The sequence below is a fragment of the Pseudomonas sp. BF-B-26 genome, from assembly GCF_019956495.1.
Taxonomy (GTDB): domain Bacteria; phylum Pseudomonadota; class Gammaproteobacteria; order Pseudomonadales; family Pseudomonadaceae; genus Aquipseudomonas.
The window spans coordinates 1-112,631 of record NZ_JAHBDP010000052.1 but is presented as its reverse complement, the minus strand read 5'-3'; the positions used below and the strand labels follow the sequence as shown (position 1 = coordinate 112,631).

At 57.9% G+C, this 112,631-nt stretch carries 103 protein-coding genes and 2 pseudogenes; 49 read left to right on the top strand and 56 right to left on the bottom strand.

Features of this window, described 5'->3' with window-relative positions; all coding sequences use genetic code 11:
- Positions 1–284: 284 nt before the first annotated feature.
- From KGB03_RS04250 to KGB03_RS04230, 5 genes are all read right to left on the bottom strand, one after another.
- Entirely contained in the window at positions 285–1,793 is a 1,509-nt protein-coding gene (locus tag KGB03_RS04250; protein WP_192409699.1) for a tripartite tricarboxylate transporter permease, read from the bottom strand.
- Positions 1,794–1,817: 24 nt separating this feature from the next.
- Complete coding sequence (locus KGB03_RS04245) at positions 1,818–2,312, bottom strand: tripartite tricarboxylate transporter TctB family protein (protein WP_111448700.1); 495 nt, start codon at positions 2,310–2,312, stop codon at positions 1,818–1,820.
- Positions 2,309–3,280 (bottom strand): tripartite tricarboxylate transporter substrate binding protein, encoded by a 972-nt coding sequence (locus KGB03_RS04240; protein ID WP_223526425.1) that lies wholly within the window; start codon positions 3,278–3,280, stop codon positions 2,309–2,311. The genes KGB03_RS04245 and KGB03_RS04240 overlap by 4 nt, the downstream gene beginning before the upstream one ends.
- Positions 3,281–3,552: 272 nt before the next feature.
- Positions 3,553–4,641 carry a polyamine ABC transporter substrate-binding protein gene (locus tag KGB03_RS04235; RefSeq protein WP_223526424.1) on the bottom strand — a complete coding sequence of 363 codons (1,089 nt, stop codon included), beginning with the start codon at positions 4,639–4,641 and terminating at the stop codon, positions 3,553–3,555.
- Positions 4,642–4,692: 51 nt separating this feature from the next.
- On the bottom strand, positions 4,693–5,994 hold the full coding sequence (locus KGB03_RS04230; RefSeq protein WP_223526423.1) for an NAD(P)/FAD-dependent oxidoreductase: 1,302 nt from the start codon (positions 5,992–5,994) through the stop codon (positions 4,693–4,695).
- A 149-nt stretch (positions 5,995–6,143) separates the two neighbouring features.
- Between KGB03_RS04230 and KGB03_RS04225 the strand changes: the two genes are divergently transcribed.
- A complete protein-coding gene (locus KGB03_RS04225; protein WP_223526422.1) occupies positions 6,144–7,046 on the top strand; it encodes a LysR substrate-binding domain-containing protein in 903 nt (300 codons plus the stop codon).
- 16 nt (positions 7,047–7,062) lie between these two features.
- Here KGB03_RS04225 and KGB03_RS04220 read toward each other — a convergent pair whose 3' ends face one another.
- The gene (locus tag KGB03_RS04220) at positions 7,063–7,284 is read right to left on the bottom strand and encodes a hypothetical protein (protein WP_218538537.1); all 222 of its coding nucleotides are present in this window, start codon (positions 7,282–7,284) and stop codon (positions 7,063–7,065) included.
- Positions 7,285–7,541: 257 nt separating this feature from the next.
- Between KGB03_RS04220 and KGB03_RS04215 the strand changes: the two genes are divergently transcribed.
- From KGB03_RS04215 to KGB03_RS04195, 5 genes are all read left to right on the top strand, one after another.
- Entirely contained in the window at positions 7,542–7,799 is a 258-nt protein-coding gene (locus tag KGB03_RS04215) for a DUF2790 domain-containing protein (RefSeq protein WP_223526421.1), read from the top strand.
- A 286-nt stretch (positions 7,800–8,085) separates the two neighbouring features.
- Positions 8,086–8,409 carry a DUF4258 domain-containing protein gene (locus tag KGB03_RS31285; RefSeq protein ID WP_033053145.1) on the top strand — a complete coding sequence of 108 codons (324 nt, stop codon included), beginning with the start codon at positions 8,086–8,088 and terminating at the stop codon, positions 8,407–8,409.
- A 4-nt stretch (positions 8,410–8,413) separates the two neighbouring features.
- Complete coding sequence (locus tag KGB03_RS04205) at positions 8,414–8,854, top strand: helix-turn-helix domain-containing protein (protein WP_223526420.1); 441 nt, start codon at positions 8,414–8,416, stop codon at positions 8,852–8,854.
- A gap of 432 nt (positions 8,855–9,286) precedes the next feature.
- Entirely contained in the window at positions 9,287–10,471 is a 1,185-nt protein-coding gene (locus KGB03_RS04200; RefSeq protein WP_192409702.1) for an acetyl-CoA C-acyltransferase family protein, read from the top strand.
- A gap of 440 nt (positions 10,472–10,911) precedes the next feature.
- Positions 10,912–12,336 (top strand): undecaprenyl-phosphate glucose phosphotransferase, encoded by a 1,425-nt coding sequence (locus KGB03_RS04195; protein ID WP_111448707.1) that lies wholly within the window; start codon positions 10,912–10,914, stop codon positions 12,334–12,336.
- Positions 12,337–12,410: 74 nt separating this feature from the next.
- Here the strand turns inward: KGB03_RS04195 and KGB03_RS04190 are convergent, their stop codons facing one another.
- The 12 genes from KGB03_RS04190 to KGB03_RS04135 all read right to left on the bottom strand — a co-directional run bounded on the left by KGB03_RS04190 (position 12,411) and on the right by KGB03_RS04135 (position 25,624).
- Entirely contained in the window at positions 12,411–13,532 is a 1,122-nt protein-coding gene (locus KGB03_RS04190; protein ID WP_223526419.1) for a glycosyltransferase 61 family protein, read from the bottom strand.
- 77 nt (positions 13,533–13,609) lie between these two features.
- Complete coding sequence (locus KGB03_RS04185) at positions 13,610–14,752, bottom strand: hypothetical protein (protein ID WP_223526418.1); 1,143 nt, start codon at positions 14,750–14,752, stop codon at positions 13,610–13,612.
- A 317-nt stretch (positions 14,753–15,069) separates the two neighbouring features.
- Positions 15,070–15,804 carry a WecB/TagA/CpsF family glycosyltransferase gene (locus KGB03_RS04180; protein WP_111448710.1) on the bottom strand — a complete coding sequence of 245 codons (735 nt, stop codon included), beginning with the start codon at positions 15,802–15,804 and terminating at the stop codon, positions 15,070–15,072.
- The gene (locus KGB03_RS04175; protein ID WP_223526417.1) at positions 15,804–16,997 is read right to left on the bottom strand and encodes a glycosyltransferase family 2 protein; all 1,194 of its coding nucleotides are present in this window, start codon (positions 16,995–16,997) and stop codon (positions 15,804–15,806) included. The genes KGB03_RS04180 and KGB03_RS04175 overlap by 1 nt, the downstream gene beginning before the upstream one ends.
- Positions 16,994–18,196 carry a glycosyltransferase gene (locus KGB03_RS04170; protein WP_223526416.1) on the bottom strand — a complete coding sequence of 401 codons (1,203 nt, stop codon included), beginning with the start codon at positions 18,194–18,196 and terminating at the stop codon, positions 16,994–16,996. Before KGB03_RS04170 ends, KGB03_RS04175 begins: the two co-directional genes overlap by 4 nt.
- A 75-nt stretch (positions 18,197–18,271) precedes the next feature.
- Positions 18,272–19,207, bottom strand: coding sequence for a DUF535 family protein (locus KGB03_RS04165; RefSeq protein WP_111448713.1), 936 nt, complete (start codon positions 19,205–19,207; stop codon positions 18,272–18,274).
- Between the two features lie 7 nt (positions 19,208–19,214).
- Positions 19,215–20,192 (bottom strand): glycosyltransferase family 2 protein, encoded by a 978-nt coding sequence (locus KGB03_RS04160; RefSeq protein WP_111448714.1) that lies wholly within the window; start codon positions 20,190–20,192, stop codon positions 19,215–19,217.
- A 43-nt stretch (positions 20,193–20,235) separates the two neighbouring features.
- Complete coding sequence (locus tag KGB03_RS04155) at positions 20,236–20,760, bottom strand: serine O-acetyltransferase (protein WP_111448715.1); 525 nt, start codon at positions 20,758–20,760, stop codon at positions 20,236–20,238.
- An 8-nt stretch (positions 20,761–20,768) separates the two neighbouring features.
- Positions 20,769–21,725: a glycosyltransferase family 2 protein gene (locus tag KGB03_RS04150; protein ID WP_223526415.1), complete on the bottom strand. Its 957-nt coding sequence runs from the start codon at positions 21,723–21,725 to the stop codon at positions 20,769–20,771.
- Positions 21,718–22,335 (bottom strand): acyltransferase, encoded by a 618-nt coding sequence (locus KGB03_RS04145; protein ID WP_192409710.1) that lies wholly within the window; start codon positions 22,333–22,335, stop codon positions 21,718–21,720. The genes KGB03_RS04150 and KGB03_RS04145 overlap by 8 nt, the downstream gene beginning before the upstream one ends.
- A 133-nt stretch (positions 22,336–22,468) precedes the next feature.
- On the bottom strand, positions 22,469–23,926 hold the full coding sequence (locus tag KGB03_RS04140; RefSeq protein WP_223526414.1) for an FAD-dependent oxidoreductase: 1,458 nt from the start codon (positions 23,924–23,926) through the stop codon (positions 22,469–22,471).
- A gap of 321 nt (positions 23,927–24,247) precedes the next feature.
- Positions 24,248–25,624: an oligosaccharide flippase family protein gene (locus tag KGB03_RS04135; protein WP_223526413.1), complete on the bottom strand. Its 1,377-nt coding sequence runs from the start codon at positions 25,622–25,624 to the stop codon at positions 24,248–24,250.
- 95 nt (positions 25,625–25,719) lie between these two features.
- Between KGB03_RS04135 and KGB03_RS04130 the strand changes: the two genes are divergently transcribed.
- Positions 25,720–27,243, top strand: coding sequence for an O-antigen ligase family protein (locus tag KGB03_RS04130; protein WP_223526412.1), 1,524 nt, complete (start codon positions 25,720–25,722; stop codon positions 27,241–27,243).
- A 5-nt stretch (positions 27,244–27,248) separates the two neighbouring features.
- Positions 27,249–29,867, top strand: coding sequence for a glycosyl hydrolase family 5 (locus tag KGB03_RS04125; RefSeq protein ID WP_223526411.1), 2,619 nt, complete (start codon positions 27,249–27,251; stop codon positions 29,865–29,867).
- Positions 29,868–29,931: 64 nt separating this feature from the next.
- Here the strand turns inward: KGB03_RS04125 and KGB03_RS04120 are convergent, their stop codons facing one another.
- Positions 29,932–31,578, bottom strand: a complete 1,647-nt coding sequence (locus tag KGB03_RS04120) for a phosphoethanolamine transferase (RefSeq protein ID WP_223526410.1) — start codon at positions 31,576–31,578, stop codon at positions 29,932–29,934.
- Between the two features lie 257 nt (positions 31,579–31,835).
- Between KGB03_RS04120 and galE the strand changes: the two genes are divergently transcribed.
- Positions 31,836–32,813 carry a UDP-glucose 4-epimerase GalE gene (gene galE / locus KGB03_RS04115; RefSeq protein ID WP_223526409.1) on the top strand — a complete coding sequence of 326 codons (978 nt, stop codon included), beginning with the start codon at positions 31,836–31,838 and terminating at the stop codon, positions 32,811–32,813.
- Positions 32,814–32,857: 44 nt separating this feature from the next.
- Here the strand turns inward: galE and KGB03_RS04110 are convergent, their stop codons facing one another.
- The 6 genes from KGB03_RS04110 to KGB03_RS04085 all read right to left on the bottom strand — a co-directional run bounded on the left by KGB03_RS04110 (position 32,858) and on the right by KGB03_RS04085 (position 39,077).
- Positions 32,858–33,589, bottom strand: coding sequence for a CpsD/CapB family tyrosine-protein kinase (locus tag KGB03_RS04110; RefSeq protein ID WP_223526427.1), 732 nt, complete (start codon positions 33,587–33,589; stop codon positions 32,858–32,860).
- 68 nt (positions 33,590–33,657) lie between these two features.
- On the bottom strand, positions 33,658–35,217 hold the full coding sequence (locus KGB03_RS04105) for a GumC family protein (protein WP_223526408.1): 1,560 nt from the start codon (positions 35,215–35,217) through the stop codon (positions 33,658–33,660).
- A 20-nt stretch (positions 35,218–35,237) separates the two neighbouring features.
- Positions 35,238–36,293, bottom strand: coding sequence for a hypothetical protein (locus KGB03_RS04100; protein ID WP_375154736.1), 1,056 nt, complete (start codon positions 36,291–36,293; stop codon positions 35,238–35,240).
- Positions 36,294–36,379: 86 nt separating this feature from the next.
- The gene (locus KGB03_RS04095; protein ID WP_192409720.1) at positions 36,380–36,937 is read right to left on the bottom strand and encodes a polysaccharide biosynthesis/export family protein; all 558 of its coding nucleotides are present in this window, start codon (positions 36,935–36,937) and stop codon (positions 36,380–36,382) included.
- Positions 36,938–37,377: 440 nt separating this feature from the next.
- Entirely contained in the window at positions 37,378–37,875 is a 498-nt protein-coding gene (locus tag KGB03_RS04090; RefSeq protein WP_192409721.1) for a hypothetical protein, read from the bottom strand.
- A gap of 548 nt (positions 37,876–38,423) precedes the next feature.
- Positions 38,424–39,077: a peroxiredoxin gene (locus KGB03_RS04085; RefSeq protein WP_008155786.1), complete on the bottom strand. Its 654-nt coding sequence runs from the start codon at positions 39,075–39,077 to the stop codon at positions 38,424–38,426.
- Between the two features lie 330 nt (positions 39,078–39,407).
- On the opposite strand from KGB03_RS04085, the gene KGB03_RS04080 reads away from it, so the two are divergent.
- On the top strand, positions 39,408–40,124 hold the full coding sequence (locus KGB03_RS04080; protein ID WP_223526407.1) for a glycosyltransferase family 25 protein: 717 nt from the start codon (positions 39,408–39,410) through the stop codon (positions 40,122–40,124).
- Positions 40,125–40,223: 99 nt separating this feature from the next.
- Here KGB03_RS04080 and KGB03_RS04075 read toward each other — a convergent pair whose 3' ends face one another.
- Entirely contained in the window at positions 40,224–40,553 is a 330-nt protein-coding gene (locus KGB03_RS04075; protein ID WP_008146735.1) for a hypothetical protein, read from the bottom strand.
- A gap of 186 nt (positions 40,554–40,739) precedes the next feature.
- Between KGB03_RS04075 and potE the strand changes: the two genes are divergently transcribed.
- On the top strand, positions 40,740–42,143 hold the full coding sequence (gene potE / locus KGB03_RS04070) for a putrescine-ornithine antiporter (protein WP_192409724.1): 1,404 nt from the start codon (positions 40,740–40,742) through the stop codon (positions 42,141–42,143).
- Between the two features lie 2 nt (positions 42,144–42,145).
- Positions 42,146–44,431, top strand: a complete 2,286-nt coding sequence (locus KGB03_RS04065; protein ID WP_223526406.1) for an Orn/Lys/Arg decarboxylase N-terminal domain-containing protein — start codon at positions 42,146–42,148, stop codon at positions 44,429–44,431.
- A 91-nt stretch (positions 44,432–44,522) separates the two neighbouring features.
- Here KGB03_RS04065 and betA read toward each other — a convergent pair whose 3' ends face one another.
- From betA to speB, 4 genes are all read right to left on the bottom strand, one after another.
- Positions 44,523–46,211, bottom strand: coding sequence for a choline dehydrogenase (betA, locus tag KGB03_RS04060; protein ID WP_223526405.1), 1,689 nt, complete (start codon positions 46,209–46,211; stop codon positions 44,523–44,525).
- Between the two features lie 2 nt (positions 46,212–46,213).
- Entirely contained in the window at positions 46,214–47,782 is a 1,569-nt protein-coding gene (locus tag KGB03_RS04055) for a purine-cytosine permease family protein (RefSeq protein ID WP_192409727.1), read from the bottom strand.
- A gap of 175 nt (positions 47,783–47,957) precedes the next feature.
- Complete coding sequence (locus tag KGB03_RS04050) at positions 47,958–49,466, bottom strand: aldehyde dehydrogenase family protein (protein WP_008146745.1); 1,509 nt, start codon at positions 49,464–49,466, stop codon at positions 47,958–47,960.
- A 27-nt stretch (positions 49,467–49,493) separates the two neighbouring features.
- The gene (gene speB, locus KGB03_RS04045; RefSeq protein WP_192409751.1) at positions 49,494–50,498 is read right to left on the bottom strand and encodes an agmatinase; all 1,005 of its coding nucleotides are present in this window, start codon (positions 50,496–50,498) and stop codon (positions 49,494–49,496) included.
- Between the two features lie 152 nt (positions 50,499–50,650).
- Between speB and KGB03_RS04040 the strand changes: the two genes are divergently transcribed.
- The 6 genes from KGB03_RS04040 (at position 50,651) to lipA (ending at position 59,265) form a co-directional block, all read left to right on the top strand.
- Positions 50,651–51,565 carry a LysR family transcriptional regulator gene (locus tag KGB03_RS04040; protein WP_218538515.1) on the top strand — a complete coding sequence of 305 codons (915 nt, stop codon included), beginning with the start codon at positions 50,651–50,653 and terminating at the stop codon, positions 51,563–51,565.
- Between the two features lie 57 nt (positions 51,566–51,622).
- Positions 51,623–53,131 (top strand): sigma-54-dependent transcriptional regulator, encoded by a 1,509-nt coding sequence (locus KGB03_RS04035; protein ID WP_223526404.1) that lies wholly within the window; start codon positions 51,623–51,625, stop codon positions 53,129–53,131.
- 433 nt (positions 53,132–53,564) lie between these two features.
- Positions 53,565–53,942 carry a glycine cleavage system protein GcvH gene (gcvH, locus tag KGB03_RS04030; RefSeq protein ID WP_218539170.1) on the top strand — a complete coding sequence of 126 codons (378 nt, stop codon included), beginning with the start codon at positions 53,565–53,567 and terminating at the stop codon, positions 53,940–53,942.
- Positions 53,943–53,952: 10 nt separating this feature from the next.
- A complete protein-coding gene (gene gcvP, locus KGB03_RS04025; protein ID WP_223526403.1) occupies positions 53,953–56,808 on the top strand; it encodes an aminomethyl-transferring glycine dehydrogenase in 2,856 nt (951 codons plus the stop codon).
- A gap of 46 nt (positions 56,809–56,854) precedes the next feature.
- The gene (glyA, locus tag KGB03_RS04020) at positions 56,855–58,111 is read left to right on the top strand and encodes a serine hydroxymethyltransferase (RefSeq protein ID WP_223526402.1); all 1,257 of its coding nucleotides are present in this window, start codon (positions 56,855–56,857) and stop codon (positions 58,109–58,111) included.
- 170 nt (positions 58,112–58,281) lie between these two features.
- The gene (lipA, locus tag KGB03_RS04015; protein ID WP_223526401.1) at positions 58,282–59,265 is read left to right on the top strand and encodes a lipoyl synthase; all 984 of its coding nucleotides are present in this window, start codon (positions 58,282–58,284) and stop codon (positions 59,263–59,265) included.
- On the opposite strand, the gene KGB03_RS04010 is transcribed toward lipA, so the two are convergent.
- Positions 59,253–60,134 (bottom strand): LysR family transcriptional regulator, encoded by an 882-nt coding sequence (locus KGB03_RS04010; protein ID WP_192410763.1) that lies wholly within the window; start codon positions 60,132–60,134, stop codon positions 59,253–59,255. The genes lipA and KGB03_RS04010 overlap by 13 nt on opposite strands.
- Before the next feature lie 102 nt (positions 60,135–60,236).
- Between KGB03_RS04010 and KGB03_RS04005 the strand changes: the two genes are divergently transcribed.
- The 3 genes from KGB03_RS04005 to KGB03_RS03995 all read left to right on the top strand — a co-directional run bounded on the left by KGB03_RS04005 (position 60,237) and on the right by KGB03_RS03995 (position 62,803).
- The gene (locus tag KGB03_RS04005) at positions 60,237–61,307 is read left to right on the top strand and encodes an alkene reductase (protein ID WP_218536255.1); all 1,071 of its coding nucleotides are present in this window, start codon (positions 60,237–60,239) and stop codon (positions 61,305–61,307) included.
- 10 nt (positions 61,308–61,317) lie between these two features.
- Positions 61,318–62,154 carry a pirin family protein gene (locus KGB03_RS04000; RefSeq protein ID WP_192410745.1) on the top strand — a complete coding sequence of 279 codons (837 nt, stop codon included), beginning with the start codon at positions 61,318–61,320 and terminating at the stop codon, positions 62,152–62,154.
- 64 nt (positions 62,155–62,218) lie between these two features.
- Entirely contained in the window at positions 62,219–62,803 is a 585-nt protein-coding gene (locus KGB03_RS03995; protein WP_192410744.1) for an isochorismatase family protein, read from the top strand.
- Between the two features lie 116 nt (positions 62,804–62,919).
- On the opposite strand, the gene KGB03_RS03990 is transcribed toward KGB03_RS03995, so the two are convergent.
- Positions 62,920–63,429 (bottom strand): winged helix-turn-helix transcriptional regulator, encoded by a 510-nt coding sequence (locus KGB03_RS03990; protein WP_223526400.1) that lies wholly within the window; start codon positions 63,427–63,429, stop codon positions 62,920–62,922.
- Between the two features lie 100 nt (positions 63,430–63,529).
- On the opposite strand from KGB03_RS03990, the gene KGB03_RS03985 reads away from it, so the two are divergent.
- Positions 63,530–64,159, top strand: a complete 630-nt coding sequence (locus tag KGB03_RS03985) for an isochorismatase family cysteine hydrolase (protein WP_192410742.1) — start codon at positions 63,530–63,532, stop codon at positions 64,157–64,159.
- A 5-nt stretch (positions 64,160–64,164) separates the two neighbouring features.
- Entirely contained in the window at positions 64,165–65,730 is a 1,566-nt protein-coding gene (locus KGB03_RS03980; RefSeq protein WP_223526399.1) for an aldehyde dehydrogenase (NADP(+)), read from the top strand.
- Positions 65,731–65,811: 81 nt separating this feature from the next.
- Here KGB03_RS03980 and KGB03_RS03975 read toward each other — a convergent pair whose 3' ends face one another.
- The 3 genes from KGB03_RS03975 to KGB03_RS03965 all read right to left on the bottom strand — a co-directional run bounded on the left by KGB03_RS03975 (position 65,812) and on the right by KGB03_RS03965 (position 67,218).
- Positions 65,812–66,192 (bottom strand): RidA family protein, encoded by a 381-nt coding sequence (locus tag KGB03_RS03975; protein WP_192410740.1) that lies wholly within the window; start codon positions 66,190–66,192, stop codon positions 65,812–65,814.
- A gap of 141 nt (positions 66,193–66,333) precedes the next feature.
- Positions 66,334–66,792, bottom strand: coding sequence for a metallophosphoesterase family protein (locus tag KGB03_RS03970; protein WP_218536249.1), 459 nt, complete (start codon positions 66,790–66,792; stop codon positions 66,334–66,336).
- A gap of 33 nt (positions 66,793–66,825) precedes the next feature.
- Entirely contained in the window at positions 66,826–67,218 is a 393-nt protein-coding gene (locus KGB03_RS03965) for a GFA family protein (protein WP_223526398.1), read from the bottom strand.
- Positions 67,219–67,342: 124 nt separating this feature from the next.
- On the opposite strand from KGB03_RS03965, the gene KGB03_RS03960 reads away from it, so the two are divergent.
- From KGB03_RS03960 to KGB03_RS03940, 5 genes are all read left to right on the top strand, one after another.
- A complete protein-coding gene (locus tag KGB03_RS03960) occupies positions 67,343–67,744 on the top strand; it encodes a hypothetical protein (RefSeq protein WP_223526397.1) in 402 nt (133 codons plus the stop codon).
- Positions 67,745–67,961: 217 nt separating this feature from the next.
- Positions 67,962–68,243: a DUF3303 domain-containing protein gene (locus KGB03_RS03955; RefSeq protein ID WP_111448738.1), complete on the top strand. Its 282-nt coding sequence runs from the start codon at positions 67,962–67,964 to the stop codon at positions 68,241–68,243.
- 290 nt (positions 68,244–68,533) lie between these two features.
- Positions 68,534–70,147 carry an arylsulfatase gene (locus tag KGB03_RS03950; protein ID WP_218536247.1) on the top strand — a complete coding sequence of 538 codons (1,614 nt, stop codon included), beginning with the start codon at positions 68,534–68,536 and terminating at the stop codon, positions 70,145–70,147.
- A gap of 69 nt (positions 70,148–70,216) precedes the next feature.
- Entirely contained in the window at positions 70,217–71,485 is a 1,269-nt protein-coding gene (locus KGB03_RS03945) for an OmpP1/FadL family transporter (protein WP_218536246.1), read from the top strand.
- Positions 71,486–71,533: 48 nt separating this feature from the next.
- The gene (locus tag KGB03_RS03940) at positions 71,534–72,208 is read left to right on the top strand and encodes a DUF3313 domain-containing protein (RefSeq protein ID WP_223526396.1); all 675 of its coding nucleotides are present in this window, start codon (positions 71,534–71,536) and stop codon (positions 72,206–72,208) included.
- A gap of 86 nt (positions 72,209–72,294) precedes the next feature.
- On the opposite strand, the gene ligD is transcribed toward KGB03_RS03940, so the two are convergent.
- Together ligD and KGB03_RS03930 are read right to left on the bottom strand one after the other, a co-directional pair.
- Positions 72,295–74,886 (bottom strand): DNA ligase D, encoded by a 2,592-nt coding sequence (ligD, locus tag KGB03_RS03935; RefSeq protein ID WP_223526395.1) that lies wholly within the window; start codon positions 74,884–74,886, stop codon positions 72,295–72,297.
- Entirely contained in the window at positions 74,883–75,878 is a 996-nt protein-coding gene (locus KGB03_RS03930) for a methyltransferase (protein WP_223526394.1), read from the bottom strand. Before KGB03_RS03930 ends, ligD begins: the two co-directional genes overlap by 4 nt.
- Before the next feature lie 316 nt (positions 75,879–76,194).
- On the opposite strand from KGB03_RS03930, the gene KGB03_RS03925 reads away from it, so the two are divergent.
- On the top strand, positions 76,195–76,647 hold the full coding sequence (locus tag KGB03_RS03925) for a cupin domain-containing protein (RefSeq protein ID WP_223526393.1): 453 nt from the start codon (positions 76,195–76,197) through the stop codon (positions 76,645–76,647).
- A 111-nt stretch (positions 76,648–76,758) separates the two neighbouring features.
- On the opposite strand, the gene KGB03_RS03920 is transcribed toward KGB03_RS03925, so the two are convergent.
- Positions 76,759–77,484 carry a tellurite resistance TerB family protein gene (locus tag KGB03_RS03920; protein WP_218536242.1) on the bottom strand — a complete coding sequence of 242 codons (726 nt, stop codon included), beginning with the start codon at positions 77,482–77,484 and terminating at the stop codon, positions 76,759–76,761.
- A gap of 148 nt (positions 77,485–77,632) precedes the next feature.
- Here KGB03_RS03920 and KGB03_RS03915 point away from each other — a divergent pair, with 148 nt between their 5' ends.
- The 3 genes from KGB03_RS03915 (at position 77,633) to KGB03_RS03905 (ending at position 79,426) form a co-directional block, all read left to right on the top strand.
- Entirely contained in the window at positions 77,633–78,058 is a 426-nt protein-coding gene (locus KGB03_RS03915; protein ID WP_111448743.1) for a GNAT family N-acetyltransferase, read from the top strand.
- Between the two features lie 248 nt (positions 78,059–78,306).
- Positions 78,307–79,023, top strand: a complete 717-nt coding sequence (gene pcsA, locus KGB03_RS03910; protein ID WP_111448744.1) for a phosphatidylcholine synthase — start codon at positions 78,307–78,309, stop codon at positions 79,021–79,023.
- 16 nt (positions 79,024–79,039) lie between these two features.
- Entirely contained in the window at positions 79,040–79,426 is a 387-nt protein-coding gene (locus tag KGB03_RS03905; protein ID WP_223526392.1) for a DUF488 domain-containing protein, read from the top strand.
- Positions 79,427–79,468: 42 nt separating this feature from the next.
- Here KGB03_RS03905 and KGB03_RS03900 read toward each other — a convergent pair.
- Positions 79,469–79,639: pseudogene (locus tag KGB03_RS03900) on the bottom strand (Lrp/AsnC ligand binding domain-containing protein); the annotation flags it as partial.
- A gap of 109 nt (positions 79,640–79,748) precedes the next feature.
- Here KGB03_RS03900 and KGB03_RS03895 point away from each other — a divergent pair.
- Positions 79,749–80,516 carry a metallophosphoesterase gene (locus KGB03_RS03895; RefSeq protein ID WP_192410730.1) on the top strand — a complete coding sequence of 256 codons (768 nt, stop codon included), beginning with the start codon at positions 79,749–79,751 and terminating at the stop codon, positions 80,514–80,516.
- Here KGB03_RS03895 and KGB03_RS03890 read toward each other — a convergent pair.
- The 4 genes from KGB03_RS03890 to KGB03_RS03875 all read right to left on the bottom strand — a co-directional run bounded on the left by KGB03_RS03890 (position 80,490) and on the right by KGB03_RS03875 (position 83,985).
- Entirely contained in the window at positions 80,490–81,365 is an 876-nt protein-coding gene (locus KGB03_RS03890) for an alpha/beta fold hydrolase (RefSeq protein ID WP_218536239.1), read from the bottom strand. The genes KGB03_RS03895 and KGB03_RS03890 overlap by 27 nt on opposite strands.
- Before the next feature lie 449 nt (positions 81,366–81,814).
- Entirely contained in the window at positions 81,815–82,828 is a 1,014-nt protein-coding gene (locus tag KGB03_RS03885; RefSeq protein WP_192410728.1) for a GlxA family transcriptional regulator, read from the bottom strand.
- 102 nt (positions 82,829–82,930) lie between these two features.
- Positions 82,931–83,722, bottom strand: coding sequence for a type I methionyl aminopeptidase (gene map / locus KGB03_RS03880; RefSeq protein ID WP_223526391.1), 792 nt, complete (start codon positions 83,720–83,722; stop codon positions 82,931–82,933).
- Positions 83,719–83,985 carry a ParD-like family protein gene (locus KGB03_RS03875; RefSeq protein ID WP_218536236.1) on the bottom strand — a complete coding sequence of 89 codons (267 nt, stop codon included), beginning with the start codon at positions 83,983–83,985 and terminating at the stop codon, positions 83,719–83,721. The genes map and KGB03_RS03875 overlap by 4 nt, the downstream gene beginning before the upstream one ends.
- Before the next feature lie 300 nt (positions 83,986–84,285).
- Here KGB03_RS03875 and KGB03_RS03870 point away from each other — a divergent pair, with 300 nt between their 5' ends.
- The gene (locus KGB03_RS03870) at positions 84,286–85,965 is read left to right on the top strand and encodes a thiamine pyrophosphate-binding protein (protein WP_223526390.1); all 1,680 of its coding nucleotides are present in this window, start codon (positions 84,286–84,288) and stop codon (positions 85,963–85,965) included.
- A gap of 123 nt (positions 85,966–86,088) precedes the next feature.
- Positions 86,089–87,306: a DUF3422 domain-containing protein gene (locus KGB03_RS03865; protein ID WP_223526426.1), complete on the top strand. Its 1,218-nt coding sequence runs from the start codon at positions 86,089–86,091 to the stop codon at positions 87,304–87,306.
- A 47-nt stretch (positions 87,307–87,353) separates the two neighbouring features.
- On the opposite strand, the gene KGB03_RS03860 is transcribed toward KGB03_RS03865, so the two are convergent.
- Positions 87,354–87,584: a hypothetical protein gene (locus tag KGB03_RS03860; RefSeq protein WP_192410725.1), complete on the bottom strand. Its 231-nt coding sequence runs from the start codon at positions 87,582–87,584 to the stop codon at positions 87,354–87,356.
- Positions 87,585–87,780: 196 nt separating this feature from the next.
- Between KGB03_RS03860 and KGB03_RS03855 the strand changes: the two genes are divergently transcribed.
- From KGB03_RS03855 to KGB03_RS03845, 3 genes are all read left to right on the top strand, one after another.
- Entirely contained in the window at positions 87,781–87,975 is a 195-nt protein-coding gene (locus KGB03_RS03855) for a hypothetical protein (protein ID WP_223526389.1), read from the top strand.
- A gap of 180 nt (positions 87,976–88,155) precedes the next feature.
- On the top strand, positions 88,156–88,596 hold the full coding sequence (locus tag KGB03_RS03850; RefSeq protein ID WP_218536234.1) for a hypothetical protein: 441 nt from the start codon (positions 88,156–88,158) through the stop codon (positions 88,594–88,596).
- Positions 88,597–88,797: 201 nt separating this feature from the next.
- A complete protein-coding gene (locus KGB03_RS03845; protein ID WP_111448757.1) occupies positions 88,798–89,724 on the top strand; it encodes a universal stress protein in 927 nt (308 codons plus the stop codon).
- Between the two features lie 150 nt (positions 89,725–89,874).
- Here KGB03_RS03845 and KGB03_RS03840 read toward each other — a convergent pair whose 3' ends face one another.
- Together KGB03_RS03840 and KGB03_RS03835 are read right to left on the bottom strand one after the other, a co-directional pair.
- Positions 89,875–90,687, bottom strand: coding sequence for a class I SAM-dependent methyltransferase (locus KGB03_RS03840; protein WP_111448758.1), 813 nt, complete (start codon positions 90,685–90,687; stop codon positions 89,875–89,877).
- Positions 90,688–90,737: 50 nt separating this feature from the next.
- Positions 90,738–91,007, bottom strand: coding sequence for a DUF4242 domain-containing protein (locus KGB03_RS03835; protein WP_008156937.1), 270 nt, complete (start codon positions 91,005–91,007; stop codon positions 90,738–90,740).
- A 193-nt stretch (positions 91,008–91,200) separates the two neighbouring features.
- On the opposite strand from KGB03_RS03835, the gene KGB03_RS03830 reads away from it, so the two are divergent.
- Positions 91,201–92,193: an AraC family transcriptional regulator gene (locus KGB03_RS03830; RefSeq protein WP_223526388.1), complete on the top strand. Its 993-nt coding sequence runs from the start codon at positions 91,201–91,203 to the stop codon at positions 92,191–92,193.
- Between the two features lie 9 nt (positions 92,194–92,202).
- Here KGB03_RS03830 and KGB03_RS03825 read toward each other — a convergent pair whose 3' ends face one another.
- The 3 genes from KGB03_RS03825 to KGB03_RS03815 form a co-directional block, all read right to left on the bottom strand.
- Positions 92,203–93,414, bottom strand: a complete 1,212-nt coding sequence (locus KGB03_RS03825; protein ID WP_223526387.1) for a cytochrome c biogenesis protein DipZ — start codon at positions 93,412–93,414, stop codon at positions 92,203–92,205.
- A 171-nt stretch (positions 93,415–93,585) separates the two neighbouring features.
- Complete coding sequence (locus tag KGB03_RS03820) at positions 93,586–93,798, bottom strand: hypothetical protein (protein ID WP_218536232.1); 213 nt, start codon at positions 93,796–93,798, stop codon at positions 93,586–93,588.
- Between the two features lie 48 nt (positions 93,799–93,846).
- Positions 93,847–94,110, bottom strand: coding sequence for a DUF2790 domain-containing protein (locus KGB03_RS03815; RefSeq protein WP_111448762.1), 264 nt, complete (start codon positions 94,108–94,110; stop codon positions 93,847–93,849).
- Positions 94,111–94,415: 305 nt separating this feature from the next.
- Between KGB03_RS03815 and KGB03_RS03810 the strand changes: the two genes are divergently transcribed.
- The gene (locus tag KGB03_RS03810) at positions 94,416–95,156 is read left to right on the top strand and encodes a response regulator (RefSeq protein WP_223526386.1); all 741 of its coding nucleotides are present in this window, start codon (positions 94,416–94,418) and stop codon (positions 95,154–95,156) included.
- Positions 95,153–96,454 (top strand): sensor histidine kinase, encoded by a 1,302-nt coding sequence (locus tag KGB03_RS03805; RefSeq protein WP_223526385.1) that lies wholly within the window; start codon positions 95,153–95,155, stop codon positions 96,452–96,454. The genes KGB03_RS03810 and KGB03_RS03805 overlap by 4 nt, the downstream gene beginning before the upstream one ends.
- Before the next feature lie 124 nt (positions 96,455–96,578).
- Here KGB03_RS03805 and KGB03_RS03800 read toward each other — a convergent pair whose 3' ends face one another.
- Genes KGB03_RS03800 through KGB03_RS03790 form a run of 3 tightly spaced genes read right to left on the bottom strand, consistent with a single transcriptional unit; the run spans position 96,579 to position 98,833 of the window.
- A complete protein-coding gene (locus tag KGB03_RS03800; protein WP_218536229.1) occupies positions 96,579–96,989 on the bottom strand; it encodes an SRPBCC family protein in 411 nt (136 codons plus the stop codon).
- Between the two features lie 27 nt (positions 96,990–97,016).
- On the bottom strand, positions 97,017–97,814 hold the full coding sequence (locus tag KGB03_RS03795) for an SDR family NAD(P)-dependent oxidoreductase (RefSeq protein ID WP_111448766.1): 798 nt from the start codon (positions 97,812–97,814) through the stop codon (positions 97,017–97,019).
- Between the two features lie 2 nt (positions 97,815–97,816).
- Positions 97,817–98,833, bottom strand: coding sequence for an aldo/keto reductase (locus KGB03_RS03790; RefSeq protein WP_218536225.1), 1,017 nt, complete (start codon positions 98,831–98,833; stop codon positions 97,817–97,819).
- A gap of 118 nt (positions 98,834–98,951) precedes the next feature.
- On the opposite strand from KGB03_RS03790, the gene KGB03_RS03785 reads away from it, so the two are divergent.
- From KGB03_RS03785 to KGB03_RS03750, 8 genes and pseudogenes are all read left to right on the top strand, one after another.
- Entirely contained in the window at positions 98,952–99,866 is a 915-nt protein-coding gene (locus tag KGB03_RS03785) for a LysR substrate-binding domain-containing protein (RefSeq protein WP_223526384.1), read from the top strand.
- Between the two features lie 165 nt (positions 99,867–100,031).
- Positions 100,032–102,104: a type VI secretion system tip protein VgrG gene (locus KGB03_RS03780; RefSeq protein WP_223526383.1), complete on the top strand. Its 2,073-nt coding sequence runs from the start codon at positions 100,032–100,034 to the stop codon at positions 102,102–102,104.
- Positions 102,101–102,955 (top strand): DUF4123 domain-containing protein, encoded by an 855-nt coding sequence (locus tag KGB03_RS03775; RefSeq protein ID WP_223526382.1) that lies wholly within the window; start codon positions 102,101–102,103, stop codon positions 102,953–102,955. The genes KGB03_RS03780 and KGB03_RS03775 overlap by 4 nt, the downstream gene beginning before the upstream one ends.
- The gene (locus tag KGB03_RS03770) at positions 102,952–103,725 is read left to right on the top strand and encodes a hypothetical protein (protein WP_223526381.1); all 774 of its coding nucleotides are present in this window, start codon (positions 102,952–102,954) and stop codon (positions 103,723–103,725) included. The genes KGB03_RS03775 and KGB03_RS03770 overlap by 4 nt, the downstream gene beginning before the upstream one ends.
- Before the next feature lie 13 nt (positions 103,726–103,738).
- Positions 103,739–104,533, top strand: coding sequence for a hypothetical protein (locus KGB03_RS03765; protein ID WP_223526380.1), 795 nt, complete (start codon positions 103,739–103,741; stop codon positions 104,531–104,533).
- 12 nt (positions 104,534–104,545) lie between these two features.
- Complete coding sequence (locus KGB03_RS03760) at positions 104,546–106,735, top strand: lipase family protein (RefSeq protein WP_223526379.1); 2,190 nt, start codon at positions 104,546–104,548, stop codon at positions 106,733–106,735.
- 52 nt (positions 106,736–106,787) lie between these two features.
- A pseudogene (locus KGB03_RS03755) lies at positions 106,788–106,958 on the top strand (DUF6124 family protein); the annotation flags it as partial.
- An 88-nt stretch (positions 106,959–107,046) separates the two neighbouring features.
- A complete protein-coding gene (locus tag KGB03_RS03750) occupies positions 107,047–107,967 on the top strand; it encodes a LysR substrate-binding domain-containing protein (protein WP_218536218.1) in 921 nt (306 codons plus the stop codon).
- Here the strand turns inward: KGB03_RS03750 and KGB03_RS03745 are convergent.
- The 4 genes from KGB03_RS03745 to KGB03_RS03730 all read right to left on the bottom strand — a co-directional run bounded on the left by KGB03_RS03745 (position 107,888) and on the right by KGB03_RS03730 (position 112,144).
- Positions 107,888–108,484, bottom strand: a complete 597-nt coding sequence (locus tag KGB03_RS03745; protein ID WP_134098780.1) for a DinB family protein — start codon at positions 108,482–108,484, stop codon at positions 107,888–107,890. The two genes, KGB03_RS03750 and KGB03_RS03745, sit on opposite strands and share 80 nt — an antisense overlap.
- A 78-nt stretch (positions 108,485–108,562) precedes the next feature.
- Positions 108,563–109,687 carry an NAD(P)/FAD-dependent oxidoreductase gene (locus KGB03_RS03740; RefSeq protein ID WP_223526378.1) on the bottom strand — a complete coding sequence of 375 codons (1,125 nt, stop codon included), beginning with the start codon at positions 109,685–109,687 and terminating at the stop codon, positions 108,563–108,565.
- Between the two features lie 16 nt (positions 109,688–109,703).
- Positions 109,704–111,017 (bottom strand): MFS transporter, encoded by a 1,314-nt coding sequence (locus KGB03_RS03735; protein WP_223526377.1) that lies wholly within the window; start codon positions 111,015–111,017, stop codon positions 109,704–109,706.
- A gap of 338 nt (positions 111,018–111,355) precedes the next feature.
- A complete protein-coding gene (locus KGB03_RS03730) occupies positions 111,356–112,144 on the bottom strand; it encodes an SDR family oxidoreductase (RefSeq protein WP_192410706.1) in 789 nt (262 codons plus the stop codon).
- Between the last annotated feature and the right edge of the window lie 487 nt (positions 112,145–112,631).

Genomic DNA, 112,631 nt, shown 5'->3' with positions numbered 1-112,631 from the left:
GGTTCTGCGCAGTGGGCAACCCGGCATGGATGCCGGGTTAGCCGCCCCCGGCCATGGATGGCCGATGGCGGCGGGCCCACGGAGCAGGACCGGAGCGAGGGCATGCCGAGCCTAGGCGAGGCACCGAACGACAGGGGGCAAGAGCGCTTTGGTTACTTTCCGCCGGGCCGCGCAGGCTTTTCGAAAGTGACTCGCTGTAAAAGCGAAACCGCCAGCAGCCATCACCGCAGAAACGGATATGTACTCCAACCTTAAGTAAACAGCATTACCCGTGCAGCCTGCGCTCAATCGTCCTCATGCAACTTGATACCGCGGGCGTGAAGCAGGTGCGGAACCACCAGCACCAGCAGCGTCAGTGCGAGGAACGCGGCCGATATCGGTTGTGTCACAAACACCAGCCAGTCTCCCTCGCTGATGGACAACGCATTGCGCAGCTGCTTTTCAGCCATCGGCCCCAGCAGCATGCCGACGATCACGGGCGCGACTGGAAAATCGAAACGACGCATCAGCACCCCGCCCCAACCGATCGCCAACATCAGCATAAGATCGAAGGAAGAATGGCGCATGCCGTACACGCCGATGGTGGCAAACACCAGAATGCCGGCGTTCAGGTACGGACGGGGAATCTGCAGGAGCTTGACCCACAGGCCCACCAACGGGAGATTCAACACCAACAGGATCACGTTGCCGACATACAGCGAGGCCACCAGGGTCCAGACCAATTCTCCCGACGTCTGAAAGAGCATCGGCCCCGGCTGCAGGTTGTAGTTCTGGAACGCAGCCAACAGAATCGCCGCGGTAGCGGACGTCGGTATGCCGAGCGTCAGCAGTGGCACCAACGAACCCGTCGCACTCGCGTTGTTGGCCGCCTCGGGACCGGCAACCCCCTCGATCGCCCCCTCGCCCTTGCTGCCCGCAAACTCTTTCGGGTACTTGCTCAGTTTGCGTTCCGCCGAATAGGACAGGAACGTCGGAATTTCCGCGCCCCCGGCCGGAATCGACCCGAATGGAAAGCCGATCAACGTGCCCCGTAGCCAGGCGGGGACCGAGCGTTTCCAGTCAGCGCGCGTCATCCACAACGAGGTCAAACGGTGCCGGCCGGACGTTTCTTCTTTCTGATAAAGCAGGCTGTACAACGCCTCACCCACTGCAAACAAACCGACCGCCACGAGCACGACTTCGATGCCATCAACCAACTCCGGCACCGCCAAGGTGTAGCGGGCAATGCCCGAGGTCGAGTCCAGGCCGATCAAGCCGATGGTCAGCCCAACGCCTAGCGAGGCAAAACCGCGCAGCATCGAAGCACCGAGTACCGCAGACACCGTCGTGAAGGACAGCACCAGAATCGCGAAATACTCCGCAGGACCAAACTTGAGCGCCAGCGTGGCAACAATCGGGGCAAACAACGTCAGCAACACCGTCGCAATGGTGCCGGCAACAAATGAGCCTATCGCGGCGGTGGCCAGGGCCGGTCCTGCCCGGCCGTTGCGCGCCATGAGGTTGCCTTCCAGGGCCGTGACCATGGAGGACGATTCTCCGGGCGTATTGAGCAGGATAGAAGTGGTCGAGCCGCCAAACTGCGCGCCGTAATAGATACCGGCGAACATGATCAAGGCGCCCGTGGGATCGACCTTGGCGGTGATCGGCAACAGCAGCGCCACCGTCAGCGCCGGTCCAATACCCGGCAAGACACCAATGGCGGTGCCAAGCAAACAGCCGATAAAACCCCACATCAAATTGATCGGTGTCAGCGCAGCGGAAAAACCAATGGCCAGGTTCGCGAGAGTTTCCACCTTGTTTACCTCCTTCGGCCCGGGTCAGATCCAGGCGTTGACAAGGGGCGGCAGGGAAACCCCTAGCCCGGCGTTGAACAGCCAGTAAATCGGCAGGGTCAAGGCAATGCCGATGGCGAGGTCCTTCACCGGCCGACGACTGCCAAAACCCCGTGCCGAACAGGCAAACAGCAGCCCGGCGGCCAATACGAAGCCGATGAGGTTAATCAGCACGGCCACCCCCACCAGTCCCGCCGTCACCCAGGCTGCGCCGGCTTTGCCGCCGGGCAGCGCTTGGGCAGCTTCGTCATCATGGTCTGCCAACTCGCGAAAACCACCGGTGGCGGCCTGATAACACAGCAACAGACCGACCACGCCCAGGAACACCGCGACGGCGTACGGATAGACGTGGGCCCCCAGGATCACGAAGCCCATCTCGGGCGGAAACCGGAATGCGCCCACCGCCAACACGGCGCTGATGGCGATCACTCCGGCGCCGATCGCCAGTTGCACCGGCACGATTGCGCGAGGCTGAGTCATTTCGAAACCAGTCCGACCTCGACCAGCATCGCCCGCAGCCGCACATGCTCTTCGTCGACGAATTTGCCGAACTCATCGCCGGTCAGGACGTTGGGTGACCATTTGTTGGTGTCGATATTGTCTTTCCAGACTTTGCTGTTGGTGGCGGCCACGACGGCGTCGGTCACTTCTTTGCGCTGCTCGGGCGTGAGGTTCGCGGCACCGTAAACACCCCGCCAATTGCCGATGGTCACGTCGTAGCCTTTCTCTTTGAGGGTCGGTGCATCGATGCCTTCAATGCGTTCAGGGGCGCCGATGGCGAGGACACGAAACTGGCCGTTCCTGATGTATTGGCCCAGCTCGGCATAACCACCGGTGATCACCTTGATCTGCCCGCCCAATGCCTGAGCAACGACTTCACCCCCGCCCGCGAAGGCCACGTAATTCACCTTGTTGACCGGGACACCCATTTTCGCGGCCAACTCGGCAATGCCGATGTGATCGATCGACCCCTTGGAGCCACCGCCCCAGGAAATACTGGTCGGCTTGTCCTTGAAGACCTTCAGCAAGTCCTCCAGGGTTTTGAATTCAGACTCCTTGCGCACGGCAATCACGTTGTACTCGGTGAACAACCGGGCAATCGGCGTTACGTCCTTCAAGGTGATTTGCGGTGTGTTCTGTTCAATGGCAGTGACCATGATCGCGCCGACAACCAGCAACGCATTCGGATCGCCCTTGGTGCTGTTGGCGAACTGCGCCAGCCCCAACGTCCCCCCTGCTCCGCCCTTGTTCTCGAAGGTGGTGGATTTGGCCGTGTTGGCCTCGATCATGGCTTTGCCCAGAACCCTGGCGGTCTGGTCATAACCGCCACCCACAGAACCCGGGGCCATGAACTTGACGGTGTCCAGCGCAAAGGCCGGTGTCGCGAGTGCGGCAGCGGTCATTCCCACGGCCATGTAGCGGCTGAATCGACTAAACAAAGCGAACATGCGTTTTCTCCCGAGACTTTTTGTTTTTATGGGCACCCGTTGAACATCGATCAGGGAGCAAACCCTGATCAATGAATATCCATCTCGGGATAAGCGTAGGCCATGGTCAGGGCGATGACATGCAACGAAGAATCTCTTGGAGTAAGCCTAATGCCAATCCGCTAAGCAATTTCAGCGGCTACAGATTGCATGGCGGGTTAACTGACTGACATTAGGCCCGCACTCCTCAGGGGCGCCTGATGTGGCGCACCCCAGGGATTGGGTCGATGTTGTTATGTGTTGGTTTTCAACTTGGTCCACAGGCGGGTCGTCAGCCGTGCAATGGCCGCGGGAAGTTCCTCGACGGTAAACAGTTTGTCCAGCACACCTGTCGACGGGTAAATCGCCAGGTCCTGCTTCACCGCCGGAACAACATACTGATCCGCCGCCAGGTTGGGGTTGGCGTAATGGATGCTGTTGCTGATGTTGGCAATGACCTGCGGTGTCAGCAGGTAGTTCATGTAGGCGTAGCCATTCTTTTCGTGCGGCGCGCTCTTGGGCATGACCACCATGTCGAACCACAGCGTCGAGCCTTCGTCAGGGATCGAATAGGCGATGTCGATGCCGTTTTTGGCTTCCTTGGCGCTGGCGGCCGCCTGCACGATGTCGCCATTGAAACCGATCACCGCGCAGACATTGCCGTTCGCCAGGTCGCTGATGTACTTGGAGGCGTGGAAATACTGGACGTAAGGCCTGATTTTGAGCAGCGCCTGCTCGGCTTTCTTGTAATCCGCCGGCTCGTGGCTATGCGGCGGCAGCCCCAGGTAATTCAGGGTGATCGGCAGGATCTGCGTAGGGTTATCGATAATCGCCACGCCGCACTGGCTCAGCTTCCTGATGTTGTTTTCATCAAAAAACAGGTTCCAGGAATGGGTGACATCGGTGTTGCCGAAGATCGCCTTGATCTTCTCGACGTTGTAGCCGATACCCGCCGTGCCCCACATGTACGGATAACCGTACTGGTTGCCCGGATCATTGACCTCGAGTTTTTTCATCAACGCCGGATCAAGGTTTTTCCAGTTGGGCAGCTGGCTTTTATCGAGTTTCTGCACCGCCCCGGCTTTGATCAATCGGGACAGAAAATGGTTTGAAGGGCTCACCACGTCATAGCCGGTGTTGCCGGTCATCAGTTTGGATTCGAGTACTTCGTTGCTGTCGTGAATGTCGTACGTCGCCTTGATCCCCGTCTCCTTGGTGAACGTGGTCAAGGTGTCGTCGGCGATGTAGCCGTTCCAGTTTGAAATGTTGACGACTTCGTCAGCGTAAGTGGCTGCCGACAACATCGTCAGCACGACCATCAGGGAAATGTTATTGACGCGCATGTTCAATCACCGTGTGTTTGATGAGTTTTTATTGTTTGATCGCCGGGTGTTCTAGATTTCTGTTTTGGCCCTGACCGCCTCCACGCGCATTCGAAGCATGGCACCGATATCGAGCAAGGGGCGTGGCGGCAGCCAGCCCGGCTGGGCCCTGCGCATCACCGATTCGAGGATGGGCGAGCTGTCACCCGATGCCAGTTCGGCGAGCAAGCGGCCCCAAAGGGTGCCGCGGGCGACGCCCGAACCATTGCAGCCGGCCACCGCAAACACACCTTCGTCGACCTTGGCGAAATACGGTTGCCCGGTGCGCGAAGCGCTCAAGTGTCCGGTCCAGGTGTATTGAATGTCCTGCTCGTTCAAGAACGGGAAGCGTCGTTGCAAACCGAGTACATGGTGTTTGCGGCGCTGCAGCAGCTCACTGTTGGATAAATCCCGAGAACGGTATTCCGCCGTGTTGCGGATCATCACGCGGCGGTCCGGAGTCAGTCGCACCGTGGCGCCCAGTGGCCGGGTGGACAGCACACCCCAAGGCTCAACCGCGCCGATGGACTTGAACTCGGCGTCGCTGAGCGGTCGTGTCAGGCTGGCGCTGAGTTCCATCGGGAACGTCCCGCTGTCCTCTATCCCTGAGCGCGGAATGAACGCGTTCAGGCACACCAGGACTTGCCTGGCTTCGATGCTTCCATCGGTGCCATTGGCGCGAATACGCCCTTTGCCCAAATGTTCAAGGCCAGTGATATCGGTGTTCTCAAACAGGGTCACGTTGGCCGGCAGCGTATCCAGCAGGCCTCTCACGTATTTGGCGGGTTGCAGCAGTGCGTTGCCATTGCCGCACCAGATCGCAGCCTGGTAATGCGCGGTGCCCAGTTGTTTACTCAGCGATTCACCTTCCAGAAAATGCGCAGAGGCGCCGACAGCACGTAGCGTTGCCAGTTTGGCGACGACGTCGGTCAACTTGCCGGGATCGTTGACGGCGAAGAAGTAGCCCGACTCCCTGAATTCACACTCGATGCCCAGACGAGCGATGCGCTGGCGCACTTCGTCACTGGCGGCACGGGAAATCGAAGTATCGACTTCAAAACCGGCAAACCCCGGGTTGCCGATCAGCTCATCCTTGGCCGGATGTTCGTGCCCCACCACGAAACCTGAATTGCGCGCCGAGGCGCCCTGCGCGGCCCGCTGTCTGTCGACAATCGCGATCCGCGCCTGAGGGTGCATTTCAGCGAGGGTGTGAGCGGCGCACAGCCCGGTAATACCGGCACCGACAATCAGCCAATCGGCTTTTTGCGTGCCTTTGAGAGTATCGCGAGCGGGAGAGCTCCCCGCCTGCGCAATCCAGCCACATACATTGGTCATGCATCACCTCGTCTGCCTGTCGTTCCGCAAGCACCGAACATGACGTCATTGCATGAGTCTTTCCGGCCGGCGCTGGCTAGAGCTAGAATCTATAAGGCCTGTAGTGATACAACCAACGTTATAAACTCATCGAGCCATTCAAAAAACGCATGGATAAAATTCACCACGTTCCTTCTCTCCAGGCCTTGCAGGCGCTGGTCGAAGTCGCAGGCTCGGGCAGCTTCACACAAGCGGCGCAAAAGCTGTGCCTGACCCAAAGTGCAGTGAGCCGAAAAATCCAGCAGTTGGAGAGCCACTTCGACTTGCCGATGTTCGTGAGGAATAGCCGCAGTGTTCGACTGACACCGGAAGGCGAACAGGTGCTTGCGACCGCCCGAAGTATCCTGGCGCAACTGAAAACCCTTGAAGATCGGCTGACACCGCAAAAACGACCTTTTCGCATACGCATGCATGTGTCGCTGGCGGTTCGATGGTTGCTGCCAAAGTTGAGCGAGTTCTATCGAAGTCATCCGCAGGTTTCACTGTCGATCGAAACAGTGGCCACGGAAGTGGTGGAGCCGGCCATCGACAGCGACGCCTACATCCTCTATCTGCCAGAACCGTCCCGCGATCCTGACTGCCTGACCTTGTTCGAGGAGGCGCTGGTGCCGGTGTGCGCCCCGAGTCTGGGCAGCACGACCCAGCCGTTGGAATCGGTGGCCGATCTCGTGCGTTTCCCACTGTTGCATCGCTCGGCGGACAAGCATGACTGGGTCCAGTGGCTGCACGCCAATGGCGGCCAGTCACTGGAGGACTACCGCCATATCCCCTTCAACCTCGACGAGTTGGCGCTTGATGCGGCGGCGCGAGGGTTGGGCGTCGCCATGACGGACCTGACCCTGGCGGGAGAATCACTCGAGCGAGGCGTGCTCGTCGTTCCGTTCGGTCACCCCTTGAAGACCCGCGGTATTTACGCCTTGAATCTGCAACCTTCCGCCGCCGCTCATCCAGCCTGCTCGCTGATCATGCAGTGGTTTGCCCAACAGGCCGAACAGCCGGCAGGCGACGATTGACCACCCTGATTGACCACTATGTTCCGCGCCCCAACCCTTGTGTCGCATTGGCAAAAGCAGCGCTCGCCTCTTGAACCAGCCTGCGCCATTCAACGCTGCTGATGAGTCCGGTGCGCTCCATCTCATCGGCAGCCTTGAGCAACTCGTCATATTGCTCTTCGGCATCCATGCGGATTTCGGGCACTTTCAGGAGCTGATACCAAGCCGCCAGGGCTTCGCTCTTTTGATCACCACTCATGCTCAAACTCCCTAAGACAGACAGTCTTCAATTGGAAGTTTTCTCATGGGTGACGTTCCTCGCTCCCGACATACGGCTCCAAAGCAATCGCTGACCTGATACTCGATGCCGCCGGTCACCCACCGTCACTTCGGCGCCGTTTCATTAGAAAATTGTCATTCAACTGTGGGTCGGTTGTGCGGATCGCCTGGTTAACCTTCATTCACTGCCGGGCACCCCATCGGCAGCCAACCCGCCTCTGAATAGAGGAAGTCATCATGAAAATGTTAATCCTCGGGTTTGCTGCTCTTCTCGCCACGGGTTTTGCGTTTGCAGATACCCAGACCGCCGAACCTGTTATCCACGACAAGACCGGTTCCTTCGTCCACCTGAATATCGCCAAAGACCTGTCCAGCAATATCATCACGCAAGAATGCGGCATCATCCCCGCGCAGCTGATTTACCTCGACCATCAGGGCCGCAAGCACGTGCTGGATTACCAGGTCCAGGGCATGAATTGCATTGGTGATAACTGATCAGACGCCTGTACTCACAGAGGATCGGGCTACTCTGGCGCCACTGGCTGACCTCTGTAGCCCGCCGCTGCGAGAGGTATGTTGCTGAACCGAACCAGGCAGATCCCATCCCCGCCGAACACTCGCCCAGCCGGCGCAGTAATTGGATGAATGATGTCGGTTCGGCCTGTCGCATAAACTAAATCTGTCCATCGCTGCTCCGCTACATGTCTCATTTTATTTCCCTGCTTTGACAATCGGCGCTTGAGCTTTAGTCTGTCGCAACCTATAAATACTATAGATAATCATGAGCGACCTACTGCCGTTTCCGCTATCCAAAAAGAAAGCCTTGGAAATCATTAGGGAGCTTTCGCATAGATCTGAGCGTGTCTTTTACTCTAAGCACGCACGGTCCCGCATGATTGAGCGAGAGATATCCATGCCTGACGTAATGGATTGCCTTCGCAGAGGACAGGTCACTGATGGTCCCTATCAAGCACCCGGGGGCGATTGGAGATTCACTATTTCATGGTTCAGGGCTGGGTCACCCCTCCAACTTGTCGGCGCAATCGATGTCGACGAAGACGGGAGATATCTCGTCATAGTGACCACGATGCAAAGGGAGAGATAATTTGATGTACCACTACGTTGAAAGCGGGCTACCGAACGTCTGGCTTAGCAACGGCTACAGGGTGAAAGAGACTGCCTATGGCGAGTCGGTTGCTATCACGGATGTCGAGGGCCTTCATGACTTTATCGGCAAGACGATTGCGCAAAAACCGGCAGCTCTGACCGGTGCAGAGTTTCGGTTCCTGCGTAAAGAGCTGGATTTGTCTCAAGAAAGGCTGGCCGGCATTGTCGGGCTGACCTCCCAAGCGGTGGCGATCTGGGAAAAGACTGACAAGATTCCGACTGTAAATGATCGCTACTTGCGCGGGCTTTACCTGGAAGCCAAGACTGGCGAGGCGGATCTGATGGCCGCCATTAACTCGATCAACGAACTGGATCATGAGCTTCATAAGCTCAACCTTCAGTTTGAAGATGGGTGGCACCAGCAAGACCAGACGTGTGCCTGACAAAGACCTGAATGACAAAGCCCGGACGTGTATCTAATGCTGTTCACTTAAGCGCGCTCTTGGATCGTGCACACCTCTGTGGCGAGCGAGCTTGCTCGCGCTGGGCTGCGTAGCGGCCCCAAAAATCTGACAATCATTGCCGATTTTTGTGAGTGCTACGCACTCAAGCGGGAGCAAGCTCCCTCGCCACAGGTTTCTCCGATTCAAGACTCTCTTAAGTGAACAGCATTACGGACGTGCACCCGGCTTTTTTCTTTCCTGCGCTTCTGACCCGATCAGACGAATCAAAAAGCGACTTCAACTGAAATGGCCAAAAACGCCATCCCCCTTGAGCAGTTTTGGCATAGGCCAAAATCATCACGGTGTCTAGACTCACCCCATATAACAGTGCAAAAGCACACTTGAATCCAGGCCTGTTCCAGGGGAACCCGCATGAACCCATCCGACATTTTTGTTATCAGCGCCGTCCGCTCAGCCATCGGCAGCTATGGCGGCTCGCTCAAAGATGTGCCGCCCATTCAACTGGCCACTGACGTTTGCCGCGCCGCCATTGAACGCTCGGGGCTGGCACCTGAACACATCGGTCACGTGGTGATGGGGCATGTGATCCCGACGGAAGCACGCGACGCCTACATCTCTCGTGCCGTGGCGATGAATGCCGGCCTGCCGAAAGAAACACCCGCCTTCAACGTCAACCGCCTCTGCGGCTCTGGCTTGCAGGCCATTGTCAGCGCAGCACAAAGTTTGATGTTGGGAGACGCAGGCGCTGCCCTGGCGGGTGGCGTCGAATCGATGAGTCGCGGAGCCTATCTGTTGCCGCAAGCGCGCTGGGGCGCACGCATGGGCGATATGCAAGCCATCGACTACGTGCTCGGCGTTCTGCAAGACCCGTTTGGCGGTTTCCACATGGGCATTACTGCGGAAAACATCGCCGAGCGCTATGGCATCACTCGTCAGGCTCAGGATGAGTTGGCGCTGCTCAGCCAGCAACGGGCGGCCCGGGCGATTGCTGAAGGGCGGTTTACCGACCAGATCGTGCCGATCGAAGTGGCGTCCCGCAAAGGTACCGTGACGTTTGCGACAGACGAGCATGTCCGCGCCGAGGTCAATGCCGAGCAATTGAGCAAGATGAAACCGGCCTTCAAAAAAGACGGCAGCGTCACCGCCGGCAACGCGTCGGGCCTCAATGATGGTGCCGGAGCACTGATCATGGCCACGGGTCAGATGGTTCTCGACCAAGGCCTCAAGCCCATCGCCCGACTGGTCGGTTACGCCCATGCCGGCGTGGAGCCAGAGCTGATGGGGTTGGGACCGATTCCCGCCACCCGCCTGGTCCTCAAACGCGCTGGTCTGACCGTTGCCGACCTGGATGTCATCGAGTCCAATGAAGCATTCGCGGCCCAAGCGTGTGCCGTGGCGCAGGAACTGGGCTTCGACCCGGAGAAGGTCAACCCGAACGGTTCGGGAATTTCCCTGGGCCATCCGGTAGGCGCAACCGGTGCGATTATCGCCACCAAGGCGATTCACGAACTGCACCGTGTTCAGGGTCGGTATGCCCTGGCGACCATGTGCATCGGCGGCGGCCAAGGCATCGCCGTGTTGTTCGAACGCGTCTGATCGGCCCAAATGAGACGGCGCCCATTGTGAGCGCCGTCTCGTTTTACCACGATGGAATCAGTGCGCAATGCACGCAGATTTCAACACGGTGTAAGCCTCGATCACTGCGCGACCACACTCGCGCCCCCTACCCGTTTGCCGACCAGGCACTACCTTGCTGCTGACACCGCGGACCGCCCTGCTGCCGGCCGGTCGGTATCTCGATGGGCTTCATTTTTTCAAGCCCGAAGGTTCTACTAAACTACTCAGAACTACGCAGATTCAGTGAATGATTTCACAGTACTGCTAAAGTGATAGCACGCGTCGCCACATGCTCCCAAAGCCCCCATTTTCGAAGGCGAGTGGCTAATCACGGTGACGCCAACGCTCTCAAGCGAGGGCAGCATGAACTGAATCGCGTGATCAGCGAGCGCGAGGGGCAGCAGGCATGAGGTCTAAATATGATATTTGAGCCCAACAGTACCCGCTCCGTTCTCCAGCGAAGAAGCAGTACGAGTATCGTTATTCAGGCTGGTCTGGATTGTGTTGCGGTGACTGGTGTTGCGTGGTTCTTGATCAATTATCATATCGGCTTCATAACGCAGTCCTATGTCATCCTGCTCCTGTTGCTACTGGGGGCGTTGGCCGTCGTGTACGACCACTATGCTATTTACCGCAGCAACGTTGGTTTTACCGTCAAAGCCTTCAAGCTTTTGAAAGCATGGACTGCCACGTTTGGCTTTCTCGTTGCCATGGCCTTTCTTACCAAGCAAAGCGAACAGTACTCGCGTTTATTGGTCGGGCAGTTATTTGTTGCTGGATATTTTGCTCAGATGCTTTTGCACCTCGCGACACGCGAGATGCAGAAGAAATTTTTGGCCCACTCGACCCAATTGGAAAACTCGCTCATCATTGGCTCGGGCGAACTGGCCAGCTATCTTCACAAGAAAATCAGCAATAATCCCTGGCTCGGTGAGCGCATAGTCGGCTGTGTGTTGATTGGCGCGGACGATGATCGGGGAAAGGAAAGTCTGGAAGGCGCGCAACGTCTGTCGATACTGGGCGATATCTCCGACCTTGATGAGTTAGTTGTCAAACATGCCATTCGTACCGTCTATTTCGTGACCCCTTTAGGTGGATCAGAGGTCATCCAGGATGTTTATTTAAGGCTGTTCGATAAACACATCTCTGTTAACTGGGTGCCTGACATTTTCTCGTTGCGCCTGATCAACCACAGTGTTCGCGAAATTGCCGGCATTCCCGTGCTGACCTTGTCTGAAACTCCGCTGATGGGGATGCGTCTGTTTCTGAAGAACCTTGAGGACAAAGTCCTGGCCTTTCTCATTTTGGTTCTTGCAGCGCCGGTTCTGGTAGCCGTCGCCATTGCCATCAAGCTCGACAGCCCCGGCCCCATATTCTTTCGTCAACAGCGCATGGGGTGGAGTGGAGAAGCTTTTCGGATCTGGAAGTTCAGAAGCATGGTCGTCCATCAGCCTGAAGACGGCATCGTCAAGCAGGCGCAAAAGAATGACCCTCGCATGACCAGGGTTGGGGCTTTTATTCGGCGAACCAGCCTTGACGAGCTACCGCAGTTGTTCAACGTTTTGATGGGGGAAATGTCTCTGGTGGGGCCTCGCCCGCACGCTATTCAACACGATGTTCAGTACTCGCCCGATGTCTCGGGCTACTTTGCGCGTCACAACATTAAACCGGGCATCACAGGCCTGGCTCAGGTACGTGGCTATCGTGGTGAAACGAAGGATATAGATCAGATGATTCGGCGTGTTGACTCGGACATCGAGTACATCAACAACTGGTCGCTATGGCTCGATTTCGTCATTCTTGTACGAACGGTGTTTGCCTTCTCCGGCAAACATGCTTACTAGCCAGTCTTGAGTGCCTGGGTAATCTCAAGGTCCATTTGATGCGCAATAAAGGCGAGGCCTACAGCCTCGCCATATCAGGACGGAAAGAGATCCAGCGTGCGCTCGACTTCATCGGGGTCGATTCTAAAACCATTTCCCTCTGGTGTACCGACCACAAAACCAAAGTTCTGCTGATCACGATCCGTTAGGTATTTAAAGAAACAGATAAAGCGATTAGGCGGCTGCAGTACCAGCAGCGAACCACCTGGCGGGAGAACATTAACCCCATGGATAAGTTGACTCCCCTCGACCCCTATCACGGTTCTGGCCCCGGCGCAGGTCGCCACGATGGTCGAAACATCGGACGTCGCAGCGTTGAGAATGCGAAACCCTCTGCGGTCACGTAGCCGTTCAGCCAGCTCCATCTCATTGCGTAACAATCGCAGTTCACCCGTGCCACCTCGCAGAATGAACACGCCTGGGTGGGAGCGAACTGTTACGTGTGATAACAGCTTTTCCCCCATCTCACGGAAACGCCGGTGCTTATGTCTGTTTTGGCATAGATCGTCAAAGATCACGAGTTCACGAAAAAATGCGTTACGTAAAAAAACGGGCCTCATATCAAGCCAGTTCTCATAACCGCGAGTGTGAAGCATGCCCTGCCTTGCTGTGGAAACACTATCTGCCGAGGGTAGCGCGCTCACCGGAACGCCTTCTTCACATGCCAATCGATAGGTTAAACAATCATCCATCAACCACGTTCCAAACCACTTGATTCCCCCCGCGGTGCAATACAACGCCCCGCGATCGATCTCGTTTTCTACTCGAATCTTTGGTAACCAACCGGAACCCGGTGACAACCAGGATTTGGCATTGCCTTTGTAGAGCGTGCCATCGATTAACCAGACATCTTTAAGCAGGTAACCTTTAGTCGGACCATGTTCAACACGACCGACGCCTTCCATTGTGCGGCGGGGATGCTCGTGAGGATAAAAAAGCTTCTCTTCCCATCCGGTTACACGCTCAAGCTGATTTGGCAAGAAAAAAGCGGGGGGAGCAATCGAGGTGTCGCCTGGATAAATTTCCCACGTTTTCACGGCTTGGCTTTGCAGGGTCAAGGACGGTTTTCGGGTGAGCCGTGTGTTAAACATGTATTTATACGCAGCAAGGCTCCACTTTGATTGGCCGTCAATCGTCAATGCATTGAACTCCGACATAGGCACCCCATCCAAATTTAGTTATACAGAAACAGCGTTCATGCCAAAACTGCACTTCTTTAAAATCAGCAACCTGTTCAGGTGGATACGATACTTTCCAGGACAGGGGGTGACTTCAGATGAGCGTAGCGACTACGCAAGGTGCCGAGAAGCGTTTCTCCCGGCGTCCTGGAACAATGAAGGTATATTTTAAAAAGGCCGCCAAAACCCATCTCGCGGTATCGATTAGCAACTTCCTCGTCACTCGGACCGTCCGGCAACCCAAGATGCAGTGTCAACTGCTTGCCTTCGACAGAAAACAGAGGCGTCTCCCAAAGAAATTGCGCTGCGCCCACCTTGGGCAGTCGAACAAACAAATAACCGTAATTGCCCAGCGTATCAACATCACCGCCTCGCCTTCTTTTCCACTCAAGAAGTCCATCGTCCGGGCGAGCCAGGCACGTTCCGATATCATAATAGTCAAAACCGTTTTCTATCGCCCACTCCAGTGCCATGAACGTAGTAATTGAATTAACTTCACGTAACTTTTTAGTATCTGAAAAAACAGCGTCAGGGTAGCCGAAACGCACGGTGCTCCAATAGCGCTTGCCTGCCCGGGTCACTACGCAGCCAAGATGGCATGCAACAATCTCATCCTCCAACAACACCAGATCGAGTCGCCCGGCAACTTTCGCCACCCGTTGAACTTCATGCGTTTCAATTTGAGAGGCGGCCGTACCATGCCTTGCCTTGGCGTAAGGTCGAAGCATTTCCCGGTCTGCACTTTCAATCTCGTCATCGTTCAACGCTCGTTTCATACGGTAGCGCAACCGGTTCTTGCGCAGATTTCGACGTAACTCAGCGTTGTATCTTGCTGTGATCTCGTCGATTGACTTGCTCAGCGGCACGACGGCACTCAGATATTGAGGCACATACAATGCCCCCACCGTCGGCATTTCACTGACCCACACCGTCCGGTCTGACGTGTCCAACTTTAACTGACTATTAACCGTTTGAGATTTAGCACCCAGTAGAACCTTCACAAATTCCCGCTGTGTTTTCCTGCCCACATAGAGAATGTCGTGGAGGCTATCTTCCCGCAGTCTGAACCTGACAATTTCCCAACGCCAAAAACAGGCTCGCCCAAGTATATCCCGCAACCAGGCAACCGCTTTCCTTAGCTCAAATCGCATTGAAGGAGATATTAATTTACGAACTGATTTTGCTATATATTCTTTCATTTGGTTATTAGCACAATTCAAGGAAGGGGTATTTCAGTTTGCAAATCAACAAACTAAATACTCGAAATGAGCGCTCGACAACTGAGCACGTCACCTTTCTTTCGCGCGAAAAACTCGCCATTCCCTCCCTGGAGTCAAGATTGTTCGACAACATTTTATTGACGCCAATCCTAATGAACAAAACAACCACGAACACCCTATCAACTCGACAATTCCAACTTGAGTAAAGGTGCTACACCGGGGTTTTGCAAGATATTTCAGCCGTGTTTTTTACGTCTAAGGGGGGGAGTCCTGCCAGGTGTCAAATTCCTGTCACGTCAAGAGTCCCTGTAGATCAACGTGCGCAACAAGAACTTCGGATTACCCACCACATAGCGTTTGAATAATCGCTTTGGCTCACCCAATAGCCTGAACACCCACTCACAACCGAGACGACGCACCCATTGCGGAGCGCGAGTCACCTTGCCGCCGAGAAAATCCAGGATCGCCCCTCCGCACACGACCAGACAGGGCACACCACTGACGGCTAACCTGGCAGCAACGGCTTCTTGCTTGGGCATGCCCATACCCAGCACAACCAGTTCCGGCTGAAACTGCCGGGCAAGGCTTATATAGGTATCCACCGGCGCGAAACCATGGTGAGCAGAGACGATGTTGACCGCAAATATCGCTTCGCTACGCTGCACCGCATTGGCAAGAAAGGGCTCTTCAGTCCCCCAGAAAGCCACGCGCCGGCCCTTGAACGCGGCCAGCAATTTGGGAATGAAATCGGTGCCATTCATATTCAGCCCCGGCTCCAGGCCGAGACGACGAAACAGGATGGCCATGCCGGAGCCATCCCGCAATAACACGTCCGCAGCCAGCAGCGCGTTAAAGTAGTCGGTATTGGCCGCCACCAGATTCATGGCATGGGCATTGGCGAACCCGAGCACTGTCGTCACGTCAGGTCTGGATAACGCATCAATCAATGCTTGCTCGTCTTCAGCATCGCTGACCACCCTGAGTTTGCGGGTAATCATTTGCCAGTTGTGCTGCCAGGATAAAGCGCGCATTAGTTGTCATCTCGCTTCGAACGCACCCATTCAACCTGGCGCTTAAGCAAAAAGCCGAGATACAGAGGGATTTTCTTCATCGCGTAGAACGGCGCATACAACAAGGCTGCAAAAGAAATAATCCTGCGACCAAACTGGCTCCATGCCAACAAGATAGTTACCCCCAATATTGCCACCCCGCAAGAAGCTATCAAGGCTGGCGCCAAAGCTCCGGACAGCATGAAGACCAACCACGACAGACCAAATGCCGCCGCCAAGGCCAACGTCAATAAGGCCAACGGTGGGACCAACAAATCCAGCGTCATCGCCAGCAGACGCCAGTTGCGCTGGCCAATCGACTCCAACAGCAACTTTGGCGTATCCCCAAGGATGACCCCTAGATGACCATGTTCCCAGCGCGTACGCTGGGTCGTTAAGCCTTCATCGCTGCGCGGAAAATAACTGGTTACCAGAGCATCGGGGCAGAACACTGGCGGCTTGCCGCTTCGGCATAAATCCAGACCCATCTTCAAATCTTCAACGATGTGGCCACTGGCCAAATTGATCAACGTCAGATCCCGCCAGACGAAAGCCATTCCCGTGCCCATTAGCTGACAGGGCAAGCCAAGCCGGGTCCAACCTTGCGGCCGAACCCGATTCTTCACACACCAGGCAAACTCGGCAAGCCGCACTTTTAGCCCCGAACCTGCTGGAGCAAGCATTAAATTAAGGGCTTGCGCTGGCCGCCCTGAGTCGATGCAACAGATGGCCAAACGCTCGATAGAACCCTCGGCGACCTGGCAATCCGCATCGACAACAATCATGACCTCTGGCGCATCACTCGCCAAATGACGCACCCCGCAGTCCAGCGCATAACCCTTGCCACGCTGCTGATCATTGCTGCGCTCCACCACCTCGGCGCCCGCCGTGCGAGCCTGCGCGGCGGTGTCGTCAGAACAGTTATCCGCCACCACCAACAGGCGATCACCCAAAAGCAACTGCGGCCGAATGCTGTTTAACGTCGCGACGATGATCGAGGATTCATTGTGTGCCGGTATCAACACCGCCACCCGCGGTCGTGGTCGCGGTCCTGGCGCCGACGAGCGCCACCGTGCAGGCAGACAGGCCATCAGCACCTGCACAAACAGCACCAACACCGGCAGGAGGATGAGTATCAGCAGGGAGCTGAACAGCCAACCAAGTAATGTGATCATGCTTGCGCCCTAAACAAATTAGCCAACTTGGCCGCTTCGGTATCGATGTCGTGTCGCTCCAGCACTCGCTGATAGGCCGCCTCGCCCATCCGCTGCAACACCTCGACAGGTTGCGCGAGGCAGTCCGCCAACGCCGCCACCAACTCATCCACCGCTCCAGCGGGAAACAACCAACCGTTCACACCCTCTTTTACTAACTCGGGAATCCCTGCCACATAGCTCGTCAATACTGGCCGGCGCAAAGCCATGGCTTCCATGATGACCACCGGCAAACCCTCGGCGAAGCTCGGCAGCACCAAGGCCCGGGCCGCAAGAATTTCCGCCCGCACCTGCTCACTGCTGATCCAGCCGGTAATTCGCACCTGCGCCTGCAAGCCATGCCGTGCAATCAGGGCTTCGATTTCCGCGCGCATTTCTCCATCGCCGGCCAGTACTATTTCGAACTCCACACCTTGAGCTGCCAGGATGCGGGCAGCCTCAAGCAACAACAATTGTCCCTTCTGTTCACACAAACGACCTACGCAAACCAACCGCGGCGCAGATGGCACAGCAACAGCCGGCACATCGTGAAACGCCCGCTCCAGCCCACAGTGCACCACCTTTACCCTTGGCCAGTGCGCATGAGCCACCCAGCGAAACAGCTGGCTACGCCCATAAGAACTGATCGCCGCGACAAAAGCCGCACGCCGGACTTTCTCGCCCAAATGAATAAACTGCGGTTTGTCGAACTCCTCCGGGCCGTGCACGGTAAAACTGTACGCCGGCCCACCAAGCACATTGGCCAGCATCACCACCTCGGTTGAGTTGGTGCCGAAATGCGCATGCACATGCTCGGCCCCAAACGCCTGCAACCAGATCAGCACGCGACACGCCTCGGACAAATAAACCAAATGGTACGGCCAGGGGCGATCGGCACGCTGGCCCATGCGCAGCGCCAGCCACAGCGCCGAAAGAAAACGTCGCGGCTGGGCGCGCAGCACCTGCAGCACAGGCACTAACAGCTCTTTGACTCCGCCCTGCAGCACATACTGGGTTTTATCGCGTTCAGACACGTCTTCGGCATCCACCAATTCGGCATCCCAGCCACGCAGAGCAATGCGCTGCACCACAAACCCCTGACGCTCCAACGCCAAAATCTCGCGACGAATGAAGCTATGGCTGACTTTGGGGTATTGATTGATGAAATAAGCGATACGCATAGGAACCAGACTTAGTTGTCGTTGCGGTGGATTATTACTGCAAGTAATCCCACAGTAGTACAGGTCTCGGGAACGTCAACTAGCCACACGGTTGCTGCTATAACTACCGATCAACACGCTGTCTATCTTTTTAAAGGTGTCGTCCAGCAGCTCATAGCGCCTGCGATACATGGCCCGTTTTTTTGAAGCAATACTGTCGAGCGGCTTCCTGGACAGAACCATGGGAATCTCAAAAAAATCTTCGCGCTCTGAAGGAGTCGCTCCATGTTCTAACCAGATCACATCATAATTTGCCGCCAGCTCCAGAGCTTTGTGAGCGCCAAAATACGGATGACGATGATGGCGATACCCATCCCCTACCGCATAAATTTTTTCAACACCGATATTGATGGCAATGTATTTAATAACTTCGATCAGAAAGCTTCTTGGCCGCAGGCCTTCAAAGTCTTTTGTCAGGTCCCTGTAGATACTCAACGACAGTTCACTCTCGACGCCTTTATGTATCCCTTGAACAGCACCGATAAAAATACATAACTCAGTGTCCGTGCGACACAACGTGAATGCTATTGACGCAATGCGCAGTTCCCCCTGAAACAAGTTCAGCACCAACTCCCCTTCACGCATAAACCAGAAGGGACGATCGAGCACCAGGGAACAGCCAGCCGCAAACTCCGACAAATCACTCAGCAGCAAACTGTCACTTCGCCCCAACAGCAATAGCTGCGGACAGCTTTTGGTAACGACTTCGTAATGCGAGGCTAAAACACTAAGCTTATTCTTGGGGCTCCAGCTTTTACTGATGTAGGGCCAATGAACAACGCCTACACAATCCCCGCCTAACTTCTCAACACCGGACTTACCCAAGGCGTTCGACATACGCCCGCAAAATAACTTCAGCTCGGACCAGTTTTTTGCAACTAAAACCAGCATTTTAAACTTATTATTCAATGCCCTTAAGGAATACCCGGCATGTAAAAAAAACACGCTCTTCAATATCACCCAATTATTCATATAAGTCTCACTTGTATTCGATCAACGCGGTCTTGCCGGCGCCGAATCTGTTCAGTAGAAACTTGACTTGGCCGAGCATCTCGGGAAATTTCCCCAGCACGAGAAAGAAAGCCCGTAGCCAGTTTTCACGTGTGGATCTATCGCCCCCGCGGGCGAGGCGCACGACCTGCAATGGATAGACCAGCAGAAGAAGCAGCCCAAACCCTCCAAACACCAAACTCGCGATAACAGTCGCCAGTGGGACACCCAATCCCCAGAACCAGACACGGCGCGACTCGCGCAACCAATGTCGCTCCGGTGCAGCCCCATGCAAAAATGCGCCCTCGGCAAAGGCATAACCACCGCGCAAGGTACGCTGCCACCATTGGCCGAACCGGGTCATGGTTGCATCGTGCAAGGTCATTTCCTCGCCCAGACGCCAGACCTTCCAACCATTCCCACGCAGACGCACGCACAATTCAGGCTCTTCCCCGGCAATAAGGCCCGGTCGAAACCCGGACGCGTCGGCAAAGGCGTCAGCCCGCATCAGCGCATCGCCCCCACATGCCTTGGCCTCACCTACCGGCGTATCCCATTCGAAATCACACAGTAAGTTGTAAACAGAGTGCTGCGGAAAACGTTCACGGCGCCGTCCACAGACCACCGCGACGTCAGGATGTGTATCAAGAAAGGCCTGCGCCCGGGGCAGCCAACCGCCGACAATTTCACAATCACCGTCAACGAACTGCACATAACGCATCGCCGGCAGTGAGCGTTGCAGGCAGGCAAATCCTTCATTGCGCGCACGCGCAGCCGTAAAGGGAATCGTCATGTCCAACTCGATCACCTCGACCCCAAGTCTCAGTGCCATCTGCACTGACCCGTCGGTTGATCCAGAGTCGACATAAACAACTTTCTGCGCCGAACCGGCGAGGGAAGTCAGACAACGCTCAAGCCGTAGGCCTTCGTTGCGACCGATAACAACGACACCCATCCCCATAGCCATGGCGCTCACTCAGCGACGCAATTGAAGTAATCCATCGGGTGGTTCATGAGAACTCCCTCGATTCTGCGTACTTCCTTTTCTTGATAGTCGCAGGCACGCCCACGGCCACCGAGTCGTCCGGCACATCGGTCAGCACCACAGCATTGGCACCAATCACGACATTGTTACCAATGCGGATATTGCCCAGCACCTTGGCCCCTGCCCCGATATCAACATTGTTACCCATCACCGGAGCAATCGGCTCACTCACATTCTTGAGGCCCACGACGACGCCATTGCGGATACGGCAATCATCGCCGAACTGCGCAAAGCCACTGATCACGATTCCGCCGAAATGATCGATGACGAAGTTGCGCCCGACCACCACCTCACACGGCAACTCGATACCCGTGACGATCTGCACCAGTTTGAAGAGCACTTTGTATATAAAGGAGAACAACTTGCGTAGCAGTGCCGGTCGCACACCGTAACGCCAGCGCCCAAAGCGATAAACCACCATCACCCAAAACCCCTGAGCCCCCCAGTCTCCGGCGTATGCATGTAAATCCGCACGTATGTTTTCGAACATAACTGGCCCTACCGTGTTGGTTGGCTAGCGAATTTGGTATCACGCAGCAACGCCCAGGTCACACGAGTATGCTGCCAACACGCCCCTAAAGCGGCCCGACCGCGGCCTTTCAATAGCGCCTTGAGCGCCACAATCAAATCACCCAGACTCACCAGTAGCATATGTGAGGCCAAACCGGGCAGACCGTGGTGCTTGCGGAAATACAAAAGCTCACTTTCGATTTGTATCGTGGGGAGCTGACGACTATCCGCATTGAGTTTGTCGACAGACTTGGCACTTTCACCGCCGATATGCACCACCGTGGTATACGGGTAGTAAACGACCTTCCAGCCTGCCTGTTTAACGCGTTTGCAGTGATCTATCTCCTCGAAATAAAGGAAGTAGCGCGGATCGAACAATCCGACCTGGTCGATGACTTCACGGCGGATCAGGTAATAGCACCCGGGCACCCAGTCGCACTCACGCACCGAAGCATGATCCCAGGCCATGTCGTCGACTCTTTTCACCACAGGGAAAAAGCGTTCAAGCCCCGTATGCGAAAGGAAGACATTCAACGGCGTTGGAAAATAGCGACAGGAGGGCTGTAAATCACCCGCTCGTCCAACCAATCGAACGCCGAGGACACCGCAATCAGGATGAGTTTCCATATAGTCGAGCGTCTTGCTCAGCGTATCCGCAGCAACAAAGGCATCAGTATTGAGGAGCAGCGCATACTTGCCCTGCAGGTGTTCAATCAATTGATTATTGGCACGCCCAAAGCCAACATTATTTTCATTGGCGAGTTGCAATGCCTCCGGACAAATAGTTGCCAGACATTCCAGCGAATTATCGACAGAGGCATTATCCACCACCAAATAGCGCGTGCGATCCACGCTAGTTGACTGGCGTAACGCATTAAACATCGGCTGCAACAACTCCGCTGTGTTGTAATTAACCACCAACACGTCAAGGGGAGCGCTAGCCATTGGGTTGCTCGCCAAAAAAGTGTTGCGCTCTCATTTTTATAAGCTTCGGTTCAAATGTCGGGTCGTATACACCATTGCGCTGCCTGATAAGGTCAATCCATGGATAAGTGGCGCTACGCTCTTCGACTTTCGCCAACACTTCTTCCAAGGTACAGATAACTTTGGCTGGGTTACCCCCAACCACTACCCCAGGCGGAACATCTTTTACGACTACAGCACCGGCCGCGACAATCGAATTAGGGCCAATAGTCACACGCGGCATAATGATAGAGCCATAACCGATAAAACAATTATCCAGAATATCGATAGGGCCGACAGAGTCCAGTTTTTTATCAAAACGCACTTCAAGCATGCCGATTATTCCATCGTGGCCGAACAGCGTGCAACAAGATAAACCTACATTATTTCCGAGTCGTACCAGCGAAGGGTCAGTTATGTTGGCAGCAGGATTGATCCATACGCCTTGACCGATGGAGTGCAAAGATCCCCATCGAACCATATGTTTAGCCCATTCATACCCGTCCGGTTTACAGAATTTTTTATAGAGCGGGGTCCCATACCCCGTTGTTTTTGCAATATAAGCAATCGTGCGTTTTAGTAGACCAATCATCCTCTCAGCCTCATGAATTCAGCGATAGACACCTGTGCCAAGGTTAGAGACACCCTGATTCTTCATTACCACTTCCCTAAGAGTAGACGCTCCCTAAAATCCAACACTCAAATAATCAACACATGCTCCCCCCTCAGGAATACCTGCCCATCTGATGGTTAAGATGTTCCGCCAGCCTTAAAACAATTTGCAAAATAGGCATTGTGGGGTTGCAGGCACCGCCTGTAGCGAAAACACTGCTACCCGCCACGTAAAGATTCTCGACACCGAACACTTTGCAGTTCTCGTCGACAACGCCAAACTCAGGCGAAGCCGCCATCCGTGTGGTCCCCATATGATGAGCATGGGGATTGAGCCTCAGTGGCAAATCGACGTCATAAACGTAGTCTTCCAACTTGACAAAGCCCAACCCTGTTTCGGCAAAACACTTCGCCACTTCGAGCCCTATGGACTTGACGGTATTTCTGTCTGCCGGGGTCAGTTCCCAATGAACATTTACCTTCCTCATCCCTAACGCATCTCGCTCGTCGAGCAATGAGATTCGGCTGTCAGGGTTGGGAAACTGTTCGATCAGCGTGCCGAGCACCCCGTCTCCAGGGCAATCGAACTTGGCAATAAATTCAACCTTGCGCTCCGCACCCACTTCGCAAACGAGGTTCTCGAAAAAGCTCTTGATGGCAGCCATTCGCCCATAGGATTTCACTTCAGCTACAAGCGTGGCCGTCACATTCCCTTTACCTGACTTGTGCTCCATCACGAATGCATCGGTCGTGAAGTACTCCTGCCGAGCATCTGTACCCTGCCCGTCGTTCAGAATGAAGGTTCCCATTTCGACATTCAGGTGCTCCATGAAGCATCTACCGACGAAACCATCCTCGCTGACGATACCGCCAGTTGCCAGAGACTCGCTGTTGAGCAGGTGCCTGGCATTCTCGATCGCGCCAGTCGCCAGAATGAATTGTTTTGCCGTGACTCGCTCTCGATGCAACTCATAGTCCGAGACGACTATCGTTGCTATGCGGCCGGCCTTGCTGTCGAACTCAAGATCGACGCAATTGCAATGGATGAAGACATCCAGCCCCTCGGTCTCATTAAGTTCCTTGGCATATTTTTGTGCAAATCGCGTCGGCGGGCTTAGCAGGAAACGATCAGCGTAAAAGTCGTTGCCGTCCAGACTCGCATTGATAGCCTTGAATCCGGAGTGCGGCGGAAGATCGACAATATCCATGGCCTCCGGCAGATTGCGCTCGATCTCGGAAAACGCGATGGGCCAGCCCGGCACAGGCACCGGAGGGGCCACGATAAAGTCCGACGGTTCGAATGGACGGCATCGCCCGGCCCAGTGATTGGAGGTCCCGCCAAGATAACGCAGGCGTGTTTCCTGAGCATACAGCTCGAGGCCTGATGATGAGACCTTGTAGAGGTTCTGCGAGACCGGCGAATACTCGAGCCCACCGCCCTCGACAAGCACCACACGCCGACCATTACCGGCTAAACGCAAGGCCAGCGTAATGCCAGCTGGCCCACCGCCGATGATGCAGGTGTCATAGTGATCGCGCAGTTCTTTCTGCGATTGGTAGTCTTTGATCATGCGTGTGTTTGCCGAAAATGCCGGGCAGGCAGCACCCATCCGTTGATTACAATGAACTCGGATTTAGCAGCGGAAGGCCGGGCGGCTTTGGAAAATCCGAACATGATCCCTCCAAGACTCAATAGAGCAGAAGCCTGGAGGAAGCTTCTGCGCCCCATCACAGAGGTATTCAAATCAGTCTCTCTCATGATTCAAAGCTCCACGACATCGAGATTACATTGGAAATTTCAACGGCTACATCAAGGCCACAACTTGGCGACGGCCATCAATATCTCAATGGCGACGCGGTGCCGCAGCTTTGGAAACATCAAGAGAAATAGATCAAAACCATTTAAAAAAAACCGTCAATAACTCCCCACACAATGCCCCCACTGCCAGCATAGGCAGCACCACCAATTCACGCTTGAGACTGAACATCCCCAGACGACAATTGACATAAAAAACCAGGAAAAGCGTAGGAAACGTGTACAGGGCAGCGCCCCAAATCGCGTATTTGACCCCGCCAATCGCCAACAGCAGCGGCAGCAGCACCCACAACGAGACCACGCGAATAATGTTATCCATGGCCTGGTACTTGGTGAGTCCCAAGGCAATCCAGACCTGATTCGCCAGCATGTAGCGCATTGTGAAAAAAGAGAGTGAAAGAATGGCCATCATGTTGCCGGCCTGGGCGTAACGCTCATCGTACAAGATGCTGATGAGCAGTGGACTGCCGGTCAGGAACAGTCCACAGAGAAACAGGCAGGCCAGATCGAGCATCAATTTCAAGCGGTAATACAAAGCGTGGAGCCGTACGGTGTCATTCGTTCTTGAGGCCTCACTGAAAGCCGGCAAGGCCACGGCCCCGACTACCTTTTGCAACGCAAGCTGAACGGCTCCCAAAATCAGCACGGCAATGGAGTAAACGCCCAGTTCGCCGGCCGTCATGCTGCCGCCGAACCAGACACGATCACCGTACATGGCCAGTACGCCCACTGCCGACGACAACAGTATCCAACGGCCGAAGCCGACTAATTCATTGAGCGCAGAACGCTCCCACTGTAGACGGTTAGACGGGCCCTCAAACCAGACATGCCCCAGCAGCGTGCTGACCATCGATTGGACCAGACCTGCAATCACCAGCGACCAGATGGACCTGGTGAAATAACCGATGCCCAGCATGACCACCAGCCCGACAACCTGAGACCCAAACTCGGTGAGCACCACTTTCTTTTGCTGGAAAGAGCGCACTGCCAGGTCGATTTTGGTCGACTGAAAACCAACGATGATTGCCGAGAAACCGGTCACGGCCAACACCAGCGGCAACTCGGGTGCGGCGTAGGTGGAATTGGGCGACCACAGATTGAGGGCCTGTGCATACCAGGCGAGGGCCGCGAGGAGAAGTGTCGAAGCAAAAAGGATAAAGCCACGCACGATCTGCACGGTCCAGATGGTATTGAGAAAAACCGGATCGTTGCCACGCGGGCTCTGGATGATGTTCTGGCGCAAGCCGACATCGGAAAGCATGTGCAGAACTAGGGAAACGGTGATGGCGATCATCATGATGCCGAACATCTCCGGCATCAGCAGACGGGCCATTATCAGGTTGCCGCCCAAGCGAAAGGCTTGAGACGTAACCAGCGCCCCGAGATTCCATGCCCCGGCAGAGATCGCTCGCTTACGAAGGCCCAACGATGGCGACAAATCGACTAACGACATAACATCATCCCCGGACTCGATGGCTCAAAAGGAACTATAGTCGCGTTTAGCCATTCCACTAGCCGTCGCTCATCAATCAATAAGTCCAATCATCCATGCCTGAGCACTTCCGAGCGTTGATTGTCATTCTGGTCCTTACTGGCATCGTTTTTGCCATCGCACGTCGACCAGCGGCAGACCTGATTCCCGACCGTAATTTCACTCGTCGGCGCAATCTGTGGTTCGTATTGACGCTACTGGCATTTGTTTCGCACAGTTTCTGGGTGTACGCAGGCATTGCCGCGATCGTGTTGACCTTCGCACGAAATCGCGAGCGCAATCCCGTGGCGCTATTTTTCCTTCTGCTGTTTCTCATCCCGCCGGCCACGGCGGAGATTCCGGGCTTCGGCCTGGTCAACTATTTTTTTGCCCTTAACCATATTCGTGTGCTGGCGCTGTGTGTGTTGCTTCCGGCTTTTTTCACGCTGCGCAAGCGCGCCGACACGGTCCCTTTCGGGCGCACCTGGCCTGACAAAATATTAGCCGCCTACCTCCTGCTGACGAGTCTGCTTTTCCTGCGCGAAACCACCGTCACCGACACCTTGCGCCAAACGCTCTACCTGTTCATCGAAGTTTTTTTGCCTTACTACGTTGCCAGCCGGGCGCTGAAGAACCTCAGCGACTTCAAGGACGCTCTGTTCGGTTTTGTACTCGCCGCCATGGTGCTGTCGCTTATAGGTCTCTTCGAATATGCCAAGCACTGGCAGCTGTACAGCGCGGTTGTCTACGCCATGGGCATGCAATGGGATTCCGGCTACTTGAGCCGGGGTGGCTCATTGCGCGCCAGCGCCACTACCGGCCAGGCCATTGCGCTGGGCTTCGTCATCAGCGTGGCCATCGGCTTTTACCTGTACTTGCAGGAGGAGGTCCGTAGCAAATTGCAGCGCAGCCTCGGCGCACTGTTGCTCGCCGGTGGTCTGTACGCACCGCTGTCGCGTGGCCCCTGGATCGGTGCAGCCGTCATGATCGTCGTGTTCATCGGCACCGGCCGTAAAGCAATCAAACGCCTGATGCTGCTGGCCGCCGCCGGGGCGCTCACCCTGCCCGTGCTGGCCATCGTGCCGGGCGGGCAAAAAGTGCTTGATCTGCTACCGTTTATCGGCACGGTGGATGTCGAAAATATCACCTACCGGCAGCGTTTGATTGATAACGCCGTGATCGTTATCCAGCGCAACCCTTGGCTGGGTTCTTTCAATTTCCGCAGCACACCGGAAATGCAGTCCATGATTCAGGGCCAGGGGATCATCGATATCGTGAACACCTATATCGGCATAGCGCTGTCGTTCGGTTTGATTGGCTTGACGCTTTTCGTGGTTTTTTTCGCCAGTGTTCTGCAGGGCATCCGCAAGGGGATGCGTTCGTTCCCCAACGAAGACGATGAGGCGCGCCGACTCGGACGTGCACTTCTGGCGACACTGGCCGGGATCCTGATCACCATCGTTACCGTTAGCAGTATCACGGTCATCCCCGTGGTGTATTGGTCGGTAGCTGGACTGTGCGTGGCCTACGCTCAGATGGCACGCAGGCTCAAGCACACCTCGACGGCCGTCTCGGCGAGTACCCATCTCCAACTCAGGTAGACCCCATGATCCAGTTGTCTCGCCGCCCCCAGATACTGCTCCTGCTGTTTTTGGCTATTTGGCCGATTCGTATCTGGGCGTCGGACTGGGTCGTCAGTGTGGATGAGCGCAACGGCCTGCCAATGCTGGAGCGTGGTGGCAGTCCGGCAATCGCTACGACATTCTCGTTCTTTGGGCGCAACTGGGACTGGACATATTTGCAGACCGAATTCAAGGTAAACGCCCCTTATCGATACTCCCTTGCAGGCAAAAACAAAGCGCTGGATTTCGACTTGACTGCGCAGATTCAGAAGCAAGACGAACAAAAGCTGACCTGGAACTTTGCCGTGGATGCACACAGCGGGAAGTCGGGCGTTTCAGGTGGTGGCATTGTCTTCGAATTCGACCCCGCTCTTTTCGCTGGAGAAATGGGCGAGCCCACTTTGCTGCCCGACAACCGCGGCTGGACCTGGGGCAATGCGCAAGGGCGACGCATCGAAATGCGCTTCGAGCCCGCACTGGCGAGTGTGTACTTGGAACCGGGCAGTAAATCCGAGGTGCGTGCTTTTTTCTACAAGAACACGATCAAACCTGGCCGCCAGGAATTCACAGCGACCTTGAGCGTTTCTGGCGATGTGGCGGTCGGCCCAACCATTACCGAGCGTTTCGGGCTATCGGACCCAAAGAGCTGGCCGACTGACAAGCTCGACTGGAAAACCTCGCCGGTCGACCTGTCTTTTCTCAACGCTCAAGAAAAACCTGCAGGCAAGCGCGGCTTCGTCAAAGCCTCCGGCGAGCAATTGCTATTTGCCGACAACACTGCGGCGCGTTTCTGGGGCACCAACCTTTCGGCCTACGCGCTGTTCCTCACCTCAGACGATGCAATCAAGCTGCAGGCCAAACGCCTGTCGGCACTGGGTTTCAATCTTGTACGACTGCACCACCATGACTCGCCATGGGTCTTCCCGAACATCTTTGGCGATGGCAGGGTCACGCGCAGCACCCAGCAACTGAGCCCAGAATCGCTGAAAAAAATCGACTGGTGGATCAAATGCCTCAAAGACGAAGGCATTTATGTGTGGCTCGATATGCACGTCCAGCGAGTCTTTACTGAAAAGGACAACATTTATGGCTTCGATGAGTTGCCAAAAGAAGAACAGAATTTCACCTATCTCAAGGGCTATTCCTATGTGAATGTCACCATTCAGCAAGCCATGAAGCGTTTTACCGAAGCCTACCTGACCCATGTAAACAGCTATACCGGGCTCGCCTACAAAGACGACCCGGCGATTGCCGCCGTACTGATCACCAACGAAAACGACGTCACCAATCACTTTGGCAATGCCCTGCTGCCAGACAAGAATTTGCCGAAGCACAACCGCGTCTACATGGCGGAGGCCGAGGCTTTTGCCAAACAGCACAATCTGTCTGCAGACCAGACCTGGCGCTCCTGGGAGCCAGGCCCCTCCAAGATGTTCCTCAACGATCTGGAGCGACGCTTCAACGTCGACATGATTCAACACCTGCGTGGAATAGGCGTGAAGGTCCCCATCGCCACGACCAGTAGCTGGGGCCGCAATGGCCTGAATTCCCTGCCGGCCCTTACCGCCGGCGACGTAATCGATGTCCATAGCTACGGTGGCTCGGGGCAGGTCGAGAAAAACCCGCTCTACAGCGACGGCATAGTGAATTGGATTGCCGCCGGCCAGGTCATCGGTAAACCCTTGACCGTCACCGAGTGGAACAATGAGCCCTTCCCGATACCAGACCGTCACTCGCTGCCACTCTATATCGCCGGCACCGCCAGCCACCAAGGCTGGGATGCACTGATGCAATATGCCTACAGCCAGGAACCCATGGGGGGCGTAGGGATGAGTGCCAACAACTGGCACGCCTATAACGACCCAGCAATGCTGGCCACCCTGCCCGCCGCCGCCTTGCTTTATCGCCGTGCAGACGTTCGCGAAGCAACAACGACCTACGTCTTCGCGCCGACGTCAGCCACCCTGTTCAACCAAATGATCACACCGGCCAACTCTGCTCTCCTGCGCACAGCCATGGAGAAAGGCAAGCTGGAAATCGCGATGCCACAGACGCCGGAATTGCCCTGGTTGCAACAGAGCGTTATCCCAAGCAATGCACAGGAATTTCATGACCCTGGCCAATCGCTGCTGGACGCCAATGCCATCGAGTCCACGACCGACACCGGTGAGCTAAAGCGCAACTGGAAACAAGGCGTCTACACCATCAATACGCCGCGCACCCAGGCCGCTACCGGTTGGATCGGGGGTGAGTCGATCAGCCTTGGCAACATTAAGGTTCAAGTGAAGACCGCCAATGCCAGTGTGGTGGTGCAAAGTCTGGACGACGCGCCTTTGAGCCGATCGCAGGATTTACTGATTTCGTTAGGCACCCGGGCCATCCCCCAGGACGGCGACAAAATACCTTTTTACGTTGAGCCCCTCGAGGGCACGCTAACCATCCAGGCGCCGCAAGGCTTGACACTGTTCACCCACGGCACTCTGGGGCAAATGAAGAAGCTGCCCGCGACCTACCTTGATGGCCGCTATACAATCAAGTTCGACGGCTTGCAGGCGTCGAACTGGTTGTTCTTGAAAAAAGATGTCACGCAAGCACAACCTTAGGCGACGCGCAGCCGAACTCAACCTGATGGGACAACGCCTTGCGGCGTTGTTCAGCGAGGGTTATTTAAAGGGCGTCAAAATCAAACGATGGAACATAGCCTGCGCCGAGCAGGTATGGGCATTTCGACGATACAAAATCATCACTCAATAAATCCTCCGAACTTTTATACCTGCTCGTGAAAACCCCTGTGATATTTAAAAGCGTATGCGACAAGGAGGATATGCTGATTTTCTGACTTTCTCTCTCCTTCAACTTTAAAAGCTTGAGCGATTGCTGGCTTGAAACATTATCGGACGCCCAGATAAATGCCGAAACCGGGAGATCATATTTATTGCCAATGCCATGACCCAAGAGCCCTCGACTGTCATCCATCATGTTTTCACCATGATCCGATGAATAAAACAAGACAGATGGTTTTTTGCTTGACTTCAACTGATCAATAAGGGTGCTCAATAGCCAGTCAGTATACAAAATACTATTATCATATTCTGCGGTGATTTTGTCTTTGAAGTTGTCTGTTGACGGCTTGAACTTAACGAAACTTTCCGGGTATCGGCGTGAATACTCGAAATGACTGCCCTTGACATGAATAAATATGGCTTTCTTTTGTGTATCGCTTTTATTTAGTATCTTTTCATATTCTGAAATCAATGCCCCATCATAGCTTCTCTCAAAATACTGACGGTATTGTGCCTCTGCGGCTATTTGGGGAATTATTCCGCCAAAACTATCAACCTCTTGCACAGACAACCAATAGGTCATGTACCCGGCTGCGCGATATATACTCACCAATGATTTTGTTGACGCAATGGCATCCCAATCCGATATAGGCTCAAGGCTCAGCATTGAAGGAACCGCAAACGAGGTATAGGGGGCTGTCGTGCAGATCTGATTAAACTTGAAAAGTCCTGCCTGCTTACCGAGATTCGGGGTTGTTTCCTTGTTATAACCGTAGAGGGACCAGTTCTGCGGCCGTGATGACTCACCGATGACAAAAACAAGGGTTTCTATATTGGATTGATCCGACATACTGGTTATTTTTACATCAGATTCCCGACGGCGTTTGATAAGGTTCTCCGTCCCCAAATACAGGTTTGCAGTCAGGGCAACTTGTGACAAATAACCTACTGGCGTACTTTGGTCTTTTGCAAGGAGATCCATGACTGCAGATTTCCCGAAAGAATTAAGTTTGACGGTTTTATAAAAATACGCCCCATACCCCACTACCAAAGCGCTAACAACCAAAACAAAAACACCTTTGTTTTTATATAACTCGCGCTTATGCAGGCCTATTAATCCAGCCCCATAGCACGCTATGAAAATCACCAAAACGACACTGATGGGCTGCCAATAGGTCGGCAGAAACTCGCTGGCTTCCTGATAGTTTGTCAAGCCAATAAATATATAGGCAGCTGTTAATCTCGAGTTGAAATTCAACACCAAAAAGAGATCAATAGCGGCTACCAAATAGAACGGTAGCAGAATAATGTGAACCTTGAATTGACTGGATGAAACAAATCTAATTGCCAAAAGCCACAACACCGACATGCCAAGGGTGTAAACGACCAACAAATCAACTTTAGAGTATTGATAGTTTGCCAGCGTTCTAACAATCAACGGTGATAGCAGAAATGACCACAATACTAAATTTGGCCATTCTGCTTTAACTATTTTTAATGAGTAATCGATAATTTTGGCAGGATTTTTCATTTGATAATTATCCTCGCAGGATGCCCAAATGCCTCCTCAGAGGGTAGCTTCAATTGGCGCGCTCGCTGCAACGTGTTCGAAATATTCTCTCCTTTGGCGTTCCAAACGTAGCGAGTCGCAAGGCTTGACACTGCTCACACTTGGCATTGCGGGGTAAATGAAGAAGCTGCCCGCGACCTGCCTTGATGGCCGACTACAATCAAGTTCGACTGGCAGTAGCTTGCACAGCGATAGAGCCCAGGAAATCGGAGATCAGGATGAAATTTTTGGTGGTGGGTGGCGCGGGTTATATCGGCTCGCACATGGTGAAGCAGCTACTGAGTTCAGGTCACGATCTTGTGGTGGCAGACAATTTCTCAACGGGTTATCGCAGCGCGTTGAGGGGCGGGACATTGGTCGAACTGGACATAGCCGACGAACAGGCGCTGGATGCCCTGTTTGCGGGACACCACTTTGATGCCGTGTTCCACTTCGCCTCCTTTATACAGGTGGGCGAATCCGTCGCTGAACCTGCCAAGTACTATCAAAACAACCTCGCCGCCACCCTGACGCTGCTCCAGGCGATGGTTCGTGCCAGGGTTAAAAACTTCATTTTTTCCTCGAGCGCCGCCGTCTACGGAGACCCGGTGTATGTACCGATCGACGAGGAGCATCCCAAGGCCGCGATCAACCCTTATGGACGCAGCAAGTGGATGGTGGAGCAGATGCTTGAAGATTTCGACCGCGCCTATGGGCTCAAATCGGTCCGCCTGCGCTACTTCAATGCCGCCGGAGCAGACCCTGAAGGACAGTTAGGTGAACGCCATGAACCGGAAACCCACCTGCTGCCCCTGATCCTGCAAGCAGCCTCCGGACGGCGCGCCACCGTCACCGTCTATGGCCGTGATTACGATACGCCTGACGGCACTTGCATTCGCGACTACGTCCACGTTGTCGACCTCGTTGCCGCTCACGCGCTTGCCGTGGATTATCTGCTGGCAGGAGGTGCAAGCACGGCGTTCAACCTTGGTAACGGTCAAGGTTTCTCAGTACAGCAAGTGATAGATACCGCGCGCTATGTGACCGGCCAGGATATCTCTGTCAGCGAAGCGCCACGTCGCGCGGGCGATCCACCACGCCTTGTGGCCGATCCCCACAGGGCCAACACATTACTGGGTTGGCAACCGCAATTTGACTCACTTGAACAGATAGTGGCGCACGCCTGGAGTTGGGAGCAGAAGTACCCTTGGAACTGACCGTCGGCGCTAGCCAATAGCGCCGACTTCCTGCAGGTGATGCTCTAGTAGTAAGAGCGATTTTCGGGTTCGGCTTTGTTCAACACCGTGCCAACCAGATTGGCTGTTCCAAGATGATGCAGGCTTTCCTCGATCTCTTTCCTGCTGTTCAATCCGTTAGCGACAACGAGCAGGACGCAGTCGAACCTGGGCAGGACGTTAATCACATCATCGGAACTCAACAACGGCGGCAAGTCGAAAATCACGATGCGTGAGTTGTAGCGCTCGCGCAGATCAGCAATCAAATAGCTTACTGCAGGCGATGACAACACCTCGGTGGAAAGAGGAATCGGCTCACGCGTCGGCAGAACCACAAAGCGCGGCAAGGTCGGATTGACCAATACTTCTTGCAGTTCGGCTTCATCTGCCAACAATTCATTAAGCGATTTATCCATCGGCAGACCCAGGTATTCACCCACCTTCGGACGACGCAAGTCGAAGTCCACCAGCAACGCCGTCTTGGTCGTGTGATGCGCGATACTCATCGCCAGGTTTATAGCCAACACCGTCTTGCCTGCCTCTGGAGTCGGCGAGGTGATGGCGAGCGTGCGCCAGCCATTTTCCTCCATGATTTTTAGAACTTGTGTACGCAGTAGATCGAATGCCCCGCTCATACTCGAATTTTTGTTGTAAGCCACAATGCGGTTGCGCTCAAGGTGATCCGGGCGCAAAGGTACAACCTTGGTTTGCACATAACTGAGTGCATTCAGACCTGTGGACTGCGCGGTCGGCGTCATGGCTTTTGACGAGGTCTGTTGCTCGGCTTTTTCGGTATCGGGATTGAACATTTCCATGGCTATATTCCTTACGTAAACCGGCCCAGAGCTTTAAACATCAGAAGATCCAGAGGCATGTAGAGGAAGTGCAGGAGCACCAGAAAGATCGCGATTGTCGCGACTCCAATGACGATCAATAGCATTCGCCACTTCCTGCGGCGTGCCAGTTCAGCCTTGGTGTGAATGTAGGGAATCGAAACCAATACGCGTCTACCCAGCACGCTGGCCAAGGCCTGGGCACCGCGCACACGCTGACTCATCATCTCGAGGAGCATCACCAGCGCGCCAGCACCCACCGGGGCAAGCAAGAAACCCATGGCAACCACTTTTTTACGGTTCGGCCGTACCGGCTTCTCGGGCATCAGCGGCGACTCCAGAAGAACAAAACGCTCGGCTTTGTTTTCCTGCTCCAGGCTTTCGGAAATTTTCGCACTCATTTCCTTCGTGCGAATCTCCTCATATTTTTTACGAGCATTATCATGGTCACGCATCACCGTGACCAAGCCGCGCTCGACTTGCGGCGTCTCAATAATTTGTGCCTCGTATTCGGCTATTTTTCCAAGTATTTGCTGCTTTTGATCGGCCAGCGACTTGATACGTGCTTCTGCTGCGGTGATCCGCGCCTGGGCCTTGGCAACGTCCAGATTGACCGAAGCCGCTGCACCAGCACCTTTGCCAGCCTCAAGTGCAGCAATTTTGCGTTTGACGGCACGCACGTCGGGGTGGGCTTGCGTATACAGCGACTGCAACCGGGTGTACTCCGCTTTGAGGCTAGCGAGATCCTGTGGTTTATCAACTGCCGCACCGGCTGTTCCAGGCTTGGTCGCTAGCCCGGCATTCGCGGCGGAAAGCTCCAGCTCATTGAAGCGCAAGTCTTCACGGGCAGTTTTGTAGTCACGGTCGACCTCTTTAAGCTCGGTTTCAGCGCGCGTCAACATATTCATGCGCAGCTCTTGATGCTCGGGCAGCGCGTTACTGTGTGCCTGCTTGAAGTCCGCCAACCGGTTCTCAAGGGCTTCCAGTTCCACCCTGAGTTTGTCCGCCTCCTGCGTCAGGAACTCGGTCGTTTCACTGGCGCGTTCGGTGCGCTGCTTGATGTTTTCATCCAGAAACAGCGTCACCAGCTCCTTGGCAACTTTGTTCGCAATCTCGGGCTGACTGTGTTCAAAGGAAAGACGGAAAGCAATCGTCACCTCTCCGCGCCCCTTGACGGCAGCACTGACCAGCGAGACCACAATCGCATTTCGCATTTCTTCGATCTTCTCGCTAACGCTCAGTTGCCGGCTTTGCGAAGCAAAAAGATTGTATTTGTCGATGATCCCTTCTAGATGATCTCGGGTCATCACGCGCTGGCGAATAACTTCGATGCGCTCATCGGCAAAGGTATTGTTGTTGGCCGCCACCAGGTCTGGCGAAATCTGTTGAGACTCCACCAGAATCGTGCCGGATGACTCATAGGTCGGCGGGAGAGAGATCGCTACTGCTATGCACACGCCGAGTATGACCACGAAACTCACGATCAACAGCAGGGCGTGGTGCTTGATGATAGCTAGGTAGTCGTTGAACGACATTTCGTATTCAGTGGCCATATTTCTCACGCAGCTGAATTTCAGAGACCGGGATAACTATAGGTCAACGTCAGCCCGACGACGTTTGCAGTGGCATCCGGCAAGCCATCTTGCTGGCGTTGTTTGTATGTGTAGGATAGGCGTGCAATCCAAAAAGGCGAGAGTTCTTGGCTAAACCAGGCACTGTAATTTCGCAGGGTATTCGGCGTCCGGCCTTTGGCATCTTGCCAGGAGGCATCGAAACCGGTGCGCCGGGTCTCGTCGACGGCGTAGCTCCATGTCCCCCTCAGGGCATCAACCTCGACGAAACCGCCGTCCCCGCTGGCGAGAGTGCTACGACTGGCGTCGATGCTGGTATCAATACGCTCACCGGCATATTGCAACAATAAACCGCCCTGGCCTTTAGGGCCGCTACCTGTGCCGGAGACTTGGTTGAGGCCGGCGTAGGCCGTCCCCTTAAGCCGCTCGGAGAATTGAACATTCAAGCCGACCGTGGGGGTGTAGCTGTTCGAGGAAGCCACTGCGGAGCCCTTTTCCGGCTCATAGCGCCTCACGCCCAAACGGGTGAACAGCTCGACCTGCTCACTCCATGCATAGTTCAAGCTGAAGCGGGTCGCCAGCTCGTCATAGTTAGTCAGAGAGGCAACATCGTAAGTGACATGAGTGTAGTCAGTCTCGTTAACCAGGGTACTTCGCTCGCTGAGAGCAGTGCTCCAGTTGCCGCCCACCAAATACATCTTTTGCGTGCCATCGGAAGCAACTACGCCGGTTTCCTGAACCACCGTGGAAAGCGTAGAGTTTTCTTCATATCTCGCCACAAGCCCAAAAGCTCCCGTTTCGGTCTCTCGCTGCCACCCCAACCTTAACCTGGGATCTTCACGGTCTGAAACGACGGACGTATCCGACGAACGCACGATATTTACCCCCAGACCGAACTGGAACTCATCCCGTCCGGAAGTACCCACGAGGCTGTAATCGGGGGCGATGATGGTGCGAGTCACCCCTTTCTCATCACTCGTGAGCAGTAGTGGATTGCTGTCGTACTCGACCGTCGAAGGCACTGCTATAGCTGATTGCCAAGTAGCAGCATGGGCCATGTCCGAACACGACAAAGCCAGGATTGCCGTCGCAATCCCGGTCGTTCGAAATTCAAGCAAGATAATCCTTAGTGCTTCGCGCAAGGCTAAGGCACGACCAGCGTATCGCCGGCTTTAAGTGGAAAATTGGTGGACATGTCATCCCCCGACATCAACTTGCTGTAGTTGACGTGCAGGATCTCTTGTCTAGTCCCATTGGGTCGCACGACCTTAATGTCGTCTTTATCGGCGAATTTGTCGAGCCCACCCGCCATGCTTATTGCCTGCAGCACTGACGTTTGACCGGACATATGCACGGTGCCGGGCTTCAGCACTTTGCCCTGGACGTAGACGACATTACCTTCGGTGCCGGTGACGACAGCGCTCACCTGCGGATCAGGTATGAATTTCTCAAGTTTGGCAGCGATTTGCTGCTCGACAGCGGTGGTATCAAGCCCTTCAACATCGACTCGCCCTACCAGCGGGAAGGTAATGCTGCCATTGGGGAGTACGCGTACATCCTGTTTGAGCTTGTCTTCGCCCCAAACGGAAATGGAAAGGCTATCTCCCTGATTCAGCTTATAAGCCCCGTCCTTTTCGACGGCATTGGAAATGCTGGGCCAAACGGCCAGCGCGCACAGCACAGGTATCAATGAACGGAACATCGGGATCCCTCCGTCTAAGTAGCCATGCAAGGAGTTTAGAACAAAAAAACCTAGTCAAATGACTCTAGCCTATTTCCCGCCAAAGAAACTAAAACAGCAATCACATTGAGCTTGCGGGCGGTCAACGCCAATGCAACACACCCAAAACCGGAACGTTAGTGCAAAACAGCAGAATCGTGTTATTTAACAATAGGTTGGAGCGAGCAAATCACCTCCGACGTATTTCGCGCCAATATTAACGACATCACGCCTGTTTTAACCGGCTCAACCGCGCCACTGTCACCCTGACGATGGCTACGTTTGCCTGCGCAACTAACTGACATCAACAATTACATCGCAATGACAGACATCATCCGCAAAAACTATATATAAAGCTGTGTATCTACCCGCCACCAGAGTGACCGTTTAAACACCTTATTTCCAAAAACGTTAACAACCCGCTATATCTTCCGTCGGTTGGCGACCACAATAAAACCTAACAAAGCAGAAGAAAATAACCAGGCTGCCGCAGAAAGCGGTACTGCATTGGGTTGGTTGATATCAGATACCCCAACCAGACTTTTATCCTGGAGAGATGAATCAATTTTGAATTTCTTATTATCAACCGCCGCCATTAATCCGTCACGGGAAGAAGAATTGACGGATACATCCACGCCTGAGTCAGCGTGATGATTGACACTGTTAGCTTTCGCAGAAGGGGCATCTTCGAGGTGAATATCAGTGGTCAATGAAGGCAAGCCAAGGCCTTTTCCGAAAGTAAACAGTGCGCCACCCGCGTGATCTTTGAGAGCACTACAAAGTTGAGGCCCCAACTCCTCGCAAGCGCTGCTTATGCGACTAATTTCATAGGCCAAACTGGTCGCCTGAGCACTAGCAACGGCTGCACCATTCAGGATCACAGACAACAACACAAATTTAATGACAAGTGTTGAGCGCATAACACCGCCTCCTTGCGCAGGGGGTTATTCTTTTGTCGGTTGAAGGAATCTTTATCGGCTAAATTGAGCCTATAAGCACATCGCTATTACGTCAATGGTCCGTCACAATAATAAATCGAAATTTCATTTTAGGAGGATGACGTCAAAATAACGCCACAACAAGCACGTCAGTCCCGTGAATTCTATCCATGTGAAATAGCTTCACGCCTGGACGTCAGCTCGCACCAGGATGCTGGCCCACGCCCGGCGTAGCGCCCTCCACCGGGCAAGGAAGCATCTTGGCAATGGCATAGGTTCGACCGACGACGACGCCTGTAAAGATGGAGTGTGTCGGCGACTTTCTGAAAGTACCTGGCGGTCGAGAGTTTTTGACGCATGAAGACGGCATGACAGGTAAAGGCTTCCCGTGCATTCTCAGCCCTGGAACACTGTGGAAGTCTCGGCGCTGCGCCAGGAACCCTGCTCAACCTCCTGGCACCCACGCCGAGCAGATCAATGCAATGCGCGCAAATGGCATCGCGATTGAATACCGGATGAAGGACTGACCATTACTTCGGTTGCGCCACCGTACGCAAATAAGGTTTCACCGTCTTGAAGCCATCCGGGTACTTCTTCCTGGCGTCGTCGTCGGATACCGACGTCGGAATGATCACGTCCTCACCCGGACGCCAGTTCACCGGTGTGGCAACCGTGTGCTTGGCGTTTAACTGGATAGCATCGAGCAGGCGTAACACTTCATCGAAATTGCGCCCGGCACTCATCGGGTAGACCAGCATCGCCTTGATCTTTTTATCCGGGCCGACAATGAACACTGAACGCACCGTGGCGTTGTCCACGGCAGTACGAGCGCCGCCACTGGCGTTCGGGTGAATCATGTCGTAGAGCTTGGCCACCACCAGATTCTCGTCGCCGATCATGGGGTAGTTGACCGCATGGCCCTGGGTTTCTTCGATGTCTTTGGCCCAGGTCTGATGGTTACCGACCGGGTCGACGCTGAGACCGACAATCTTGGTGTTGCGTTTGTCGAACTCCGGCTTGAGCCCGGCCATATAACCAAGTTCAGTGGTGCAGACCGGGGTGAAGTCCTTCGGATGTGAGAACAGGATGGCCCACTTGTCGCCAATCCATTCATGGAAATGGAGCGTGCCTTCGGTGGTTTCGGCGGTGAAATCCGGTGCTTCGTCGCCAATTCGAATGGTCATGTGCGTTTTCCTCGCTGTGAAGGGTAGGGAAACTCTCGGAACGGACCAGTATAGGAGACCTTGAAGACTTCGTTTTTCACCCACGCCGAAGGGCTGGCATCAGCGGTACATGCTCGGACCTGTCGTGAAGCTGTTCACTTAAGCTCGGTGTTTTCAAACGGGTGCAGCACGCCGATTTACCAGACTAAAACTTCATCCAGAAATGCTGCCTATACTGCAATCCGGGGTCGATAGAGAAAACGGGGCGGCAGTGCTTGCGTATGATTTTTTCCGAATTCTGCGGGTTCCCCGATCCAACGGCCCCGATTGTCTGCGCTAAGGACCTGACAGATGAATGTGATCGAGTATTTTGATCGAGTAAGAATCATCAATATCTCGTCAAGAAAGGATCGCCGTTTAGAAACAGTCGAAGAATTCACTCGCAACGGCTTTCACATTGATGATGAAAAAATAGGCTTTTTTGAGGCTGTTACACCCAGTGAGGGAAATGGTTTCCCGAGCGTCGGGGTCCGAGGCTGCTTTTTGAGTCATCTGGGGGTGCTGGAAGAAGCAATGCGCCTGAATTTGAAAAATATCTTGATCCTGGAAGACGACATACAGTTTTCCAGACACATTTCTCAATATGGCAAAGAGGCCATCGAGTCCCTGGAAGGTATGGAGTGGGACATCGTCTATTTCGGGCATCCGTTTGAAGAAAATTCAAACGTGCCCACTTGGAAAGCAGTCGACCGGCCAATATATTTAGCCCATTTCTATGCTGTAAACGGGAAATGCTTTGGGAGATTGAGGGATTTCTTGTTCCAGATTCTGGAGCGGCCGCCGGGACATCCTGACGGAGGTCCGATGCATTATGACGCTGCTCTCAATACGCTTATTCATAGGAATAAAGAAATTTCGGCTTACTATTTCACTTGGAATTGTGGCTATCAAAGGCCCTCGCGGACGGACCTGCATGAGCTTTCCATCCTTGACAGGGTGCCCCTCCTGCGGCCGGTAATGGGCCTGCTCAGGAAGTTAAAGGCAAAAAACCTGAGAAGAACCCGATAGTTTTCTCTCTTCAGGGAAGGTCTGAAGTACCCAATGCCTGACGTAACCCGCCCGGCACGGCGCAGGCGCCGTGCCGTGGATTTTGGCGGACCGCCCTCCTCATTTGCGCGCCAACTTGTACCGGACGCATTCCTCGTAAAAGCTCTCGCGCAGGGCCGCGGGTTTCATCCGCGAATGACTGTCATAGGTCTGCTCGGTAATGCCCATCGCCATCATGTGCATCCATGGCTTGCTGAATTTGTAGGTATGTAACTTCTGCCGCGCTGCATACAGTGAAACCCCGGACAGCTTGAGTTCCTGGGCTCTCGCCGCAGTACCTGCGCCCCAGCTGCAAATGTAACGATCATTCGATGCCAGCTCTTTGGCCTGGACAGAGGCGGCAACGCTCGCCAGGCCTAACGAAATCAGCGCAACCATCACATTCCGCATTTGCATTCGATCCTAACTAACTGAAAATAAATTGATTCTGGTCAAAAGTTTCAGTCTTCGGGGCCAGCAAAATGCCTTAAGTGCGCTATAGCCTGTTTTCTCCGTGTTCTTACGGACACTTCTTGCGCCAATGCAATCCTTTGCTATAGCTAACGCTCTTCTCCCGCCAACGAATGAGGCAACGGAATGTCAGTCGCAAAGAAAATGACCGTAGGGCAACTGACGATGTTGACCGCCGTCAACATGTTGGGCTCCGGCATTGTTCTACTCCCCACTAAGCTTGCAGAAGTCGGCGGTATTTCCATCCTTTCCTGGCTGATCACGGCTACCGGCTCCCTGGCGCTGGCCTATGCCTTTGCACGCTGCGGGATGCTCAGTCGAAAGACCGGGGGGATGGGCGGCTATGCTGAATACACGTTCGGCAAGGCGGGCAACTACATCACGAACTACACCTATGGCCTCTCGCTGTTGATTGCCAACGTAGCGATCAGTATTACGGCAGTCGGCTATATCCAGGAGCTGTTCCATGTTGAACTGGATTCACTGCAAGTGGGTCTGGCGACCATCGCTCTGTTGTGGATCACCACTTTCGCCAACTTCGGCGGCGCGCGGATTACCGGCCGGATTGGTGCGGTTACGGTTTGGGGGGTGATTGCGCCGGTGGTGCTGGTGTCCACCATTGGCTGGTTCTGGTTCGACAGCAGTGTCTACGCCGCTGGCTGGAACCCCCACAACATGGGCTGGTTAGACGCCGCAGGTGCATCGGTGGCGATCACCTTATGGGCATTCCTCGGCCTGGAGTCGGCGTGCGCCAACACCGATGCCGTGGAAAATCCGGAAAGGAACGTCCCCATTGCGGTACTTGGCGGCACCCTCGGTGCGGCGGTGATCTACATCGCCTCCACCAACGTAATCGCCGGTATCGTCGGCAACCCGGAACTGGCCTCCTCCACTGCACCGTTCGGGCTGGTCTTTGCCAAGATGTTCACCCCTATGGTCGGCGACATTGTGATGGCTGCGATGATCCTCGCGTGCATCGGTTCGCTGCTGGGCTGGCAATTCACCATCGCTCAGGTCTACAAAAGCTCAGCGGACACCGGTTACTTCCTGTCGATCTTTGCCAAGTCCAACAAGGCCGGAACACCCATCATCGGCATGCTGGTGCTGCTGGCTGTGCAGACGGCGCTGGCTTTACTCACCATCAGCCCGGACCTGAGCAAGCAGTTCGACACTCTCGTTAACCTCGCGGTGGTCACCAATCTGGTGCCCTACATCCTCTCCATGGCCGCGTTGATGACCATTCAAAAGGTATCCAACGTTCCGGCGGGCTCGGCGCTGATAACCAACATCATTGCGTGGGTGGCAGCGGCTTACAGCTACCTGGCGCTGTACAGTTCGGGCGCACAGGCACTGATGCTCGGCGGCGTGGCAACGATCTTTGGTTACACGCTGTTCGGCTTCGTCAACAACCGCCTGATCCGCCTCGAAGCGCTCAATAACAGCGTACCGACACAGACCGTCAGCGCTCAGCACCTCATGGGTAAGCCAGTGCCGGTCAATAACTTGCAAGCAGTTAGAGTGGAGGCTTAATCATGACGGAACATAGACAAACGCTCGGGATGCTCACGCTGTTGGTCAGCAGCCCGCCGGACAAACGCACCGTCTTTGGTCGCGCCCTGGATCAGTTGATCAACGATGTGGAAGAACGCGCCGTCCGGGTGCTGGCGTCGGAAACCCTGAGCGACGCCACGTCGATCCTGCGCTCGGACCCGGCCATTCAATGCGTGCTGCTCAGTTGGGAAATGGACAAAAGCGAAGGCCATGAGGAATGCATCAAACTGCTCGCCAGCCTGCGTGAGCGCAACACCCGGGTGCCGGTTTTCCTGATTAGCGACCGCAGCACCGCGTCGACCATTCCGCTGGTGGTCATGCAACACGCCGATGACTTCATCTGGCTGCCCGAGGACACCAGCCGCTTCCTCAGCGGGCGCATCCTGGCGGCCATCGAACGTTATCGACAAGCCGCGCTGCCCCCCATGTTCGGGGCGCTGGTGAAGTTTGCCCGCACTTATGAGTACTCGTGGCACACCCCTGGACATGCCGGCGGCACAGCGTTTTTGAAGAGTACCGCGGGGCGCGCCTTCTACGAGTTTTTCGGCGAGAACCTGCTGCGTTCCGACCTGTCGATTTCGGTCGGTGAACTCGGTTCGCTGCTCGATCACAGCGGCCCCATCGGCCAGGGCGAGCGCTACGCCGCCAAGGTGTTCGGCGCCCATCGCACCTATTACGTCACCAACGGCTCGTCAATGTCCAACCGCGTCATCCTGATGGCCAGCGTCACGCGCAATCAAATTGCCCTGTGTGACCGCAATTGCCACAAGTCTGCCGAGCACGCGATGACCCTGTCCGGTGCCATCCCGACCTATCTGGTGCCGACCCGCAATCGCTACGGCATCATCGGCCCGATCCTCCCGCAAACCCTGAGCGCCAGCGGCGTGAAAGACGCCATCGCCAGTAACCCGCTGGTCAAGCAAGGCATCGACCCGACACCCGTCCACGCGATCATCACCAACTCCACCTACGACGGCCTGACCTACAACGTCACCCGCGTCGAAGAGTTGCTGGGGCAAAGCGTCGATCGTCTGCATTTCGATGAAGCCTGGTACGGATATGCGCGTTTCAATCCGCTGTACCGCGAGCGCCACGCCATGCACGGCAGCCCGGACGATCACGATGACTCGAAGCCGACCGTTTTCGCCACTCAGTCGACCCACAAGTTGCTGGCCGCTCTCTCCCAGGCCTCGATGATTCACGTGCGCAACGGCCGCAACCCGATCGATCACGGGCGCTTCAACGAGTCGTACATGATGCACGCCTCGACTTCGCCGAACTACGCGATCATGGCTTCCTGCGACGTCAGCTCGGCAATGATGGAAGCGCCCAGCGGGCAAATCCTCACCACCGAATCGATCGAAGAAGCCATCAGTTTCCGCCAGGTCGTCTCGCGCATGCACAACGAGATGTTGAGCAAGGAGGACTGGTTCTTTACCTGCTGGCAGCCGCCGACCGTGCAAGTTGGCGCGACCGCCGTGCCGTTCCATGAAGTCGACCCGGTACTTTTGAAAACCGAGCCGAACTGCTGGGTCCTGCATCCCAACGCGGTATGGCACGGCTTCGGTGACATCGAAGAAGGCTACTGCATGCTCGACCCGATCAAGGTCTCGGTGCTCAGCCCCGGCATGGGCGACGACGGCAACCTGCTCGACTCGGGAATCCCGGCTTGTGTGCTCACGGCGTACCTGGGACGTCAGGGCATCGTGGTCGAGAAAACCACCGACTTCACCATTCTGTTCCTGTTCTCTATCGGTATCACCAAAGGCAAATGGGGCACCTTGCTCAATGCCCTGCTCGACTTCAAACGCGACTATGACGACAACGTCGAACTGGAACTGTGCCTGCCGGATCTGCTGGCCGCCAACCAGACGCGTTACGCCGGCATGGGCCTCAAGGACCTGGCCGACGAAATCTTCGCGGCCATGAAGAAACACAAAACCACCGCCAACATGGCCCAGGCGTTCGGCACACTGCCCAAAGCCGAATTCAGCCCGGTGGAGGCCTACGAAAAACTGGTCAGAAACGACATCGAACGGGTGACACTCGAAGAAGCCGCCGGACGCGTCGTGGCGACCGGGATCGTGCCGTATCCGCCGGGCATTCCATTGCTGATGCCGGGTGAAAACGCCGGGCCTGCGGACGGGCCGTTGCTGGCCTATCTCAAAGCGCTGGAAGCCTTCGACAAATCCTTCCCGGGTTTTACCCATGACACCCATGGGATCGAAAGCGAGGGCGGAGTTTATAGCTTGCTGGTGTTGAAATGAGCTAGCGCCTGTACGTACTGCGAAGTAAAAAACGGGCGCCCTGAAGGCGCCCTTTTTACATGTCTTCTCCTGAGTGATTAACCCGTCGGGTTTAAACCCTCACATTGCGTCCCGGCAACGATGATCGCTGGCTGGTTTCCCAATCCTGGACCAGACCGACGGGCGCATCGGATGCCGGCAGCATGCTGCGCCCTCGAACCAGATCGGAAGCCCGCTCGGCCAGCATGATGGTCGGTGCGTTGAGGTTGCCGTTTGGCTCGGTCGGGAACACCGACGAGTCAATCACCCGCAACCCCGCGATACCCCGCACACGCAGCTCCGAATCAACCACAGCCATCTCGTCTTCACCCATACGGCACGAGCCGCAGGGATGGTAGGTGCTTTCGAGGTTTTCACGCACGAAAGCGTCGATTTCTTCGTCGGTGTTCACCTGTGGCCCGGGCGCGATTTCGCCGTCGCGGAAGCGGTCCATCGCCGGTTGGCCGATGATCTCGCGGGTCAGGCGGATGCAGCGGCGGAAGCCCTCACGGTCTTCTTCGCGTTGCAGGTAGTTGAATTGAATCTGCGGATGCTCGTAAGGGTCAGCGGAGCGCACCCGAACATAACCGCGGCTCTTGGGTTTGTTCGGCCCGGTAAGCACCATGAAACCGTGGCCCTTGATCGGTTTGTTGCCGTCATAACGCATGGCCGCGGGCAGAAAGTGGAACTGAATGTCCGGCCAGCGCAGGCCCTTGTCCGAGCGGATGAAACCACCGGCCTCAAAATGGTTGGTGGCGCCGAGCCCGTCCTTGAACAACAGCCAGCGCAGGCCGATCAACAGTTTGCTCAGCGGGTCCATTTTGCTGTTGAGCGTCACCGGTTCCTTGCAGCCGAACTGGATGTACACCTCGGCGTGATCCTGCAGGTTCTCCCCTACTCCCGGCAGGTCATGGCGCACGCCAATCCCGGCTTTGCGCAGGACCTCGGCCGGCCCGATACCGGAGCGCTGCAATAGGTGCGGCGAACCGATAGGCCCCGAGGAAATCAGCACCTCACGGTTGCAAAAGACCTGGTGCGTCTGGCCTTCGTGGTCATACATGACGCCGACGGCTCGCTTGCCTTCAAGGATGATCTGACGGGTCATTGCATGGGTGATTACGGTCAGGTTCGGACGGCCCATGGCCGGGCGCAGGTAAGCGTTGGCCGTGGAGCAGCGCACGCCGTTTTTCACCGTCATGTGCATGGCACCGAAGCCTTCCTGCATGTAGCCGTTGCAGTCCTCGGTCTTGATGTAGCCCGCTTCTGCGCCGGCTTCGACCCAGGCTCCGTACAACGGGTTTTTCATGTGATTACCGTTGGTGGTGTGCAAGGGGCCGGTGCTGCCGCGATAGCCGTCACCGCCCTCCTCGTAATGCTCGGCCCGTTTGAAGTAAGGCAGGCAATTGCGATAGCCCCAACCCTCTGCACCCAGCGACTCCCACTCGTCAAAGTCATAGGCGTGGCCACGGATGTACACCAGGCCATTGATCGACGACGAGCCACCCAGCACCTTGCCCCTTGGACAGTGAATGCGACGTCCGTTAAGAAAAGGCTCCGGCTCGGTCTCGTAGCGCCAGTTGTACTTCTTGGTGTTCATCGGGATCGAAAATGCGCTCGGCATCTGGATCACCACACTGCGATCGCTGCCGCCGAATTCCAGCACCAGGACCGAGGTGGCCGGGTCTTCGCTGAGGCGGTTGGCCAACACACAACCTGCCGAGCCGGCACCGATGATGATGTAGTCGTATTTTTGCGTAGCCATGATTATCTCCGGACCGCCGATTCGTTGAAAACGTGCAACGAAGGCAGGGTCAACTTGTCGCCGGTGGTGTATTGCGGGAATGTTTTTTCGATGTGCTGGATGACGGCTTCTTCGCGCTTGAGGTCGATCGAGCGGCTGAACCAGTAGTAGACCAGCCCCGACACGATCAGCCCGACGAGCCAGGCGATATCGATGCTGCCGAGCGCTTTGGCGAGCGGGCCGACATAGACCTCACGCTGTTCAACACCGTCGTAGATGTAGAAGAACGGGATCATCGAAATGAAGCCGATGGCATACGCCGCGATGCCGCGCAGGCCCCAGCTGCCGTAGATGTTGTCGTGGGGCATGAAGAAGTGCGGGATGGCGTAGCGACCCTTGCGGACGAAGAAGTAGTCGGTCAGGTTGACCGAGGTCCAGGGCACCAGGAAGTACAGCATCACCACCAGGTAGATGCCCAACACCGACAGGCCTTTGCCCGAACTCTGAATGCTCAGGGCCACGCCCAGTTGCAGCAGGATCACGAAACCGATCGCCAGGATGCGCGCCTTGCGGGTCGGCTCGATGTGCTTGATGGAGTCGACACAGGTCAGCGTGGTCAACTTCGCGCTGTAGATGTTCATGGCGATGACCGGCAGGAACGCCAGGATCGTGACAACCACCACCACAGTTCCCATCAGCGGCGACACGGTGTTGCCGACTTGCCCAAGGGCCACCAGCACGTCCGTGGAATGCAGGTGATCGGCCAGCCAGCCACCCACGGAAATCATCCATGCTCCGGACAACGAGGCACCCAGGAACACCACCGCGATCAGTTTGCCGCTGGAGGTGTTCTTCGGCAGGTAACGCGAATAGTCAGACACATACGGGGCGTAAGCGATGTTGTAACTCGCCGCTGCTGCGAACTGGGCGATGAAACCCGTCCAGTTGAAGCCCAATGGCGCTGGGGTCACTTCACCGGCTGCGAGTACCGGCACCGCAGCATCGGGAACCCAGCCCATCAGCACCGCCAACGTCACCAGACCGTAAAGCGGAAGCGACAGGTACAACGCCCATTTGAAACTGCGGTGCATCCAGTCATGCCCGAGGATCGCCAAGACGGCCGCCGGTATCGTCACCGCCACCGCGATTACCGCAGGGTTGAAGCCGAATAGCGTGTGCAGCCCCTGCATCATCAACACCAGGTTGACGATGTTGAAACCGGCGAACACGAACAGCGTCGCCAGCAGCACCAGGATCACCCCGCGATAGCCGAACTGCGCACGGGACTGGATCATTTGCGGCAGGCCAAGGTGTGGACCTTGCGAGCCGTGAAAGGCCATGAACAGCGTGCCGAACATGATGCCCAGCGTGCCGGCCAGTGTGGTCCAGAGCGCGGTCAGGCCGACGCTCGGGCCAACGAAGCCGATGGTCATGGTGAAGAAGGTGAAATTGCCGAGGAACCAGAACGGGCCCTGGCTCGACAGTTTGTCGGTGCGCTCGTTTTCCGGGATGAAGTCAATCGAATGGCTTTCGACGACGGATTTGTCGTCCAGGACCGATACGCTCAGGGCTGACTTGGCGTTAGTGTTCATGATGGTCTCTTATTGTTGGAAGATCATGACGAGGTAACTGCATTCTTTGGGTAACGACGTCCCTGTGGGAGCGGGCTTGCTCGCGAAAGCGGAGTATCAGCCGACATCAATGTTGGATGTGTCGACATCTTCGCGAGCAAGCCCGCTCCCACAGGGGATTTGAGTCAGCCTTGACTCAGGGAAGCGTGATCCAGACCGCCTTGGTCTCCAGCAGATAATCGAGCTGCTCCGCGCCCAGGTCCTTGCCGAATCCGGACTGCTTGTAGCCACCGAACGGCATCGACGGGTCGAGGGTGCCGTGGGCGTTGACGTAGACCGAACCCGCTTTTAACCGTGGGATCAGGCTGTGCACCTTTCCAAGGTCATTGGAATACAGTGCGGCCGCCAGGCCGTAGGGCGAGTCATTGGCCAGGGCCAAGGCCTCTTCTTCATCGTCGAACGGTGCAGTAACCAGCACCGGACCAAAGATCTCTTCCTGGACGATGCGCATGTCGTTGCGGCAATGGGCAAAAATGGTCGGTTCGACGAAGAAACCCGGGCCTTCGACAGGCTGGCCGCCATAGACCAGTTCGGCGCCTTCTTGCTTGCCGGTTTCGATGTAGTCGGTCACTCGCTCCTTCTGCAATGCCGAGACCAACGGGCTGATGAAGCAGTCTGGATCCAGGCCCGGTGCGATTTTCAGCGTGCGGGTGTAGGCGATCAGTTCGCGCAGGAATTCGTCGTAGACGCTGCGATGAATATAGGCCCGCGTGCCGGCATCGCACACCTGGCCGGAGTTGAAAAACACGCCGTTGGCAATCGCCTGGGCGGCGGCCGGCACGTCGGCATCGGCCAATACGATTACCGGTGATTTTCCTCCGAGTTCGAGGGTTAGTCGCTTCATTTCGTCCAGCGCGGCGCGACCGACGGTACGGCCGACCGGGGTCGAGCCGGTGAAGGTGAGCTTGTCGATACCGGGGTGCGTGGCCATGGCCGCACCGACCACGCTGCCGCGTCCGGTCACGATGTTGATCACCCCGTCCGGGATGCCGGCTTCCTGCACCAGTTCGGCAAAGCGCAAGGCCGACAGCGACGTCAGTTCGGCGGGTTTGACCACCACGGTGCAACCGGTTGCCAGGGCGGCACCGAGCTTCCAGGCCATGGTTTGCAACGGGAAGTTCCAGGGCACGATGGCGCCGACCACACCTACCGCTTCCTTGCGGGTATAAGCCAGGTAATTGCCCGGCAGCGACGGTTCAACGGTTCGGCCATGCAGCTTGGTCGCCCAACCGGCGAAATAACGCAGCGTATCGACCGTGCCCTGGATGTCGACATCCCGCGCGAAGGCGACTGACTTGCCCATGTCGATCGATTCGATTTCCGCCAGTTCGGCGGCGTTGCTTTCAATCAGGTCCGCCAGGCGTTGCATCAGCCGTTCGCGTTCTGCCGGTTTGGCCTGACGCCAGGCGCCACCGTCAAACTGTGCGCGGGCGGCTTGCACCGCACGGTCCAGATCCTCGGTAGTGCCCATCGGAATACGCGTGATCAAGCCCTCGGTCGACGGTTCGATAACGTCGGATGTCTGCCCGTCGCTGGCCTCGACAAAGGCGCCACCGATGAACATCTTCTGAACCTTGCTGAGGAAGGTCTGGGTGGCCTCGGATACACCAAATTTTTGCAAATACTGCTTAACGATCGTGTCCATTTTCATTCCCTCTGTGCGGCGCTCAGATCACGCCGTGGCCGTGGTGGTTGCGCTCATGGCGTGCCGTGCTTGAGCCCGCTCGTGGAAGATGAAACCGATGCTGTTGAGCAGCAGTTGCGCCGCCAGAATCGAGGTCATGCCGGAAGGGTCATAAACCGGTGCAACCTCGACCAGGTCCATGCCAACGATGTTGCCTTGGCTGCGTTTGGCCAGGGCCTGGATGATTTCCAGCACTTCGTAATAGAGGAAGCCGCCGTGACTTGGGGTGCCGGTGCCAGGGGCGATGGACGGGTCGAAACCGTCGATGTCGATGGTGATGTAGTAGTTGATGTTTTGCGGGATCAACGCCAGCACACCTTCGACGCCGAGGCGGCGCACATCACGGACCGAAAGGATCTTCGAGCCGGCCGCGTGGGCTGCTTCGTAGTCGTCGCGATTGGACGACGACACGTTGCGGATGCCCATCTGGGTCATGCCGACGATGTGGTTCATTTCGGACGCGCGGCGCAGCGGGTTGCCATGGCCGTAGCGAACACCATGACGCTCATCAACGAAGTCCAGGTGCGCGTCGAAGTGGATGATGTGGATCGGGCCACGGCCCTCGAACGCCTTTATCACCGGCGCGTGAACCGAGTGATCGCCACCGAGTACAACCGGCATGACACCGGCATCCAGAATCTTGCGTACGGCGTACTCGGTGTTCTCGTTACTGGTGACCATGTCGGTGTGCACGATGTCGGCATCACCCACATCGACCATGCGCACGTCGGAGGCGGTCAGGTACATGACGTCATCTTCGTGGTCGTAGGCGCCGGCATGGCCGAAGGAAAACAGGGTCGATGCCTCACGAATGCCACGTGGTCCGAAGCGTGCGCCGGAACGCCACTGGGTGCCCATGTCGTTGGGCACGCCGAGGACCGCCACGTCCGCATCCAATGCATCCCAGTCGGTGCACACCGGGGATTTGCCAAAGGTGCAGTGACCCACGAATGGCAGGTTCAGGCGACCGGATTCATAACCGTTGTTCGACATTTCAGGCATCTCCAATTCTTGTTATCAGCTAGCGGACGTGGAAGGCGACCGCCGTTGGAAATGACTATGGGCGCAGGTTTTCGTGGAAAAAATGCTAAACATCAGATACTCATATCGGCATTACCGATGCATCCACACGCGGGAGGTTCAAGGTGATCCAGCTGCACGATGTCGATCTGAAACTGCTCAGGGTGTTTGCCACGATTGTCAGGTGCGGCGGTTTCTCTGCCGCGCAGGCGGCGTTGAATGCCGGCCAGTCAACCATCAGCGAACAGATGACTCATCTGGAAACCCGGCTCGGGGTCAAACTCTGTCAACGCGGGCGTAGCGGCTTTCGCCTGACCGAGCAAGGTGTGGCGATCCACGAAGCCACTCAGCGTCTGCTCTCGGCGGTGGAAAATTTCTGCATGGACGCCGACGTGCTCAAGCAGCACATCAGCGGCAAGCTCAATCTGGGGATCATCGACACCACCATTACCGATCCCGATTCTCCACTGCCGCGCACCACCCAGCGCTTCGTATCCAGAGGGCACGACGTGCACCTGAACGTGTACGTCGGCACCCCGGCGGAACTGGAAGAACGCGTGCTCGACGGTCGCCTGCACTTGGCCATCGGGCACTTCCCGATCTACGTTCCGGGGCTGTTGCACTCGCCGCTGTATCAGGAAGCACTGGGGTTGTATTGCGGACGGCGGCATCCGCTGTATGGCAGCAAGGCCGAGGGCGACGAACTGCTTGAAGAGATTGCCGCAAGCCGGATTGTCGTCAGGGGCTACATGCAGCAATACGACCTGGAACACTTGGGCGTGAGCAAAGCCGCTGCGACCGTCGACAACATCGAAGCGCTGGCGATTCTGCTGATTTCCGGCGCCTATCTGGGCTTTCTGCCGATGCACTTCGCCGCCCAGTGGGTCAAGACCGGCGAGATGCACCAACTGGCGCCGACGAGCCTGCAACTGATGTCGCCGTTCGACGTGATCACCCGACGTGGCACCGCGCCGCCACCGATCCTTCAGGCGTTCCTTGAGGATCTGGCCGCCTGTTCGCGTACCACCCGCACCACCTGACAGACACCGCTGGTGCCGGTCATACTCATTCTGTTCGCAACCCTTGCAGGCCACCCTATGCGCATTCACGTCACCTTCATCGACCGCGTCGGCATCACCCAGGAAGTGCTGGCCCTGCTCGGTGGGCGCCGTTTCAATCTGGATGCCGTCGAGATGGTGCCGCCCAACGTTTACATCGATGCCCCGACCCTCGGCGCCGATGTGCTGGAAGAGTTGCGCGAGGCTTTTCTTGGGGTGCGGGGCGTGCAAGCGGTGACGATGGTCGACATCCTCCCGGGGCAGCGCCGACGCTTGCAACTCGATGCCTTGCTGGCGGCCAGCACCGACCCGGTGTTGGCGGTGGACGAGCGCGGTCATGTGCTGCTGGCCAATCCGGCGTTGATTTCACTGTGCGGTCGAGAACCGGCCGGTGAGCCGCTGACGGCGCTATTCGATGATCCTTCGCTGCAACGCACATTGATCGAAAACGGTTTTCGTCTGCCCATGCACGAGGTCAGTCTCGGTGGCCAGACGCTGCTGCTGGACGCGATGCCAATCACCGATGCCGGCGCCCTGCTGACCCTGTATCAACCGAACCGCATCGGTGAACGCCTGTCGGCGCTGCATCATGACCATGCCGAAGGTTTCGACGCGCTGCTCGGCGAGTCCCCGGCGATTCGGACCCTCAAGGCCCGCGCCCAGCGTGTTGCAACGCTCGACGCACCGCTGCTGATTCAGGGCGAAACCGGCACCGGCAAAGAATTGGTGGCGCGTGCCTGCCACGCGATCAGCGCCCGGCATGACTCGCCCTTCCTGGCCCTGAACTGCGCGGCACTGCCGGAGAGCCTCGCCGAAAGCGAGTTGTTCGGCTATGCCGCGGGCGCCTTCACTGGCGCCCAGCGTGGCGGCAAACTCGGCCTGCTGGAACTGGCCGACCAGGGCACGGTGTTCCTCGACGAAGTCGGTGAAATGTCGCCCTACCTGCAAGCCAAGTTGCTGCGCTTTTTAAGCGATGGCTGCTTCCGTCGGGTGGGTGGCGATCGTGAGGTCAGGGTCAATGTGCGGGTCCTCAGCGCGACCCACCGCGACCTGGAGAAAATGGTCAGCGAAGGCAGTTTTCGCGAGGACCTGTTCTACCGCCTCAATGTGCTCAATCTGCAAGTGCCGCCGTTGCGCGAGCGCGGCCACGACATCCTGTTGATGGCCAATCACTTCATGCAGCAGGCGTGCGCACAGATCCAGCGTCCGGTCTGTCGCCTGGCCCCCGGGGCCTATCCGGCGCTGCTCGGTAACCGCTGGCCGGGCAATGTGCGGCAACTGCAAAACGTGATCTTCCGCGCCGCAGCCATTTGTGAAAATCCGCTGGTGGACATCGATGACCTCGACATCGCCCGAACGGCGGTGGAGCGGCAAAACGACGGTGAGGTCGGCAGCCTGGAAGAGGCCGTCGAAGGCTTTGAAAAGCACCTGCTGGAACAGCTCTACCGCAGTTATCCCTCCAGCCGTTTACTGGCGGCACGCCTGCAAACTTCGCACAGTGCGATCGCTATCCGGCTGCGTAAATACGGCATTCCGAACAAGTCGTGAAGCCTCTACCGGAACACAATCCCATCACCAACACTTAACCCTTGTGGGAGCGGGCTTGCTCGCGAAGGCGTCGGGTCAGCAACATTGCTGGCGCCTGACACACCGCTTTCGCGAGCAAGCCCGCTCCCACAATGGTCATGTGTCGTTGCAGACTGTGTGTAAATCGATACAGCGTATCGAATTAAAGACAAAACCCTCTCGACCCGTCTGGCCCGTACTTCGCACCCTCCGCTACAAGTGCCTGTATTGATTTCAATACGAACGCGCCATACCTACGCACCTAAAACCAAGTCAATCAATTGATTTATATAGATAAATCAAACCTGGCACCGCCCTTGCTATCAACCCTCAAGCCACGCTCGTTGCCCGACACGAGCCTGTCCATCGCCATCCGCCACCAGTAGCGGATGAGTCTGAACAATGAGGAGTTGATATGAACGAATTGCGTTTTACCGTCGATCACGAATGGCTGCGTCTTGAAAGCGATGGCCTGATCACTGTGGGGATCACCGCTTATGCTCAGCAAGCGCTGGGTGACGTGGTCTTCGTTCAGGTGCCTGAACTTCGCACCTTCGGCGCTGGCGATGAGGTGGCGGTGCTGGAGTCGGTGAAAGCGGCCAGCAGCGTGTACATGCCGCTGGATGGCGAAGTGGTCGAGGTGAATTCGACGCTGGAAAGCTCTCCCGAATTGATCAACGAAGACGCACTGGGTGAAGGCTGGTTCTTTCGTATGCGCCCCAGCGACCCCACCGCGATGGACAGTCTGCTCGACCAGGCCGCTTACGGGCGCCTGACCAACGACGACGCTTGAGGATTTGCGTATGACCACCCTCCTCGACACCCGCAACGAATTCATCGCCCGCCACATCGGCCCGCGTACCGGCGACGAGCAAGCCATGCTCAACAGCCTCGGCTTCGACTCGCTGGAAGCCCTGAGCGCCAGCGTCATCCCCGACAGCATCAAGGGCACCAGCGTCCTCGGCCTCGAAGACGGCCTCAGCGAAGCCGACGCCCTGGCCTTGATCAAGTCCATTGCCGGCAAAAATCAGCTGTTCAAGACCTTCATCGGCCAGGGCTACTACGGCACCCACACGCCGTCGCCGATCCTGCGCAACCTGCTGGAAAACCCGGCCTGGTACACCGCGTACACGCCGTATCAACCGGAAATTTCCCAGGGCCGTCTCGAAGCGCTGCTGAACTTCCAGACCCTGATCAGCGACCTCACCGGCCTGCCGATCGCCAACGCGTCCTTGCTCGACGAAGCCACCGCCGCCGCCGAAGCGATGACCTTCTGCAAACGCCTGAGCAAGAACAAGGGCAGCCACGCGTTCTTCGCCTCCGTGCATTGCCACCCGCAAACCCTCGACGTGCTGCGCACCCGCGCCGAGCCATTGGGCATCGACGTGGTCGTGGGCGACGAGCGTGAACTGACGGACGTGACGCCGTTTTTCGGCGCCCTGCTGCAATACCCGGCAAGCAACGGTGACGTGTTCGATTACCGCGAACTGACCGAACGCTTCCACGCCGCCAACGCCTTGGTCGCGGTCGCCGCCGACCTGCTGGCCCTGACCGTGCTGACTCCGCCGGGCGAGTTCGGCGCCGACGTGGCCATCGGCAGTGCGCAACGCTTCGGCGTGCCGCTGGGCTTCGGTGGCCCGCACGCGGCGTACTTCTCCACCAAGGATGCGTTCAAGCGCGACATGCCGGGCCGTCTGGTCGGTGTTTCCGTCGACCGTTTCGGCAAGCCGGCCCTGCGCCTGGCGATGCAGACCCGCGAGCAACACATCCGTCGCGAGAAGGCCACCAGCAACATCTGCACCGCGCAAGTGCTGCTGGCCAACATCGCCAGCATGTACGCCGTGTACCACGGCCCGAAAGGCCTGACCCAGATTGCCAACCGCGTACATCACCTGACCGCGATTCTGGCTAAAGGCTTGAGCGCATTGGGCCTGAACGTCGAGCAGGAAAACTTCTTCGACACCCTGACGATCAAGACCGGCGCGCAAACTGCCGCGTTGCACGAGAAGGCGCGTGCCCAGCAGATCAACCTGCGCGTGGTCGATGGCGAGCGTCTGGGCCTGTCCCTCGACGAAACCACGTCGCCAGCTGACGTGGAAACCCTGTGGGCCTTGCTGGCCGACGGCAAGACCCTGCCGGACTTCGCCGCCCTCGCCGCCTCGGTACAAAGCACCCTCCCGGCCGCGCTGCTGCGCCAGTCGCCAATCCTCAGCCACCCGGTGTTCAACCGCTACCACTCGGAAACCGAGCTGATGCGCTACCTGCGCAAGCTCGCCGACAAGGACCTGGCGCTGGACCGCACCATGATCCCGCTGGGCTCCTGCACCATGAAACTCAACGCTGCCAGCGAAATGATCCCGGTGACCTGGGCCGAGTTCGGTGCCCTGCACCCGTTCGCTCCGGCCGAACAAAGCGCCGGCTACCAGCAACTGACCGACGAGCTGGAAGCGATGCTCTGCGCCGCCACCGGTTACGACGCGATCTCGCTGCAACCGAACGCCGGTTCCCAAGGTGAATACGCCGGCCTGCTGGCGATCCGCGCCTATCACCAGAGCCGTGGCGAAGACCGTCGCGACATCTGCCTGATCCCGTCCTCGGCCCACGGCACCAACCCGGCCACCGCCAACATGGCCGGCATGCGTGTGGTGGTCACCGCCTGCGATGCCCGCGGCAACGTCGACATCGAAGACCTGCGGGCCAAGGCCATCGAGCACCGCGAACACCTCGCCGCGCTGATGATCACCTACCCGTCGACCCACGGCGTGTTCGAAGAAGGCATCCGCGAAATCTGCGGCATCATTCACGACCACGGCGGCCAGGTGTACATCGACGGCGCCAACATGAACGCGATGGTCGGCCTCTGCGCCCCAGGCAAGTTCGGCGGCGACGTGTCGCACCTGAACCTGCACAAAACCTTCTGCATCCCCCACGGCGGTGGCGGCCCGGGCGTCGGTCCGATTGGCGTCAAGTCGCACCTGACGCCGTTCCTGCCGGGCCACGCGCAGATGGAGCGCAAGCAAGGCGCGGTCTGCGCCGCACCGTTCGGCAGCGCGAGCATTTTGCCGATCACCTGGATGTACATTCGGATGATGGGTGGCGCCGGTCTCAAGCGCGCCTCGCAACTGGCGATCCTCAATGCCAACTACATTTCCCGTCGCCTCGAAGAGCACTACCCGGTGCTGTACACCGGCAGCAACGGCCTGGTGGCCCACGAATGCATCCTCGACCTGCGTCCGTTGAAAGACAGCAGCGGCATCAGCGTCGATGATGTCGCCAAGCGCCTGATCGACTTCGGCTTCCACGCCCCGACCATGTCGTTCCCGGTGGCCGGCACGCTGATGATCGAGCCGACCGAAAGCGAATCCAAAGAAGAACTGGACCGCTTCTGCGACGCCATGATCCGCATCCGCGAAGAAATCCGCGCAGTGGAAAACGGCACCCTGGACAAGGACGACAACCCGCTGAAAAACGCCCCGCACACCGCGGCGGAAATCGTCGGCGAGTGGACGCATCCGTATAGCCGTGAGCAAGCGGTTTACCCACTCGAAACCTTGATCGACGCCAAATATTGGCCGCCCGTAGGTCGGGTCGACAACGTGTTCGGCGATCGCAACCTGATCTGCGCCTGCCCGTCGATTGCGGACTACCAAGACGCCTGATAGTCAGCCCCCATTCAAACATCCAAGAACAACAGAGGACTCCACCATGTTCAGCAAGCACGACCAGATCAAAGGCTACGACGACGAACTGCTGGTAGCGATGAACGCTGAAGACGCACGCCAAGAGCACCACATCGAGCTGATCGCTTCGGAAAACTACACCAGCCAACGGGTGATGGAAGCGCAAGGCAGCGGCCTGACCAACAAGTACGCCGAAGGCTATCCGGGCAAGCGCTATTACGGCGGCTGCGAACACGTCGATGTGGTCGAACAATTGGCCATCGACCGCGCCAAACAGCTGTTCGGCGCCGATTACGCCAACGTCCAGCCGCACTCCGGCAGCCAAGCCAACGCAGCGGTCTATCTGGCGTTGCTGCAAGCTGGCGATACCGTGCTGGGCATGAGCCTGGCCCACGGCGGTCACTTGACCCACGGCGCCAAAGTCAGTTTCTCCGGCAAGTTGTATAACGCCGTTCAGTACGGCATCGACACCGCGACCGGGCTGATCGATTACGACGAAGTCGAACGCCTGGCCGTCGAGCACCAGCCGAAAATGATCATCGCCGGCTTCTCCGCTTACTCGAAGACCCTGGACTTCCCCCGCTTCCGGGCGATTGCCGACAAGGTCGGCGCTTATCTGTTTGTCGATATGGCCCACGTTGCCGGGCTGGTAGCGACCGGTCTGTACCCGAACCCGATTCCCTTTGCCGATGTCGTCACCACCACAACCCACAAGACCCTGCGCGGCCCGCGTGGCGGCCTGATCCTGGCCAAGGCCAATCCGGAACTGGAGAAAAAACTCAACGCTGCGGTGTTTCCCGGCGGTCAGGGTGGCCCGTTGATGCACGTGATCGCGGCCAAGGCTGTGTGCTTCAAAGAAGCGCTGGAGCCAGCCTTCAAGACCTATCAGGCGCAAGTGATCCGCAACGCCCAGGCGATGGCAAAAGTCTTTATTGATCGAGGCTACGACGTGGTGTCGGGCGGTACCGACAACCATCTGTTCCTGGTCAGCCTGATTCGTCAGGGCCTGACCGGCAAAGACGCCGACGCCGCCCTCGGTCGTGCCGGTATCACCGTGAACAAGAACGCCGTACCGAACGATCCGCAATCGCCGTTCGTGACCTCGGGCCTGCGCATAGGCACGCCGGCGATCACCAGCCGTGGTTTCAAGGAAACCCAGAGCATCGAGCTGGCGGGCTGGATCTGCGACATCCTCGATCACCTCGGCGATGCCGATGTCGAGGCCCACGTCGCCAGCCAGGCTGCCGCGATGTGCAGTGATTTCCCGGTCTACCGCGACTGATTGCTCGACACTATCCCTGTGGGAGTGAGCCTGCTCCGGGCGGCGTTCCGACGATTGGGGAGTGACAGTCGACATCAATGTTGAATGTTTAACCGCTATCGCGAGCAGGCTCGCTCCCACAGGTTCCGATGCGATCTCGCCTCCCCCACTCGAACAGAAGAACACTACACATGAGCGTACTTGTGGAATCGACCGGCAAAGTGCCGGTAAAAATGGAAGTCGGGGTCAAACTGCGCGGTGCGGAAAAGGTCGCGCGGATTCCGGTGAAGATCATCCCGACCGATGAGTTCCCACGCAAACCCGACTGGATTCGCGTGCGCATACCTATCTCCCCCGAGGTCGACCGGATCAAACAGCTGCTGCGCAAACACAAGCTGCACAGCGTCTGTGAAGAAGCTTCCTGCCCGAACCTCGGCGAGTGTTTTTCCGGAGGCACGGCGACTTTCATGATCATGGGTGACATCTGCACCCGCCGTTGCCCTTTCTGCGACGTCGGCCACGGCCGGCCGAAACCGCTGGATGCCGACGAGCCGATGAACCTCGCCGTGGCCATCGCCGACCTGCGCCTCAAGTACGTGGTGATCACCTCGGTGGACCGCGACGACTTGCGCGACGGCGGCGCCCAGCATTTCGTCGATTGCCTGCGCGAAATCCGTAAGCTGTCGCCGGGCGTGCAACTGGAAACCCTGGTGCCGGATTACCGTGGCCGCATGGACGTCGCCCTGGCGATTACCGCCACTGAACCACCCGATGTGTTCAACCATAATCTGGAGACCGTCCCGCGCCTGTACAAAGCCGCGCGGCCGGGTTCGGATTTCGAGTGGTCACTGGATTTGCTGCAGAAATTCAAGCTAATGGTCCCGCATGTACCGACCAAATCCGGCCTGATGCTGGGCCTTGGCGAGACCGACGAGGAAGTCATCGAAGTCATGCAGCGCATGCGTGAGCACGATGTCGACATGCTCACCCTCGGCCAATACCTGCAACCGTCGCGCAGCCACTTGCCGGTCCAGCGTTTCGTGCACCCGGACGTGTTCGCCTGGTTCGCCGAGGAAGGTACGCGGATGGGCTTCAAGAACGTTGCCTCCGGTCCGCTGGTGCGCTCGTCCTACCATGCTGACCAACAAGTTCAGGGGCAACGTCAGGCATTTTGAAGTTGCTCACGCAGGAATTCGATGAAGCGCTGGGTTTTCGCCGGCAGCAACCGCGTCTCGGTGAGGGCATACACCGAGATCGGCGAAGCGTGCCACTGCGGCAAGACCTGGCGTAGTGTGCCATTGGCAACGTCTTGTGCAGCGATGCCTTCCCCCAGTAATGCGATACCCAGATCCAGCGTCGCCAGGCGTCGAATCATGCCCACGCTGTTGAGTTCGAATCGCCCGCCCACCTCAACCTCTACGTCCTCATCACCGCTGGAGAGTATCCAGCGGTCAGCCCGCGTTCCACGCAGTCGCAGGCATTCGTGGTTCGTCAGATCCGTGGGATGAACAGGGTCACCGGCCAGTTCGAGATAACGGGGTGAGGCGTAAAGACCGCGGCGCAAACTGGCGAGCTTGCGGGCGATCAGGTTCGAATTGGCCGGCTCGCCCATGCGAATGACCACATCGACCGGCTCACTCACCAGATCGACCTGACGCGGGGTCAGATCAAAGTCGAAGCTGATGCCGGGATAAAGCCGCGCAAACTGCGCAATCAGCGGCGCCAGGTAAATATTGGCGAAATCCACCGGTAGCGAAGCCCGCAATACACCGGTGGGCCGAGCAAGCATTTCGCCCAACTGCTCGTGCGCGAGCCGGGCCTCCTCGACGATCCGTTTGCAGCGATCAAAGTAAATCTGCCCCGCCTCGGTCAGCTCGATCTTGCGGGTTGTGCGATGCAGAAGCCTTAGGCCGATTTCTTTCTCGAGGCCACTGATCCGGCGCGACAGTGTTGAGTTCGGCATGCCCAAGGCTTCGGCCGCCCGGCGGAAACTGCGCGCCTTCACAACCTCGACGAACAGCGCCATGTCGTTGAGAAACTCCAAGGTCATTGCTCCATCAGTGGAATAGTCATTTCAATTTTACCCGGTTTATCCCGGATTCGGATTGATCAATGATAGCCACATCGATTACTGAGGAGCACCGCAATGAATTCTCTTTTTTCCCAAGTCCAGATCAGTCGCTACACCCTGTCCAACCGCATGGTCATGGCCCCGATGACACGTTCGCGTTCCGATGAGGCCGGCGTGCCCAGCGAACTGGTTGCGACTTACTACGCACAGCGTGCCAGCGCCGGCCTGATCATCAGTGAAGGTGTGTTCCCCGTTGCGATGGGCAAGGGCTATGTCCGCACCCCAGGTATTGAAACCGCCGAGCAGGTCGCCGCCTGGAAGCACGTCACCGAGGCGGTGCATGCTCGCGGCGGACGGATCTTCATGCAGTTGATGCACTGCGGACGCATTTCCCATCCTTCGCTGCTGCCCAATGGCGCCCAGCCACAGGCGCCCTCCGCGATCAAACCCGCCGGCCAAACCTGGACCGCCACGGGCCTTCAGGACTTTGTCACGCCACAGGCGCTGAGCGTGGTTGAAATTGCCGCGGTTATCGAGGGCTACCGCCAAGCGGCGCGTCTGGCCATCGAAGCCGGTTTCGACGGTGTCGAGGTGCACGCCGCATCGGGGTATCTGCCTGAACAGTTTCTCTCTACGGGCAGCAATCAGCGCACCGATGAGTACGGTGGATCGGTTGAAAACCGTGTTCGTTTTGTACTGGACGTGCTGTCCGCCATCTCGACGGAAATCGGTGGTGATCGAGTGGGTCTCAAGCTCTCGCCTGAGATGAACTTCAACGACATTCTCGATGCCAACCCACAAGAAACCTACACCTGGCTGGTCGAACAGCTGCACGGGCTGAATCTCGCCTATCTGCACGTGGCCCTGTTCGGCGCCAGCGTCGACTACCACGCGTTGCTGCGCCCACTGTTCGATGGCCGCTACCTGATCGGTGGCGGACTCGATCAGCGCTCCGCCGAAACCCTGATAGCCGAGGGCCGGGCCGATGCTGCCGTGTTTGGCAGCGCCTTCCTCGCCAACCCCGACCTGCCTGAACGCTTTCGTACAGGCGCCGAGCTTAATGCTCCGGACAAGGACACGTTCTACGCTCCGGGCGCGCAAGGGTATATCGATTATCCGGCCATGAGCCCGGCACAGAGCGCCTGAGGAGATTGCCATGACGACCGTCGCACGTTTGCAGCGCATGAATCACGGCAGTCAGTTCCGGGCCTTCAGTCTGCGTGGAAATCAGTTCGCCAAGCCTATCGACCCCTTCCTCGCGGTCGATCATGCCTGGATCAGCGGGCCGACGTTTCCACCGCACCCGCATGCCGGTTTCTCGGCCGTGTCCTATCTGTTTCTTGATTCCGAAACCGGGATTGATAACCGCGACGCGCTGGGCAACCGCAACCTGATTCAACCCGGTGGGCTGCATTGGACGGCGGCGGGTAAAGGGGTGGTGCACGAGGAGGTGCCGGCCGAGCCGGGCAAGACCGTGCACATGCTGCAAATCTTCATCAACTTGCCGCAGGAGCGCCAAGCGGACGCTCCGTTTGCACTCAGCCTCGAAGCCCAGGATGTGCCCGTGGTGCGGTTGCCAGGGGTCAAGGTGCGCGTACCACTGGGCCGTTTCGCCCAGATGTCGTCGCCCTTGTCGGTACCCACCGAAGTGACCGTGCTGGACATCTCGCTCGAGGACGGCGCTGAAGTCAGCGTCCCGATCCCCGAAGGTCACGTGGCGTTCGTGATGCCGATTGACGGCGAAGTGTGGGTCGACGGCCTCCCCTTCAACCTCATCGAACTCTCGCTGCCGGTGAATCTCCCGCTGCGTGACGATCGCGCAGTCAGGTTGAGCGCCCCCCAGGGCAACGCCAAAGCAGTGCTGTTTTCTGGCGTCCCGTTGAATCAACCCGTGTATTGGCAAGGACCGCTGGCGCTTGCCTCTCAGCCCGCGCTGGCCGAAGCCATTGATGGCTACCAGCGCGGGGCGTTCGGAACGCTGCAACCTCGTTGAATGATCGAAACAGTCCCATACCCTGGGGCGTCAGTGCCCCGACTTTACTGCCAGGAGAATCATCATGACGTACGAAAAATTCAGTGCCGACAATGCCGCCCTGCTGTTGATTGATCACCAGGTGGGGACGATGGGGTGGGTGAAATCCATTCCGTTCGAAGAGCTCAAACGCAACGCGTTGATGCTGGCCAAGGCGGCGAGCATTCTGAAACTTCCGGTGGTCCTGACCTCCAGCATGGAGGAGCACGCTCAGGGGCCTCTGCTGAGCGAACTGGAACAGATCCTGCCCGCCGAGTTCGCTTCCCGCATCCAACGTCTGGGGATCGTCAACGCCATGGACGATGAACACTTCGCCGCGGCCGTCAAAGCGACGGGCCGCAAAAAGCTCATCATTGCCGGTGTCACCAACGACGTCTGCACGGTCTACCCGGCGCTGAGTCTGGTGCGTGACGGGTATGACGTTCAGGTGGTGGCCGATGGAGGTGGCTCACCGACCGTCATGGCCGATGACATCGCCCTGCGCCGGATGGATAAGGGCGGCGTGACGCTGACCACCACCAACCAGCTGATTGCAGAACTCGCCGGCAGCTGGGCGACACCGCGAGGGAGTCAGTTGGTGCAAGTGCTGATGACGGCGCTTCAAGGCTAGTGACTGTGTGTGCGATTGGCAGAATGGCGCTGGGCTGTTCTGCCGCTCTTCGATTGGCGCAACACCGCTCGCAGTCAACCTGATCAAGGCGTTGAGCGTTGGTGAACCGCGCGTCCTTACGACTGGATTCGATTCCCCTTGAAAGCCTCACGCCGTGCGTTGCGTTCTTCGATGTAGGCGGCGCTCGGCTCGCTGATCAGCTCTTCACGGCGCAAAAGTTCGCCGCAATGTTCGCAAAGCGGCCCTAGCCCGGCGGGTTGGCCACAGGTTTTGTGGGTATAAACGACCGCCAACTCCTCCTCCGGCGACTTGCACCAGGTTTCACCCCAGGCTCGTAGCGCAAGGACGACCGAATAGAAGGCCTGCCCTTTCGGGGTGAGGTGATATTCGTAGCGTGGCGGCCGCTCGTTGTAAGGACGGCGTGCGACGAGTCCGTCAGCCTCCATACTCTTCAGGCGTGCGGCGATCATTTGCGGAGTTCCTCCGGTCTGCGCCTGGATCTCGTCGAATCGATGGCTCCCCATGAACAACTCACGCAGGACCAGTACGGTCCAGCGGTCCCCCACGACCGCCTCAGCCCGCGCAATCGGGCACAGGGTTTGCGCAGCACTTGTGTTTACCGACATAAGGACTTGCCTCTTTTGCAGTTGCTATGATTATCATATCTAAAGCGTGCCTGGGCAAGCCCTCGGCGCGAGTCATCCAAAATCCCTGGAGAAAACCGCCATGCCCAAAGCCATTTATCCCCTTAACAGAACCGCGTACCTGCTGGTCGATCCTTACAATGATTTCCTGTCGGAAGGCGGAAAGGTCTACCCCTTGATCGAGCCGATTGCCGAGCAAGTCGGCCTGCTCGACAATCTGCGCGCCCTCGACCGCGTCGTGCGTGCACTGGATATTCCGGTGGTCATCGTACCGCACCGCCGTTGGGAGCAAGGCGACTACGAAGGCTGGGATCATCCAAGCCCTACCCAGTGCAAGGTCATGCACATGCATCACTTCGCACGCGGAGAATGGGGCGGCGAATGGCACCCCGATTTCGCGCCAAAGGATGGCGACATCGTCGTTCAGGAACATTGGGGCTCGAGCGGCTTTGCCAATACCGACCTTGATTTTCGCCTCAAGCAGAAAGGCATCACGCACGTGATCATCGTTGGCCTGCTGGCGAATACCTGCATCGAGGCAACCGCGCGCTACGCCGTGGAACTCGGTTACCACGTCACACTGGTGCGTGATGCGACCGCTGCCTTCAAACCGGAAATGATGCATGCCGCGCATGAACTCAACGGTCCCACGTTCGCCCACGCCATTGTGGCGACGGACGAGCTGATCGCGTCCCTGGCGCAGCAGGGGTAACACACATGAAATTGACTGGACACCTCATTATCGGCGCAAACGAAGTCCCGGCCACTGAAGGGACGATGAAGGCGCTCAACCCCGCAACCAACCAGTTGATCGAGCCGGATTTCGCATTCGGTGGCGTGGCGGAAGTCGACCAGGCGGCGACGCTCGCCGACGAAGCATTCGACCATTACAGCCATACCTCGCTTACCCGGCGCGCGGCGTTCCTGGAAAGCATTGCCGACAATCTCGACGCTGTCCGTCATGAGCTTGCCGCACGGGCCGCGCTCGAAACGGGCCTGCCTGAGGCTCAGCTTGAGGGCGAAGCGGCAAAAGCCGCCACCCAGTTTCGCCAATTCGCGGAGGTCGTACGCAAAGGACGCTTCCTCCAGTTGGCCATCGATCCGGCACAGCCACATCGTCAACCCCGCCCACGCATGGATCATCGACTTCAGAAAATGGCGATCGGCCCGGTGGCTATTTTCGGTGCGAGCAATTTTCCCATTTCGTATTCGGTCGCAGGAGGCGACACCGCTTCGGCGCTGGCAGCCGGTGCGACCGTCATCGTGAAGGCGCATAACGCCCATCCAGGCGCATCAGAAATTCAGGCGCGTGCCATCCGCAAGGCGGTGCAAGAGAATGGACTGCCCGAGGGGGTTTTCTCGATGGTACGTGGCAGCGGCAACACGATTGGCGAAGCCTTGGTCGATCATCCGTTGATCAAGGCCGTGACGTTCACCGGCTCGGAGCATGGCGGCATGGCGCTGTACCGGCGTGCGCAGCAACGCCCCGACCCCATTCCCGTGTTCACCGAGATGACCAGCGTCAACCCCACGTTCATCCTACCCCATGCGCTGGCCGCACGTGGAGCGCAAATCGGTGATGGCTTTATCGAGCGCATGCTGGTCAATGTGGGGCAAGCCTGCCTCAGACCTGCCCTCCTCTTCGCCATCAAAGGGGCTGGCTATGAAGCGTTGCGCGCCGCCATGGTCAAGCGCGTCACCGAAGCATCGGCGCGCACCATGCTGACGCCGGGGATTCATGCGTCCTACTCGAGCGGCCTCGCGGCAATGGAGAGCGTTGGTGCAAATCGTGTCGCCGAAGGCTCGCCAGCCAACGCTGATTTTGATGGCCAGTCGGTGTTGCATGAGGTCGACGGCCAACGTTTCCTGACCAAAACGGTACTTTCGCAAGAAGTATTCGGTCCTTCAGCACTGCTGGTGAACGTCGAGGATGAGGATGAACTGCTCGCCGTCGCTCGCTCGCTCAAGGGCCAGCTCAGCGCCGCCATGCATCTCGATGAGCGCGACATGCCACTGGCTCATCGCATGCTGCCGGTCCTGGAGCGGCGCACCGGGCGAATCGTGGTCAACGCCTTCGCGCATCCTCAGGAGGTGTCTTTCGCCACCATCCACGGTGGACCGTTTCCGGCCACGTCGGACAGCCGCTTCACCTCGGTGGGTATGACGTCGATTGAACGCTTTTTGCGCCCGGTGTCCTACCAGGGTTTTCCTGATGCGCTATTGCCTGAGTCATTGCGCGAGTTTGATCCCTTGGGGCTGCCTCGCCTCGTCGACGGTCAATAAAAGCCATCCTTGAAGCAGTCTTTGCCAACCCGCCCGGTGGCGCCCGCTCGTTGAGCGGGACCGCCGGATAAGTTCGCGGACTCAGCCCTTGGCCGCCATCGCGGTGACTTCCACGCGCATGCCTTCAACCGCCAGGGAGGCCACGCCAACGGCGGCCCGAACTGGCCAGGGCTTGGCGAAGAATCGCTGGTAGACCTCGTTGAAGGCGGCGCGGTCGGCCATGTCGGTAAGGTAGATGGTCAGATGCAGAACCCGGTCCATGGAACTGCCGGCGTGCTCCAGCGCTACCTTGAGCGCCTGCAGCGTGCATTCGCTTTGCAGGGCGATGTCACCCAATTCCAGACTGCCATCGGCGCGGGTGGGGATCTGAGTGGAGACCAGCAAGCCGCCGAAACCGGCGACATCGGAGGAGATGGATTGCGGATCGGGGTCGGGGAGAAAGGTGATGTCGTGGTTTGCCATGGGTGTCTCTTGTTAGAGGGGGTAAAGGGGCTGTCGAGTATATAGCGGCTGGAAAACCCAGTGTGGAGCGCCCCGTTTGATAGCGATGTCTTCAGGCTTGAGACACCAATGCTTGTGTAGCCAAAACACGCCAGGGAAAGCTCATTCCAGTAACGAGACCAGGCGCGGCTTAATTGAGGTCGCAAACACCTCAAGCAGAGCCAGCGTCACCGGCAGCTTGAAGCGCCGGCGTCCCGCGCTGCCGGGATTGAGGTGTAGCCGTTCGCCGCGCCATTCTATGCGGGGCTTGTGCGAATGGCCGGTGATCACCAGCTTGATGCCGGCATCAAGTACGGCTGGGAGATCGGCTATGTCATGTACCAGCAAGGTCTGCCATCCGTTCAGGTCGAAACATAGGCTGTCGGCGAGATTTTCCGCCCAGGGGGCGTCCAGGTCATTGTTCCCGCGGACCACGTGCAGCGGGGCTATTGACGCCAGTTGATCGAGAATTTCGGGATTGCCGATGTCGCCCGCATGAATAATCCGTTCACAACCCTGCAGTGCAGCAAGGGCTTCGGCGCGGAGCAAGCCATGGGTATCGGAAATCACGCCCACTTTCATGCAACGCTCCAGACCCGGTTCATGCATCGGCACCTATTCCTCAAAGCGACCCGTGGCATCACGATCGCGCTCGTATCGTCTCGTGAGCGGAAACGGCGGCAACCAGGACTCGCGACGCACGACCCAGCTTTCGTAGGTTGGCATCAGTTGGTCTGGGGCATCCAGGGATCCCAGGTTCACTTCGATTTCGTCGTCGGTGCGGGCAAAAACGGACGAGCCGCAGCGGGGACAGAAAAACCGCCCGGCGTAGTCGCGTGTTTCACCTTCGATCGTCACCGCACTTTGAGGGAATATCGCAGAAGCATGAAAAAGCGCCCCATGATGCTTGCGGCAGTCGAGACAGTGACAAAGGCCGACCCGATACGGGAGTCCCGACGCCTCAATCCGGACGTTGCCGCACAGGCAACCCCCCGTAAATCGCTGCATGCTGCGTCTCCTCTGAAATCAAGCGGTCGGAACGTGATGAAGCCTATACCCAGCGTGCCCCGTTCGCCAGAAGGGCAAAAACCCTATGGGCAAACCGGATTGCAGCACTCTATGATTGAACCCCATGACCACCACGCCTGCGATCCGCCAACCCTGCCCGCCCGGCGCCTGCGACTGCGGGCGTGACCCGCTGCTGGAAACACCGGGGGCGGACGTGCGCATCCTGTTTCTGACCCGTTCGGAGGAAAAGCGCCTGATCGAACGCTTGGAAAACCTCCAGAGCCTGAGTGATCTGGAACGTCTGCAACAGCGGATGTTTGAGCAGTTGGGCATCCGCGTCGACATTGCCCCCGGTTTCAACGAAGTACGCACCATGCGCGGTATCGGTATCAACCTTGGCGAACAACCGGGGCTGTGCCGCAAAACCCGTCAGTCGATCCCGGCCGCGATTCGTCGCGCACTGGAGAAGCGCCCGGAGATTGCCTACGCGCTGCTCAACGCCAACGACCTGTTGCGCGATGCGTGAACATCGTCCTCGAAGCACCTGAAAAATTCGTTGCCTTGCAACGAAACAGGATCAGCGGTCATACGCAGAGTCTTGGCCGCTGCTATGCCTTCTCATGGGAGCAGTGGTTTCAAGCCAGTCAGGGATGAAGCTGGACACTCAAGCGTGACCGTGGTCCCGGCACCCGCCAGGTGTGCGCGAAGAGCAACAGGTGCCAATCCGTAACAGGAGGTGGCCGATGTTATTCATAGTCAGTTGGTCTATCAGTTCGGCAAATCGTAACAGCGCGATCGAGCGTTTCCTCAAGACCGGGGGGGCTCCACCCGCTGGTGTCAAAATGCTGGGACGCTGGCACGCCATCGGTGGTGCGTCCGGTTTTGGTGTGGCAGAGGCCGGTGATCCGGCAGCCATTCAGAAGTGGGTGCTGGAATGGAGCGACCTCATGACCATGGAAGTCCAGGCGGCACTGACCGATGAACAGATAGCGCCGCTGCTGGCGGCCGCTGTCGGCAAGCAATAGTCGTTGAGGCGGCGAGCCAGGCTCGCCGCCTCATACCCTCCCGCGATTCGAACAACACATTCCCTATGATCGATCCAGGCACGGATTGAGGACTTCGCCTGGTTGAAATGTCAGCGATCATCTGAATCCACGACCCCGCTGTATAGCCCATGAAACAGAGGCCTGCGGCCGAAAAACCAATTACTGGAAATATCACAATTCTTACCTACGCTCTTCGCGGGGGATCCAACATTTCCTGGGCGGTCGGGGGCTCGTCTCAGAGTACCAACGCTAGTGCGAAGGAGCTCGATATGAACCGGACAAAGCTATCCTCAATATTCGCCGTCCCCTTGTTTCTGTCTGCAATGGTTCTCCCCGGCATCACTCAAGCTGCCGACAAAAGCCCCAACATTGTCGTCATCATGGGCGACGATATTGGCTGGTCCAACATCGGTGTCTACAACCAGGGCATGATGGCCGGTCGAACCCCCAACCTCGACCAGCTCGCGGCTGAAGGCATGCGTTTCACCGACTACTACGCCGAGGCCAGTTGTACCGCCGGGCGCGCCAACTTCATTACCGGCGAACTGCCGATCCGTACCGGGATGACGACTGTCGGGCAGGCCGGTTCTCCCATTGGTATTCCCGCCGAAGCCGTCACCATCGCCACCGCACTCAAGTCCATGGGCTACGCCACCGGCCAGTTCGGCAAGAACCACTTGGGCGACTTGAACGAATTTCTGCCGACCGTGCATGGTTTCGACGAGTTCTTCGGCTATCTCTATCACCTCGACGCCATGGAAGACCCGGCGCACCCCAATTATCCGCAAGATCTTCTGCCCACCGTCGGCCCACGGAACATGGTTCACAGCTGGGCCACCACAACTGACGATACGACCGTGATGCCGCGCTGGGGCAAGGTTGGCAAACAAAAAATCGAAGACGCCGGCACCCTCTATCCGGAGCGGATGAAAACCGTCGATGACGAGATTCGCGACAAGGCCCTCGCCTTCATCGACAAGGCCAGGCAGGACAACAAACCGTTCTTTCTCTGGCTCAACCCGACCCGCATGCACATCGTCACTCACCTTTCCGACAAGTACGAAGCCATGCGCAATGCGCAAAATGGCTGGTCGGAACAGGAAGCCGGCATGGCGCAGATCGACGACATCGTCGGCGACGTGATGGCCAAGCTGAAAAAAGACGGCATGGATGACAACACCATCGTGATTTTCACCACGGACAACGGCGCTGAAAACTTTACCTGGCCGGATGGCGGCACCACGCCGTTTGCCATGGGTAAAGGCACGGTGATGGAAGGTGGTTTCCGGGCCCCGGCGATTATTCGCTGGCCGGGCAAGGTACCTGCCAACCAGGTGGCCAACGGCATCATGTCAGGCATGGACTGGTTCCCGACCCTGGTCGCGGCGGCGGGCAACCCGAACATCAGCGCAGAATTGCTCAAGGGCAAACAACTGGGCGATACCACTTACAAAGTGCACCTCGACGGCTACGACCAGACACCGATGATTACCGGCAAAGGTCCGTCCAATCGCCATGAAATTTTCTATTTTGGCGAAAGCACGCTAGGCGCGATCCGTATCGATGACTTCAAGTACCGCTTCATTGACCAGCCCGGTGGCTGGCTGGGGGCAAAAACCACGCTGGACATGCCGATCCTGACCAACCTGCGCCTCGACCCATTCGAACGCGCCGGGTGGCCGGAAAACATGGCGGCCAATGGCTCGCTGGAGTATTTCGAATGGTTCAAATTCCAGTTCTGGCGCTTCGTGTTTGTGCAGCAACAGGTGGTCAAACTGGCTGAAACAGCGGTTGAGTTCCCGCCCATGCAAAAAGGCGCGAGCTTCAACCTCGAAGCAGTCAAAGCCAAGATCGAAGCGGCCCGGGCGGCCATGGGCAAGTAAGCAGTTGAATTCGCGGGTGGCCAGCGCTCGGCACCCGCGTTCATGACGGACATGTGCTGAGGTGACCCCATGCAGATAAAAACATCCGCCCTGCCCGCCATCACCCTGTGTGCCCTGTGCAGTCAGCACGCTTACGCTGGCGGCATCATGCTCTATGAAATCGGCACCGATAACGCCGGTCTGGCCAACGCCGGCGCCGCGGCCCGTGCTCAAGGTCCCTCGACCATCGCCAGTAACCCGGCGGGCATGAGTTATCTGCCCGGCACACAGATCACCGGTGGTTTGCAGATTCTCTACGGAGACCTGAGCTTCGATCGCGACTCAAACACCAATGGCACCGGCACTGGCAGTGGTAACGCCCTCGACCCGATTCCCAGTGGCAGCTTCTTCGTCAGCCACCAATTCGACGACCACTGGAGCATTGGCTTCGGCCAGTACGCTGACTTTGGCCTGGCGGTCAATTACGACAACGATTGGTCCGGGCGCTACTTCGCACAAAACGCCAGCCTCGCCGGTTTGTCTTTCGTGCCCAGCGTGGCTTATCGCTTTAACGAGCAATGGTCGGTGGGCGTTGGCGTGAAAGCCATGTACGGCATGTTGCAAGCGCAAACCGCGATCGACCGTTCGCCTTTCGGCTTCACCGACCGCAGCGACGGCCAATTCAAATACAAGGACCAGGATTGGGGTTTCGGCGCGAATGTGGGGGTCATCTATGCCCCGCAACCCGGCACCCGCATCGGCCTGGCCTACACCAGCAAGGTCGATCTGGAGTTCGAGAATGGGCTGGACGTCAAAGGCGACGGGCCCGCTCTGAATCGTCTGGACGGCCTGAACACCCAACTCGACATGACCGTGCCGCAAACTGCAACGCTGAGCCTGTTCCAGCAACTCGACCCGCAATGGGCCCTGCTGGCCTCGGTCAACTGGCAAGACTGGTCAGAGTTTGGCGACATCGCGGTGCAAGTCGACACCACCGCGTTTGGCGCTCAATCGACGACGATCGACGCCCATTTCAAAGACACCTGGCAACTGGCGCTCGGCGCGCAGTATCAGGCCACGCCGCAACTGTTGTGGAACGTCGGTGTGGCGTATGACAGCAGCGCCGTTTCGGATGCAAACCGAACTTTTACCGTGCCAATGGGAGAATCCTGGCGCATTGCGGCCGGAGCCACCTATGCTCTGAACAAGGTCACCGACATCAATGTCAGCTGGGCCATGGTTTGGTTGGGCGATATGCCGGTGGACCAGACCAAGTCCACGTCGGGTATTCGAACTTCCGGTCAGTTCGACAATGCCTGGATTCAAGCCGTGACCGGCAATATGACCTGGCGTTTCTGATGCCCTGCTACCGAAAAAAATGACTTAACCCATGGAGCAAACACCACTATGAACCTGTCCCGAAAACTGTTTATTGGCGTTGCGCTGACCACTCTGCTGCTCGGCGGTTGCACCTCGAAAGTCACCGAGCGTGAGCAGTATTCCGGCTTCCTGTCCAACTACAACAACTTGCAGGAGGTCACCACCACCAGCGGCGAAACCGCCATGCGCTGGGTGAGCCCGTCCTGGAATCCAAATGCCTATAACACCGTGGCGTTCAATAAGCTGGAGCTTTACCCGGCGCCCAAGCCCACTGAGCGGGTTAACAAGCAAACCCTGGACGAGTTGCAGAGCTACATGACCAGTAAGGCCAAAGGTGTGCTGGGGCAGAAATATCGGGTGGTATCGAGCGCAAAATCAGCGCCAGCCGGTTCAAAAACCTTGATCATGCGCGCGGCGATCACCGGGGTGACTGCCGAAAACGAAGGCATGAAGTGGTATGAAGTGGTGCCGGTTGCCGCCGTCGTGGGGGGTGTTTCCGCTGCCAGTGGTCACCGCGATCAGGACACTACCCTGTTCATCGAGGCCGAGTTCATCGACGCCAGCACCAACCAGACCGTGGCCAAAGTCGTGCGCAAAGTCTTTGGTACCACACTGGAAAACGCCAGCCAGAAGATCACCACCAAGGATTTCAAAGTGGCGATCGACAAGCTGACCAGTGACCTGCAGGCATTTATCAAATAGCTCGTTGCAGGAGCACGGCTTGCCGGCGATGGCGCCCTTGAGAACGCCATCGCCGGCAAGCCGTGCTCCTGCAAGGGCGTACATGGCTATTTTTTCATCCCGACCCGCCGCCGCATCTCGGCGGTGATCGACTGCCGGGTTTTCTTCAAATCCTTCCACGGCTCGTCGCCGACTTCGGCCAAGCGCTCATGCAGGGTGTGGATGTTCCACTGATTGCCGCCCTTGAGCTCGGCCACCTCCTCGCGAAAGATCGGTACCGACACCGGCAGCCCTTCACGGGTGCGCACGGCGTAGGCGCAGATGGTCGTGGCACCGAGGCCGTTGCGCAGGTAATCGATGAAGATCCGCCCGACCCGGTTCTTCGGTCCCGACACGGCGGAAAAACGCTCCGGCAGCAATTTGGCCATGTGGCTGACAATCGCGTGGCTGAAGTCTTTCACCTCATCCCAACCCAGCTTGCGAGTCAGTGGCACCACCAGGTGAATCCCCTTGCCGCCGCTGGTCTTGAGAAACGCCTTGAGCCCCAGTTCGTCGAGTACCGAGAGGGTCAGCTGGGTGGCTTCGACCATGCTTTTCCAGGGCAGCGCCGGGTCGGGGTCGAGGTCAAGGACGAAGCGATCGGGTTTGTCGAGGTTGTCCGAGGTGGCGTTCCAGGTGTGCAACTCGACGGTACTCATCTGCACGGCGCCGATCAGGGCCTCGGCGTTGTTGATGATCATCACCGGTTGGCCGGTGAGTGCCTTGTCCAGGGTGGTAATCCCCGGAATGGCCAGGCGCTCGGCGTTCTTCTGGAAAAACAGTTCGCCGGCGATGCCGTCCGGAGCACGCACCAGCGCCACGGGCCGGTCCTTGAGCTCGGGCAAAATCCATTCGGCGACGCTGGCGTAATACTGCGCCAGTTGCACTTTGGTGGTGCCGCTGCTGGCGTCGATCACCCGGTCCGGGTGAGTGATGCGCACCTTGCCCTCGCCCAGGCCGATTTGTGAGGGCGCGGGCGCGGCTTTCTTTTTGTCAGGGGTGGAAATTTTTCCGGCAGTGGTTTTTTTCGCGGCTGAAGTCTTCACGGCTTTCGGACGCTCCTCGGTAATGTCTTCGGCAGGCTTGTCGTCACGCAGGCCATGGAACACCGCATGACGGACTGAACCTTCTTTGGTCATTTCGGCAAAAGCGACCTCCGCCAGCAGCGTGGGCTTGAGCCAGTGCACACCCTTGGCGTCAAAACCGCTCGGCGGGTTGACCACTGAACTCTTTTTGGTCTGCAACGGTTTCAGTTGCTCGTAAATGCGCTTGAGCGTCGTCTCGTTGAACCCGGTGCCGACCTTGCCCGCGTAACGCAACTCGCCGCTGTCGCGGTCATGCAGTCCCAGCAGCAGCGCACCGAAGGCATTGCGCGAGCCTTTCGGGTCGGTGAAACCGACGACCACAAATTCCTGCCGATGCTTGCACTTGAGCTTGATCCAGTCGCTGCTGCGCCGCGACACGTAAGGTGTGCCCAGACGCTTGCCGATCAGCCCTTCCATCTGCATTTGGCAGGCGCTGTTGAGCAGCGCTTCCGGTTCTTCGCTAAAGGCATCGGAGAAGCGCAGCAACGGATCTTTGTTGGGCTTGAGCACGGTCGACAGCGCGGCCCTTCGCTCCTCGACCGGCACCTCGCGCAGGTCCACACCGTTGAGGTAAGGCATGTCGAACAGGTAGTAGACGATGTTGCCGCTGCGCCCCGAGTCGAAGGCGTTTTGCAAGGCCTGGAAGTCCGGCACGCCCTGCTCGTCGGCGACCACCATTTCCCCGTCGAGCCAGGCGGATTCGAGACCCAGCGCCGCCAACGCCTCGGCTTGTCTGGGCAGTTTGTGGGTCCAGTCGTGGCCGTTGCGGGTGAACAGTTTGACCTCGTCGTGATCGATGCGCGCCATGATCCGATAGCCATCGAACTTGATCTCATAGCTCCACTCGCCGCCCGGGGCCTTTTCGACCAGCGTCGCCAGTTCCGGTTTGAGCTGCTCCGGCAATTTGGCTTTGCGGGCGCCCGTCAATGGCGCCGATTTTTCCTCGCGCGCCGGGGCGGCGGTTTTTTTGACGGCTTTGGGTTTGGCAGCGGTCTTCGGCTTTTTGGCAACGATGGTCCGGTCACTGAGCACGCTGTCGGGCTCGGCGGCGACCACGTCGTAATCGCTTTCGGGTTTGGCCGCGCCGTCCTGATGCTTGATCAGAAACCATTGCTCCTGCTTGCCTGGCAGGTGCGTGCGCACCAGGTTCCACAGGCCGCCAAGCTTCTCGCCCTTTAGCTCGAATTTGAGCTTGCCCTTGGCGTACGCCTCGGCCGGATCGTCCTGAGGAATCCACACCCCACGGTCCCAGACGATCACGTCGCCGGCACCATAATGCCCTTCGGGAATGCGGCCCTCGAAGGTGGCGTAATCCATCGGATGGTCCTCGACATGGACCGCCAGGCGCTTGACCTTGGGGTCCAGTGACGGGCCTTTGGGCACCGCCCAGCTTTTCAGCGCGCCATCGAGTTCCAGGCGAAAGTCGTAATGCAGGCGCGAGGCGTCGTGCTTCTGGATGCAGAACTGCAAGGCATGGTCTTTCGCGGTTTTTTTGCCCGAACGTTTACCGGCAGCCGGTTCAGAGGTCGCCGAGAAATCGCGCATGCGATTGTAATCGTCCAGGCTTCTGGTCATGGCGCACCTGCTGACGAGCTCACGGTACCCCCGATGCCGGGGCCGATACGCGTGACAATCAGGGCAACGACGGCAATGCGTTCCACCCGCTGATAGCCAGGGGTCAACAGTTCTTCACCGAACACGTCGGGGTCGATTTCGTGGTAGGTCCAGCCAAACATCGGCGATTCCAGGCGCGGCGTCACCGCATCCAGAAACGGGTCGAGGCCATCGATCATCGCCACGCCGGTGTACAGCACCAGCGAACCACCGGGGGCCAACCGATACAGGGCTTGCTCGACAATGCGCAACGACAATTGCGCGCCGAGCGTCCCGCCGCCATGTCGGTAAGCACGCTCGGCCGGGTCGGCCATGTAGGGCGGATTGGCGACGATCAGGTCGAATTGGCCGTCGACGTCTTGCAGCACGTCGCTGGCTTCGATGCTGACGTTAGCCACCTCGGCGAGGGCGACGTTGACCGCCGTCATGCGTAACGCCAACGGGTTGATGTCCACCGCCAGGACTTCCGCTTCCCGGCGTGCGCGGGCAATCACAATCGCCCCGACGCCCGCGCCGCAACCGATGTCCACGGCGCGCCTGATCGGCGCGAAGCTCTGTTGCAGATGGGTGTGAATCAACTGAGCAAAACGGTAGGTGTCGGGGCCGAAAAACACCGCGTCAGCGGCATCAGTGGGGTAACCCGAATGCACGAACAACAGGTCATCGAGGCTTGACCAGCGCACATGACTTTTCAGTCGACCATTGCATTCATCGAGGACGCCTGCCTGTTGCAACTGCCGCTGCTCATCCACCGACAACAGACCGGGCTCAAACGGCCGCGACCAGCCGAAGACTTCACGCAGGGTCCGGGCGCTTTGCCCGAAGGAGCGATCATTGACCCGCTGATGGGTCAGCGGCGTTGGCGTGATGAAACGGTAACCGTCGGCCTGCAAGCGGCGCCCCAGCTGCAACAAGGCCAGATCGGCGGCGCCAAGGTGTTCTTCCTGATTCATTAAGGGCTCCCTATCGAAAACGGATTTGAGTTCGATGAACCGTCGCGTGGCCATCAGGCCAGCGGGGTGGGCGTGCCGATGGGCGGACAACCACGGAATCAAGACCTGCATTTGCTCGTCGGCAGCAAGCCCTTTAAGTGTAGCGTGCAGGCTTATCCGCTGAATCAGCACGTCTCTACATCAGCAGAGCGACACCCCCGGAAGAAAATTCCATCGGCGTTGAAATCGCCCGGACAGACGGGCTTGTGGCGCGGCCCCGGCGCCAGATCAAGTGAATATACTCAGCGGGTATGGACTCATCCTTCGGAGAGCAATCATGCGAACGATTCATGTCATCGAGACCGGAAAAAAACCCGACCCGGTCAATGTCGTGGGTGAGACCATCACCATTCTTGCAGGTGGAGATCTGAGCAAACCTTTTGAAATGCATATCCAGGAAGGCGTGCAAGGCGGCGGGCCACCCGCGCATTTTCATCCTTGGGACGAAGCGTTCTACGTCATTGAGGGGCAGGTGGAAGTGACGATTGCGGGCAAGGCCACCACTGTTCTCCCCGGGGGTTATGTGCATATTCCCGGTGGGACTATTCATGCTTACAAGAACATCAGTGCGACGGCGAAGATGATCGGCGTGGTGTCTGATCCCCGCGGTGGTCAGTTCTTTGCCGCGCTGGATCAGCTCAAAGTGCCGCAGGATTTACCGCAGATACTGGCAATCGCCGAGAGCTTCGGCGTTACGTTTCTGCTGCCGAAAGCCCCTGCCCCCCTGTAAGGGCCAGCACTCTCGTTGATCGTTCCCACGCTCTGGTGTGGGAATGCCTCTCGGGACGCTCCGCGTTCCTTTCACAATGCCTGCGTCACACCCGGCCTATCAGGGCTGCATTCAGGCCACGCCACCTTTGGCCTGTTGCTCCAGATGCACTTGCAGGTCCGGATCGATATTCAGCGCCGCCGCCAGTTCATCCAGATAGCTACGTTCGGCGTCCTGCTGATCGTCCACCAGCATCACACTGGCCAGGTACATCTCCGCCGCCATGCCGGAATCCGTGGCCGACTGCGCCACATCGGCGGCGTCCAGCGGCCGCGCGACTTCGTCATCCAGCCATTGCTGGAGCTCTGGGTCATCCGTATGGCGGCCGATTTCGCTGCTGATCATCTGCTTCTCGGCGTCATCAATCCGGCCATCGGCCTTCGCCGCCGCAATCAATGCACGGAGGATCGCATGGCTGTGGTCCTCGACTTCCGGGCCGGACAACAAGTCGACAGTGCGCGGTGCCTGTTGCGGCGCCGAGGCCTGGCTGCGTTGCCAGGCTTGATAGGCCTGGAATGCCATCATTCCGAGCGAAGCCAGCGCCGCGTAGTTCGTGCCGCCACCTGAGCGGGTCTGGGTCGAACCGCCCATGGTTGCGCCACCGCCCAGCAGACCACCGAGCAAACCACCCAGGCCACCGCCCCCGACGCTTGAACCGGCGCCACCGCCCAACAGGCCGCCGAGCAATCCACCGAGACCGCCGAGACCACCTTGGGCCGACGCGTCACCGCCCCGCTGTTGCGACATTGAGCCTTGGCCGACCCTGAGTAATTGTTCGAGCAGATCGCTGGTGTTCATGACGATGTCCTCATCGGTTGGAGTGATCCAGTCAGGCAACGATAGTCTTCGCCGGCAAATGCGCCATCACCGTTTGGCTGACCCTGATGACCATCGGCTGCGAGTGTTCTACCCTCGCAGACCCAAAGCCCACAGGATCACCGAACACATGGACCGCCATCTGATTGTCGTCAGCGACGTCATCGAACCTGAAGTCGAGCACGTACTCAGCGCCGGGCTGAGTGCCTTCAATGATCAGATGACCGGCATCAACGACCGCCAGTCGCTGGCAGTCACGGTCCGCAATCCGGATACCCATCAGGTGCTGGGCGGTATTACCGGCCGTACGTCGCTCGGTCTGCTGTTTCTCGACTTGTTCTATTTGCCCGAGTCACTGCGCGGCTCAGGGCTCGGTTCTCGACTGCTCAACGCGTACGAGGAAGAAGGCCGGCGTCGCGGATGCCGCTCGGCGGTGCTCTATACCCTCAGTTTCCAGGCCCCGCAGTTCTATGAAAAACACGGCTGGCAGCGCTTCGGCGAAGTGCCCTGCGACCCGCCAGGCACGAGTCGGGTGTTCATGAGCAAGGCGCTGTGAATGAGCCTGTCTGCAGCCGATCAATCCGCTGATCACTGCGCTTGAGTAAAACGTATCGCCCTGCGCCGATGTTTCATTTAATACCCCCCGGATTTATCCGGGGTATTTTTTGGCGGCCCAGCTAAGATTTACTGATGGTGAACCTTATCCCCGGATTCCCGGTCGATACATGCAACCTGACTAGGTTTGCCGACACCCCCATTGAAGGGGTGATAACAGGCTTGCTTCACTTTCTGGAGAACGCCCCCGTGATATCGACCCTACACATCGCCAGGCTAAAAGCATGGGGTGCCCATGGTTTTACCGCCACCGGCGTGGTCACCGCCTTCCTCGCGACCCTTGCCCTGCTGGAAAACCAGGCCACAAACTGCCTGCTGTGGCTGGGCGTCGCCCTGATCGTCGATGGGCTGGATGGCGCGTTGGCACGCAAGGTCAATGTCCAGTCGGTACTGCCAAGTTTCGATGGCTCGATCCTCGATCTGGTCATCGACTACCTGACGTACGTGTTTATCCCCGCGCTGTTCATTTATCGTTACATCCCCTTGCCGGACTACACGCTGCTGCTGTCCGTGTCGCTGATTCTGGTCTCGTCGCTGTTTTGCTTCTGCAACGTCAACATGAAGAGCAAAGACAACTACTTCCAGGGCTTCCCCGCCGCGTGGAACGTGGTAGCCCTGTGCCTGTACATCATCGCCCCGTCGCCGTGGATCACTTTGCTCACCATCATCGGCCTGGCGCTGTTAACCGTGACCCGGATGAAATTCCTCCACCCGTTCCGCGTGCGCAAGTTCATGCCGATCAACATCGCCGTGACGGCCATCTGGCTGCTGTGCAGCTTGTCGCTGGTGGTCAACCATCCGGTGATCAACCCGATGGTGATGGGGCTTTGGCTGCTGATGTCGGCTTATTTCCTGGGGATCTGCATCTGGCGCACGGCGCTGGAGTGGTTCGAAAACTCGCGGTAATAAAGGAAGGCAGAGCATGCCCATCCATATCGTGCGCCTCGGCTCACCGCGCGCTGCCAATGAAGGCCTGCGCCTGGGCACGGTGCGTCGCCCGCCGCGTGGCGTGCCAAAAGCCGAGTTTGCCCGTCGGGATTTTTATGACGTGTGGCAGCCGCTGCTGTCTCCCAGCGCCGAGCTGGTCGCAGAAGCCAAAGCGGCGGAAGACGACAAGGCGTGGGAAGCCTTCAAGCGCAAGTTCAAAACCGAAATGAACCACCCGGCGCCCAGCCAATTGCTCGATTTGTTGGCGGCGTTGTCCCACCAGACGTCACTGGCCATTGGCTGTTATTGCGAAGAGGAAGCGCATTGCCATCGGTCGGTATTGCGGGAGTTGTTAAAGGCGCGAGGGGCGCAGATCATCTAGTGGCTGCCGTCATTGAGCTGCTCTCCCCTCCAGATCTACTCTTCAATCAACCTGCAACCCCACCTTGACGTTGCTCATGGATACCAGCGTCTCGAACCGCTTCACATTGTTGTTCTCGAAAAACAACTCACGCGTCAGCTCTGTGTACTGCTTCATGTTGCGCACCGCCAGCACCAGCACAAAGTCCCACTCCCCGGCCACGTAGTAACACTTCGGTTCTGCAACGCCAGCACCTCTGGCTGCAACGAAAAGAAGGTGTGGCAGGAGGTTATCAACTTGTCAGTAGAATGGGCTGACATTCAAAGCAGGTAGGAGTCGATCCATGCGCATCGCCTTGCTGTCAGACATCCACTTGTCCGTCAACGCGTTACCTTTTCCCGATGTGGATGCCGACATTGTCGTTCTCGCCGGAGACATCGCTCGTCCGGCTGCGGCCATTGAGTGGGCCAAATCGTGCCCTCTTCCGGTGGTGTACGTGGCAGGGAATCACGAGTTTTATGGCAGTGACCTGATTTCTACCTACGAACACTTGAACAGGTTGTCGCAAGGGACACAGATCCACGTATTGGAACGCTCGGAGTATCTCCACAACGGCGTGCGGTTTTTGGGTTGCACCCTGTGGTCTGACTATCGTCTTTTCGATTCTGCAGAGGATCGGGCACAGGGTGTTGATCTGGCGACGAAGCTCATGCGGGACTTCACCCACATAAAAATCTCGCCCGATTTTCCAGACCTGTTCAGCCCGGCAGTTTCCCAACTGGTTTTTTTGCAGACAGTCGCCTGGCTGGAAGACTGCTTCACCCGCGACAGAACGACGCCCACGGTGGTGGTTTCGCATTTCGCACCGACACGGTTGAGCATAAGCCCGCTGTTTGAGAATTCGCCGATTAACGCGAGTTTTGTTTCAGACCTCGAAGACCGGATCAACGTCTGGCAACCGGCGCTTTGGCTACATGGCCATACCCATGGGAGCTTTGACTACGCGGTGGGTAAAACCCGGGTCATTTGCAATGCCCGGGGTTATGCAAAAAACGGCGTTAATGAAAACCCGGAATTCAATGGCTCATACGTAATTGACCTGGATATCTGAGGCAACACGGCCCTGCTTCCTGCAAGCCGGATCCAGAAAACCGAGCAAGGCCTGGCGGGTGTCATGCAAGGCCGCCGGGTGTTCCATATCGAGGAAATGCCCGGTGTTCTTGATGGTATGGAAACAGGACTGAGGGGCATGATCGGCAAAAATCCGGGCGTCTTCTACCGAGGTGTACTCATCCCATTCGCCGTTGACAAACAGCAGCGGGATTTCGATCGCATTGGCACAGGCGACATAGCAATGGGTGTCTTGGGTCAGCACCTCATTGACGTGAAAATGCATCTGCCGGTACTCGTGCTCGGCCAGGCTGCTGACATGACGGTCATTAAAGCGTTTGAACAGCGATGGCAGGTGCTTGCCGATCGTGCTGTTGATCAAGCGACTGACATTGAGACGGTCACACGCCTGGAGATGGTTCAGGCCGCGCTCCAGGTAATCGCGCATCGGCGCATTGACCCGTGCGGCGAATGAACTGATCACCGCTTTCTCGATTCGTCGCGGCTGCTGGGCCAGCGCCAACAAGGTAGCCGCACCGCCCCAGGAAAAGGACAGTACATGGTGTACACAAAAGTGTTCGATCAATTCCAGCAGAATCGCTGCCTCGTCTTCCTTTCGGATCGGTTGGCCGTGGAGGTTGTGTTGCTTCGACTGACCGGCGTAGGGCTGGTCGTAGAGGACCACATTGAATCGTGGTTGCAGGTAACGCACCGTTTGAGCAAAGGATGCTGTTGTTGCCAATGAGCCGTTGACCAGAATGATGGTCTTGTTAGCGGCGCTGTTGAGATAGTGCTCGGTATAAACCTTGTACTTCCCGCAGATCTCGACGATGGCAGTTTTCGGCATCATGTTACTTTTCCTTGTACCAATTTGAACTAAGCGCACAGCATGACGGTGCCCGGATGGCCTCCGTGACCACCTAGTCACGGTTTGACCATTGGTTCAGAGTTAAGCAGGGATTTCCCCGTCTGCAAGAACCCGGACGAGTTAGTTCGGATGCCGTCGCGCCGGGACGGCACAAAAAAAAACCGATGCCCCTAAAGGCCTCGGCTGTTTTTTCGGTCTGTTTTCGAAAGGCAGTTGATCACCTCCGGCCGCCATCAATCGCTGGACGGTCGATTGCACAACGTCAGGTGGTATTGCCGTTTGAGTTGACGTTGCGCAATAGCACGGCAGTGGTCAACGAGCGCCGAAAGATTCAGCCCATCGGTTGCCGGTGAGAGGTTTGAGGGCTACTTGCGCTGTCGTTCTTCATACCACTGCATGAGCGCTTCGGCGCTTACCGGTCGGCAGCATTGCTACTTGACCAGTCGCTTTTCCTTGGAAGGCCTGTAGCCGAAGTACGAGCTGTAACACTTGCTGAAATGGCTGGGCGATACAAAACCACAAGCCACCAATACGTCCACCTGGGACAGTTCGGTGTGCTGGAGCAGCCGACGCGCCTCGGTGATCCGCAATTCCATGTAATAGCGTTGCGGCGTTGTGCCCAGTTGCTCCTTGAACAAGCGCTCGAGTTGTCGACGCGACCGGCCGGCGTAAACCGCCAACTGCTCCAGTTCCAGAGGCTCTTCGAGGTTGGCATCCATCAGCTTCACCACCTCGCGTAATGGCGCGCTCACACAGATATTTTCAGTCGGTTTTATCCGCCGATAACGCGACTCCTCGAAAGCCAGGATGTCTTCAATCCCCTCGACGAGGGCTTTGTCGTGCAAGCTTTTGATCCAATCCAGCGCCATGTGGAACGCCCCCGAGGGACTCGAGGCCGTGAGCCGGTCTCGATCGATGACGTAGGGCTCACTGGTGACATGCGTCGCCTTGGAGATTTCCGCGAGCGCGGGGCGATGTTCGGGGTGAATCGCACAACGATATCCGTCCAGCAAGCCTGCCCTTCCCAGGAACCATGCGCCATTCCACAACCCGGCCAGAATGACGCCCTGGTCCGATGCAGCCCTCAACAGGGAGATGAGTTCATCCGTCGCTTTGAGTTCTGTCCTGTAGCCGCCGCAAATGACCAGAAGGTCCAGGTCCTGGATCGTTGAGCCAACGAAACGGCTATCCGGGCGAATGACCAGGCCCAGGTCACTGATGACTTCCTCATCGGTCAAGCCGAACGTTCGGGAAGAGAACAACCCGGGTCGCAGAAGATTCGCGGTGACTATCGTATCCAGTGCTTGCGTGAATGCGGGCAGCGAGAAATGCTCAAGCAGCAGAAATCCTGCCCGGACCACTTGAGCCTTCTCGTTGGGGTTCTCATTCAGATAGCGGAGATTTTTCCCCTTCATGCCTCCGCTGAATTGACGTCGCTCGATCAATGTTCGGCCTGCTCGGTTACGTTACCCAACAGGTCGTCGGGTGCGTTGATAAACCTCAATGCTAACTGTAGAGGTTTCAAAACCACTAGCGCCATTTTGCGCCTAAACGATGGCGGGATACCCATCGACACTATCGGGCCAACGGGTCAGCACCTCGAAGCCGTCGTCAGTGACCGCGACCATATGTTCCCACTGAGCCGAGAGTGAGTGATCCTTGGTGACCACGGTCCAGCCATCGGCCAGGGTTTTCACATGGCGTTTGCCAGCGTTCAACATGGGTTCAATGGTGAAGATCATGCCGGCTTTCAGTTTCAGGCCCTGGCCTGGGAAGCCGTAGTGAAGGACCTGCGGCTCATCGTGATAAATCTTGCCGATACCGTGACCGCAGTATTCGCGCACGACGCTGAACCCGTCTCTTTCGGCCACCTTCTGAATGGCATGGCCAATGTCACCCAGCGTCGCGCCTGGGCGGACGACGCGAATACCGGCGCACATCGCTTCATAGGTCGTCTCTGCCAGACGTCGGGCCTCCGGGCCGGGCTCACCCACGAAGTACATGCGGCTGGTGTCGCCGTACCAACCGTCCTTGATCACGGCAATGTCGATATTGACGATGTCGCCATCCTTGAGCGGCGTGGACGAAGGAATGCCATGGCAGACCACTTGGTTGACCGAGGCACACACGGTTTTCGGGAAGCCGTGATAGCCGACATTGCCCGGAATGGCTTTCTGCACGTTGACGATGTAGTCGTGACAGAGCCGGTCAAGTTCGTCGGTGGTGACCCCCGCTTTGACATGCGGAGCAATCATGGCCAGGACCTCGGCGGCCAGCGCGCCCGCAGCGCGAGACATGGCTATTTCTGCCGGGGCATTGAGCTTTACATTGGCCTTCATGGCTTGGCTCCTGATGCGGCATCAACCTGGGCGCTTTGCGAACAATCGGCGAGTGCACACAGCTGTTTTACATCGAGGCCGCCCGCCTGTTCGGCACGAATCAGCACGCGACAGAGGTCGCTGTGGTCCAGGTTTGGATGCAACTCCGCAAGCATCCCGATGCGCATCCAGTGCTCGGCTTGTGCGTTGATCGAGCGACTCAACGCATCGCTGGCGACGCGCAGATTCTCGTGCATGGCTTCTGAAATTTTTACGATACCCACTGCTCAATCCAATATGAAATGTATATGGACCGTATATTAATCGGTAGTTATGTGAAATTGCAATTTCACGATTTACAGCCATGACTGAAGCATAAAAAGTCACTGGGTGACTTGAAGCCCGACTTCAATAGCTGAGGGAATGAAGTGCTGAGCAATCATCGTTTGTACCCCTTCTCGATGATGCTCAGAATTCGTGGCGCAGAACGTTGGCCGTTGTTCTTCCGATTGATCGAGTCAGTACCTGTCAGAAAGAGCGCGATTCACCCTTTCACACCGCACCATTCGACTCAGGAGATAACAATGAATAAAACCATTTCTCGTCGTAGCGGAGGTCAGATTTTGGTGGATGCCTTACGCATCCATGGCGTCAAAAAAGCTTTTTGTGTTCCGGGAGAAAGCTACCTCGCGGTGCTCGATGCATTGCATGACGTGCAAGAAGAAATCGAGCTGGTGGTGTGCCGCCAGGAAGGTGGGGCGGCCTATATGGCAGAAGCCTACGGCAAGCTCACGGGAGAGCCAGGCATCTGCTTCGTGACCCGAGGCCCGGGTGCAACGAACGCTTCGGTTGGCGTTCACACGGCGTTCCAGGATTCATCGCCGATGATTCTGTTCATTGGCCAGGTCGCTCGCGATCAGCAGTATCGCGAAGCCTTTCAGGAAGTTGATTTTCGCCAGATGTTTGGCCCCTTGGCGAAATGGGTCGTGCAAATAGACGACACCCGCAGAATCCCCGAACTGATCAGCCAGGCGTTCCACCGAGCGGTCAATGGCAGGCCTGGACCTGTAGTGGTCGCCCTACCGGAAGACATGTTGACCGAAATGGCGGAAGTCAGTGACGCCGGGCCTTTCAAACGCGTATTGATGACCCCCGCTGCCGAGCAAATGGCCGCCATGCAGCCACTGCTTGAGCAATCAGAGCGTCCATTGATGGTGCTGGGTGGCAGTGGCTGGGATGCCGAGTCAGTGCATGACATCCGGCTTTTTGCTGAACAGCAAAACATCCCGGTTGCGGCCTCCTTTCGCTGCCAGGACCTGTTCGACAACCGACACCCGAACTATGTCGGCGATCTTGGTTTCGCCGCGTCAGCGCAACTGTCCTCAGCGGTAAAAAACGCCGACCTGCTGTTGGTCGTGGGCTCCAGAATGGGTGAGGTTTCAACGGGCGGGTATGCGGCCCTGGACATCCCGGTACCGAAGCAAACCTTGATCCATGTTCACCAAGGCATCGAGGAACTGGGGCGGGTTTACCAACCTGCGTTAGCGATCAACAGCAGCATGTCGACCTTTGCCCTGTCAGCCGCAAAGCTTCCAGCGGTGACCAGCCCGGTAAAGAGTGAATGGACGCGCACCCTCAACAAAAGCTACCGCGAAAATCTGCAACACTCGCCCTCCCCTGGCGATGTGCAAATGGCCGAAATCATTGAGTGGTTGAATCGCAGACTTCCAGACGACGCGATCCTGACCAATGGCGCCGGAAACTATGCCGTCTGGCTTCAACGCTTCTATCAGTTCCGCCAATACCGCACTCAGTTAGGCCCTACCAATGGTTCCATGGGCTACGGCGTTCCTGCGGCGGTAGCCGCCAAACTGACGTGCCCGGATCGAGTGGTGGTGTCGTTTTCCGGGGATGGCTGCTTCTTGATGAACGGTCAGGAGATAGCGACCGCAGCGCAATATGGCGCCCATGTGATTTTCGTTGTGATCAACAACGGAATGTACGGAACCATCAGAATGCACCAGGAACGCAACTACCCTGGACGCGTGTCAGGCACTGAATTGCACAACCCGGATTTCGCCGCACTGGCCCAAGCCTATGGACTGCATGGCGAGGTGGTCAGCGCCACGTCGGAATTTGCCCCGGCGTTTGAACGCTGCCTGGGTATGTCCCGGCCATCCTTGATTGAGGTCAGGGTCGACCCTGAAGCATTGACCCCACGACTCAGCCTGACGCAGATCAGAGAACAATCAAGCAAGAGGTAACCCGTTTCTTCCGTTTTGGGCGCCTGATTCACGATGTACAAGGCGCCTTTTTTTGAGCTTGTGACTCATCAGTTCATCGACCTGTCCCACCTACAACAGCAGTCGATCAATGGCCTGAACAGCATGCATCCGCAAAGACAAACCCTGCACAATGAACTGCACGCGCGTCCGTCGCTGTATTTCGACGAACCGGCCCATGTGTTTCATCTGGCCTTCCTTGGCGGGGAGCCGGAGTGCAATGCGCTGCTGGAGCGCTGCTGCCCTGCTCCGATCGATCCTCATGCCGCCCAGGGCATCACCCAACTCGATGGCCATGCCCTGAAATGGGAACGCCACGCCGAGTTCTTCACCCTGACCCTGGTGGTCACTTCATCCTGCGATGACCTGTCCTGGACATCGCTGCCCGAGGTGCTGGCGCAAAAGGTCGAAGCGCATTTGCCGCAGCTGATCAACTCGGTGCAGATCGTCGTGCGTGGCGAAGCCGGCCTGGACCTCGCCGGCTACGGTTTCAAGGACCCGTGCGGTTCCTGCGTGGGCGGTGGCGATGCGGTGGTCTGGAGCGATTTTCGTCTCAGCGAGGAGGGCAACAACCACATTCTGTTCATCAACCGGCGCCTCAACGCTTACCGCCAAGGGCGGATGATCCGTCGTCTGCTGGAAATCGAGACCTACCGCATGATGGCCTCGCTGTCGTTGACCATGGCCAAGACCTTGAGCGCGCAACTCGATGTCTTTGACAAGACCTTGGTCACCCTCTCCGAGCGTAACGCCGACGCCGACAGCGGCAACGCGAAAGCCCTGCTGGCGGACATCTCCAACCTGTCAGCCCAAGTGGTCAGCAGTACCGCGAAAACCCGCCACCGCTTCAGTGCCACCCAGGCCTATGCCCAACTCGTGTACGAGCGCCTGGGCGAATTGCGGGAAAGTCACGTCGGCGATTGCCAGCGTCTCGGGGTGTTCATCGAACGCCGTTTCAAACCCACCGTCAGGTACTGCACCGCCACCGAACAACGCCTGGAGCACCTGGCGAAAAGCGTGGCCAATCTGGGCGACCTGTTGCAAGCCCGGGTTCAGGTGGAAATGGAAGAACAGAACTCGGAAATTCTCAAAAGCCTGAACGCCCGCGCCGACGCTCAGATCAAGATCCAGCGCGCCGTGGAAGGTCTGTCGATTATCGCCATTACTTACTACCTGCTGAACCTGCTCAAGCTTGGCTACTCAGGGTTGCACCTGCTCGGCGCCGAGGTGGCCCCGCGAGAGGCGATGCTGGCGATGACGCCCCTCGCGATCGCGATCCTTGCGCTGATTATTTTCCGCATCAAGAAAGTCAAAGAGCACTGATACGGTGAATCGCCGGGGGGAGTTGTCGTGTTTTCGTCCAGCCGTCCTTAGTCGGCGCCCGAAGTAATTAACGGAGTGACGACGTCAGTGCTTGAAGGAGAGACATTAAGAAAGGCATTCCAGATCTCGTAAGCATCGTGATGCCGTTTGGTCGCCTCTTCCCATTCTGGTCCTGAAACACATTTGGAAGAGACCAGCGTCATCATGCCCATCGTTGCGGCGTCCAGTTCGATCAGGAAAGCGTGAGACTGGATTCTGAAATCTTCGACCGATGGCATTACGTGTTCCCCCGGCGGATTACACCGCCATTAAGTAGCGACTGCTCCTCGGACGGTGGAGTACCGCCCGGCGGGAAAATTCAGGCGGTCTGACCGCCGGTAGGTTTCATGGCCCAAGCTGATCGACACCGACAAAAAATCTCGAACTCAAGCCACAGCGTTGAATCCAATGTTCAGGTCAATGGAGGTCAGCGATATGAACAACGATGACAGTGTTAACGACGTCGAACCAGAAGCAACGTCAAACGCCCCGCCCACCGATACGTCTGGCAAGCCCGTCAACGTCGATCAGACCAATACGCCCTCTCCAACTCGAACCGAAGAGCTGGAAGCTGAGGAACTCCGTCGGAAAATAGCGGAGATAGAACGCAAAGTGGCAGACGGCAACTAGCGGGACGCCGAGGGCTGTGAGGCTACAATCTTGAAGACACGCCGCTCCTTCACTACTGTAATTTGCATTGACATTGGACCGGGCTTGGCCGGGTTCCGGTGCTACGCTTTCAATTCCTCGAATAGAGAACGAAGCGATGTCCACCGCCCCCTCAATCCCCAGACTTTCACGACTGTAGCCATGAAACGGATCCTGATCGGTGGTATGACCGTAGCGATTATCGGCACGATGACCTATGGTTTTTTCCAATGGAAAATCGTCGAAAGCCAAAAACACGATTTGCTGTGCGGGCAGGCCAAGCAGACGCTCAAAGGCGTGGAAATCCGGGCGCGGGCGTTGGCTGCCGGACTGTCCGTAGAAGCCTATGGCAAGGCTGAAGAAGACGAAGTGGCAACCCTCATTGGTGCACTCGACGCCGCCAAGAGCGACGCGGAGGTCGATTCGGTCATAGAGGCTCACGCTGCCACCATAGAAGCACAGGATGCGGCTATTGACGCTCAGGTGGATACCCGAGGCGATCAGACATTCCTCGAGCAACGACTGGTGAAACAGCGGATACCGGTCGACGTCAAACAAGAACTGCAACGCGCCGCAAAGGCCGTTAGTGTCATGTGCAGTTAGTGTTCATTCAATAGTGCCCTCCCCCACGGCCCCAAGTAATCGTTCTGGATATCCTCGCGCCCGGTCAACGCATCCGGCACCAGCACGAACCTCAGCCAGCACCCGGTTTACGGACGGAAGGTTGATCATGGTCAATACTTAGAGCCTGGATGTACGTCGCACGAGCCGCACGTCGGGCGGCTAATCCACGGGAGGTTCGTCATGTCTGGTCAATCCCGCTTCATGCTGGTTGCATCACCGCTGATGGAGCACAGCCCCGCTTTCGACAGGGCCGCTGCGCTGGCCAAGGCCGAAGACGCGGCGCTGCACATCGTCGCCTTCGATTACCTTGAAGGCCTGGCGACCGCCAGTCTGGTCAACGAAAAGGCCCTGGAACAGATGCGCGTGGGCTACGTCGAGCGCCACCGCCAATGGCTTGAGGAACAGGCCCGCCCCTTGCGCAAGATCGGGGTCCACGTCACCACCGAAGTGGCCTGGGTAGAACGCCCTCTGGAGGAAATCCTGATTCACCTCAAAGAGCAGCCGATGGATGTGCTGATCAAGGCGCTGGAGCACGAATCGCTGTTGTCACGGCTGATGTTTACCCCGCTCGATGTGCACTTGTTGCGCGAATGCCCGGTGCCGCTGCATTTCGTCAGCCACGCCGTGCACGCCTTGCCGAAAAAGATCGTCGCGGCGGTCGACCCCTTTCATCGCGATGACCATTACAAAACCTTCAACGACCGGATCCTCCACGAGGCGGCAAAACTGGCGAGCGCCTGTAATGCCGAGCTCGATCTGGTCTACGCCTATGACCTTTCATCCATCAGCGCCGACGAATTCGGCTTCGACAACGGATCGGCGTTCTTCTCGTCGGGCAAGGCCAGGACCGTATTCGATTACCAGGAAGATGCCTTCAACGACCTGGCCGAGCGCAACGGCATTGCGCCGGAGCAGCGACACATGATCATGGGCAACCCGTCCAAGGTCCTCACCCGCTATGTCGATGCCTATGACATTGACGTGATTGTCATGGGCCGGATCGGCCATCGCGGCATGGGCCGGCTGATCGGCAGTACGGTGGAGCATCTGCTGTACAAAATGCCGTGCAGCGTTTGGGTGGTGTACACCGAGCGGCTGGATGAATAACTGCCCTACTGGACACCACATAACCCTGTGGGAGCGGCGGTGCGACGATTCGACTTGCTCGCGAAGGCGGAGTGTCAGGCAACATCATTGTCGACTGACACTCCGCCTTCGCGAGCAAGCCCGCTCCCACATTAGATTTGTGTTGCCAGGTCAACGCCGGGTGATCACCACCTCCAGGTATTCACTCGGCACCACCAGCGATTTTTCTCCTGCTCTGTTCATGCGGTTGATCAGTTCGGTCAGGTCGTTTTCCAGCGCTTGGGCGCCTTCAGGAGGCAGCGCTGCGAAGGCTTTGTGGACCGGGCCGTACCAGGTGCGGAACGTGTCGATGAAATGCTCGGCCGAGCGGTAACGGAAGTTGAAGGTCTTGCGCGCCACCTGGAGTAGAAAGTCACGTTCGTCGAACTGCGTGTTCAGCCAGGCTTCGGTGCCCCACTGCGAAGGCGGTTGAGCGCCCGGCGGTGGCGGCAGGTGGCGGCCGAGGGTCTTGAACATCTGGCCGACAAACCCTTCGGGCGTCCAGTTGGCGAGGCCGATCCGCCCTCCTGGGCGACAAACCCGCGCCAGTTCCGCCGCCGCCTTGGGCTGATCCGGGGTAAACATCACACCGAAGGTCGAAAGCACGGCATCGAAGCTGGCATCCTCGAACGGCAAGGCTTCAGCGTCAGCCACTTGAAACATCACGTCCAGGCGTTCTGCCCTGGCCCGGTCTTCGCCGCGTTCCAGCAGCGCGGCCACATAGTCGGTCGACGTGACGTGGCAACCACGGCGCGCGGCAGCGAGCGTCGCGTTACCGTTGCCGGCGGCCACGTCGAGCACGCGTTCATCGCAAAGCAGGTCGCAGGCCTCGGCCAGTTGCTCGCCGACGATCTGCAAGGTGGTGCCGATCACGGCATAGTCGCCGCTGGCCCAAGAGGCCATCTGACGGTTTTTCAAGGCAGTAAGATCAATGGGTGTACTCATGGATTCTTTCTCTGGCGGAGTTGGATCACTGAGCAGGAACCGGCGGACGCTTACTCCGCCGTCGTGGGATCGATAATGCTCATGACCTGGGACACGCTGTTGGCAGGGAAACCACCCTGCCTGGCGTGTTCCCGGATGAGCTCCGCGTTCGGCGCGATGTACACGCAGTAGAGCTTGTCACCGGTGACGTAACTCTGAAGCCACTGCACCTCTGGCAGATCGCGCAACACCTTGCACGATTTTTGCGAGACGGCTTTCAAATCCCTTTCTGACAGTGTTCCAGCACCTGGAATCTCGCGTTCTATAACGAACTTAGGCATGGCAACCTCTCATTCTTGTTATTGATGACAGGGTCGGCTGACCCTGTGTGCCAACTATCGCGCCGAGCAACGCTGGCGTCCTGTCCGATCGTCGGCTAACCCTGCCCGATCGTCCGGAGATTTCACGCTGTGCGGCGACAGGCTCACAATCAAGCTCACCACCCAAAGCAGCCGCCCACACGGGAAAGCCACCATGGACGCCCTGTCTCAGACGCTGCGCGTCGTCCGTCTGGTCGGCGCGATTTTCATCAATGCCAGGTTCACTGCCCCCTGGTGCTACCAATCGCCGAGCGCCGACACGGCGGCGCCGTTTCTGGAACCCGGCGCCGAACGCGTGGTGATCTTCCACTTGATCACCGAAGGCGAGTGTTATGTCGAACTGGGTGATGATCCGCCGCTCCTGCTGACGGCCGGCGATGTGGTGGTTTTCCCGCAGGGAGATGCCCATCGCATGAGCTCACAACCTGGGCTCGCGCCGGCCACCGGTGCACGGCTGGACGTGGTGCTGGCACGCCGTCCACGGCAATTGAGCTATGGCGGTGGCGGCGCGGTAACGCGGTTGGTGTGCGGCTATCTGGCCTGCGATACCTGTCTGGCCGGCATGTTGCTGACCGGGTTACCCGCGGTGGTCCGGGTCAATGTGCGCGGCTCGAATGCCGGTATCTGGCTGGAATCGTCGGTCCGTTATGCGCTGGCCGAAGCGCGCTCGCCCCGCCCCGGCGGCGAAGGTGTGCTGGCGAAACTGGCCGAGGTGTTGTTCATCGAGGTGCTGCGCCTGTACATGCACGAACAGGGCGAAGGTCGTACCGGTTGGCTGGCGGGTGTGGGCGACCGGATCGTTGGCGCCGCCCTCAACGCGTTGCACAAAAAACCGTGTCACGCCTGGACGCTGGATGAACTGGCGCGTACTGCCGGCACGTCAAGATCGGTGTTGGCGGAGCGCTTCCAGCAACTGGTGGGGAGTTCGCCGATGCAGTACCTGACGCAATGGCGGATGTTGCTGGCGGCCAACCTGTTACGCAGCAGTAACAGCTCGTTGATGCGGATTGCCGAAGAGGTGGGCTATCAGACCGACACGGCGTTCAGTCGGGCCTTTCGCCGAGAGTATGGAGCGCCACCGGCGGCGTGGCGGCGCAGTCAGGAGAAAAAACCAATGGCCCACGGCGCGCAGCCTGTGAGCCATTGATTTGAAGGTTTATGCGGCGGGAGCTTTAGCCTCTTCCAGCAACTGCTGAATCACTTTCTCCTGAGTCTCGTAGCGGCCTTCACCAAAGTGGGTGTAACGCACCTGACCCTTGGCGTCGATCAGGTAGTGAGCCGGCCAATACTGGTTGTCGAAATTGCGCCAGATCGCGTAGTTGTTGTCGATGGCCACCGGGTAGGTGATGCCGAGCGTTTTCACCTGATCCTTGACGTTGTCGATGATGCGCTCGAAACCGTATTCAGGGGTGTGGACGCCGATCACCACCAGGCCATCCTTCTCGTATTTCTTCGCCCAATCCTTCACGTAGGGCAAGGTGTGCTGGCAGTTGATGCAGTCGTAGGTCCAGAAATCCACCAGCACCACTTTGCCTTTCAGGGACTCGTTGGTCAGGGCTGGCGAGTTAAGCCATTGCACTGCGCCGGCAATTGACGGCATGGCGCCTTGGGCATTGTCCATGGACGAGTCTGCGCTGACCTTGCTGACCAAGTAATCGACAACCTTCGGCACGGTTTCCAATAGCCCTTTCTCGATGCTGCTGACGCCTTCGGACGACGTGCCGGCCAGCAGTGTTTTGTCGGCCCCGGTGGAAATCACCGCCGCAGCCGCCAGCACCGCAACACCCGTACCACGACGCAGCCAACCGGTGACCGGAATCGATGTTTTCAGTCGATTGACCAGGCCGCGACCGGCGAAGATCAAGGTGCCCAGGGACAATGCGCTGCCCAGGCCGTACGCCACCAGTAACAGGCTGGTTTGAGCGTTTGCGCCTTGCAGCATGGCGCCCGTGAGGATGACCCCGAGGATCGGTCCGGCGCACGGTGCCCAGAGCAGGCCGGTGGCAACGCCGATCATGATCGAACTCAACGGGCCGGACATTTTGCGGGTGTCCGGATCGAGACGGTTGCCCAGCGCCACGAAGGGACGGGCCAGCCAGTCACCGACACGGGCGGAAATCAGCGACAGGGCGAACAGCACCATCACGATCAGTGCGACGTGACGGCCGGTGTTGTTGGCGTGTATTACCCACTCGCTGCTGACCACGGCCAGGCTGGAAATCAGGGCGAAGGTCAGGACCATGCCGCCGAGGGTGAGCGGGATCGAGGATCGTGTGCGTTTAACACCGGCGAACAGGAACGGCACGACCGGGAGGATGCAAGGGCTGAGGACGGTCAATATGCCGCCCAGGAAAGCGATGAGAAACATGGATGTCACCTTGAAAATGTAGAGGACGACTCACCACACATCCCCTGTGGGAGCGGGCTTGCTCGCGAAGAGGTCAGCACATTCAACATTCATGTCGACTGACACTCCGCTTTCGCGAGCAAGCCCGCTCCCACACTGGATCGGTGGTGTTCACAGATCAGTGTTCTGGCCTCAGGCCGTCTGGTTTTCCAGCTGTTGGCCCTGCGGCGTGCGGCTCGAACCATCCTCTGCCAGAAAAACGCTCCCGCCCTTCTGCGCCACCGGCGTCAGCTGAAAGCAAGTAGCGCTGCCACAGATTTTCTGTTCAACAGCAGCGTTGGCATGGGCAGCGGCGCCAGCCGCGGAGAAGGCAATGGCAGTCAAATAGCGGGTAACGTTGTTCATGATGGGCTTCCTGTTTCAAATGGAATGGGCCATGGGTCAGCGCAGGACTCAGTTGTCCGAGTTGCAGGCATCAGCCAATTTGCGATAGTCCAGAACCTGGGTTTTGTTATGGGAGTCCAGGTAAGTCAGCTGGGCATCCACAACCCCACAGGAAGGCGAGGCGTCCTGTTTCAGCGACACCACTTTCTTGATGTCCAGGTGCGTGCCGTAGGTGTAGGTTTTAGCGGAAACATCGGCTTCGGCGCGGGCCGACAAGGTGCAGATGTTCAGGGCGGCAAACAGGCAAGCGGCGTAGACGGCTTTGGTGTTCATGGTGGTTTCCTCAAGGCCTCGATAGGTCAATCGTTTAGTGGGCCGAGGCGGTTTGATTTGCCTCGATGGAACCTATTAGAAGCCCGCGAGGTATCCCGACTGTGTCGGGAACAGGCGCGGGTAAATCGGTACGTATCAGAACCGGGCCGGGATACAGAGCGATACAAATGCCCTGAAAATGGGTGTTTTTGCGTCCACGTGTATCCACCGACAGGCCAGATACACTGCAATACAAAGGACTGCGGGCGAGCGGGCCAAGGCTCGATAGACTGCGCGACATCCCCCATCTACAGAGGCCTGGCCAAATGGAACACGTCGATCACATTCTCATCGTGGACGATGACCGCGAGATCCGGGAACTGGTAGGCAACTACCTCAAGAAAAACGGCCTGCGCACCACCGTCGTCGCGGATGGACGGCAAATGCGCACCTTTCTGGAATCCACGCCGGTGGACCTGATCGTGCTCGACATCATGATGCCGGGCGACGATGGCCTGATGCTGTGCCGTGAGTTGCGCGCCGGCAAACACAAGGCCACGCCGGTGCTGATGCTCACCGCGCGCAACGATGAAACCGACCGCATCATCGGCCTGGAAATGGGCGCCGACGATTACCTGGTCAAGCCATTTGCCGCCCGTGAACTGCTCGCCCGAATCAACGCCGTGCTGCGCCGCACGCGGATGCTGCCGCCCAACCTGGTGGTCACCGAAAGCGGTCGCTTGCTGGCCTTCGGGCGCTGGCGCCTGGACACCTCGGCCCGGCACCTGCTCGATGAGGACGGCACGATGATCGCGCTCAGTGGCGCGGAATATCGGTTGCTGCGGGTATTCCTCGATCACCCTCAGCGGGTACTCAATCGCGATCAACTGCTGAACCTGACCCAAGGCCGCGATGCCGACCTGTTCGACCGCTCCATCGACTTGCTGGTCAGCCGCTTGCGCCAGCGCTTGCTGGACGATGCCCGCGAACCGGCCTACATCAAAACCGTGCGCAGCGAAGGCTATGTGTTTTCGCTGCCGGTGGAAGTGCTTGGGGCGCCCTCATGAACCTCTCGATGCACTGGCCTCGCACGCTCGCCTCGCGGCTGTCGCTGATCTTCCTGATCGGCTTGATTCTCGCGCAGGTGCTGTCTTTCGGCGCGCAGTACTACGAGCGCTACCAAAGCACGAAGAACACCATGCTGGGCAATCTGGAAACCGACGTCTCGACCTCCATCGCCATCCTCGACCGCTTGCCGGCCGAAGAACGCATGAGCTGGCTGCAACAACTGGATCGACGCAACTACCGCTATTTGTTGAACGAAGGCTCGCCGGGCGTGCCCATGAGCGATTCACCGATGGCGATGACGTCGATCAAAGAGGCCATCGGCAAGGATTACCCGATGACGATGACCGACATCCCCGGGCCGGAAAAACATTATCAGGTCCACCTGAAACTGGCGGACGGCAGCCCGGTGACCATCGACATTCGGCCCTCGATGGTGCCGTTGTCGCCGTGGCTGCCCATCGTGTTGCTGGGGCAACTGGCACTGATGCTCATCTGCACCTGGCTGGCCGTGAGAATCGCCATCCGCCCTCTCACCCGCCTGGCTCAGGCGGTGGAGACCCTGGACCCCAACACCCACGCGGTGCACCTGGACGAAAAAGGCCCGACCGAAGTCGCGCATGCCGCCAAGGCGTTCAATTCGATGCAGGCGCGCATCGCCGCTTACCTCAAGGAACGCATGCAACTGCTGGCGGCGATTTCCCACGATCTGCAAACCCCGATCACCCGGATGAAACTGCGCGCCGAATTCATGGACGACTGCGCCGAGAAAGACAAACTCTGGAATGACCTTGGCGAGATAGAACACCTGGTGCGCGAAGGCGTGGCCTATGCCCGCAGCGTTCATGGCGCCACCGAAGAAAGTCGCCGCACCAATCTGGATTCGTTCCTCGACAGCCTGGTGTTCGACTATCAGGACATGGGCAAAGACGTGCAGCTGGGCGGTAAAAGCGACGCGGTGATCAACACCCGGCCGCACGCCTTGCGGCGGGTGCTGGTGAACCTGACGGACAACGCGCTGAAGTTCGCCGGCGCCGCCGAGTTGTGGGTAGAAGCGAAGGCTGACGGCAGTTTGTCGGTGAAGGTGATGGACCGCGGGCCAGGGATTGCCGAGGAAGAATTGGCTCAGGTGATGGAACCGTTTTATCGCGTGGAGAATTCGCGTAACCGCAGTACCGGCGGGACCGGTTTGGGGTTGGCGATTGCGCAGCAGCTGGCGCTGGCGATCGGGGGATCGTTGACGTTGAGTAATCGTGAGGGGGGTGGGTTGTGCGCGGAGCTTAAATTGCCGGCTCAGTAGCTGATCGTTCCCACGCTCTGCGTGGGAATGCAGCCCGGGACGCTCCGCGTCCCTTTCGAGAGCTGGAACGCGGAGCGTCCCTAGAGGCATTCCCACGCAGAGCGTGGGAACGATCAGTTCAGGGTCAGGCCGGGTAGTTGGCGCGCAGGGCTTCGAGGCCGCCCTGGTAAATCCCGGCAAACAAATCCTCAACCTCTTTATTGCTCACACCGACAGGCGTAAACCGCCCCGACCACGTCACTCGCGCACCCTGCCCCTGCGCTTCAACACTGATAGTCGCCAGATAGTCAGTCGCCGGAAACGGTGCCTGCAAAATCGAATAGCTGTAAGTCTTCCCGGCGTTATCAAACGCCTCCAACCGTTCAACCACCACCGCCCCGTCCGCCGTTTGCAGGCTACGCACCCGGCCGCCTTCACTCAGCTCGCTTTTGGGAATAAACGGCAGCCAGTCCGGCAACGAATTAAAGCCGCCAATCAATTGCCAAACCTGGTCGGTGGTCGCCGGGATGTCGATGAATGCTGATGCTGTAGCCATGAAATAGTCTCTCTCAATCAATAAGGTTCAGATCGCCATGCTGTCGACGACGCCGCCGTCGACCCGTAAAGCTGCGCCAGTAGTGGCCGAAGACAGCGGCGAGGCGATATAAGCCACCAGATTCGCGACCTCCTCGACATCCGCCACGCGCTGGATGATCGAGGTCGGCCGAGCCTTGCGCACGAAGGCGTCGGCTTCTTCCCGAACGCTGCGCCCCGATTTGTCAGTGGCGTCCTTGAGCATCTGCTCCAGGCCATCGGTCAACGTCGGGCCAGGCAGGATGGCATTAACCGTCACCCCAGTGCCCGCCAGCCGTTTGGCCAAACCATGGGACACCGCCAGGTTGGCGCTTTTGGTCACGCCGTAGTTGAGCATGTCGGCCGGTGTTGCGACCCCGGATTCCGAGGACAGGAAGATCACCCGACCCCAGCCCTGCTTGACCATGTCCGGCACGTAATGGCGGGACAGGCGCACGCCAGAGATTACGTTGACCTCATAAAAACGCGTCCACTCGCTGTCCGGCGTGTCGAAGAAATCCACGTCGTTGAAGATCCCGAGGTTGTTCACCAGGATGTCCGCCCGTGGTTCGGCGGCGAACAACAACTCGGCGCCTTCGGCCGTGCCCAAATCGGCGGTCAGGCCACGCAACTGCGCGTCCGGCACGCTCTGGCGAATGCTCGCCAGCGCCTGTTCGACCTTGGCCGTCTCGCGGCCGATCACCACCACCGTGGCGCCGGATTCGGCCAGCGCCTTGCTGATGCCCAGGCCAATGCCGGCGGTGCTGCCGCTGACAATGGCGAGTTTTCCACTCAGATCGATTTTCATGCTCAACCTCCAATGATCGGCAATGGCGCACGTTCGGACACCAGTTTCGCCTCGCGCATCGCCTGCCAGAAAGCAGCGGGAATGACCGCCGACATCGCGGCAACGTCTTCAGCAATCCGGTCCGGACGGCTGGAGCCTGGAATCACCGCCGCCACGGCCGGGTTAGCCAACGAGAACTGCAACGCAGCCGCTTTGATGTCGACACCATGGGCGGCAGCAATTCGCTTGATCTGCTCGACTTTATTGATGATCGCCGGGCTGGCTTTCTGGTATTCGAAGTGTGTACCACCGGCCAGAATGCCCGAGCTGTAAGGACCACCGACCACGATCTCGACGTTCTGTGCCAGCGCGGCGTCCATCAAGCGTTGCAACGCACGGTCGTGATCGAGCAGCGTGTAGCGACCGGCCAGCAGAAAGCCGTCCGGCTGGGCTTCGGTCAGATCCAGGGTCAGCTCGCACGGCTCAACCTTGTTCACGCCCAGGCCCCAGCCCTTGATCACGCCCTCTTCGCGCAAACGGGTCAGCACCTTGAAGGCGCCGGTGCGGGCCTGGTTGAAGTATTCCAGCCATTGATCGCCGTAGAAGTCCTGGGCGATGTCATGCACCCAGACGATGTCCAGACGATCGGTTTGCAGGCGCTTGAGGCTGTCTTCGATGGAACGCATCGTGGCGTCGGCGCTGTAGTCGTTGACGATCTTGTTCGGGCGGCCGTGTTCGAATACTCCGCTTTTTTCGCCCAAGTCACGGGCCGCGGCGTCTTCGACTTCATCGAGAATCACTCGGCCGACTTTGCTGCTCAGCACATAGTCGTCGCGGTTGTACTGGGCCAACGCGGCGCCCAGGCGAATTTCCGACAGGCCCGAACCGTAAAACGGTGCGGTGTCGAAGTAACGCACACCGGCATCCCAGGCAGCGTGGACGGTGGCCATCGCCTCTTCTTCAGGAATGGCGCGGAACATGTTGCCCAATGGGGCGGTGCCGAAACCGAGGGCGCCGGGCAGTTTGTCTTTCAAGCTCATGGGTTTTTCCTCTTGAGTGTCAGGGGTCAGCAGAGGTGACCGTTGAGCAGATCCTAGATTGCGATGATCGGACCGTCCAAGACATAATGTGCAGCACTTGAGTCCCTATAGGTCTGACATGATCGACATCCGCCAATTGCGCTACTTCGTCGCCGTCGCCGAAGAAGAACACGTCGGTCGCGCCGCCGAACGCCTGCACATTTCCCAATCGCCTTTGAGCCGGCAGATCGCCCAGCTCGAAGAGCGCCTGGGGCTGACCCTGTTCGAGCGCAGCCAGCAACGCATTCGCCTGACCCGCGATGGCCAGACTTTCCTGGCCGAAACCCGCGCCCTGCTGATCCACGCCAATCGCCTGGAATCTCTGGGCAAGCGCCTCGGTCGCGGTGAAGAAGGCGGCTTGTGCATCGGCTACATCGAAAACGCTATGCACGCCGGCGTCTTGCCCAATGCCTTGCGGGTGCTGCGGGTTGACCGGCCGAACGTGCACGTCGCGCTGTATAACCTCAATTCCGCCGAACAACTCGAAGGCCTGCGTCAGCGTAGTCTGGATATCGCCCTGGTCAGCGAACCGCCCGTCGCCGACGATCCAGATCTGCTGGGTTTTCAGGTGCTGGACGATCCGATGCTGCTGGCCCTGCCCGAACATCATCCGTTGGCTAACCACACAACACTGACCTCGGCGGACCTGGCCGATCAGGAATGGATCGGCGTGCAACCCCGCCAGGACGCCGCCAGCCGCGACGACTTCGTCAGCGCCTGCATCCGCGCCGGTTTCACCCCGGACATTCGCATGGAAGCCACTGAACCTTTCACCGCGTTGGGATTAGTGGCGTCGGGGCTGGGCATCGCCATGATCCAGAAAGGCCTGAGCCGCAACGCACCACCCGGCGTGGTGCTGCGGGAAGTGCCATGGATTTCCTTCACCACGCCGCTGTGGGCCGCGTGGCACCGGATCAACTTGCGGCCGCTGGTGGAAACGTTCAGGAAAGTGCTGACAGAATCCGGCCCGGGTCACCCCCAGACTGATGTGTAACAACATTTTGGGAAGCGTCTGACATCAATTCCTATGCACCCTTGGTAGCGTTGCACCGAACCCGGCTCCAGGACGTCCTGTTGTGATCTGGCCATGGAAGGCCTTTCACGCGTGTTGCATCAACGTCCCGGAGCCTGTGCCACGTCACAGGACAAGGAATCATGGATGTTCGACGCTAGCCCTCACTCCCGTTTCAGCCTCACGATCAAAGACATTGAACATGACCTTCAGGTGCTCAAATTCACCGGCAAGGAGTTCATCAGCCAGCCTTACGCCTTTGAAATCGAACTGGTCAGCGACAGGCAGGACCTGAACCAGGACAGCTTGTTGAACAAACAAGCCTTCCTCGCCTTCAACGATGCTGGCAACGGCATTCATGGGCAAATTCATTGCGTGGGCAAAGGCAGCCTCGGTAATCGCCTGACCCGTTATACCGTGACCCTGGTGCCTCGATTGGCGTATCTCGACCACCGCAACAATCGCCGCATTTTTCAGAAAATGACCGTCCCGCAAATCATTGCGCAGGTACTGGAAGGCCACGGCATCAATCGTGATTTTCACCAGTTTCAGGTGGGCGGCGACTCTCCGGACCGAGAGTATTGCGTTCAGTACGACGAGTCGGATCGCCAGTTCATAGAACGCCTATGCCAAGAAGAAGGCCTGCACTACCACTTCCAGCACAGCCGCGAAAAACATGTGTTGGTGTTTGGTGACGACCAGACCGTTTTTCCCAGGCTCGACCGTCCAACGCGCTATAAGCATGACGATGGCATGGTCGCCGAAACGCCTGTGATCAGCCACTTTGACGTGCAAGTGAAAGCAGGTACCAGCCGCACCACTCGCCGCGATTATGACTTCAACAAAGCGCGTATCTTGCTGGAGGCCGAGAGCAGGTCTGATATGTCCAGGACTCAGCCGGATCTGGAGGATTACCAGTACCCCGGCCGTTTTTCCCAACGTGATCGCGGCAAGCTGTTGAGTCGACGCGCACTTGAGCGTCACCGCGCCGAGTGCCGTGTGGCGCGGGGTAAAAGCGATCAACCAACGCTGCTCTCCGGGCACTTCCTGCCGCTGTCCGAACATCCGGACGAAGAATGGAACGACCTGTGGTTGCTGACCGAAATCGAGCATGAAGGGGCGCAACCGCAGGTCCTGCAACAGTACGCGACCTACACCGGCACCGGCGATCAAAACGGCTTTCAGGGTTATCGCAACCAATTCCTCGCCACGCCTTGGGATGTGATCTACCGCTCGCCGCTGCCCCATGACAAACCACGCATCGCCGGCAATCAGAGCGCAGTGGTCACCGGCCCGAAAGGCGAGGAAATCCACTGCGACGACTACGGTCGGGTCAAGGTGCAGTTCTTCTGGGATCGCGAAGGCCGTCACGACGATAAAAGCAGTTGTTGGCTGCGGGTCTCCTCCCTCCTGGCCGGTAATGCCTTTGGCGGCGTCGCCGTGCCTAGAGTCGGCATGGAGGTCCAGGTGAGTTTTCAGGAAGGCGACCCCGATCATCCCGAAATCATTGGATGCCTCGCCAACAGCGCCAACCCGGTGCCCTACGAATTACCTGCAAATAAAACCCGTAGCGTATTCCGCTCCCGCAGTTCGCCGGACAGCACGGGGTTCAACGAACTGCACGTTGAAGACCGTGCCGGCCAGGAGTTGATTTACCTTCGCGCCCAGCGGGACATGGAACAGCGGATAGAGAACGACAGCCGAATGGAGATCGGCAACGAGCAGTGCACCACCGTCAAGGGCGACAGTTTTACCGTGCTGGAAGCCACCGAACATCGAACCACCACCGGCGACCGGCACATACAGCTGAAGGCCAACGATTATCTGCAAGTTGCCGGCAACAGCCACACCCACGTTGATCAAGCGCTGGTGCTAGGCGCTGGCCGCCTTATTATTGCCGAGGCAGGTGATCACGTGATTTTTAACGCCGGGTCAAGCTTCACAATCAACGCAGGTGGAGAACACTTGGTGGTGGGCGGCGGCGGGATTTTCGGCAGCAGCGAACTCCAGATTGGCGGAGCTCCCATGCGTGCGCCAGCCGCCTCAATCGCAATGCCTCGGTCAGTTGACGGCTTGTCTGTACCACCTGAACTGCCGCCTATGCTCGCGTCGTCCCAGCCCGCACTGATGGCGGCAAGCAACGCGCTGGCGGCGGACTTTTGCCCGATCTGCGAAGCCTGCCGTGATGGCGTCTGCCTGACGGAAGGAGCGGCCGCATGATCAACGCACTCCCCCGCCAATGGATGAACGAACAACGCCGCTCGGGCCATGAGTTGTGCCTGGTGCTGGACTCGCAGAACGAACGCGAAACCCGTCAGCTGTTGTTGAAGGCCAGCGGACATGACCAGTACTTGAGCGTCTACAACGGCACGACCCTCGCGAATCTGGCCGATGCCGGTCCGTTCATCTTCACGCTGGATCCGTCCGGCGACAGACGCCTCGATGACCTGCTGGATCATCCAGAACGCAACTGGGGCTGGCTCGCGAGCGTGGAAAAAGGCGCCTTGCGCCAACTGGTCAGTCACTGGCAAGAGCGGTTGATTGTCGGGACGCGCCCCTATCAGGCGCTGTACCGCTTTCACGACAATCGAGTCTTGAGTCGGGCACTGCAACATTTGCCGGTCGAAGCGTATCCGGCCTTACTCGGGCCGGCGATCAGCGTGTGCTACTGGGACGGCACAGCCTGGAAAACAACGCTTAACCCCGCCCCCGGCACGCATCCCGTGCCGGACAACCCCCTCTGGTTGCGCACGCCCCTGCCTCAACCCCAGGCCTCGGAAATTCGCCGGCTCAACGCCCACCGTTACTTGTTGGCCGAGCACGTGGAGGCCTACGCCAACCTCGCCGAAGTGCATGACCCTGACGTGTGGTTGCGTGAGCGCTTGGCCCTGGCGGATGCATGGGGCTGGTTGGAGCCGCAGCAGTTGGAATTTCTATTGATTCAGAGTTTGCAGACGCCAGGTTTTACGTTGTCACCGCAGTGGGAGGTGCGGGGTGATGAGAGTCCGGTGGAGCACTTTGAACGGGTGCGGCAGTTGGTGGGTTTTTGGCGGGGGGATGTGCCGCTATGAAACGGATAGCAGGCATTGCAGGTGTGGGTTGTTGTCTTGCGTTGGTCACGGGTTGCTCTACTGGGCAGCCGGACACATTCACCTTCACCGCCGATTTACCGCCCGATTTTGCCTATAAGGCCATCGCCGAGTATATGCCCGCCAAAGGTGAAACCTGCACCGTGCCGGGGGGAAGAAATACTGCAGTCGGGTACAACATGAAGTGGCGTGAAAGTTACACACCGAATTCTGAAATTGCCATCTATCGGACGGTAAGCGGCTGTCTGCTGGTCATATCGCGCATCAAGCTGGACATCAATTCCTCTTACGGCAAAGAACGAGGCGATTTCGGTGGAGATTTCGCCACAGTCGTAATCACCAATGAGCTGGAGGAAAAGTACAAAAGCCGCTTCAACGAAGCTGGCGAGAGTACTTTTTATGGCCACTGTCAGTGGCTGTTCCGCACCTCGGGTAAGCCTCGCATCCTCCGCAAAATTCTTGACTGCAAGTCAGCTGAGGCAAATGGCGAGCTGGACCGAGGCCATCCCTTTTCGGCTTACACCCTCGATCAGCTTCCAGGTAAGACCGTGAAGATGAAGATCAAGTTGGCCGGTACGGAACGGCCGGCCATTAAAGATACTTGGGTCAAGGTACCTGACGGCTGGAAGCGCTGTATGGGCGATAACTTTGAAGACCAATACGCGTTTTGCTTCGGAAATCACGAAGATTTTAGCAACTTCAAAATGGTGGATGGACGCGTCTGCACTATTTACCCCGGCTGCACGGAATAAGGATATTAATCAAATGCCATTTTTGTCTTCGCAGCAGAAGTTGCTGCTGAAATTTTCTGCTTTGTGTTGCTGCATTGCGCTAACCACTGGCTGTGCCAAGAGTAAGCCAGACACATTCACTTTCACCGCCGATTTACCGCCCAACTTTGCCTATAAGGCCATCGCCGAGTATGTACCCGCCAAAGGTGAAACCTGCACCGTGCCGGGGGGAAGGAATACTGCAGTCGGGTACAACATGAAGTGGCGTGAAAGTTACACGCCGAATTCTGAAATTGCCATGTATCGGACAGTCAGTGGCTGTCCGCTGGTGATCAGGCGCATCAACCTGGAAATCAACTCTTCGTATTGGACACATCGGGGGGATTTCGGTGGAGATGGCGCAGTGGTCGTCATTCGCGATGATTTGGAGGAGCGGTACAAAGGCACTTTCAGCGAATCGGGTGAAAGTACTTTTTATGGTCAGTGCCAGTGGCTGTTTCGTACTTCGGGTGCCCAGCGACGCATCGTCAAAATCCTAGATTGCAAAGAAATCAACGCCCGAGGCGAGCTGGAGCGTGGCCACCCATATTCGGGGTACAGCCTCGATCAGCTACCGGGTAAGACCGTGAAGATGAAGATTACGTTGGCTGGCGAGGAAAGGCCTTATATGGATGATACCTGGGTAAAAGTTCCCAAAGGCTGGAAGCGCTGCATGGGAGACAACTTTGAAGATCAATACGCCTTTTGCCTCGGCAACTTCAAAGACTTCAGCAGTTTCCGGATGCCGGATGGAAGGCAATGCACCATTTACCCAGGCTGCACAGAATAAGGAGCGTTTGACATGGCGTCATTGGAAAAAGATCTGGAATCACGGTTGAGCAGTCGTATATTGGCCTGCCCAGTACAGGGGAAGTCGAGCAGTTTTCAGTTGGTTGACGAGGCGGGGTCGGGCGAACCCTACGCTGGATTGGCCTACACAGTTACTGACTCAGAAGGGCAATCCTACGGTGGCTATCTGGATACTAACGGCATCGGTAAGTTCACTAACCACTTTGCCGGCCCAGTAATGCTCCTCCTTGATCAAAAATATCAAGGACATGAAAAAACCTATATCGAACTGCAAAGCAGAGATAGTTACCCGCTCGAACTCACCGAACTGCAGGTCCGCGCCGAACAAACCCGCTATCTGAATCACAACTCAACCCGCACCCGGACAAATCCGGCACAAGACTGCGCAGATGAGTTCCTCCAAGTAGAAGTACGTCACTTGGTCAAGTACGTTTCCCACCTGCCGCCCGAGGTCTATCGTCATTATCCCCATAGCCCAAACCGAGCAAAAATCATGGGTGAATATGGAAAGCTCGGCATTGCGCTGATGCCCCTTAAACACACGGTTCTGGAAGTGCGTCCTCTGCGAGCGTTGCGACCAATGCTGTCGACCGCCCCAGAGTTTTGCGCGCTGAATCTCTACCAGCTCGCACTGATGGCTACGCTGAGCTATTGCCCTTTCGGGCAGCAGCCAGACGGTCATCCGGTTAAAACGACGACCGTAACCTTCCCTATACAACCCAGCGTGGGGAATTGGTTCGGCGATGCGTTGGCCAAGTTTGATGAGTTGTGGCGTGTCGATGCGGAGCAAAAAATAGCCTTCTACCCACTGTATGAAGATGTGCCGTACTCCAAGCGTCTGGAAATCGTGCCGTTCGATCCGGGCCTCTATGAAGTCAACAAACTCGATAAAGTAGATGATCAGGAGCACCCTGCCAAAACTCACTTTCTCGATGACAGGACGCTTGGTTCTGACGCGACTGATACACAAGCGTTCATCACTCACAACGACGAACTGATTCTGGTCGCCGTGCGTGGCACTTCCGAACTCATGGCGGACGGGCTGCGCGATGCCGACGCCTCTCAGGTGCCGTTTGAAGATACCGACGGCAAAGTACACCGAGGTTTCTACGAGTCTGCGCAGACCGCCTACGACTTCGTAACTAAATACCTCGAAAAATTTTACGCCGGACAGAAGCTTATGATCTGCGGCCACAGCCTTGGCGGCGCCGTTGCTTTGCTGCTCTCCGAAATGCTGCGTCGCCGCCCAGGCTTCGACTACACCCTCCAGCTCTACACCTACGGCGCCCCGCGCGCGGGCGATGCCAACTTCGTCGCAGGCGCGAAGGACCTGGTGCATCACCGCATCGTCAACCACAACGACCCGGTGCCGAGCGTGCCAGGCACCTGGATGGACACCAAGGCCGGTGTGTTCGGGGCGGGGTTGGCCTTGACGTTTGCCAACGTGTCGGCCGGTCTGTCGGTGTTCTTTGCGGGCATCACGAACTGGACGGGCGAGCCCTACGATCACCATGGCAAGTTGCAGCACTTCATGCCGGTAGAGTTTGAGCGTGGGAAAAAGTCCGCGATCCTGTGGGAACCCGGCTGCGACACCATCACCCAACATGCGGCATGCTCCTTGGCGATTCAGCAGAAAAACGGGCTGCCGCATCGGCCGCCATTGCTGGCGCAGATCCTCCAGGCCGGGAATCATTTGATGACCAGTGGGTATGTTCCGGCGTGTTGGGCGGTTCTGCTGCGGTGGAAGCAGGCGCACGATGAGAAACTGACGCGGATCGCTGATAGCGAGTTTAATTGGGTCGAGGGCTCACTGGCACAAATCACCAGTCAGCTGCGTGAGATAGAACGTGATTTAAGTGGTCGTTCGCAGGCTTACGCTCGCACCCAGGAGAACAACATCCGCGCACTCAGCCTTGAAAAAAGCAAGATTGAGACCACAGTCGCACGCCTGAAAAGCATTCATCCTCAGAGGATTAGCGCACAAGCGCTTTACGGATCGCTGTCAGAACAGCCCGAGGAGCTGACGAAAAACGTCGATCGCTGGCTGGCGCATCCTGAGAACAAGGTCAAGAACCCACTGGCCATGGCGCCGGTGGACCCGGATCAGGACGCGCTGATGGGTTCGATCTATGGGCATACCATCGGGGCGCCGTATACGCTGGATATCGATTCGATCTGTTAAACATTCCCTTGTTTAAAAGCTTTCCAGGTTACTTCGCGAAAGCTACAGCGCCTTGCTGGCCCATGCGTGCGAATCGCTGGCCTCGGCCAATGTCATGACCATGGATCTGGCGGATCATATGGACGGGCCGAGTCGCCACTCCCTGCTGGGCATTGCGCAAGTCATCATGCTGGGTGAACTCGCGGTAAATCGGGTGCTGGATCAACTCGACCCGCCGGAGTAGCCCCTAACCCCGTGGCGAGGAGCTTGCCTCATCGCCACGGGTTTGGTGCTTTACTGAAAAGACCCCGAAATCCTGCGAGTAACCCCGCATGAACCGCAACGACCTGCGCCGCGTCGACATGAACCTGCTGGTGATTTTCGAAACCCTGATGTTCGAAAAGAACCTGACCCGGGCCGGGGAGAAGCTGTTTCTCGGTCAGCCCGCCGTCAGTGCCTCACTGGCCAAGTTGCGCGATCTGTTCGACGACCCGCTGCTGGTGCGTAACGGTCGGGTGCTGGAGCCGACCCAGCGCGCATTGGCGATCCTCAAGGAATTGCAGCCGGCGATGGACACCATCTCCGGCGCGGTCAGCCGGGCCAAGGATTTCGACCCGTCCACCAGCCGCGATGTGTTTCGCATCGGCCTGTCCGACGACGCCGAGTTCGGCCTGTTTCCTCCGTTGCTCAAGCAAATACGCGAAGAGGCGCAGAACGTTGTGGTGGTGGTGCGGCGGGTGAATTTTCTGCTGATGTCGTCGATGCTCTCCAGCGGGGAGATTTCCGTCGGGATCAGCTACACCACGGAGCTGCCAGCCAACGCCAAGCGCAAGAAGTTGCGCGACCTGAGCGTGAAGATCCTGCGCGGCGACAATCGCCCCGGCACCCTGACCCTGGATGAATACTGCGAACGTCCGCATGCGCTGGTGTCGTTTTCCGGGGATTTGACCGGTGCCATCGACAACGACCTCGCACGTATCGGCCGCTCACGCCGGGTGGTGCTGGCGGTGCCGCAGTTCGCCGGCCTGCGCGCCTTGCTGGCCGGCACCGATATGCTGGCCACGGTGCCGGACTACGCGGCGTGCGCGCTGATTGAAGGCAGCAGTCAGCTGCGGGCCGACGACCCGCCGTTTGACATCGTCCTCTCCGAACTGTCCATGGTCTGGAACGGGGTCAACGATAACGATCCGGCAGAACGTTGGTTGCGCTCGCGAATAGCCCAACACATGTCGGCGCCGCTGCCGGGGCATTAATCGATTGGAAAGCAGCGGGGTCGGTCTCGCGCAGGTATACCGGCAGGTCAGTGACCGGTGGCATGACCGGGATCTCGAAATACATCTGGATCACCCAGCCGCGGTGATAACTGGCGTGGTTGACCACATGCATCAGTATCGCGCCGGCGCTCATGATGCCGCTTTCCCCCGAGACAAAGCTGAACTCGACGGGTTTATCCAGTGAGGCATCGGTCTGCCGTTCGCTCCAGTCGCAATACCAGTGATCGATGTCCTTTTGCGCCAGGCGCAGCTCGGCGAGTTCGGGGTGCAGCAGATCGTGTGAAGTTTTAAAGCCGTGCCCTCGGCCTTCAAGGTGGGCTCGCCAGATGCAGTCCACCACGTAGATGTGGTTCAGGGTGCCGATCATGTTCTTGAACACCGACACGCGCTCTTTATTGACCTCACCCGGTGGCAGTGCGGCCAGGCTGTCAAAGAGGCGTTGATTGGCCCAGCGTTTGTAATCGGCAAGCATGCGGGCAGTGCGTACGTTAATCATCGCAGGTCTCCCATTGTGATGGGCGCACTGCCAAGCATAGCCCCCACGGCGAGCGGCATTGCAAACGCTGATTACCGGTCACTTCGCGACCTGCGAATGCGGGGGCAGATGGTCCACCACCCGATCGGCCAGCGCCAGGCAACTGGTCAACCCCGGTGACTCGATTCCGAACAGGTTCACCAGCCCCGGCACACCATGCTCGGCCGGGCCACTGATGACAAAGTCGGCCGCCGGCTCGGTCGGTCCGGTGATTTTCGGGCGGATGCCGCTGTAAGCCGGTTGCAGGCTGTTATCGGGCAATCCCGGCCAGTAGCGCCGGATCGCCTCGTAGAAGCCATCGGCTCGGCGTGGATCCACACGATAATCGACCTGATCGACCCATTCGACGTCCGGCCCGAAGCGCGCCTGGCCGCCCAGATCCAGCGTCATGTGCACACCCAGCCCCGCACTTTCCGGGGCCGGATACACCAGATGCCGGAACGGCGCCCGACCGCTGAAACTGAAATAGCTGCCCTTGCATAGCCGGGCAGTTGGAACGTGCTGCGACGGCAAGCCTTCAATCCGGCTCGCCACCTCAGGCGCAAACAATCCGGCGCAATTGATCAACTCACGGCAGCTCAAGGTCATCGGTTGGGCACCGTCCATCTGCAGTTCGAAACCTTGCTCGGTGCAACGGGCCGACGCCAGCGGCGTATGAAAAACCAGCGACGTGGCGCTGGCCTCGGCATCTGCCTGAAGCGCCAGCATCAGGGCATGGGAATCGACGATCCCGGTGGACGGCGACCAGAGCGCAGCGACGCAGGACACTGCCGGTTCAAATTCCCGCGCCTGGTCGGCGTCCAGCCATTGCAAGTCATCGACGCCGTTGCTGTGGCCCTGCGCCAACAACTTCCGCAAGGCCGCGCACTGACCGTCATCGGTGGCGACGATCAGCTTGCCCAGGCGCCGATAATCGACGCCGCGCTCATCGCAAAAGGCGTAAAGGCGTTGCTTGCCCTCCACGCACACTTGCGCCTTGAGGCTGCCGCTCGGGTAGTAAATGCCGGCGTGGATCACTTCCGAATTGCGCGAGCTGATGCCCACGCCAATGCCCTCGCCCGCCTCGACCAGGATCACGTCCCGCCCGCTGCGGGCCAGGGCTCTGGCGACCGCCAGCCCGACCACTCCGGCCCCGACCACCACGCATTCGATATCGACGCTCACCTACCCTCCGCTCCTTTCACGCCAGCCCTCGTTCCCGATAATCGATCAGGCTGGAGAATATCGCCAGCAGCATGGCCATGACCACGAAGAAGATCAGCACCAGGAAGTACGACCCGGTGAACTGCACGATCAGCCCGATCAGGATCGGCACGATCACCCCGGCCATGTTCCCGCAGAAGTTCATGGTGCCGGCCAATACGCCGGTTTTCGAGGTGCCGCCGAGGATCGACGGAATGCACCAGTACATGCCGCACCAGCGAATGAAAAACATCGCCACGCAGAGCAAGCCGATCGCTTTGCTGGCCTCGCTCGCATACGCCACCGCCAGCATGCACAGGGCCGCCACCAGCGCCGAACCGCTGAACATGCTGCGCATCACCAGATTGGGCGAAGCGCCGCTGGACTTCCATTTATCCCCCAGATAACCGCCAACCAGCTCGCCGACAAAACCGCACATGAAGATCAGGAACGTCGCCCCGCCCATGCTTGAAATGTTCAGGCCGTGGGTCTGGTGCAGGTAGCTCGGCATCCAGGTCAGCAAACCGTAGAACACACTGAGGATGCAGCAATAACCGGCGAACATCGCCAGCACCGAACGATCCTTGAGCAGCTCCTTGAAAGGAACACTGGTGACCGCGCCGGGTTGGCTGACTTTGGTATTGCCCTTGGTGATGTGCGCCAGTTCCGCAGCATTCACCCCAGGGTGTTCGCTGGGATGGTTGCGGATGTATTTCCAGGCCAGCACGCCGGCGAGCATGGTGCCGATGCCGGCGATCACGAAGGCGATACGCCAGGAGTCGAACCAACCGATCAGGCCGGCAATGATGATCGCGCCGAAGGCACTGCCCAGCGGTGCACCGCCATCGACCAGCACTGCGCCGCGTCCGCGTTCGTTAGGGGTCAGCCAGGCGCCATTGAGTTTGGCCCCGGCGGGCATGATCGGCGACTCGGCAATGCCCAGGCCCATGCGGGTGATCAGCAGCATGATCCAGTTGTGCGCGCCAGCGGCCAGGGCCTGAAAGGCGCCCCAGGCGACGGTCGCGATGACGATCACACGGCGGGTCTGGAAACGATCCAGCAGCATGCCACCGGGAATCTGCATCAACGCGTAGGACCAGAAAAACGCGCTGAGCATCAAGCCTTCCAGCGCTGGCGGAATCTGGAACTCACTGGAAATCAGCGGCAAGGCCACCGACAGCGAAGCGCGGTCGATGTAGTTGATCGCGGTCAGCAGCAACATGATGAGGAAGATCCGCCAGCGCACGCTGGTCGGGCGCTCGGTGGCAGACGCGGCGGTCAGCCGCAGGGTTTCGGCACTCGGAATGTTCATGAGGGGCGCTCTTATTGTTGTGGATGCAAGCGACCCAATACCTGTCAGCCAAGGTTCTGAACACCGCAATCCCTGTGGGAGCGAACTGTGGTGAGGGGATTTATCCCCGTTCGGCTGCGAAGCAGTCGTCAATCCGGACAAACCGGTCTGTCTGAACGGATGCGGGGGCCGCTTCGCGACCCAACGGGGATAAATCCCCTCACCACAGTTCGCTCCCACAGGTTCTGCGTCTTGGCTGACTGACATTGGGCAAGCCACCTCACTCTAATCACGCACCCGACAGCTGAATAATGAGGGGATCTGATTGGGGGATCACCGAATGTCATCCCCCCAAAAAATCAGAACGTACCGGGGTAACTACCACCGTCCAGCAACAGGTTTTGCCCGGTGAGGAAACCGGCGTGGGCGCTGCAGATGAACGCGCAGTAGGCGCCGAACTCGTCGGGCTGCCCAAAACGCTGGGCCGGCACGTGCTGGCGGCGCTGCTCGCTGATGCTCTCGACCGTGGTGCTGTTGGCTTCGGCGGCGGCACTCAGGGTTTTGTGCAGGCGCTCAGTCTCGAACGGGCCTGGCAGCAGGTTGTTGATGGTGACGTTGTGCCCGGCCAGACGCGACTGACGCGCGAGCCCGGCGATGAAACCGGTCAGCCCGCTGCGGGCGCCGTTGGACAGGCCCAGCACATCGATCGGCGCCTTCACCGCGCCAGAGGTGATGTTGACGATGCGCCCGAACCCGCGCTCGGCCATGCCATCGACGCAGGCCTTGATCAGCTCGATGGGTGTGAGCATGTTGGCGTCCAGCGCTTTCAACCAGTCTTCGCGCTGCCAGTCCCGGAAGTCACCCGGCGGCGGACCGCCAGCGTTATTGACCAGAATGTCCACCTGCGGACACGCCGCCAACACCTGCTCACGCACCGCAGGCGTGCTGATGTCCCCAGCCACCGTGCGCACTTCGATGCTCGGTGCCAGGTTGCGCAATTCTTCGGCCGCGGCCTGCAAGGTTTCATTGCCACGAGCGTTGATCACCAGATTGACGCCCTCCTTCGCCAAGGCTCGCGCACAGGCCAGCCCCAGCCCTTTGCTTGCGGCGCAGACGATGGCCCAGCGACCCGAAATAGCCAAATCCATGATGGTGCTCCTGTTGGTTGTGAGTTGAGGAAGACTGCGTGCGTTTAGAGTGAAGTCGTGGTGTTTCTGGACTTTTCACGAGGCTTCGGAACCAGCCCTCACCCTAGCCCTCTCCCGGGGGGAGAGGGAACTGACCGAGGTGTTTGCTCGGAATACGGCGAGCTGAGATATAGAGTCGAACTCAGGCTTTGAAAGCAACAAAGATCTGCTCCCTTTCTCCTCTCCCCCGTGGGGAGAGGGCGTAGGTAACGACGCAAGGTGTTGTAGCCGCTTATGACGTAACACCGAGCGTCTTTAATCAGTCGTCGTTAAACAGGTTTATGCACTGCGCCAGATCCGACGCCATCGCGAGCAGGCTCACTCCCACAGGGCCCGATGTCGGCCACAAATTTCGCGAACACTATAAATCCAATGTGGGAGCGGGCTTGCTCGCGAAGGGGCCTTCGGATCAAACCTTGAACTGATTGATCAACCGCCGCTGCTGCTC

What these genes read in the sequence shown, in the direction of transcription:
- KGB03_RS31285 (WP_033053145.1), top strand. Translation starts at nt 8,086, where the DNA reads ATGAGCGACCTACTGCCGTTTCCGCTATCCAAAAAGAAAGCCTTGGAA.
- ligD (WP_223526395.1), bottom strand. Translation starts at nt 74,886, where the DNA reads ATGACCAGAAGCCTGGACGATTACAATCGCATGCGCGATTTCTCGGCG.
- KGB03_RS03750 (WP_218536218.1), top strand. Translation starts at nt 107,047, where the DNA reads ATGAACCGCAACGACCTGCGCCGCGTCGACATGAACCTGCTGGTGATT.
- KGB03_RS03955 (WP_111448738.1), top strand. Translation starts at nt 67,962, where the DNA reads ATGTTATTCATAGTCAGTTGGTCTATCAGTTCGGCAAATCGTAACAGC.
- KGB03_RS03800 (WP_218536229.1), bottom strand. Translation starts at nt 96,989, where the DNA reads ATGGCTACAGCATCAGCATTCATCGACATCCCGGCGACCACCGACCAG.
- KGB03_RS03965 (WP_223526398.1), bottom strand. Translation starts at nt 67,218, where the DNA reads ATGCAGCGATTTACGGGGGGTTGCCTGTGCGGCAACGTCCGGATTGAG.
- KGB03_RS03770 (WP_223526381.1), top strand. Translation starts at nt 102,952, where the DNA reads ATGAAACGGATAGCAGGCATTGCAGGTGTGGGTTGTTGTCTTGCGTTG.
- KGB03_RS04165 (WP_111448713.1), bottom strand. Translation starts at nt 19,207, where the DNA reads ATGAATAATTGGGTGATATTGAAGAGCGTGTTTTTTTTACATGCCGGG.
- KGB03_RS04050 (WP_008146745.1), bottom strand. Translation starts at nt 49,466, where the DNA reads ATGGACACGATCGTTAAGCAGTATTTGCAAAAATTTGGTGTATCCGAG.
- KGB03_RS03830 (WP_223526388.1), top strand. Translation starts at nt 91,201, where the DNA reads ATGGACGCCCTGTCTCAGACGCTGCGCGTCGTCCGTCTGGTCGGCGCG.
- KGB03_RS03945 (WP_218536246.1), top strand. Translation starts at nt 70,217, where the DNA reads ATGCAGATAAAAACATCCGCCCTGCCCGCCATCACCCTGTGTGCCCTG.
- KGB03_RS03895 (WP_192410730.1), top strand. Translation starts at nt 79,749, where the DNA reads ATGCGCATCGCCTTGCTGTCAGACATCCACTTGTCCGTCAACGCGTTA.
- KGB03_RS03865 (WP_223526426.1), top strand. Translation starts at nt 86,089, where the DNA reads ATGCATCCGCAAAGACAAACCCTGCACAATGAACTGCACGCGCGTCCG.
- KGB03_RS04135 (WP_223526413.1), bottom strand. Translation starts at nt 25,624, where the DNA reads ATGTCGTTAGTCGATTTGTCGCCATCGTTGGGCCTTCGTAAGCGAGCG.
- KGB03_RS03825 (WP_223526387.1), bottom strand. Translation starts at nt 93,414, where the DNA reads ATGTTTCTCATCGCTTTCCTGGGCGGCATATTGACCGTCCTCAGCCCT.
- KGB03_RS04215 (WP_223526421.1), top strand. Translation starts at nt 7,542, where the DNA reads ATGAAAATGTTAATCCTCGGGTTTGCTGCTCTTCTCGCCACGGGTTTT.
- lipA (WP_223526401.1), top strand. Translation starts at nt 58,282, where the DNA reads ATGAGCGTACTTGTGGAATCGACCGGCAAAGTGCCGGTAAAAATGGAA.
- KGB03_RS03860 (WP_192410725.1), bottom strand. Translation starts at nt 87,584, where the DNA reads ATGCCATCGGTCGAAGATTTCAGAATCCAGTCTCACGCTTTCCTGATC.
- KGB03_RS03795 (WP_111448766.1), bottom strand. Translation starts at nt 97,814, where the DNA reads ATGAAAATCGATCTGAGTGGAAAACTCGCCATTGTCAGCGGCAGCACC.
- glyA (WP_223526402.1), top strand. Translation starts at nt 56,855, where the DNA reads ATGTTCAGCAAGCACGACCAGATCAAAGGCTACGACGACGAACTGCTG.
- KGB03_RS03985 (WP_192410742.1), top strand. Translation starts at nt 63,530, where the DNA reads ATGCCCAAAGCCATTTATCCCCTTAACAGAACCGCGTACCTGCTGGTC.
- KGB03_RS03835 (WP_008156937.1), bottom strand. Translation starts at nt 91,007, where the DNA reads ATGCCTAAGTTCGTTATAGAACGCGAGATTCCAGGTGCTGGAACACTG.
- KGB03_RS03975 (WP_192410740.1), bottom strand. Translation starts at nt 66,192, where the DNA reads ATGGCAAACCACGACATCACCTTTCTCCCCGACCCCGATCCGCAATCC.
- KGB03_RS04120 (WP_223526410.1), bottom strand. Translation starts at nt 31,578, where the DNA reads ATGAAAAATCCTGCCAAAATTATCGATTACTCATTAAAAATAGTTAAA.
- gcvP (WP_223526403.1), top strand. Translation starts at nt 53,953, where the DNA reads ATGACCACCCTCCTCGACACCCGCAACGAATTCATCGCCCGCCACATC.
- KGB03_RS04080 (WP_223526407.1), top strand. Translation starts at nt 39,408, where the DNA reads ATGAATGTGATCGAGTATTTTGATCGAGTAAGAATCATCAATATCTCG.
- map (WP_223526391.1), bottom strand. Translation starts at nt 83,722, where the DNA reads ATGAAGGCCAATGTAAAGCTCAATGCCCCGGCAGAAATAGCCATGTCT.
- KGB03_RS04075 (WP_008146735.1), bottom strand. Translation starts at nt 40,553, where the DNA reads ATGCGGAATGTGATGGTTGCGCTGATTTCGTTAGGCCTGGCGAGCGTT.
- galE (WP_223526409.1), top strand. Translation starts at nt 31,836, where the DNA reads ATGAAATTTTTGGTGGTGGGTGGCGCGGGTTATATCGGCTCGCACATG.
- KGB03_RS04085 (WP_008155786.1), bottom strand. Translation starts at nt 39,077, where the DNA reads ATGACCATTCGAATTGGCGACGAAGCACCGGATTTCACCGCCGAAACC.
- KGB03_RS03805 (WP_223526385.1), top strand. Translation starts at nt 95,153, where the DNA reads ATGAACCTCTCGATGCACTGGCCTCGCACGCTCGCCTCGCGGCTGTCG.
- betA (WP_223526405.1), bottom strand. Translation starts at nt 46,211, where the DNA reads ATGGCTACGCAAAAATACGACTACATCATCATCGGTGCCGGCTCGGCA.
- KGB03_RS03905 (WP_223526392.1), top strand. Translation starts at nt 79,040, where the DNA reads ATGCCCATCCATATCGTGCGCCTCGGCTCACCGCGCGCTGCCAATGAA.
- KGB03_RS04035 (WP_223526404.1), top strand. Translation starts at nt 51,623, where the DNA reads ATGCGCATTCACGTCACCTTCATCGACCGCGTCGGCATCACCCAGGAA.
- KGB03_RS03920 (WP_218536242.1), bottom strand. Translation starts at nt 77,484, where the DNA reads ATGAACACCAGCGATCTGCTCGAACAATTACTCAGGGTCGGCCAAGGC.
- KGB03_RS03850 (WP_218536234.1), top strand. Translation starts at nt 88,156, where the DNA reads ATGAAACGGATCCTGATCGGTGGTATGACCGTAGCGATTATCGGCACG.
- KGB03_RS03845 (WP_111448757.1), top strand. Translation starts at nt 88,798, where the DNA reads ATGTCTGGTCAATCCCGCTTCATGCTGGTTGCATCACCGCTGATGGAG.
- KGB03_RS03840 (WP_111448758.1), bottom strand. Translation starts at nt 90,687, where the DNA reads ATGAGTACACCCATTGATCTTACTGCCTTGAAAAACCGTCAGATGGCC.
- KGB03_RS04195 (WP_111448707.1), top strand. Translation starts at nt 10,912, where the DNA reads ATGATATTTGAGCCCAACAGTACCCGCTCCGTTCTCCAGCGAAGAAGC.
- KGB03_RS04225 (WP_223526422.1), top strand. Translation starts at nt 6,144, where the DNA reads ATGGATAAAATTCACCACGTTCCTTCTCTCCAGGCCTTGCAGGCGCTG.
- KGB03_RS04230 (WP_223526423.1), bottom strand. Translation starts at nt 5,994, where the DNA reads ATGACCAATGTATGTGGCTGGATTGCGCAGGCGGGGAGCTCTCCCGCT.
- KGB03_RS04095 (WP_192409720.1), bottom strand. Translation starts at nt 36,937, where the DNA reads ATGTTCCGTTCATTGATACCTGTGCTGTGCGCGCTGGCCGTTTGGCCC.
- gcvH (WP_218539170.1), top strand. Translation starts at nt 53,565, where the DNA reads ATGAACGAATTGCGTTTTACCGTCGATCACGAATGGCTGCGTCTTGAA.
- KGB03_RS03775 (WP_223526382.1), top strand. Translation starts at nt 102,101, where the DNA reads ATGATCAACGCACTCCCCCGCCAATGGATGAACGAACAACGCCGCTCG.
- KGB03_RS04180 (WP_111448710.1), bottom strand. Translation starts at nt 15,804, where the DNA reads ATGCGCGCTTTATCCTGGCAGCACAACTGGCAAATGATTACCCGCAAA.
- speB (WP_192409751.1), bottom strand. Translation starts at nt 50,498, where the DNA reads ATGTCGAACAACGGTTATGAATCCGGTCGCCTGAACCTGCCATTCGTG.
- KGB03_RS03735 (WP_223526377.1), bottom strand. Translation starts at nt 111,017, where the DNA reads ATGAACATTCCGAGTGCCGAAACCCTGCGGCTGACCGCCGCGTCTGCC.
- KGB03_RS04055 (WP_192409727.1), bottom strand. Translation starts at nt 47,782, where the DNA reads ATGAACACTAACGCCAAGTCAGCCCTGAGCGTATCGGTCCTGGACGAC.
- KGB03_RS03925 (WP_223526393.1), top strand. Translation starts at nt 76,195, where the DNA reads ATGCGAACGATTCATGTCATCGAGACCGGAAAAAAACCCGACCCGGTC.
- KGB03_RS04220 (WP_218538537.1), bottom strand. Translation starts at nt 7,284, where the DNA reads ATGAGTGGTGATCAAAAGAGCGAAGCCCTGGCGGCTTGGTATCAGCTC.
- KGB03_RS04160 (WP_111448714.1), bottom strand. Translation starts at nt 20,192, where the DNA reads ATGGCTATGGGGATGGGTGTCGTTGTTATCGGTCGCAACGAAGGCCTA.
- KGB03_RS04185 (WP_223526418.1), bottom strand. Translation starts at nt 14,752, where the DNA reads ATGAAAGAATATATAGCAAAATCAGTTCGTAAATTAATATCTCCTTCA.
- KGB03_RS04170 (WP_223526416.1), bottom strand. Translation starts at nt 18,196, where the DNA reads ATGCGTATCGCTTATTTCATCAATCAATACCCCAAAGTCAGCCATAGC.
- KGB03_RS04105 (WP_223526408.1), bottom strand. Translation starts at nt 35,217, where the DNA reads ATGGCCACTGAATACGAAATGTCGTTCAACGACTACCTAGCTATCATC.
- KGB03_RS04100 (WP_375154736.1), bottom strand. Translation starts at nt 36,293, where the DNA reads ATGGCCCATGCTGCTACTTGGCAATCAGCTATAGCAGTGCCTTCGACG.
- KGB03_RS04005 (WP_218536255.1), top strand. Translation starts at nt 60,237, where the DNA reads ATGAATTCTCTTTTTTCCCAAGTCCAGATCAGTCGCTACACCCTGTCC.
- KGB03_RS03820 (WP_218536232.1), bottom strand. Translation starts at nt 93,798, where the DNA reads ATGAACAACGTTACCCGCTATTTGACTGCCATTGCCTTCTCCGCGGCT.
- KGB03_RS03915 (WP_111448743.1), top strand. Translation starts at nt 77,633, where the DNA reads ATGGACCGCCATCTGATTGTCGTCAGCGACGTCATCGAACCTGAAGTC.
- KGB03_RS04205 (WP_223526420.1), top strand. Translation starts at nt 8,414, where the DNA reads ATGTACCACTACGTTGAAAGCGGGCTACCGAACGTCTGGCTTAGCAAC.
- potE (WP_192409724.1), top strand. Translation starts at nt 40,740, where the DNA reads ATGTCAGTCGCAAAGAAAATGACCGTAGGGCAACTGACGATGTTGACC.
- KGB03_RS04175 (WP_223526417.1), bottom strand. Translation starts at nt 16,997, where the DNA reads ATGATCACATTACTTGGTTGGCTGTTCAGCTCCCTGCTGATACTCATC.
- KGB03_RS04110 (WP_223526427.1), bottom strand. Translation starts at nt 33,589, where the DNA reads ATGACGCCGACCGCGCAGTCCACAGGTCTGAATGCACTCAGTTATGTG.
- KGB03_RS04125 (WP_223526411.1), top strand. Translation starts at nt 27,249, where the DNA reads ATGATCCAGTTGTCTCGCCGCCCCCAGATACTGCTCCTGCTGTTTTTG.
- KGB03_RS03810 (WP_223526386.1), top strand. Translation starts at nt 94,416, where the DNA reads ATGGAACACGTCGATCACATTCTCATCGTGGACGATGACCGCGAGATC.
- KGB03_RS04140 (WP_223526414.1), bottom strand. Translation starts at nt 23,926, where the DNA reads ATGATCAAAGACTACCAATCGCAGAAAGAACTGCGCGATCACTATGAC.
- KGB03_RS04245 (WP_111448700.1), bottom strand. Translation starts at nt 2,312, where the DNA reads ATGACTCAGCCTCGCGCAATCGTGCCGGTGCAACTGGCGATCGGCGCC.
- KGB03_RS03890 (WP_218536239.1), bottom strand. Translation starts at nt 81,365, where the DNA reads ATGATGCCGAAAACTGCCATCGTCGAGATCTGCGGGAAGTACAAGGTT.
- KGB03_RS03760 (WP_223526379.1), top strand. Translation starts at nt 104,546, where the DNA reads ATGGCGTCATTGGAAAAAGATCTGGAATCACGGTTGAGCAGTCGTATA.
- KGB03_RS03990 (WP_223526400.1), bottom strand. Translation starts at nt 63,429, where the DNA reads ATGTCGGTAAACACAAGTGCTGCGCAAACCCTGTGCCCGATTGCGCGG.
- KGB03_RS03730 (WP_192410706.1), bottom strand. Translation starts at nt 112,144, where the DNA reads ATGGATTTGGCTATTTCGGGTCGCTGGGCCATCGTCTGCGCCGCAAGC.
- KGB03_RS03765 (WP_223526380.1), top strand. Translation starts at nt 103,739, where the DNA reads ATGCCATTTTTGTCTTCGCAGCAGAAGTTGCTGCTGAAATTTTCTGCT.
- KGB03_RS04190 (WP_223526419.1), bottom strand. Translation starts at nt 13,532, where the DNA reads ATGTCGGAGTTCAATGCATTGACGATTGACGGCCAATCAAAGTGGAGC.
- KGB03_RS03780 (WP_223526383.1), top strand. Translation starts at nt 100,032, where the DNA reads ATGTTCGACGCTAGCCCTCACTCCCGTTTCAGCCTCACGATCAAAGAC.
- KGB03_RS04200 (WP_192409702.1), top strand. Translation starts at nt 9,287, where the DNA reads ATGAACCCATCCGACATTTTTGTTATCAGCGCCGTCCGCTCAGCCATC.
- KGB03_RS03930 (WP_223526394.1), bottom strand. Translation starts at nt 75,878, where the DNA reads ATGAATCAGGAAGAACACCTTGGCGCCGCCGATCTGGCCTTGTTGCAG.
- KGB03_RS03790 (WP_218536225.1), bottom strand. Translation starts at nt 98,833, where the DNA reads ATGAGCTTGAAAGACAAACTGCCCGGCGCCCTCGGTTTCGGCACCGCC.
- KGB03_RS03970 (WP_218536249.1), bottom strand. Translation starts at nt 66,792, where the DNA reads ATGAAAGTGGGCGTGATTTCCGATACCCATGGCTTGCTCCGCGCCGAA.
- KGB03_RS03995 (WP_192410744.1), top strand. Translation starts at nt 62,219, where the DNA reads ATGACGTACGAAAAATTCAGTGCCGACAATGCCGCCCTGCTGTTGATT.
- KGB03_RS04235 (WP_223526424.1), bottom strand. Translation starts at nt 4,641, where the DNA reads ATGCGCGTCAATAACATTTCCCTGATGGTCGTGCTGACGATGTTGTCG.
- KGB03_RS04065 (WP_223526406.1), top strand. Translation starts at nt 42,146, where the DNA reads ATGACGGAACATAGACAAACGCTCGGGATGCTCACGCTGTTGGTCAGC.
- KGB03_RS04090 (WP_192409721.1), bottom strand. Translation starts at nt 37,875, where the DNA reads ATGCGCTCAACACTTGTCATTAAATTTGTGTTGTTGTCTGTGATCCTG.
- KGB03_RS04130 (WP_223526412.1), top strand. Translation starts at nt 25,720, where the DNA reads ATGCCTGAGCACTTCCGAGCGTTGATTGTCATTCTGGTCCTTACTGGC.
- KGB03_RS03745 (WP_134098780.1), bottom strand. Translation starts at nt 108,484, where the DNA reads ATGATTAACGTACGCACTGCCCGCATGCTTGCCGATTACAAACGCTGG.
- KGB03_RS03815 (WP_111448762.1), bottom strand. Translation starts at nt 94,110, where the DNA reads ATGAACACCAAAGCCGTCTACGCCGCTTGCCTGTTTGCCGCCCTGAAC.
- KGB03_RS04240 (WP_223526425.1), bottom strand. Translation starts at nt 3,280, where the DNA reads ATGTTCGCTTTGTTTAGTCGATTCAGCCGCTACATGGCCGTGGGAATG.
- KGB03_RS04000 (WP_192410745.1), top strand. Translation starts at nt 61,318, where the DNA reads ATGACGACCGTCGCACGTTTGCAGCGCATGAATCACGGCAGTCAGTTC.
- KGB03_RS04145 (WP_192409710.1), bottom strand. Translation starts at nt 22,335, where the DNA reads ATGATTGGTCTACTAAAACGCACGATTGCTTATATTGCAAAAACAACG.
- KGB03_RS04150 (WP_223526415.1), bottom strand. Translation starts at nt 21,725, where the DNA reads ATGGCTAGCGCTCCCCTTGACGTGTTGGTGGTTAATTACAACACAGCG.
- KGB03_RS03980 (WP_223526399.1), top strand. Translation starts at nt 64,165, where the DNA reads ATGAAATTGACTGGACACCTCATTATCGGCGCAAACGAAGTCCCGGCC.
- KGB03_RS03870 (WP_223526390.1), top strand. Translation starts at nt 84,286, where the DNA reads ATGAATAAAACCATTTCTCGTCGTAGCGGAGGTCAGATTTTGGTGGAT.
- KGB03_RS03785 (WP_223526384.1), top strand. Translation starts at nt 98,952, where the DNA reads ATGATCGACATCCGCCAATTGCGCTACTTCGTCGCCGTCGCCGAAGAA.
- KGB03_RS03855 (WP_223526389.1), top strand. Translation starts at nt 87,781, where the DNA reads ATGAACAACGATGACAGTGTTAACGACGTCGAACCAGAAGCAACGTCA.
- KGB03_RS04155 (WP_111448715.1), bottom strand. Translation starts at nt 20,760, where the DNA reads ATGTTCGAAAACATACGTGCGGATTTACATGCATACGCCGGAGACTGG.
- KGB03_RS03940 (WP_223526396.1), top strand. Translation starts at nt 71,534, where the DNA reads ATGAACCTGTCCCGAAAACTGTTTATTGGCGTTGCGCTGACCACTCTG.
- KGB03_RS03960 (WP_223526397.1), top strand. Translation starts at nt 67,343, where the DNA reads ATGACCACCACGCCTGCGATCCGCCAACCCTGCCCGCCCGGCGCCTGC.
- KGB03_RS03950 (WP_218536247.1), top strand. Translation starts at nt 68,534, where the DNA reads ATGAACCGGACAAAGCTATCCTCAATATTCGCCGTCCCCTTGTTTCTG.